The organism is Pseudomonas sp. TE3728 (assembly GCF_056279145.1).
Genome location: NZ_JBWBQT010000001.1, coordinates 4,995,104 through 5,110,446, shown reverse-complemented (window position 1 = coordinate 5,110,446; position 115,343 = coordinate 4,995,104). Strand labels below are relative to the sequence as shown.

Below are 115,343 nucleotides of genomic sequence, written 5' to 3'. Positions count from 1 at the left end.
ACAGCTGCACATGCAAAGCTTCCAGCTTGCTGAAAAACTCGCCGGTGGCGAACGGATCGAATGCCGAGCTGTTCAAACCATCGCGCAACGACTTGAGCAACCCCGGTACCAGCGACAACAAGCGCAGACTCGCGTCGGGCTCGTCATGGCGTTGCACGCTCCAGATCAGTTGCGCCATGGTCTGCACATCGGCGTGCCATTCGGCGGACTGATCACCGTGCTTGAGGCAGGTCAGCAACAGCACCTTGCTCCAGGCCTCCTGGACAAACGCCACCACACTGTGCGGCAGCACCTTGCCCACCAACGCCTGGTTCAGCGCTTGCTCGACCCGTTGACGCGCCAGTTCGGTCCTGGCGCGGCCTTCTTCGGCGTCACGGGTGCGCTGCTCGAGTAATTCGCTGCGACGGCGCTCGTCACTGGTGAAGGCGAGAAAATCCGCCAGCAATTCGGAAAAGATTGCCGGGTCATCGACAAAGTCGTTCAACAAGCGCTGCACCACTTGCTCGATGCGCAGGTACAGGCTGTCGCGCTCATGGTCATCGCACTCGCCCCAGCCCATGGCTGCAGCGGCGATTTCGTTGAGTAAACGCCGGGCCGGATGGCTGCTGCGGCTGAAGAAGCTCTTGTCGAGCACCGCGACTTTCAGCATCGGGATCTGCAAACGGCCGATCAGCGCCTTGAGCGAGTCCGGCAGGTTACGGTCATCGAGGATGCATTCGAAGAGCATGGCGATCAGGTTGATCACGTCTTCGTCGGCCACCCCCACCACGCGCGACTTGCCGCTTTTGACACTGCCCCGGGTCAGCAGTTGTTCGAGCTGGTTACGCAGATCGAAGTCGTCTGGAGCCGCCAGCGCCGGTACGTATTGCTGCAAATGCGAGAGCAGGCGCAGCAGGTCGCGGGTTGAGATGGGCTGGGTCTGGGCGCTGACCTCCAGGGTCGGCGCAACGCTGCCACGCACGTGGAACAGCAATTCCTGCAAGGCGGCGAAAACTTCCTGCACGCCTTCGTCAATCTGCGTATTGCCAGTTCGCACGCCTGTCTCGGCGGGGTCAGCACGAACACTCGCAGCCGCCCGATCGGTGGCACGCCGCGTCGGGGCGGGCTTGAGGTCCGGCAGCACGCCGGTGGCGATCAGCAGTTGATTGGCTTCGGCGTAGAGCTGATCAGCATTGCTGAGCACATAGCGTTCGAACAGCTTGAGAATGATCAGCTTGACCTTGATCTCCATCCCCAGGTTGCGCCCGGCCTGCAAGAAATACTCGCAGAGCAGCGTCGGCCCCAGGGGGTTGTGCTGTTCGACCAGCGTCTTGCTCAACAGTGTGCTGAGTCGGGCGGTAAGCTGGTCGAGGGCGAAACCGTCGCGGTTCAGCACTTTGCCGACCATGGCCTCCACTGCCACGTTGCGCTCCATGTCGTCATTGGGCATCGCTGCCGAGGCATCGAAAACCAATGCCCGGGGCAAGGCAGCCGGGGAAATGTCGTACCGCGCGAGGCTAACGAAGGCCTCGAAGAATTGCTCAAGAAAACCGCGTTCGATGCTTTTGCGCTTGAGGCGCAAATCGCGCATGGCTTCGAAGAAGATGTTTTGCTCGACGTCGTTGCGGGCGCGGTCGGCCATTTCGAACAGGGTGTCGTCGGCGTTATCGAACAGCGCCTGCAAACCTTGCTTGAGCTGTTGAGCAGCCTTGTCGCGAACCTGAAGCAGAATCACGGGCAGGCGGGCGAGCGGCGAGTGAGTCGCCTGGTCGGTAGCGGCCTTGTGCAAAGGCACTACATTCCCGTCGTTGTGCATCCAAGCCTCCTGAAACGGTGATTCTTCGGTTCGGTTCGTAAGAAAGATCGAGTACGCCGGCCATACAGCCGACACTCAACGGGGACAGTCACCACCCGTTGTCATTCAATAGTAAGGAATCCAAAGCTACGTCAAAGCTATGACGTCAAATGCAAGGCGGATTATCTGCAAAAGACCTTCTTTGTGCCAGCAGACTCTGCCCTTCCCCAAGAAATAGACGTTATGAGAGAGACCTTTGCTTAGCACTGATCGCTCGCGCCAATCGACCAAATGCAGGTTTGCTAACGATGGAATGGTCGTTGATGCCTTGGGTTGCCTCGCAGCATGGCCCTATAATCGGGCCACTTTGTTTGTGGAGCCCGTTATGCCGAATCTACGTCTCGCCGATTTGACCGCCGAAATCGAAGCCAACGTGCGCCGTGCGTTGCTCGAGGACATCGGCAGCGGCGACATCACCGCGCAACTGATCCCGGCCGAACGCCTGGCCAAAGCCACCATCATCACCCGCGATCAGGCTGTCATTGCTGGCACCGCGTGGGTGGATGCGGTTTTCCGGCAACTGGACCCTCGGGTTGCCGTTCACTGGCAGGTGCGCGACGGCGAACGGGTGAAACCCAATCAGGTGTTGTTCCATCTCGAAGGCCCGGCGCGCTCGCTGCTGACGGGTGAACGCAGTGCTCTTAATTTCCTGCAATTGCTGTCTGGCGTGGCCACTCGCGCGCAGTACCTGGCCGATTTCGTCGCCGAGACCCAGGTGAAGTTGCTCGACACCCGCAAAACCCTGCCGGGGCTGCGCCTGGCCCAGAAATACGCCGTAACCTGCGGCGGTTGCCACAATCATCGCATCGGCCTGTATGACGCCTTCCTGATCAAGGAAAACCATATCGCCGCCTGCGGTGGCATTCCTGAAGCTATCAACGCCGCACACAAGATCGCCCCGGGCAAACCGGTGGAGATCGAAGTGGAAAGCCTGGAGGAACTGAAGGAAGCACTGGCGGCCGGTGCCGACATCATCATGCTCGATGAGCTGAGCCTGGATGACATGCGCGAAGCCGTGCGCTTGAACGCCGGCAAGGCAAAACTGGAGGCTAGCGGCGGGATCAACGAAAGCACGCTGCTGCCAATTGCCGAAACCGGGGTGGATTATATTTCGATTGGTGCGATGACCAAGGATGTGAAGGCTGTGGACCTGTCGATGCGTCTAAGTCTCTGATCACGCCGTTGATAATAAAAAATGCCAGCCTGATAAAGGCTGGCATTTTTTTTAGACCACCAGATTATTCATCTCGCAGTACTCTTCCCACTCGACGCCCAAAACCTCGGCCGCCTCCTTGTGCAGCGCCAGGCGCGTAGCCTCGTACTCTTCCGGGCTTGAGGTGTACTTGAGCGTCAGTTCCCACGGCTGCAAGCCCTGAGCTTCCGCCTCATCCTCGAACGCCCACTGGATCTGGTCTTTCTGATCGTCGGCTGGCAAGTCCTTGATCTCTTCGGCCAACTGAGGCGACTCAAGCAGGTACTTTTCAAGTGCTTCTTCGTTTCTGGCTTCTTGGGTCAATTCTTTAACGGTCATGGCGTTCTCGCTGATCTGGGGAATGGAAGATGGATCTGGATCATCAAGGATCTCTCTGACGCAGAAAAACCGTTTGAAGCCCGGTTTGTCTGGCCTTCAGAACCATTCGGGATCATCTGAAAACTGCTGGGCGATGCTCATGCAGACAACGAATATAGGACGTTTTGTCGATGAATTACACGGGTCTTTACATCTATCCCATAAAAAGCCACGTGCATAAGGAGCAGGAGGCTTTAGGAACATAAGTTGAAATCCAAAGTCATAGCGATGTGCCATATCGGCACTTCACAAGGAACCCCAGTGATGCGCAGTTTTTCGAAGCTTTTGTCTGCCCAGCTTGCCACCGCTACCCTGCTGCTTGGCAGCCTGACATTGGCCAGTGCCGCTCAAGCGGCTGTCGAAGTCACCTCTGCCCCTGCGTTGTACTCCGACAAAATCTGCGCCCTCCACAATTCGTTCGGCAAGGACACACTCGTCAGAACCAGCGTCAGCATCGATGATCTGGAGAGCCTGCAAAAAACCGTGAAGGCCAATGCCACCGAACTGGAAAGCCAGAAGCGCACCCTCAGCGAACAGGCCCGTCAGATCGAAGAACTCAAACGCAACAACGGCTCCAGCTCAAGCTCGAACAACAGCGAAATCTCGAGCCTCAAACGGGAAATCAGTGATCAGGAGCGCGCGATGGATCAGCTCAAGCGCACTGTTGAGGATTTGAGCAGAAAGGTGAAATAAGCGAGAAGTGGTGCCCGAGACAGGAATCGAACCTGCGACCTTCGCGTTACGAGTGCGCTGCTCTACCGGCTGAGCTACACGGGCTGTGGGCTAAACCTAGCACTGGCTTCGGGGTCCGGCAACTTGGCGCACCGCAAAATCAAAAGATCGCAGCCTGCGGCAGCTCCTACAGCTTCGATGTACGCCGCCATATCGTGGTTGAACACAATCTTGGGTAGGAACTGCCGAAGGCTGCGATCTTTTGATCTTTCTGCACACAAAAAAATGCCCCGCCGTTTTCACGGCGGGGCATTTTTTATAACGTTGAAGCGGTCAGGCGTGGGAGTGATTAAACACCCGAAGCCTTGGCTGCTGCTACGTCTTTGATGGACAGCTTGATACGGCCGCGGTTGTCCACGTCCAGTACCAGTACTTCCACTTCCTGGCCTTCTTTCAGGATGTCGGTCACTTTCTCAACGCGAGCATCGCTTAGCATCGAGATGTGAACCAGACCGTCCTTGCCCGGCAGGATGTTGACGAATGCGCCGAAGTCGACGATGCGCTCAACCTTACCGACGTAGATCTTGCCGATCTCGGCTTCCGCGGTGATGCCCAGAACGCGCTGACGGGCAGCTTCTGCAGCTTCCTTGGTTTCGCCGAAGATCTTGATCGAACCGTCGTCTTCGATATCGATCGAAGCCTTGGTTTCTTCACAGATCGCACGAATGGTCGCGCCGCCTTTACCGATGACATCACGGATTTTGTCGGTGTCGATTTTCATCGCGATCATGGTCGGAGCGTTTTCCGACAGTTCGGTACGCGACTGGCCAATGATCTGGTTCATCTGACCGAGGATATTCAGGCGCGCTTCCAAGGCTTGGCCCAGAGCGATTTCCATGATTTCTTCGGTGATGCCCTTGATCTTGATGTCCATCTGCAGCGCGGTAACACCTTTGGCGGTACCGGCTACTTTGAAGTCCATGTCGCCGAGGTGATCTTCGTCGCCCAGGATGTCGGTCAGGACAGCGAATTTCTCGCCTTCTTTAACCAGACCCATGGCGATACCGGCAACTGGTGCCTTCATCGGAACGCCAGCATCCATCAGAGCCAGGGAAGCGCCGCAGACCGAAGCCATGGAGCTCGAACCGTTGGACTCGGTGATTTCCGACACCACACGGATGGTGTACGGGAACACGTCGGCAGCAGGCAGCATGGCCTGAACCGAACGACGAGCCAGACGGCCGTGACCGATTTCACGACGACCAGCGCCACCCATGCGACCACACTCACCTACCGAGAACGGAGGGAAGTTGTAGTGCAGCATGAACGGGTCTTTTTTCTCGCCTTCCAGGGTGTCCAGCAGTTGTGCGTCACGGGCGGTGCCCAGCGTCGCGACTACCAGGGCCTGGGTTTCGCCACGGGTGAACAGTGCCGAACCGTGGGTCTTCGGCAGAACGCCGACTTCGATGTTCAGCGGACGTACGGTCTTGGTGTCGCGACCGTCGATACGTGGCTTGCCGTTAACGATGTTTTCGCGAACGGTGCGGTATTCGATTTCACCGAAAGCCGCTTTGACTTCAGCGGAGGTCGGCTGACCTTCTTCACCGGACAGATTGGCAACAACCTGGTCTTTCAGCTCGCCCAGACGCGCATAACGGTCGGCTTTGACGGTGATGGTGTAAGCCTGGGAGATCGCTTCGCCGAACTCGGCACGGATAGCACCCAACAGTGCGGTGGCTTCTGGCTGTGGAGCCCAGGTCCAGGTTGGCTTGGCGGCTTCAGCAGCCAGTTCTTTAACGGCGTTGATTACCACCTGGAACTCGTCGTGAGCAAACAGTACTGCGCCCAGCATCTGGTCTTCGGTCAGCTCTTTGGCTTCCGATTCAACCATCAACACGGCTTCCGAAGTACCGGCAACGACCATGTCCAGGCTCGAAGCTTTCAGTTGTTCGTAAGTCGGGTTCAGCAGGTAGCCGGTGCTTTCATGGAAAGCAACGCGGGCAGCGCCGATCGGGCCATCGAAAGGAATGCCGGAGATGGCCAGCGCAGCCGAGGTACCGATCATCGCAGCGATGTCCGGATCGGTTTTCTTGCTGGTGGAAACGACGGTGCAGACAACCTGCACTTCGTTCATGAAGCCTTCCGGGAACAGCGGACGGATCGGACGGTCGATCAGTCGGGAAGTCAGGGTTTCTTTCTCGGAAGGACGGCCTTCACGCTTGAAGAAACCGCCAGGGATCTTACCGGCAGCGTAAGTCTTTTCCTGGTAGTGAACGGACAGAGGGAAGAAGCCCTTGCCTGGATCGGCTTGTTTGGCACCGACAACGGTCACCAATACGCTGACGTCGTCGTCAACGGTGACCAATACTGCGCCGGAGGCCTGACGGGCGATACGGCCAGTCTCGAGGGTAACGGTCGACTGACCGAACTGGAATTTTTTGATTACCGGGTTCACGGTGTCCTACCTTCTTTTGTGGCTCTTGGGGAACTTGTCTTCTTGCGAAATTCTTGGGCAATGTCGGGAATCGGCCCAACGCCTGTCCAGGGTAAAACGACTATCCAGATAAAACTTGAGGCTGGGAGCCTGCCATGTACCGGCGGGAAACCCGCTGGCACACAGCAAACAACCAACCTCTAGCGCAATCGCTTATTAGCGACGCAGACCCAGGCGACCGATCAGAGTCTGGTAACGACCCAGATCCTTGCCTTTCAGGTAGTCCAGCAGCTTACGACGCTGGTTTACCATGCGGATCAGACCACGACGGGAGTGGTGATCTTTACCGTTGGCCTTGAAGTGACCTTGCAGCTTGTTGATGTTGTGGGTCAGCAGTGCAACTTGCACTTCTGGCGAACCAGTGTCACCAACAGCTTGCTGGTAGTCAGCTACGATTTGAGCTTTTTCTTGAACGTCGAGAGCCATGAGGCAATCCTTTTATCAGGAAACTGTTTCAAAGAAACAGCTTCAACAGGCCAGGGACAAATCCCTGTATCTATAAATGAGTAGTGACCGTGCCTGTTAACAGCCACACTCGTCCGGTCATTCTGACCGAATCAGTCGACGCGGCGCGATGCGCCCGTCTTCGCTCACTTCACCGATACCGATGAAGCGACCGTTGTGATCCTGTACCCGTACCATGCCGAATTTCGGTGCATCCGGGGCGCGTACCGGTTGGCCGTTAAGCCAGTAGAACGCGCTGTGCTCCGAGAAATGCAACAGTGGCCAGTCCAGCAGGCCGCTGTCCGAGGGCATCAGAAAGCGGTCGACCGCTTCGTTGCCGCCTTCGGCATGTACCGCTTCAAGCTCTTCCAGAGTGACGGTCTGTGCAAGCGTGAAAGGCCCGGCCTGGGTACGTCGCAATTCAGCCACGTAAGCGCCACAACCGAGTTGCTCACCGATATCCTCCACCAGGGTGCGGATATAGGTGCCTTTGCTGCAATCCACCGCAAGCCGCGCAGTATCACCCTCAAAGGCCAGTAATTCCAAGCGCGCAATAGTAACAGAACGCGGTTCGCGCTCCACTACTTCGCCTGCACGGGCCAGCTTGTACAGCGGCTGCCCATCACGCTTGAGCGCCGAGTACATCGGCGGTATCTGACTGATTTGCCCACGAAATTTCGGCAGCACAGCTTCGATATCGGCGCGACCAACGGTCACCGGGCGCTCCAGCAAAACTTCACCTTCGGCATCGGCCGTGGTGGTGGTCTTGCCCAGTTGCGCCAGGGTTTCATAAGCCTTGTCGGAATCGAGCAAGTATTGCGAGAACTTGGTGGCCTCGCCAAAGCACAACGGCAGCACGCCGGTGGCCAGCGGATCGAGACTGCCGGTGTGCCCGGCCTTCTCGGCATTGAGCAACCAGCGAACCTTCTGCAATGCCGCGTTGGAGGTGAACCCCAGCGGCTTGTCGAGCAGAATGATGCCGCTGACGTTACGACGGATACGTTTGACCTGAGCCACCGATTACTCCTTGGCGTCTTCGGGTTCAGCCGCTACCGGGTGCTGATTGTCTTCAGCCACCGCACGCTCGATCAGGGCCGACAGGTGCGCGCCACGCACGACGCTTTCGTCGTAATGGAAGTGCAACTGCGGAACGCTGCGCAACTTCATTTCGCGAGCCAACTGCATACGCAGGAAACCGGCGGCTGAGTTGAGCACCTTGATGCTTTGCGCGATGTCGTCGCGGCTGTCCTGGCCCATCACGGTGATGAAGATCTTGGCGTGACCGACGTCACGGCTGACTTCAACAGCGGTAATGGTGACCAGGCCGACGCGCGGGTCTTTGACTTCACGACGGATCAACTGTGCCAGCTCACGCTGCATCTGATCGCCGATACGTTGGGTACGGCTGTATTCTTTTGCCATGTCTTGTTACCTGTTACTGCCCCACGGTGAAACCCGAGGGGTCTGAAAGCGGCAAACGCCCGGCCTGACAAAAGCCAGACCGGGCGTTGCGTTTAGAGTCCGGACGTTGCGCCGCGCATCTGCATGCGGCGGCTCATCGTGGCCCTTGAAGTGCGCGAGTTAGAGGCTGCGAGCAACCTGCACCTTCTCGAAGACTTCGATCTTGTCGCCGACCTTGACGTCGTTGTAGCTCTTCACGCCGATACCGCATTCCATGCCGGCACGTACTTCGGAAGCGTCATCCTTGAAGCGGCGCAGGGATTCCAGCTCGCCTTCGAAGATAACGATGTCTTCACGCAGTACACGGATTGGACGGTTACGGTGAACAACACCTTCGATAACCATGCAACCGGCGATCGCGCCAAACTTCGGCGAGCGGAACACGTCACGCACTTCAGCGGTACCCAGGATGTTCTCGCGAACATCGCTGCCCAGCATACCGGTGAGGGCTTTCTTGACGTCTTCGATGATGTCGTAGATCACGTTGTAGTAACGCATATCCAGACCTTCCTGCTCGACGATCTTGCGAGCGCCAGCATCGGCACGCACGTTGAAGCCGAACAGTACAGCGTTGGAGGCCAGGGCCAGGTTGGCGTCGGATTCGGTGATACCACCGACACCGCCACCGACCACACGCACTTGCACTTCGTCGTTACCCAGGCCATTCAAGGCACCGTTCAATGCTTCCAGCGAACCACGGACGTCGGATTTGAGGACGATGTTGAGCGTCTTCTTCTCTTCCTGACCCATGTTCTCGAAGATGTTTTCAAGCTTGCCAGCGTGAGCGCGGGCCAGTTTGACTTCGCGGAACTTGCCTTGACGGAACAGAGCCACTTCACGGGCTTTCTTCTCGTCGGCAACAACGCTCATCTCGTCGCCAGCGTCCGGGGTACCGTCCAGGCCGAGAATCTCGACAGGGATGGAAGGACCGGCTTCCTTGATTGGCTTGCCGTTCTCGTCGAGCATGGCGCGAACGCGGCCATAGTTCGAACCGACCAGCACCATGTCGCCTTGGCGCAGGGTACCGTCTTGAACCAGAACGGTTGCAACCGGGCCACGACCTTTGTCGAGACGCGATTCAACCACAACGCCACGGCCAGGAGCCGAAGGGGTCGCTTTCAGTTCGAGAACTTCAGCTTGCAGCAGAACAGCTTCGAGCAACTCGTCCACGCCAGTACCGACTTTCGCCGAAACCGATACGAACGGGGTGTCGCCGCCCCACTCTTCGGAAGTCACGCCGTGAACCGACAGTTCGCTACGGATGCGATCGAGATCGGCGCCCGGCTTGTCGATTTTGTTCACGGCAACAACCAGCGGAACACCAGCAGCCTTGGCGTGCTGAACGGCTTCAACGGTCTGCGGCATTACGCCGTCGTCCGCTGCAACCACCAGGATCACGATGTCGGTCGCCTTGGCACCACGGGCACGCATGGCGGTAAACGCGGCGTGACCAGGGGTGTCGAGGAAGGTGACCATGCCGCGTTCGGTTTCAACGTGGTACGCACCGATGTGCTGGGTGATACCACCGGCTTCGCCAGCAGCTACCTTGGCACGACGGATGTAGTCGAGCAGCGAGGTCTTACCGTGGTCAACGTGGCCCATTACGGTCACAACCGGTGCACGGGAGAACGCTTCACCTTCAAACTTCAGGGACTCGGCCAGGGAATCTTCCAGGGCGGTGTCGCTGACCAGGGTCACTTTGTGGCCCAGCTCTTCGGCAACCAGTTGGGCAGTTTCCTGATCCAGTACCTGGTTGATGGTCGCTGGAGTTCCCAGTTTGAACATGAACTTGATGATTTCAGCAGCCTTGACCGACATCTGCTGGGCGAGATCGCCAACAGTGATGGTCTCGCCGATCTTCACTTCGCGCACAACAGGGCCGGTTGGGCTCTGGAAACCGTGGGCGTTGCGCTTCTTCAGCTTGGCCTTGCCGCGACCACCACGACGGAAGCCATCGCTTTCTTCGTCGGTAGTACGTGGCGCAACACGTGGAGCAGGCGCTTTTTCCTTGACCGAAGCACGATGCGGAGCGTTTTTGCGCTCGCCATCACCACTGCCACGACGATTGGCATCGTCGGCACGTGGTTTGTCCGGACGACGCTGTTCGTCGCGTTTACGAGTGTCGGCCGCTGGTGCTGGTGCAGCTGCAACAACCGGCGCGCTTTCACGCACTGGTTCGGCAACTGCAGCAGGCGCTGCAACGGCGTCGTTAGTAGCGGTTTGCGCAGCAGCAGGCTGGCGACGCGCTTCTTCTTCGGCGCGACGCTTGGCTTCTTCTTCAGCCTTCTGACGAGCAGCATTTTCTACTGCGCGGCGTTCTTCCAGTTCGCGTTTGCGCTCGGCTTCGATTTCTTCCGGGCTGCGTTGTACGAAGACTTTCTTCTTGCGTACTTCAACGCTGATGCTCTTGCTACCAGCAACACGCAGGGTGCTGGTGGTTTTGCGCTGCAATGTAATCTTGCGCGGTTCTTCCACTTTCGCCTTGTGGCTGCTCTTCAAGTGAGTCAGCAAAGACTGCTTCTCACTATCGCTCACACCTTCATCGGCGGCGGTGTGCGGCAGACCTGCCTCACGCATCTGCTGCAACAGGCGCTCTACCGGTGTTTTGACCTCATCGGCCAGTTGTTTCACCGTGACTTGCGTCATGCACTTCTCTCCTCAGGCCGCGCCTAATTACTCGAACCAATGGGCTCGGGCGGCCATGATCAACTTGCCGGCACGATCATCGTCAATGCCGTCGATGTCGAGCAGGTCGTCAATAGACTGCTCGGCCAGGTCTTCGCGGGTAATTACGCCGCGCACCGCCAGTTCCATCGCCAAATCCTTGTCCATACCCTCAAGCGAGAGCAGGTCTTCGGCCGGATGGGCGTCTGCCAGCTTTTCCTCAGTAGCGATGGCTTTAGTCAACAAACGATCCTTGGCGCGAGCGCGAAGCTCGTTGACGGTTTCTTCGTCAAAGCCGTCGATGTTGAGCATTTCTTCCAACGGTACGTAGGCAATCTCTTCCAGGCTGGTGAAGCCTTCATCTACCAGCACCTGTGCCAGGTCTTCGTCGACTTCCAGCTCGTCGATGAAGTTGCGCAGGATGTCGCCGGTTTCTGCTTGCTGCTTAGCCTGGATGTCCGATTCAGTCATCACGTTCAGGGTCCAGCCAGTCAATTGGCTAGCCAGACGCACGTTCTGACCACCGCGACCGATGGCCTGAGCCAGATTGTCTGCGCCAACGGCGATGTCCATTGCATGGGCATCTTCGTCAACGATAATTGCCGCCACTTCAGCCGGCGACATTGCATTGATCACGAACTGCGCCGGGTTATCGTCCCACAGGACGATATCCACACGCTCACCGCCCAACTCGCCGGACACTGCCTGGACGCGCGAACCGCGCATACCGATGCAAGCGCCTTGCGGGTCAATGCGTTTGTCCTTGGAGCGGACCGCGATCTTGGCGCGCGAACCCGGGTCGCGGGACGCAGCCATTACTTCGATCAGGCCCTCAGCGATTTCCGGCACTTCGATGCGGAACAACTCGATCAGCATTTCCGGCGCGGTACGCGACAGGATCAACTGAGGGCCGCGGTTCTCGGTGCGGATTTCCTTGAGCAGCGCACGCAGACGCACGCCAACCCGGAAGGTTTCGCGAGAAATGATGTCTTCACGGGCCAGCAATGCTTCAGCGTTATTGCCCAGGTCGACGATCACGTTGTCGCGGGTGACTTTCTTCACGGTGCCGGAGATGATTTCCCCCAGGCGCTCGCGGTAGGCGTCGACGACTTGAGCACGCTCGGCTTCGCGAACTTTCTGCACGATGACTTGCTTGGCAGTCTGTGCAGCAATGCGGCCGAACTCGATGGATTCGATCTTTTCTTCGACAACATCGCCGACCTTGGCGCCAGGATGCGTTTCGGCAACCTTGCTTGGCCAGGTTTCGATGGCCGGATCGTCTAGGTCTGCTTCTTCGACGACCGTCCAGCGACGGAATGTCTCGTAAGCACCGGTGTGGCGATTGATTTCCACACGCAGATCGACTTCGTCCTCAAAACGCTTTTTGGTAGCAGTGGCCAGAGCCAGCTCCAGCGCTTCAAAAATTACGTTTGCCGGTACGCCCTTTTCATTGGATACCGACTCAACAACCAGCAGTACTTCTTTGCTCATCGTACGCCTCGCCTTTCGCAAGCCATTGGATCCGCGGGATCCGCGTCTCAGTCAAAACTGGGAATAATGTTGGCCTTGTCGATCATATCGATCGGCAACAGGAACTCATGGTCTTCAACCTGCACCACAACGTCCTGCTCTTCTACACCGCGCAGAAGGCCCTGAAAGTTGCGCCGACCTTCAAAAGGCGAGCGCAGCTTGATCTTCACTTGTTCACCGGCAAATTTTGCAAACTGCTCAATAGTGAACAGTGGGCGTTCCATGCCAGGCGAGGAAACTTCAAGGGTGTATTCAACGGCGATCGGATCTTCAACATCCAGTACACCGCTGATCTGACGGCTGACGATGGCACAATCGTCCACCAGCACGCCGCCCTCTTTATCAATATAAACGCGCAACATTGAGTGGCGACCTTGAGCCGAAAACTCAATACCCCAGCATTCATAGCCTAGGGCCACGACCACCGGGGCCAGCAAGGCCTGCAACTCTTCTAGCTTGCTCGACACCTGAACCCCCTCGTGCATGTATGTGCATGCTGTGCAAAATAAAAAAATGGGCGAAACGCCCATCCTTGAAACGCCGTTGAACAGCGGCGTTGAAAGTGTCCAGCTAACAAAAAGCCCCTGAAAAGGGGCTCCTTAAACTGGTTGCGGGGGCCGGATTTGAACCGACGACCTTCGGGTTATGAGCCCGACGAGCTACCAGACTGCTCCACCCCGCGACAAAGCTGGGGCGGAAGTATACGACCGATCCCTGACAGGGTCAATGTAACCTTCCACCTACAAGAAAGCCCGCAACAGCGGGCTCTCCTGACAATTGGTACCGAGAAGGGGACTCGAACCCCTACACCCTATGGGCACAACCACCTCAAGGTTGCGTGTCTACCAATTCCACCACCTCGGCAATACTACGTTTGAAACCCTTCTTACTTCTGCTCTTGAGCTGGAGGCACGTCAGTCGCTGGAGTAGCCGACTTTTGCTCTTGAAGCACCGGTACATCATCAGAAGCCGGTTGTTGCTTTGGAACTTCCAACACTGCCGGGTTTGGCAAACCTACTTGAGTCAGCTCATGAGCCTTCTCTTTAGCAAAGTAACCTAACCCCAAGCTGGTTATGAAGAAACCGGCGGCAAGTATAGCAGTAAACTTACTAAGAAAGGTAGAGGAACCTTGGCTTCCGAACACAGTATTTGAAGCACCTGCTCCGAAAGACGCACCAGCATCCGCACCTTTACCCTGCTGCAGCAAAACCAGAGCAACTACGCCCAATGCACCCAGCAGATGAAAAACGACTACGACTGTTTCCAGCATTTTTTCAGTTTCCCGCGGCGCGACAAATCGCACCGAACTCATCTGCATTCAGGGAAGCTCCACCAATGAGCCCCCCATCGATATCCGGCATGCCGAACAGTTCGACCGCATTGGCCGCCTTCACGCTGCCGCCGTATAGAAGCCGCACACCTTGCGCGACTTCAGAATTCTTTGCCGCCAACTGAGCGCGAATGGCTGCGTGCACATCCTGCGCTTGTTGCGGCGAAGCAGTCAGTCCGGTGCCAATGGCCCAGACCGGCTCGTAAGCGATTACTGCCTTTGCAAAGACACCTACACCCAGCTCCTCAATGATACTGCCAAGCTGACGCCCGACAACCTCAAGAGTTTTTCCAGCTTCGCGCTCTTCGAGGGTTTCCCCTACGCACAACACCGGAATCAAGCCACATGCCTGCGCTGCTGCGAACTTGCGAATCAGCATTCCATCCTGCTCGCCCATTATCTGGCGGCGCTCAGAGTGCCCGACAAGCACCAGGGAACAACCTGCATCCACCAATTGACTCGGCGCAATTTCACCGGTCAATGCACCTTGCATGGATTCCACTGCAGAATTCTGCGCGCCGACCGAAATCGACTTGCCTTTCAAGCCATCAATCACTTGATTGATATGCAAGCAAGGCGGGAATACCGCGACATCAACACCGCTCGGCAAGGCCAGATGACTAAGGCCATTGATCAGCTCAGCGACGCTGGCGCGGGTACCGTGCATCTTCCAGTTACCAGCTACCATAGGGCGACGCATGCTGTACCTCGTCGGTCAAAGTGGGCGCAGATGTTACCCAACACAATCATGGCTGGCAAGCCGAAATCAGACAGAAACTTCAGTTACCAGTTTCGCCAGCTCTTCGGCGTAACCGCGAACCTGCGTTTCGTCCTCGCCCTCGACCATGACCCGCACCAGCGGCTCTGTCCCGGACTTGCGTAAAAGTACGCGCCCACGACCGGCCATCGCCTGAGTGACACGATCACTCGCTTCCTTGACGGTCGGATGTTCGAGTGGATTCGCACCACCGCCAAACCGGACATTGATCAGCACCTGAGGACACTTGCGCAACGCCTGACGGGACTGAGCCAAGCCTTCTGCGCGCCTCTTCAGGGCCATCAACACCTGCAGCGCGGCAATAATCGCATCACCGGTGGTGGTATGACTGAAGCAGACAATGTGCCCCGAGTTTTCCCCGCCCACCTGCCAATCGCGCTCCAGCAACTCGGAGATCACGTAACGGTCGCCAACGTTGGCGCGCACAAAAGGAATGGCCAGATCCGCCAAGGCCAATTCCAGCCCCAGGTTACTCATCAGCGTACCGACCACACCGCCCTGCAACTTGCCGCGCTCTTGCAGATCGCGAGCAATGATGAACAGCAACTCGTCACCGTCGACGACAGCGCCAGTGTGATCAACCATCTGGACCCGGTCACCATCTCCGTCAAAGGCAATACCCAAATCGGCGTGCTCGGCCAATACAGCAGCTTGCAGCGGCTCCATATGGGTTGAACCGCAATTCTCATTGATGTTCAGGCCATTAGGATGAGCAGAAAGCACAACGACATCGGCCCCCAGCTCACGGAACACACTAGGCGCCACTTTATAGGTCGCACCGTGGGCACAGTCGATCACGATCTTCAGCCCGGCAAAACTGGTGCCGGTCGGAACGCTGCTCTTGCAGAATTCGATATAACGGCCCGAGGCATCGTTGATTCGCGATACCTTGCCGATCTTGCTCGACTCAACCACGGTCATAGGGGTGTCGAGCAACTCTTCAATCATCAACTCGACTTCATCCGGAAGCTTGGTGCCCTTCCCGGAGAAAAATTTGATGCCGTTGTCGTCATGAGGGTTGTGCGAAGCGCTGATCACGATGCCGGCTTCAGCATGAAAGGTACGTGTCAGATAGGCGATGGCCGGCGTCGGCATCGGCCCCAGGAGCATCACATCAGCACCTGCCGAGGTCAGCCCGGCCTCAAGCGCCGACTCGAACATGTAACCAGAGATCCGGGTGTCCTTGCCCACGAGCACCTTGCAGGCACCCATGCTGCGAAATGCCATGCCTGCCGCCCAGCCAAGCTTGAGCATGAAATCAGGAGTAATCGGGTATTCACCGACCCGACCACGAATGCCGTCGGTGCCAAAGTATTTTTTGCTCATAATTACTCCATCATTCTTATTCGGCTGATTCTACGGCGGCGATCATCCGCACCACATCAACGGTTTCAGCCACATCATGGACGCGCAATATACGCGCCCCCTTGATTGAAGCCAGCGCCGCGAGCGCCAAACCGCCATGCAGGCGCTCTCCCACCGGCCGATTCAAGGCCTGCCCGATCATGCTCTTTCGCGAAACCCCCACCAACAAGGGCCGCCCCAAGGCATGCAAGGCCTCCATATGCTTAAACAAGCTCAGGTTGTGCTGCAAGGTTTTCGCGAAGCCGAAGCCCGGATCGAGAATGATCCGCTCAGCGGGAATGCCCACTGACGCGCACTGAACCATGCGCTCAGCGAGAAACTCGCCGACCTCTTTCGTCACATCCTGGTACTGCGGATTGTCCTGCATGTCGCCCGGCTCACCGAGCATATGCATCAGACATACCGGCAAGCCGGTAGCCGCTGCCGCATCCAGAGCGCCATCTCGACGCAACGAACGCACATCATTGATCAAACCCGCCCCCAGCCTTGCGGTTTCACGCATAACTGCCGGCGTGGAGGTATCGACCGAGATGATCACATCGAGTTCACGACTGATGCGCTCAACGATAGGCGCTACACGCTCGAGCTCTTCAAGCGGTGAAACCGCCCTGGCACCGGGCCGGGTCGATTCACCACCAACGTCGATCAGCGTCGCGCCAGCCGCCACCATCGCCTCAGCATGGCGCAGGGCCGCATCCAGCTGACTGTATCGGCCGCCATCGGAAAAGGAGTCGGGAGTGACATTGAGAATGCCCATGACATGCGTCTGGGCCAAATCAAGAACCCGGTTGCCGCAAGGCAACCGGGTCGAGGACTGAACAGAAGTCATTTCAAACCTTATACGTCAGCAGCCGGGCCACCGATTGGTGTTTCCGGACGCCCATCCTGCACAGCCGGAGGGGTACCGGAAGTATCGCTGCTGCCGGACCAGTCGCGAGGTTCGCGAGGCGTACGACCCGCCATGATGTCATCGATCTGATCGGCATCGATCGTCTCGTACTTCATCAAGGCATCCGCCATGGCATCGAGCTTGTCACGGTTATCCGTAAGGATCTGCTTGGCCGTGCCGTAGCACTGGTCAATGATGCTGCGCACTTCGGAGTCGATCAGCTTGGCTGTCTCGCCGGAGAAGCTGGCATGCTGGCCACCGCCGCCACGACCGAGGAACACTTCGCCCTCTTCTTCGGCGTACATCAACGGGCCGAGTTTTTCCGACAAGCCCCACTTGGTCACCATGTTCCGTGCGATCTGGCTGGCACGCATGATGTCGTTGGATGCTCCGGTGGTGACACCGTCGAAGCCCAGGGTCATTTCTTCAGCGATACGACCGCCGTACAGCGAGCAGATCTGGCTGATCAGCGCACGCTTGGACAGGCTGTAGCGATCTTCTTCCGGCAGGAACATGGTCACACCGAGCGCACGACCGCGCGGGATGATCGACACTTTGTAGACCGGGTCATGCTCAGGGACAACGCGACCGACGATAGCGTGACCAGCTTCGTGATAGGCAGTGTTCTGCTTCTCTTTCTCGGACATGACCATGGATTTGCGCTCGGCACCCATCATGATCTTGTCTTTGGCCAGTTCGAACTCTTTCATCTCGACGATGCGCTTGCCGGCACGGGCTGCGAACAACGACGCCTCGTTCACCAGGTTGGCCAGGTCGGCACCGGAGAAACCAGGAGTACCACGCGCGATCACGGCCGGAGCGACGTCGTCACCCATTGGCACTTTGCGCATGTGGACTTTAAGAATCTGCTCGCGACCACGGATATCCGGCAGACCGACCACGACCTGACGGTCGAAACGGCCCGGACGCAGCAATGCAGGGTCCAGTACGTCAGGACGGTTGGTCGCTGCGATGACGATGATGCCGTCATTCATTTCGAAGCCGTCCATCTCTACCAGCAACTGGTTGAGAGTCTGTTCGCGCTCGTCGTGACCGCCGCCCATGCCGGCACCACGGTGGCGACCGACGGCGTCGATTTCATCGATGAAGATGATGCATGGCGCGTGCTTCTTCGCCTGCTCGAACATGTCACGAACACGACTGGCACCGACACCGACGAACATCTCGACGAAGTCGGAACCGGAAATGGTGAAGAACGGCACTTTGGCTTCGCCGGCAATCGCCTTGGCGATCAAGGTTTTACCAGTACCAGGAGGACCGACCATCAGCACGCCACGAGGAATGCGACCGCCCAAACGCTGGAACTTGCCCGGATCACGCAGGAATTCGACCAGCTCGCCAACTTCTTCCTTGGCTTCGTCGCAACCGGCAACGTCAGCCAAAGTGGTTTTCACCTGATCTTCGGAGAGCAGGCGCGCCTTGCTCTTGCCGAAGCTCATCGGCCCGCCCTTGCCACCGGCACCGCCCTGCATCTGCCGCATGAAGAACATGAAGACAGCGATGATTACGAGGATCGGGAAGCTTGCGACCAGGAGTTGAGTCCAGATGCTTTGCTGCTCAGGCTGCTTGCCTTCGACTACCACGTGGTTATCCACGAGGTCGCCGATCAGGCCATTGTCCTGGATTGCCGGACGAATGGTCTTGAAGCTGTCGCCATCGTTGCGCTTGCCGGTAATCACGTAGCCATCAACCGCTACGCGCTCGACCTTGCCATCCTTGACCTGCTGGATGAAGTCGGAATAGTTGAGGGTCTGCGGCTCGTTAGGGCTGGAGAAGTTGTTCATCACCGTCACCAGGACAGCCGCGATGATCAACCACAGGATCAGATTCTTTGCCATATCGTTCAATTAACTACCCTCTGAAGCAAGCTCCGCTAATGGCGCGTGCTTCGCATGATATTCACCGGCCTAACTTACTACATTACCTACGGCTCTGGCAGGCGCCGTCTGTAACCCTTTGTGAAACACTTTCTACACAATATTCGCTAATGCTCACGGGGCGAAATACGAAAATCCTATCGACCCGCAAAAAAACCTCGATTTACTCACTACGGCCGCGGTAGCCCCAAGCCAGCATGTATTGCTCGCGGGAACTGCCACGGGAAGAGTCCGGCTTGATCATCTGGACCTTGTCGAATTTCTGACGAGCGTCCTTCACGTAAGCATCAAACCCTTCGCCCTGAAACACCTTGATCACGAAATTACCACCCGGCTTGAGTATCCGAGCCGCCAGATCAAGAGCCAGCTCACATAGAAACATGGCTTTTGGCATGTCCACCTCAGGCGTACCACTCATATTGGGGGCCATATCGGAAATCACAAGGTCCACCTGCGAATTACCCACGGCTTCAAGGATCTGAGCGAGCACTTCGTCCTGGGTGAAGTCACCCTGGATGAAAGTCACGTCCGGAATGCTGTCCATTTCCAGGATGTCCGAGGCGATCAGACGCCCCTGACCACCGATCAGCCGACTAGTGACCTGCGACCAGCCGCCGGGCGCCGCACCCAGGTCGACAACGCTCATACCCGGACGGATCAGCTTGTATTTCTCCTGGACCTCCAGAAGCTTGTAACTCGCACGCGAGCGGTAACCATCCTTCTGCGCCTGCTTCACATAGGGATCATTGACATGTCTTTTCAGCCAACCAAGGCTTGTCTTGGAACGCGCCATTGGGCACCTCGATGATAAGGGTCGTGATTAATTGGGCGGATCCACGAACCCTCGGGTAAAATGGCCGCCATTTTACAGAATCCAGACTAAAGGGTCAGATTATGCCGCTCACTCAAGAGCAGAAGAAACAGTACAAATCCATTGGCCACCATCTGAAACCAGTTTTGATTGTGGCTGACAACGGTTTGACTGAAGGTGTGTTAGCCGAACTTGAACGCGCGCTGGCGGATCACGAGCTGATCAAAATCAAGCTCAACATCCTCGATCGCGAATCGCGCCTGGCAGCCATTGCAGAACTCTGCAAGGCCGGTAAAGCCGATCTGGTTCAAGTCATCGGCAAGATGGCACTGATTTACCGCAAGAACTTCAGCGTCAACAAGCAGCTGTCGAACGTCCATCGCTTCAAGTGATGACAAGGGTCAAGGGTGTGCTTCGCGCACCCTCACACTCCATCCCGGCACCGGTTGCATCACCAGCACCAGCCCGGAAAATCCCAGAACAAGATAGCTGAACAGCTGCCAATGCGCCGCCTGCGGCCAGCTGACGTGGACCGCGAAATACATCGCGCGCCCATACAGCGCCATCATCAGCAGTTGCCCACGAATATCGCGCCATAGACTGGCAAGGCCCTCGGCCTGAACCAGCACCAAAGCCTGAAAAATCAAACACGCTGTGGCAAATCCCACCATCAGCGTATTCAGCATGCCTGCGATTTCGTCGATCAGCAGCGGTGCCAGGCCTATTCGCCCCAGCACCGGCAGCAGACCGATGTGCAACAGCCACAGGCCGCCAACCCACAACATTTGGGTCAGCTGCCAAAGCATGGCGCCCGCACGTAGCGGGCGCCTTCTTTCAGAGGTGGCGAACTTCGACAATCTCGTACTCGATAACGCCGCCCGGCGTTTTCACGGCGACCACATCACCCTCTTCCTTGGCAATCAAGGCACGAGCCAGTGGCGAACCCACCGAAATCTTGCCGAGTTTGAAGTCAGCCTCATCCTCACCCACGATGTGGTAAGTGACGCGCTCATCAGTCTCGACGTTGGCGATTTCAACGGTGGTGCCGAAAATCACTTTGCCGGTGTGAGGAATGGTCGTGACATCAATGATGACCTGATTCTGAATCCGGCCTTCGATGTCACGAATCCGCGCCTCAACCATCCCCTGCTGCTCGCGAGCAGCGTGGTATTCGGCGTTTTCCTTCAAGTCACCCAACTCGCGGGCCGTACCGATGTCCTGGCTGAGCTTCGGACGGACGACCTTGGTCAGGTGAGCGTGTTCTTCTTCCAGGGCTTTCGCGCCCTGGACGGTCATTGGGTATTTGATCATGCCTTCAATCCTGCGTGTAGATCCTGCAAGCGGCGCACGGTCTTCTCGGGACCGAACTTCAGCGCTTCACAGATAGCTTCGCCAGCAGCAATGGTAGTGGTGCAGTAGATCTTGTGCTGCAAGGCATTACGACGAATGGAGTAGGAATCAGCGATCGACTGGCGACCTTCGGTGGTGTTGATGATCAGGGTGACTTCGTCATTCTTGATCATGTCGACCACGTGCGGACGACCCTCGGTCACCTTGTTCACACGACGCACTTTCAGGCCTGCGGCTTCGATCAGCCTGGCAGTACCAGCAGTGGCGACCACTTCGAAGCCCAAGTTGATCAGATCACGGGCCACGCCTGCAACCAGTGGCTTGTCATCGTCACGCACGCTGATGAACGCAGTGCCGCCAGTCGGCAGCACTTCGCTGGCGCCCATCTGGGCTTTGGCAAAGGCTTCGCCGAAGGTGTCACCCACGCCCATCACTTCACCGGTGGACTTCATCTCTGGGCCCAGGATCGGGTCCACGCCAGGGAATTTGGCGAATGGGAACACCGCCTCTTTCACGCTGTAGAAGTTCGGGATGATTTCTTTGGTGAAGCCGATTTCCTTCAGGGTTTTACCGGCCATCACGCGAGCCGCAATCATTGCCAGGGAAACACCGATGCACTTGGACACGAACGGAACGGTACGGGAAGCGCGCGGGTTGACTTCGATGACGTAGATGTCTTCGCCTTGCAGCGCCAACTGAACGTTCATCAGGCCGACAACGCCCAGTTCCAGGGCCATTTTCTTGACCTGTTCGCGCATCTCGTCCTGGATGTGAGCAGGCAGCGAGTACGGCGGCAGGGAGCACGCGGAGTCACCGGAGTGAACGCCGGCCTGCTCGATGTGCTGCATGATCGCGCCGATCACCACGTCGGTCCCGTCGCACACTGCATCCACGTCCATTTCGATCGCGCAGTTGAGGAAGTGATCGAGCAGCACCGGGCTGTCGTTGGACACTTTCACCGCATCACGCAGGTAGCGCTTGAGCTCTTCTTCTTCGTAGACGATTTCCATCGCGCGGCCGCCCAGTACGTAGGACGGACGAACCACCAGCGGGTAACCGATCTTGGCCGCGGCACGAATTGCTTCGTCTTCACTGCGCACGGTGGCGTTTGGCGGCTGACGCAGGTTCAGACGCTCAACCATTTGCTGGAAGCGCTCACGGTCTTCGGCACGGTCGATGGCGTCAGGGCTGGTGCCGATGATTGGCACACCAGCTTCTTCCAGGGCACGCGCCAGTTTCAGCGGAGTCTGGCCGCCGTACTGGACGATCACGCCTTTCGGCTTCTCGACGCGGACGATTTCCAGTACGTCTTCCAGAGTGACTGGTTCGAAGTACAGGCGATCGGAGGTGTCGTAGTCGGTGGAAACGGTTTCCGGGTTGCAGTTGACCATGATGGTCTCGTAACCGTCTTCGCGCAGGGCCAGTGCCGCGTGTACGCAGCAATAGTCGAACTCGATGCCCTGGCCGATACGGTTTGGACCGCCGCCGAGGATCATGATTTTGTCGCGGCCCGACGGCGCGGCTTCGCACTCTTCCTCGTACGTCGAGTAGAGGTAAGCGGTGTCGGTGGCGAACTCGGCCGCGCAGGTGTCAACGCGCTTGTAGACCGGGAAGATTTCCAGCTTGTGACGGTGACGACGCAGAGCCTTCTCGGTCACCCCCAGCAGCTTGGCCAGACGCATGTCGGAGAAACCTTTGCGCTTGAGGCGGAACATCACGTCGTGGTCGATGCTGGCCAGACCCAGGGTCTTGACCTTCTCTTCTTCCTTGATCAGATCTTCGATCTGCACCAGGAACCACGGGTCGATCATGTTCATGCCGAAAATATCTTCGACCGACAGGCCGGCGCGGAACGCGTCAGCGACGTACCAGATACGCTCGGCGCCCGGCACGGTCAGTTCGCGCTTGAGGATGCTCATGCTTTCCGGGTTGCTCAGGTCGAGCTTCTCGTCCAGGCCGCAAACGCCCACTTCCAGACCGCGCAGGGCTTTCTGCAGGGATTCCTGGAAGGTCCGGCCGATGGCCATGACTTCACCGACCGACTTCATTTGAGTGGTCAGGCGTGCGTCGGCTTTCGGGAACTTCTCGAAGGCGAAGCGTGGCAGCTTGGTGACGACGTAGTCGATGGACGGCTCGAAGGACGCCGGGGTCTTGCCACCGGTGATGTCGTTCGACAGCTCGTCGAGGGTGTAACCGACAGCCAGTTTTGCCGCGACCTTGGCGATCGGGAAACCGGTGGCTTTCGAGGCCAGAGCCGAGGAACGGGATACCCGCGGGTTCATCTCGATCACAACCATGCGGCCGGTGTTCGGGCAGATGCCGAACTGGACGTTGGAACCGCCAGTCTCGACGCCGATCTCACGCAGTACCGCCAGCGAGGCGTTACGCAGGATCTGGTATTCCTTGTCGGTCAGGGTCTGTGCTGGCGCAACAGTGATCGAGTCACCGGTGTGCACGCCCATCGGGTCGAAGTTTTCGATGGAGCAGACGATGATGCAGTTGTCCTTCTTATCGCGGACAACCTCCATCTCATATTCTTTCCAGCCGATCAGCGATTCGTCGATCAGCAGCTCTTTGGTCGGCGACAGGTCCAGACCGCGGGCGCAGATTTCTTCGAACTCTTCACGGTTGTAAGCGATACCGCCACCGGTACCGCCCATGGTGAAGGACGGACGAATGATGCACGGGAAGCCGAGACGCTCGAGAACCGCGTTGGCCTCTTCCATGCTGTGGGCGATACCCGAACGCGGGCAGTCCAGACCGATGGATTTCATCGCCTTGTCGAAGCGCGAACGGTCTTCGGCCTTGTCGATGGTGTCAGCGTTGGCGCCGATCATTTCTACGCCGAACTTCTCCAGAACGCCTTCGCGCTCCAGGTCCAGGGCGCAGTTCAGAGCGGTTTGGCCGCCCATGGTCGGCAGCAGTGCGTCCGGACGCTCTTTCTCGATGATCTTGGCAACGGTCTGCCACTTGATCGGTTCGATGTAGGTGGCGTCGGCCATGGCCGGGTCGGTCATGATGGTCGCCGGGTTGGAGTTCACCAGGATGACGCGGTAACCCTCCTCGCGCAGGGCTTTACAGGCCTGGGCGCCGGAGTAGTCGAATTCGCAGGCCTGGCCGATCACGATCGGGCCAGCGCCGAGAATCAGGATGCTTTTAATGTCTGTACGTTTTGGCATGGGTTGTCACTCAAATCCGCAGGTCAGTCGGCAAGCCGTCTTGTTCAATCTCTGAAGCCTTGAGGGGGCCACCGGTTTCGGGACCGCCCTCAGGCTTCGCTACATCAGGGCGAGCGATTAGCGTCGCTTGGCCATTTCGTTGATGAAGCGATCAAACAGTGGCGCTACGTCGTTCGGGCCAGGGCTGGCTTCAGGGTGACCCTGGAAGCTGAAGGCGCTCTTGTCGGTACGCTCGATGCCTTGCAGGGTGCCGTCGAACAGCGATTTGTGGATCGCCCGAACGTTGCCTGGCAGGGTCGCTTCGTCTACCGCAAAACCGTGGTTCTGGCTGGTGATCATCACCACACCGCTGTCCAGATCCTGGACCGGATGGTTGGCACCGTGGTGGCCATGGCCCATTTTCAGGGTCTTGGCGCCAGAGGCCAGAGCCAACAGCTGGTGACCAAGGCAGATACCGAACACCGGAATCTCGGTTTCCAGCACGTCCTTGATTGCCTGGATCGCGTAGTCGCATGGCTCAGGGTCGCCCGGGCCGTTGGACAGGAACACGCCGTCCGGTTTCAGTGCCAATGCTTCGGCGGCTGGAGTCTGCGCAGGCACCACGGTCACGCGGCAGCCGCGCTCGACCAGCATGCGCAGGATATTGACCTTGACGCCATAGTCGTAGGCAACCACGTGGTACGGCAGATCGGAAGCGTCGATGGTCGCGTGGCTGTCGGTTTTCAAGTCCCAGACAGTCGAGCGCCACTCGTACTTCTCTTTGGTGCTGACGACTTTCGCCAGGTCCATGCCTTTAAGGCCAGGGAAGCCCTGGGCGGCGGCGATGGCGGCTTCTTCGGAAATGTTGTCACCGGCCATGATGCAGCCGTTCTGCGCGCCTTTCTCACGCAGGATGCGTGTCAGGCGGCGAGTGTCGATACCGGCGATTGCCACCACATTGTTGGCTTTCAGGTAGTCGGACAGTGACATCGTGTTGCGCCAGTTGCTCGCAACCAGTGGCAGGTCACGGATGACCAGGCCAGCGGACCAGACGCGATCGGACTCGGCGTCTTCCGGCGTGGTGCCGGTATTGCCGATGTGCGGGTAAGTCAGGGTAACGATCTGTTGGGCGTAGGAAGGATCGGTAAGGATTTCCTGATAGCCGGTCATTGCGGTGTTGAACACCACCTCACCAACGGTTTGACCGTCGGCTCCAATGGCTTCGCCGCGAAAAATGCTGCCATCAGCAAGGGCGAGTATGGCTGGCTTAGTCAAGAAGACCTCCCGTAAATAAAGCCTGAAAGGGCGATCGCAGGTTGTAAAAAAGCGGAGTGACGTATGGACACGTCACCCCGCTTCTTCACCGAATTATTCTGCGCGCTTTTAGTGGACACACTAAAGCTGTAGCTTACAGAAAAAGGCATTTTTGGTCTACCGCCAATGAGCCCTAAAGGCCGGAGAATGCGACAGGACGTCGCTTGGCGGAATAAAACCGGGCCCAAACGCTGAGTTTGAACCCGATTTCGGGCACATCTTACCGCAGATCGAGCACGTCTTGCATGTCGTAAAGGCCTGGCTCACGACCATCCAGCCACAAAGCTGCACGTACCGCCCCCTTGGCGAAGGTCATACGGCTGGATGCCTTGTGCGTGATTTCCAGTCGCTCACCCTCGCAGGCGAACAGCACCGTGTGATCACCGACCACATCACCACCGCGAACAGTCGCGAAACCGATCGTTTCACGCTCACGCACACCGGTATGACCTTCACGACCATAGACCGCCACCTTCTGCAGATCACGATCCAGCGCGCTGGCGATCACCTCGCCCATGCGCAGAGCCGTGCCTGAAGGCGCATCGATCTTGTGCCGATGATGAGCCTCGATGATTTCGATATCAGCGTCATCGCCCAGCACACGAGCTGCCATGTCGAGCAGCTTCAGCGACAGGTTTACACCGACACTGAAATTGGCCGCGAACACAATCGCAATATCCTTGCTCGCCTCGGCCAGCAACTGCTTCTGCGCCGCGTCCAGCCCCGTGGTGCCGATCACCATGGACTTGCCCGCTTTACGGCAGAACTCCAGGTTTTTCAGCATCACTTCCGGGAGCGTGAAGTCGATCAACACATCGAACTCATCGGCCACCGCATCCAGTTTGCCGGACAGCGGCACACCGATTCGCCCCAGCGATGCCAGCTCACCGGCATCCACGCCAATCAGTGTGCTGCCGGGGCGCACGATGGCTGCCGTCAAGCCGGTCAGCGGCGCGCGTTGCTGCACCGCTTCGACCAGAATCTTACCCATGCGCCCGGCAGCGCCCATCACAGCTATACGTCGCATGCCGACTCCTTACAAATCGCCGAAGAAGCGCTTCACGCCTTCGAACCAACCGGTGGTTTTCGGCGAATGACTGTTGTCACCCGCCAGGGAGCTGCGCAACTCCTCCAGCAATTCGCGCTGACGACGACCCAGGTTGACCGGGGTTTCGACCGCCACGCGGCACATCAGGTCGCCAGCACCGCCGCCGCGAACCGGCGCAACACCTTTGCCGCGAACACGGAACTGCTTACCGGTCTGAGTCCCTTCAGGGATCTTCAGCTTGACCCGACCATCAAGGGTCGGAATCTCCAGTTCGCCGCCCAGCGCTGCATCGACGAAGCTGATTGGCACTTCGCAGAACAGGTGCTTGCCGTCACGCTGGAAGATCGCGTGCTCGCGCACGTTGATTACCACGTACAGGTCGCCGGTCGGACCACCCTGCGCACCCGCCTCACCTTCACCAGACAAGCGAATACGGTCGCCAGTATCGACACCGGCCGGCACTTTCACCGACAGGGTCTTGTACTCTTCGACACGACCTTCGCCGCGGCAGGAATCGCACGGATCGGAAATGATCTTGCCTTGGCCATGGCAGCGCGGGCAGGTCTGCTGCACCGAGAAGAAGCCCTGCTGCATGCGTACCTGACCGATACCGCCGCACGTCGGGCACGTGATCGGCGAGGAGCCTTTCTTGGCGCCCGAGCCATCGCACGGCTTGCAGTTGACCAATGTCGGAACGCGGATATTCACGGTCGTGCCGCGCACCGCTTCTTCCAGGTTCAGCTCCAGGGTGTAACGCAGATCGCTGCCGCGCTGAGCACCGCCACGGGACCCGCCGCGACCGCCACCGAAGAAGTCACTGAAGACATCGCCAAAGATGTCGGAGAAGTTCTGACCGCCAAAACCGGCGCCGCCGCCACCCATGCTCGGGTCGACTCCGGCATGACCGTATTGGTCATAGGCCGCGCGCTTGCTGGAATCGGACAGCACTTCGTAGGCCTCGTTGGCCTCCTTGAACATATCTTCCGACGCTTTGTCATCGGGATTACGGTCCGGGTGATGCTTCATCGCCAGGCGACGGTAGGCCTTTTTCAGGTCCGCTTCGCTTGAGCCACGCTCAACACCCAATACTTCGTAATAGTCACGCTTTGCCATAAGTCTTTGCACTCTTAAGGACGTTCGGCAAACCTCTCCTGAGCCTCGCCAAACTCGTTGAGCCCCAATACAGGCCCGGACCCAACTCACGTCAATTCAACGATCCTGGTCTTTGATTCGATGCGGTACTTTCGACTCGAAAAGCAGGAGCATTTCCGGCCATACCATCAGCACCCGAACGGTTGTCGCATGCTGTAAAAATTCGCTAACTCCAGACACGCCAACGCGGGAGCAAGCTCCCGCGCGGCGACATCCTACCAGTCACCGCCTGAAGGCAGTCAACCGGGCGACCAACAACTTACTTGTGGTCTTTGACTTCTTCGAACTCGGCATCGACGACGTCGTCAGCTTTTTCAGCTTTTTCGTCGTGCGGTGCCGCGCCTTCAGCTGGCTGAGCCTGGTCGGCGTACATCTTCTGAGCCACTGGCGCGGAGACTTTGGAAAGCTCTTCAACCTTGGCTTCGATAGCGGCCTTGTCGTCGCCTTTGATGGCGGTTTCCAGGGCAACTACAGCGGCTTCGATTGCAGTCTTCTCTTCAGCGCTCACTTTATCGCCAGCATCAGCGACCATTTTGCGCGTCGAGTGAACCAGGGCATCGCCTTGGTTACGGGCGCTGGCCAGCTCTTCGAACTTGCGGTCTTCTTCAGCGTTAACTTCAGCATCGCGAACCATCTGCTGAATTTCTTCCTCGGACAGACCGGAGTTGGCCTTGATCACGATCGACTGAGTCTTGCCGGTAGCCTTGTCTTTCGCGCCGACGTGCAGAATGCCGTTGGCGTCGATGTCGAAGGTCACTTCGATTTGTGGCACGCCACGTGGTGCTGGTGGAATCTCGGCCAGGTCGAACTTGCCCAGGGACTTGTTCTGTGCGGCCTGCTTACGCTCACCTTGCAGGACGTGAATGGTCACTGCGCCCTGGTTGTCGTCGGCAGTCGAGAACACTTGCGATTTCTTGGTAGGAATCGTGGTGTTTTTCTCGATCAGTGCGGTCATCACGCCGCCCATGGTTTCGATACCCAGGGTCAGCGGGCTGACGTCGAGCAGCAGAACGTCTTTCACGTCACCAGCCAATACCGCGCCCTGGATAGCAGCACCCATGGCAACAGCTTCGTCAGGGTTGACGTCTTTACGTGCTTCTTTACCGAAGAAATCGGTTACCAGCTTCTGAACCAGTGGCATACGGGTCTGACCGCCGACCAAGATCACGTCGTTGATCGAACCAACGTCGATACCGGCGTCTTTCATCGCGATGCGGCAAGGTTCGATGGTGCGCTGAACCAGGTCTTCAACCAGCGCTTCGAGCTTGGCGCGGGAGATTTTCACGTTCAAGTGCTTAGGACCGGTAGCGTCTGCAGTGATGTACGGCAGGTTCACGTCGGTCGACTGGCTCGAGGACAGTTCGATCTTGGCTTTCTCAGCGGCTTCTTTCAGGCGCTGCATGGCCAGCGGGTCACCCTTGAGGTTCATGCCGCTTTCTTTCTTGAACTCGTCAACGAGGTAGTCGATCAGACGAATGTCAAAGTCTTCACCACCCAGGAAAGTGTCACCGTTGGTGGCCAACACTTCGAACTGGTGCTCGCCATCGACTTCAGCGATTTCGATCACGGAAACGTCGAAAGTACCGCCGCCCAAGTCGTAAACGATCACGGTGTGATCGCCTTTGGCCTTGTCCATACCGTAGGCCAGTGCGGCTGCGGTTGGTTCGTTGATGATACGTTTAACGTCCAGACCCGCGATGCGGCCGGCGTCTTTGGTGGCTTGACGCTGGCTGTCGTTGAAGTAGGCCGGAACGGTGATCACCGCTTCGGTCACTGGCTCGCCGAGGTAGTCTTCGGCGGTCTTCTTCATTTTCTTCAGAATTTCAGCCGAAATTTGTGGCGGCGCCATTTTCTGGCCGTTCACTTCAACCCAGGCGTCGTTGTTGTCAGCCTTGACGATCTTGTAAGGGACCATCTGGATGTCTTTCTGTACGACTTCTTCGTCAAAACGACGACCGATCAGACGTTTCACCGCGTACAGGGTGTTATGCGGATTGGTCACTGCCTGACGCTTGGCCGACTGGCCAACCAGGATTTCACCGTCGTTGGCATAAGCGATGATCGACGGCGTGGTACGCGCGCCTTCAGCGTTTTCAATAACTTTGGCTTTGCCGTTTTCCAGCACGGAGACGCAGGAGTTGGTAGTCCCCAGGTCGATACCGATAATTTTGCCCATGTTCACTCTCCCGAAACTTTGGATTTGGATGCCGCAGTAGTGGTGGCTGACTGCGGTAGCACTTAAACGCTTGACTTCTAAATGGGGGCCTTGCGGCTAATTTCAAGCCTGCTCGTCAATCGAAGGCGAAACCGGTGCAGGTGCCTTGCTGACCACGACCATGGCCGGGCGCAGCAGGCGACCGTGAAGCTGGTAGCCCTTCTGAAACACCTTGAGCACGCTGTTTGGCTCGACGTCGGCGCTTTCCTGCATGGCCATTGCCTGGTGATGCGAGGCGTTGAAGGGTTCGCCTTCAGGATCGATCGCTTCCAGGTGATAGCGTTTCAGGGTGTCCTGGAACATTTTCAGGGTCAGTTCGATCCCTTCGCGCATCGGACGAATGTTTTCGTCGTCAGGGTTGGACAGCTCCAGGCCACGCTCCAGGCTGTCGATGATCGGCAGCAGGTCGCCAGCGAACTTTTCCAGGGCGAATTTGTGAGCCTTTTCAACGTCCTGCTCGGCACGGCGGCGGACGTTCTGCAGATCGGCGGCTACACGCAAAGCCTGATCCTGCGCACCAGCCAATTGCTCTTCGAGCACTTGTACACGAGCCGCCAGGTCTTCACCCGAAGCCTCGGGGCCCTGGTTGGCGTCTAGATTTTGCGTATCCACTGTCTGTTCGTCAGCCATAGATTTCTCCTTCCAATATCGTCCGCGAGCTCAACTCGCGCTTCTGCCCCGGTATATGGGGCCGCAAAATTCAGCTTCAAGGGCTATTTGATGATTACCCCTACAAAAAACAGCTGCATTGTCATTCCTCATCGCACTAAGGATTTCCTCAAATCAAGCAAATCGACCTAAGAGGGGGCATTGTCAGCCCGAAACAAAACACTGTATAAATAACCAGACCTAAAGCCTGGGAGCGGCCTTTATGCTGGTGCACCTGTCCGTACATAACTACGCCATCGTTGAACATCTCGATCTCGAACTCGATCGCGGGATGAGCGTGATCACAGGAGAAACCGGCGCCGGCAAATCGATCATGCTCGACGCCCTGGGCCTGACCCTGGGCGATCGCGCCGACAGCGGCGTGGTCCGCCCGGGCGCCGACAAGGCCGATATCCTGGCCACTTTCGACCTGATCGACATCCCGGAAGCCAGTGCCTGGCTGGCGGAACGCGACCTCGAAAACGACGGCCCGTGCATTTTGCGTCGCGTGATCACCGCCGAAGGGCGCTCGCGCGGTTATATCAACGGCACCCCCTGCCCTCTCGGCGACTTGAAGGCCCTGGGCGAGTTGCTGATCGATATCCACAGCCAGCACGAACACCAGTCCCTGCTCAAAACCGATACCCATCGCCGCCTGCTCGACGAATACGCCGGCGCGACGGACCTCGCCCGCCAGGTGCAACTGGCCGCCCAACGCTGGCGCCAGACCCGCCAGGAACTGGAACGCCTTTCCAACTCCGGCGACGAACAGCGCGCCCGCCATCAATTGCTCAGCTATCAACTTGAAGAACTGGAAAACCTAGGCCTCGGCGAAACCGAGCTGGAGCAGCTGGAACAGGAGCACAAGAACCTGACTAACGCCGAAACCCTGCTGGGCATTTGCCGGCAAGTGGTCGAACAATGCAGCGAAAGTGATTCTGGCAACGTACTGAACGCGCTCACCGCCAGCCTTAATCGCCTATCGAGCGTGAACAATTCGATCGGCGCCTTGGGCGAAGCCAGCAGCCTGCTGACCAGCGCGCAGATTCAGGTTGAAGAAGCCGTAGGCGAGCTGAACCGTTTTCTCGACAATTTCGACGCCGATCCGGCGCGCCTTCAATACCTGGAAGAGCGCCTCGATGCCATCTACACCCTGGCGCGCAAACACCGCATCCAGCCGACCGAGGTCGCTGAGATGCAGCAGAAGCTACTCGATGAAATCGAAACCCTGAATGCCAACGACGAATCCATTGAACGACTGAGCGATGAGCTAGCCTCCTACGCCCGCCATTATCAGGAGAAGGCGCGGGAGCTGAGCGATCTGCGGCATCAAGCCTCAAGCAGCCTGGCCAGTGCCGTAGAACAGGAAATCCAGCGCCTGGGCATGCCCGGCGGCCGCTTCACCATCGAGCTGCGCCCCAACAGCAGCGACGAACTGCTGCCCAATGGACTCGAACAAGTAGAACTGCTGGTAAGCGCCAACCCGGGGCAACCATTAAAAGCCCTGGCAAAAGTGGCGTCGGGTGGCGAACTGTCGCGCATCAGCCTGGCGATTCAGGTGATCACCGCACAGACCTCCCGCGTACCCACCTTGGTGTTCGATGAAGTGGATGTGGGTATCGGCGGCCCGACTGCCGAAATTGTCGGTCAATTGCTGCGACGCCTCGGGGAGCGTGGGCAGGTCCTGACCGTGACTCACTTGCCGCAAGTGGCGGCGCAGGGGCATCAACATCTATTTGTACACAAGGTCCGCGGTGAAGACGCCACGCATACAGCCGTCTCCAAACTGAGCAAGACCGATCGTGTCGAAGAAGTGGCACGAATGCTCGGGGGCATCGATCTCACCAAGGAATCACTGGCTCACGCGAAAAAAATGGTCGTAACCGCGAAAATTTAAGAACCGCAGAAAGCACGAAGGCGACCCTGGGGTCGCCTTCGTTCGTTTCGCGAACCTGAAGTTCGCGCGACATGCTTACTTTTTCTTGCGCACGTACAGTACAAGATTGTGATCAACCATCTCGAAGCCATACTTGTCGACGATTGCTTTCTGCAGCCGCTCGATCTCTTCGTCGAAGAATTCGATCACTTCACTGGTCTCGACGTTGACCATATGGTCGTGATGCTTGCCGTCGTCCAGCTCGAAGACCGCATGGCCTCCGTCGAAGTTGTGCCGCACCACAAGGCCAGCTGCCTCGAACTGGGTCAGGACACGGTAAACCGTGGCCAGACCGACGTCCTCACCAGCCTCCATCAGCGCCTTGTAGACATCCTCAGCACTCATGTGGCGTTGCTCGGCGGAATCGAGCATTTGCAGAATTTTGACCCGTGGAAGGGTCACTTTGAGGCCGGCTTTGCGTAGTTCGCTATTTTCAACCATGGTCAGCTTTCTCGCGATGCTGCTTCGCAGCTTCTCTTAATGCGGGTATGATCGGCGTTTACGTTGTCCCAGCCAAGATAGTGGAAGTCGCCCACCGATGCAAAACACCAAGCTCTTGCTAACCAGTTTCACCTTTGTGGGACTGCTCGCACTCGCCGGTTGTTCATTCCCCGGGGTTTACAAAATCGACATCCAGCAGGGCAATGTCGTCACGCAGGACATGATAGACCAGTTACGCCCGGGAATGACCCGCCGGCAAGTACGGTTTATCATGGGTAACCCTCTGCTGACTGACACGTTCCATGCCGATCGCTGGGATTATCTCTACAGCCTGCAACCGGGTGGCGGAGAACGCCAACAGGAACGCATTAGCGTTATCTTCAACCCAAATGACCAACTTGTCAGCCTCTCTGGCGATTTCATGCCTGGCGTGAGCCGCGACGAAGCCATTCTCGGCAAGGACAGCGACACTACCGTGACCGCACCTGCCGAAAACGCCGAGAAGCCGAAGCCAGAAAAACCGGTCAAGCCTGGGTCGTTGCTGGATCAGATCCAGAAGGACGTGGACAACGTGGAAACCGTTCCAGTCCCGACGCCAGAACCGCTGGAAACCTCGCCGCAATAATTTGCGACGCAATAAAAAACCCGGCATGTCCGGGTTTTTTATCGCCTGGCGTTTAGCCGGATCACTGATTCCGGGCTTTGGCCTCCGCCGCCTTGGCGGCGCGCAACCGGCGAACTTCTTTCGGATCGGCAAGCAACGGCCGGTAAATCTCGAGGCGATCCCCTGCCTGAACCGGACGATTGGCCGGTTCAGCAATCACCTTGCCAAAGATTCCAACCGGACAACTGGCCAGATCCAGCTCAGGGAATTCGCTGTTCAGGCCGGATTTGAGCAACGCATCTCGCACTGTTGCACCCACCGGCACCGTTACGGTCAGCAATACCTGACGATCAACAGCGGCATACACCACTTCAACCTTGATCACGGCCTCAACCATGCATCTGTTTCGCACGCTGGCAAAACGCGTCCATCAGCGTATTCGCCGCCTGATTGAACAAAGGCCCCAACGTCGCACGTACCAGCGGTCCCGAGTAGTCGAATGACAAGTCCAGACTGATCTTGCAGGCCTTCTCGCCCAACGGCTTGAACACCCAGATGCCATGCAACTGGCTGAACGGACCTTCTTCGAGGTTCATCTCGATCGAATGCCCGGGCACCAGGGTATTACGCGTCACGAAATGCTGACTCAGGCCACCCTTGGCCACGCCGACGCTGGCTCGCATAAGCTCAGGGGTGCTTTCCAGGACTTGCGCCGACGAGCACCACGGCAGGAATTCCGGATAGCGGGCCACATCGTTGACCAGGTCATACAGCGCTTGTGCCGGATACGGCAGCAGGGCCGAACGTTGAATGTGTGTCGTCATGTCAGCGTTACTTCCACAGCTGGGCGGCAAACACTACAAGAATGCCGATGGGCGCCACATAGCGCATCAAGAACAGGGACAAGGCGAACAGCACCGGACGGCGGATCGACAATTCGTCGCGCACCGCTTCACGCCCCATCACCCAGCCCGCAAACACCACGAAACACAAACCACCGAGTGGCAACATGATCCGCGAGGTGAAGAAATCGATCACACCGAAGAAGTCCAGACCACCGGCGGCTCCCCATTGATAGAGGTGGAACATCCCGCCTTCGTTCACGAAAAACTTGGCTTGCTTCCAGATATTGAAGGAAAACACCGTACCCAGACCGACGAACCAGCAGATGAATGCCAACCAGAAGGTAACCCAGGCACGACTGATCTTCGTGCGCTCAACCAGGTAAGCCACCATTGGCTCGAGCAGGGAAATCGCCGAACTCCAGGCCGCAATCGCTACCAGCACGAAGAACACTACGCCCATCAATTGGCCGAACGCTACGTTGCCAAAGGCAAATGGCAGGCTGACGAACATCAGGCCAGGGCCTTCGCTCGGGTTCAGGCCGGCAGCGAACACAATCGGAAACAATGCCAGACCGGCGACCAGAGAAACGAAAGTATCGAGCAGCGCCACACCGACAATGGTGCCGGAAATCGACGAGCTCTTCGGCATATAAGCACCGTAGATCATGATCGAACCGACGCCCACGCTCAGGGAGAAGAACGCGTGCCCCATGGCCGGCAGCAAGCCGTCGAGCACTTTTTCCGGGTGGAAGTCGAACATGAAATGCACGCCCTGCATGAAGTGGCCGGTGGTCATGCTGTAGCCCAGCAGGACAATCACCATCACGAACAGCAGCGGCATCATGATTCGCAGGCTGCGCTCCAGCCCGGCGACCACGCCTTTGGCGATCACCACGGCGGAGAGGAGCATGAAAATCGTGTGCCAAAGTGTCAGGCGCCACGGGTCGGCGATCACATTGCCGAAGTAGGCGCCGACCTGATCAGGCGTCGCCCCCTGGAAGTCGCCACGCCCCATGTCGATGATGTAGTCCAGCGACCAGCCGCCGACCACACTATAGAAAGACAGAATCAGCAATGCCGTGATCATCCCGGCAAACGCCCCCCAGGACCACTTCGCCGAATGCCCCGCTTCCAGCGCCAGGACCTTCAAGGCATTGGCCGGGCTCTGCCGTGCGCGCCGGCCGATCAGGGTTTCGGCCAGCATCACGGGCACACCGATCAGCGCGATACAGGCCAGGAACATCAGAACGAAGGCTCCGCCACCGTAGACGCCGACCATGTAAGGGAATTTCCAGATACTACCCAAACCCACGGCCGAACCGGTCGCGGCGAGTATGAAGACCCAGCGGCTAGCCCAACTGCCGTGGACAGAAACCTTGTCTGTCGACATCGTTATCACGCCCAAGCGTTCAAAAAAGAGGCCGCATTGTCCGGGATTCAATCAACCTGCTCAAGCACGCAGCGATACCGTAGCCGACTCGCTTGCAACTCCCTATAATGCCGCCCCTATGGCTAAACAGAAGAAACACCCAACAGGGACCATCGCGCAGAACAAAAAGGCGCGACACGATTACTTCATCGAACATAAGTTCGAGGCTGGTCTGGTCCTGGCCGGCTGGGAAGTAAAAAGTTTGCGGGCAAGCAAGCTACAACTGGTTGACAGTTACGTGCTGCTCAAAGATGGCGAAGCCTGGCTGCTCGGCAGCCACATTACGCCGTTGATGACGGCCAGCACCCACGTCATCGCCGATCCGACCCGCACCCGGAAATTGCTGCTCAACCGGCGGGAGCTGGAAAAGCTGGCCGCTGCCGTGCAGCAAAAAGGTTACGCCTGCGTATGCCTGTCCTGGTACTGGAGCAAGCACATGGTCAAGTGCGAGATCGCTCTGGGCAAGGGCAAGAAGGAATACGACAAGCGTGATACCGAACGCGAGCGCGACGCCGGTCGTGAGTTGCAGCGGGCGGTGCGCAACAAGGGCAAGGAAGATTAATTCCTCGCTCTGATCGTTCCCACGCTCTGCGTGGGAATGCTGCGATGGACGCTCTGCGTTCGCTTTGTGACGCGGAGCGTCACGACATGCATTCCCACGCGGAGCGTGGGAACGATCATTGACTACATCCCCTTGCGCCGCTCCGCCCGAGCCACGCGCTGCACTTCCTGACGCACCTCTTCCAGCACTTCCTGTACATACAGAATGTGTCGACTGGAAACCTCCCGCGCCTGCTCCGCCTTTCCTTCGATAATCGCCAGGTACAACTCCCGATGCTGCGCAATCAGCATGTCGCGGGTTTCTGAACGCTGTTTGTACATGCCGCCAATGTTGGTCACCACGTTGCGCTTGAGCAGGTCGAACAGCCCACGGATGGTGTGTAACAACACTGCGTTATGACTGGCCTCGGCGATCGCCAAGTGAAATTTTGCGTCCGCCGCGCCCTCTTCCAGCCGACTCACTTCGTCATGACGCGAATAGCAGTCCTGCAATTCGTCGAATGCCGCCGTCAGCCGCTCGCGATCCAGGTCGGTGGCGCGCAATGCCGCGTAGTAAGCACAGGAGGCTTCCAGCGTATGACGAAACTCCAGCAAATCGCGCTGGGCCTCGGGGTTGCTTTCCAGCAGATGCAACAGCGGGTCACTGAACGTCGAGCCCAGGGATTCCACCACATAATTACCGCCACCCTGACGACTGACCAGCAGCCCTTTGGCCGTCAGTTTCTGAATCGCTTCGCGCAACGAAGGGCGTGACACGCCGAATTGCTCGGCCAACGCGCGCTCTGCCGGCAAGCGTTCGCCAGCCTTCAATGTGCCCTCGAGGATCATCCCCTCGAGTTGCTCGACAATATCGTCAGACAAACGGCGCTGCCGAATCTGATCAAACCCCATCACTCAATTCTCCACGATCCCGGCGGCTCGCCGGGCTCTCTATTCTGGCCTATTGGTGCTGCACCAGCACCTACCAGACGACGTTTGATCGAACAGATCAGATGCGTTCTGCACCGCTCATTCGACAAAAGTTTTAGGGCGGCAAATTGACACACCGCATACAAGGCTTTTACCCTAGCCAACAGCGATTGTAAATTGGTATTACCAATTAACCAAGAACGCTGACCAGTGCCTGACCAACAACAATTAGGGGCCACCCCATATGCAAACCTGGCAACAGCTCTACAGCCCGCTCGGCAGTCTCGGCGTGTCCGCACTCGCGGCCGTCATCCCCATCGTATTTTTCTTCCTGGCTTTGGCCGTGTTCCGCCTCAAAGGCCACGTGGCAGGCAGCATCACCCTGGCGCTGTCGATTGCGGTGGCAATCTTCGCGTTCCAGATGCCGGTCGATATGGCCTTCGCGGCAGCCGGATATGGCTTCGCCTACGGCTTATGGCCGATTGCGTGGATCATCGTGGCAGCGGTGTTCCTGTACAAACTGACGGTCAAGAGTGGTCAGTTCGAAGTGATCCGCAGCTCAGTGCTGTCGATCACTGACGACCAACGCCTGCAAGTACTGCTGATCGGTTTCTGCTTCGGCGCCTTCCTGGAAGGTGCCGCCGGTTTCGGCGCACCGGTAGCGATTACCGCGGCGCTGCTGGTGGGACTGGGCTTCAACCCGCTGTACGCCGCGGGCCTGTGCCTGATCGCCAACACCGCGCCGGTAGCTTTTGGCGCCTTGGGGATTCCGATCATCGTCGCCGGGCAAGTCACCGGCATCGACGCGTTCAAGATCGGCGCTATGACCGGTCGCCAACTGCCATTGCTGTCGCTGTTCGTGCCTTTCTGGCTAGTGTTCATGATGGATGGCCTGCGCGGCGTTCGGGAAACCTGGCCGGCGGCGCTGGTAGCGGGTTTAAGCTTTGCCATCACCCAATACTTCACCTCGAACTTCATTGGCCCGGAACTACCGGACATCACTTCCGCGCTGGCCAGCCTGATTTCCCTGACACTGTTCCTGAAAATCTGGCAGCCCAAACGCGCCGCCGGCCAACACATCGTCGGCGCCGTCTCGGCTTCCGTGGTGGCCAGCGCCGGCGGTTTCGGCCAACCGCGCACCACCGTGGCTTCGCCTTACAGCCTGGGGGAAATTTTCAAAGCCTGGTCGCCGTTCCTGATCCTCACCGTACTGGTCACCATCTGGACGCTAAAACCGTTCAAGGCGATGTTCGCTGCGGGTGGCTCGATGTATAGCTGGGTGTTCAACTTCGCGATTCCGCATCTGGATCAAATGGTGATCAAGGTCGCCCCGATCGTAACCGCCCCGACGGCGATTCCGGCGGTGTTCAAACTCGATCCGATTTCCGCGACCGGCACGGCGATTTTCTTCTCTGCGCTGATCTCAATGCTGGTATTGAAGATCAATCTAAAAACTGGTCTTACCACTTTTAAAGAGACCGTCTACGAACTGCGCTGGCCGATTTTGTCCATCGGTATGGTGCTGGCCTTCGCCTTCGTCACCAACTACTCGGGCATGTCGTCGACCATGGCTTTGGTACTGGCAGGTACGGGTGCGGCATTCCCGTTCTTCTCGCCATTCCTCGGCTGGCTCGGCGTGTTCCTGACCGGTTCGGATACTTCGTCCAACGCACTATTCAGTTCACTGCAAGCAACCACCGCGCACCAGATCGGCGTCAACGACACCTTGCTGGTGGCGGCGAATACCAGCGGCGGCGTGACCGGCAAGATGATTTCGCCACAATCGATCGCCGTGGCCTGCGCCGCGACCGGGTTGGTGGGCAAGGAATCGGATCTGTTCCGCTTCACCCTCAAGCACAGCCTATTCTTTGCAACGATCGTCGGCCTGATCACGTTGGCTCAGGCCTACTGGTTCACCGGCATGCTGGTGCACTAAGAACTACACGCGACACGGAAAAAACCGACGCCGGGTTACGCCCCCGGCGTCAGCTATTCACAACCGGGTCTGCAAGGCTGCTGAAAGCTTCCCTCTCTATATTCAGCAGCCTCAGCGGACGGATAACCGGGACCACCCGGAGACACGCCTGATGAGCGAGCTTTTTTACAACGCTGTGCCGAATGCGACCCGCGTCGCCCCGCCACTGCCCGAGCCTCGGCAATACCCCAGCAAAAAACCATCACGGGTCTACCTGTTCGGGACTTGCGTGGTGGATCTGTTCTACCCGGAAGCCGGGATGGACGCGATCCACCTACTGGAACGCGAAGGCATTCGTGTTGAATACCCGCAAGGGCAAAGCTGCTGCGGGCAACCGGCCTACACCTCGGGCTACACCGAACAGGCCCGGACCGTGGCGCGCTCGCAACTGGCGCTGTTTGCCGGTGATTATCCGGTGGTGGTGCCGTCGGGGTCTTGCGCGGGGATGCTGCGCGAACACTACGCCGACTTGTTCAAGGACGAGCCGCAAACGCTGAAGCAGGTCCAGGCCCTGGCCGCCCGGACTTACGAGCTGGCCGAATTTCTGCTGTTTGTCTGCAAGGTGCAGCTCAAGGACAGCGGCGAACCGGTCAAAGTGGCGCTGCACACGTCGTGCTCGGCACGCCGTGAAATGAATACCCACCTGCATGGCCGTGAGTTGTTGGCGCAGCTAAGCAATGTGGAGCGAGTCGACCACAGCCACGAAAGTGAATGCTGTGGCTTTGGTGGGACTTTCAGCGTCCGTATGCCAGATATTTCCGGCGCGATGGTGGCTGACAAGACCCGAGCGTTAAAGGAGTCCGGCGCGCACAAGGTACTGAGTGCCGACTGCGGTTGCCTGATGAACATCAATGGCTCGCTGGAGAAACAGCAGGAAGCGTTGCGCGGTCAGCATCTGGCCAGCTTCCTTTGGCAGCGTACCGGAGGTGCCCGATGAGCACTTCCACGCTTATTCCTACGGTTGCCGTCGAAGAAGATTTTCGCGCCCGGGCGCACAAGGCGTTGGCTGACATGCAACTGCGAAACAACTTTCGCAGTGCGATGGATTCACTGATGAGCAAACGGGCAGCGTCCTTCAGCGATGCCCATGAAAGAGAACATTTACGAGTGCTGGGCAATGCTGTCCGCGCCCGTGCTTTATCCAAGTTGCCCGACCTGCTCGAGCAGCTTGAACAGAACCTGACCCGCAACGGTGTGACAGTGCACTGGGCGGAAACGGTGGACGAGGCCAATGGCATCGTCTTATCGATCATCCGCGCTCACGAGGCGCGGCAAGTGATCAAGGGCAAATCGATGGTCAGCGAAGAGATGGAGATGAACCATGTCCTCGCGGCTCAAGGCATTGAATGCCTGGAGTCGGACATGGGCGAATTCATCGTCCAGCTCGACTACGAGAAACCTTCACACATCATTATGCCGGCGATCCACAAGAATGCCGGTCAGGTCGCGTCCTTGTTCCACGACAAACTTGGCGTGGAGTACACCAAGGACGTTGACCAACTCATTCAAATCGGTCGCAAAGTCTTGCGACAGAAATTCTTCGAAGCAGACATCGGCGTCTCGGGCGTCAACTTCGCCGTGGCCGAAACCGGCACTTTGCTGTTGGTGGAGAACGAAGGCAACGGGCGCATGTCGACCACCGTGCCGCCCGTACACATTGCCGTCACGGGCATCGAGAAAGTCGTCGAAAACCTGCGGGACGTTGTACCGCTGTTGTCGCTGCTGACCCGTTCGGCCCTCGGCCAACCGATCACCACCTACGTCAACATGATCTCCGGGCCGCGCAAGGAACATGAACTCGACGGCCCGCAGGAAGTGCACCTGGTATTGCTCGACAACGGTCGCAGCCAAGCCTTCGCCGACAGCGAATTGCGCCAGACCCTGAACTGCATCCGCTGCGGCGCCTGTATGAATCATTGCCCGGTCTACACCCGAATCGGCGGCCATGCCTATGGGGAGGTTTACCCTGGGCCTATCGGAAAAATCATCACCCCGCACATGGTCGGCCTGGCGAAAGTCCCCGACCACCCGAGTGCCTCGTCGTTATGCGGTGCTTGCGGTGAAGTCTGCCCGGTAAAAATTCCGATCCCCGCATTGCTGCGTCGCCTGCGGGAAGAGAACGTCAAAGCCCCGGACAGCCCGCATCAAGTCATGCGCGGCCAGGGCAGCAAGTTCTCACGCAAAGAACGGTTTATCTGGAACGCCTGGGCGAAGCTCAACAGCTCGCCAACGCTCTATCGTCTGTTCGGCTTCTTCGCTACTCGCCTGCGGGCGCTGACCCCGAGCAACGTCGGCCCGTGGACCCAGAACCACAGCGCACCGAAACCCGCGGCCCGCTCACTGCATGACATGGCCCGCGAGCATCTGGCCAAACAGGGAGACCGCTGATGAGCGCCAAGCAAAATATCCTCGCCAAATTGCGCAACAGTCTGACAGGCACCACACCGGTGCCTGACAACTTCGATATCGAATTGGTGACCGAGCCCTACACCTACACGCCAGAACAACGCATCCCGCAACTGCGCAAACTGATGGAAGCGGTGCACACCGAAATTCATCTGACGTCCAGAGATGGCTGGCCCGAATTGCTGGCGCAACTGCTGCAGGATCGCCAGTTGCCGAGCCTGTTGATTGCGCCGACGACACCCCACGGTCAACGCATCACTCAGCATTGGGCGAAAAATCCTGGCCTGCCCGCGCTCAAAGCCTACGACCGTCCGGTCGAGGAATGGAAAGCCGAATTGTTCAACGACACCCCGGCCAGCCTGACCACCACCCTCGGCGCAATCGCCGCGACAGGTAGCCTGATTCTCTGGCCGACGCGGGAAGAACCGCGCCTGATGAGCCTGGTGCCGCCGGTGCATTTCGCCCTGCTCAAGGCCAGTGAAATCCGCGATAACTTCTATCAGGTGCAGCAGGAGTTCGAATGGGCCCAAGGCATGCCGACCAACGCCTTGCTGGTGTCCGGCCCGTCAAAGACCGCCGACATCGAACAAGTATTGGCTTACGGTGCCCACGGCCCGAAAGATCTGGTCGTTCTGATCCTGGAGGACCAATGAGTCTACCGGTAGCTTTCCTGCGAGATGCAGAGCGACTGATTCCTGAAACGCGACGTTTCGACGATCCGCTGTCGACCTTGGCCTTCGGCACCGACGCCAGTTTCTACCGGCTGATTCCGAAACTGGTGATTCGCGTCGAGTCCGAAGATGAAGTGGTGGCGCTACTCAAACTGGCACAACGGGATAAAGTCCCGGTGACCTTCCGCGCAGCCGGCACCAGCCTGTCTGGCCAGGCCATCAGCGATTCGGTGCTGATCGTGCTGGGTGATAACTGGAACGGTCGCGAAATCCGAGGTCAGGGCACGCAAATCCGTCTGCAACCGGGCGTGATTGGCGCCCAGGCCAACGCCTGGCTGGCACCGTTCGGACGTAAGATCGGCCCAGACCCGGCATCGATCAACGCCTGCAAAATCGGCGGCATCGTCGCCAACAACGCCAGTGGCATGTGCTGCGGCACGGCGCAGAACACCTATCACACGCTGGCCGGTATTCGTCTGGTACTGGCTGACGGCAGCCGTCTCGATACCGAAGATGCCGCCAGTGTGATGGCGTTCCGTGAGAGCCACGCCGAGTTGCTGGAACAACTGGCGACTTTGGGCCGCGAGACCCGCGCAAACGCTGAACTGGCCGCGAAAATTCGCCACAAATACCGTCTGAAAAATACCACCGGTCTTTCACTCAATGCGCTGGTGGATTTCGACGAGCCTGTGGATATCTTGAGCCACTTGCTGGTGGGCTCCGAAGGCACGCTCGGGTTTATCAGTGCGGTGACCTACGACACGGTAATCGACCACCCGAACAAGGCGTCGGCGTTGATCGTGTTCCCTGACGTAGAAACCTGCTGCAACGCCGTCACCGTGCTGAAAAGCCAACCGGTGTCGGCGGTAGAACTGCTGGATCGCCGCAGCCTGCGCTCAGTGCAGGACAAGCCCGGCATGCCGGCTTTCGTACAACAACTATCGACCCATGCCTGCGCCCTGCTGATCGAATCCCGCGCCGCATCTTCCACTTTGCTCCAGGAACAGCTGACGCAAATCATGGCATCGCTGACGGGTTTCCTAGTGGAGAAGCAAGTCGACTTCACCGAAGACCCGGTGGAAAACGCCCGGCTCTGGGCGATTCGTAAGGACACTTTCCCTGCCGTCGGCGCGGTGCGCAAAACCGGCACCACGGTGATCATCGAAGACGTGACGTTCCCGGTGGAACAGCTGGCCAGTGGCGTCAACCGCCTGATCGAGCTATTCGACAAACATCACTACGACGAAGCGATCCTTTTCGGACACGCCCTGGAAGGCAATCTGCACTTCGTCTTCACCCAAGGCTTCAACAGTGCGGAAGAAGTCGCACGCTACCAGGCGTTCATGGACGACGTGGCGCAATTGGTGGCCGTTGAATTCGGCGGTTCGCTGAAGGCTGAACACGGCACCGGTCGCAACATGGCGCCCTTCGTCGAACTGGAATGGGGCAGCGATGCTTATCAGTTGATGTGGCAGCTCAAACGCCTGCTCGACCCTAATGGCATTCTCAACCCGGACGTGGTGCTCAGCGACGATCCACAGATCCACCTCAAGCACCTGAAACCGTTGCCGGCCGCCGATGAGATTGTGGATAAGTGCATCGAGTGTGGCTTTTGCGAACCGGTGTGCCCGTCGAAAGGACTGACATTGAGCCCACGCCAGCGCATCGTGATCTGGCGAGATATCCAGGCCAAGAAGCGCGCAGGCGTCGACACCACCGAACTCGAAGCCGCTTACGAATACCAAGGCATCGACACCTGCGCCGCCACTGGCCTGTGTGCGCAACGTTGCCCTGTAGGAATCAACACCGGTGAGTTGGTGAAAAAACTCCGCGGCCGTAAAGCGACGCATACGAAAACCGCCAACTGGATTGAAGGAAATTTCGCAACTGCGCTGCAAGGCGCGCGCTTCACCCTGCACGTCGCCAACGGTGCGCGGATGCTATTGGGAGCACCGCGCCTGGCAAAACTTTCGGCATCGCTGACGCGGTTGTCCAAGGGTCAAATCCCGCAATGGACCAACGCCATGCCGCAGCCGGAAAGAGCCATCCGTTTCAGCCCGACCGTGTCGGACGAGCGGCCTCGGGTGGTGTACCTGGCGGCCTGCGTGTCGCGGGTCATGGGCCCTGCGGCGGGTGATAAAGAGCAAATGTCGTTGTACGAAAAAACCCGTGGTCTGTTGGAGAAGGCCGGTTATCAGGTGGTCTTCCCGGACAATCAGGACAACCTCTGCTGCGGTCAGCCGTTTGCTTCCAAGGGTTACGCTGAACAGGCCGAACGCAAGCGCCAGGAACTGATCGGCGCACTGCTGCACGCCAGCCGCGGCGGGCTCGACCCGATCTATTGCGACACCAGCCCCTGCATCTTGCGGCTGGTTCAGGACCTGGGCGACGTGCGACTGGACTTGTACGACCCCGTGCGCTTCATCCGCACTCACTTGATGGATCGTCTCGATTTCACCCCCCAGGAAGCGCCAATCGCGGTGCATGTCACGTGCAGCACTCAGCATCTCGGCGAGAGCCAGGCGTTGATCGATCTTGCACGCAAGTGCAGTAAAAACGTGGTCATTCCGGAAGGCATTCACTGCTGCGGTTTTGCCGGCGACAAGGGCTTCACCACCCCGGAACTGAATGCCCATTCGTTACGCACGCTCAAGGATGCGGTACAGCAATGCAGCGAGGGGATTTCCACCAGTCGCACCTGTGAGATCGGTCTGACACAACATGGCGGAATTGACTACCACGGGCTGGTCTATCTGGTGGATCGAGTAACGCAGGCCAGGGCGACCTGAAGAAAAATAGAACCCTGACGCACCGTCGCAGTCCACCGATCAAGTCCCGCAAACGCGGGGCCTTTCCCAAAATTGGCAGCCCGTCCTGATGGCCAGCGATGCCTGGCCCCTCAGTTCAAGGAGATACCCATGAAACGCTCAGTGCTGTTAGGTCTGTTCGTTACTGCCTCAATGCTGGCCTCCTCCTCGTTTGCCGCCGGCGATGATCTCTGTGCAACCAACCTGAAAGCCATCGCCAATGCCAAGACCCAGACCCTGGCGCCGGAAATGAGTGCTCGCGTCGAGGCAAGTGTCCAGCAGGCCAAGGCCTACCAGGCGCAAAACACCGAGGAAGGCACCAAAAAATGCATCTCCGAAACCACTCAAACCCTGCAGGAGATCCAGAACGCGGGCAAAGGTGATAAAGGCTAAGAACTACTGAAGGCCAACCTTCGGGTTGGCCTTCAGAGCCATGTAAACCCTAAGCTTGTGGAGCATCAGGCAGACTCACGACTGCTTCGCAGCCTCGCGAGCTCGGCAGCTGCTACAGATTGCATTTGGTCTTAACTGACTGGCATCTGGCGTTTCTTGTTCCTTTTTCGCACCCGCCTCCCGGAAAAATCTTTCACCCCAACGCCAGCAAAAACAGAACCCTTGCACGCGATCACAGTCCATTTGTTAAGCCCCGATCAGCGCGGCCCACCCCCCCTTTCCAGGAGATATCCATGAAGCGTTCCGCCCTGGCTGGACTGCTCATCGCTGCAACAATGCTGGCCTCCTCCGCATACGCCTCAAACGATAGCGATCAATGCGTAATGAAGCTCCAGGAAGTCAATAACAAGCTGTCCAGCACTACCACACTGGACGCTGCCACCAAAGGTGTCGTGATCACCAAAGCCGAACAAGCCAAGGCGGCTCACGCCGCCAACAATGACAAAGAGTGTGTATCCCTGACGCAGCAGGCGCTTCAGGACATTCAAAGCCACGCGCACGGTCAGTAGGGCCAGACCAGAGCCAATCCAGCGTTGGTTCTGACACGCAAGCACGGACAGAAGGTCGACTCGCCGCGCGCATTGGCGTACACTGCGCTTGCCTGCTGGTTACACACAGCAGGTTCGGGGCCGTTTAGGATTCGACGCCGGTTGCGAAACTTTAGGTGCATGCCGAGTTGGTAACAGAACTCGTAAATCCACTGTTGCAACTTTCTATAGTTGCCAATGACGAAACCTACGGGGAATACGCTCTCGCTGCGTAAGCAGCCTTAGCCCTTCCCTCCTGGTACCTTCGGGTCCAGCAATCATCAGGGGATGTCTGTAAACCCAAAGTGATTGTCATATAGAACAGAATCGCCGTGCAGTACGTTGTGGACGAAGCGGCTAAAACTTACACAACTCGCCCAAAGCACCCTGCCCGTCGGGTCGCTGAGGGTTAACTTAATAGACACGGCTACGCATGTAGTACCGACAGCGGAGTACTGGCGGACGGGGGTTCAAATCCCCCCGGCTCCACCACTTCATCATCTAAAGACGTCCACGGACGTCTTTTTTTGTGCCTGAAATCCAGCAAAATCAAGGGTTTAAGCGCTTCTGGGCTCCGTAGAGGTTTTCTGAGTTCCAGCCGTTTGGGTATTCCAAATGGTATTCCAAATGGTATTCCAAGCCATCCGGTGCTATTTTTTGGAATACCAAAACGGTGTCAGAGGTAGCTCTCATGCCTGCTCCAGCCCTTCGCCTCTCCGACCGCCAGCTCAAGGCAGTCAAGGCAAAAGACAAGGATTACGTCCTCAGCGATGGTGACGGCCTTCAGCTCCGAGTCAGGAGCAATGGCTCGATGCTGTGGAACTTCAACTACCGCGAGCCGGTAACCAAAAACCGTATCAACATGGGACTGGGCACGTATCCAGAACTCTCATTGGCGAACGCCCGAAAGAAAGTCGTTGACGCACGGGAGCTACTTGCACAAGGCATTGATCCCAAGGTGCAACGCAACACTCAGAACGAAGCCAAACGAGCGGAGACCGAACACACATTCGAGAACGTCGCCACCGCCTGGTTCGAATTGAAGAAAGATTCGGTCACACCCGCGTATGCCGAAGACATCTGGCGATCGCTCACACTGCATGTATTTCCAGACCTGAAAACAACGCCGCTCTCGAAAATTACCGCACCGATGATCATCGAACTGCTTCGGCCAATCGAGGCAAAAGGCAGCCTCGAGACCGTGAAGCGGTTGAGCCAAAGGCTCAACGAGATCATGACCTACGGGGTAAATTCGGGACTGATCTTTGCCAACCCCCTCAGCGGTATTCGAGCGGTCTTCAAAAAGCCCAAGAAAGAGAACATGGCCGCGCTATCACCTGATGAGCTTCCGGAGCTCATGCTGGAAATAGCCAACGCTGCAATCAAGAGAACGACCCGCTGCCTGATCGAATGGCAGTTGCACACCATGACTCGTCCTGCCGAAGCGGCAACCACCCGATGGGCAGACATCGACTTCGACAGACGTATCTGGACCATCCCCCCGGAACGCATGAAAAAGCGTCGCGCGCATACCATCCCATTGTCTGAACAGGCACTCGCGCTGCTGGAGGCACTCAAGTCCCACAGCGGCCACAGGGAGTACGTGTTTCCGGCGGACAGAAATCCACGTACCCACGCCAACAGCCAGACTGCCAACATGGCGTTGAAACGTATGGGTTGCCAGGACCGCTTGGTCAGCCACGGGATGCGCTCCATGGCCAGCACCATCCTGAATGAGCATGGCTGGGATCCGGAACTGATCGAGGTCGCGTTGGCACATGTCGACAAGGACGAAGTGCGTAGCGCCTACAACCGGGCGGATTACATCGAACGCCGGCGTCCGATGATGGCCTGGTGGAGTGAACATATCCAGAAGGCGGCCACTGGCAGCCTGTCAGCATCTGCCATAAATCAAACCAGGGACCGCAACGTGGTGCCGATACGCTGATCGTCCAAGGTTGCCAACACCGATGACGATCCATGCAATCTGAGACGTGCAGCATGGCGACAGAAATGGCGATTCTCGCTAAACCTCTTGATCGTCATGAACAAAGGGAAAGATTCATGAGGGCTGCTTGTTCGCTGCCAAGGCCCGCTCAGTGCCGGCGGGCATGATCTGTTCAATTCTTCGCTTGTTGTCGTAATGCCAACGCCGCCACACCACACAAGATCAACGCGATGCAGGACACGTAGAATGCATCGCTGTAGGCCATCAGGTACGCCTCGCGACGCACGGTGTGGAGCAGGCTCTCGAGGACCTGCTGTTGGGCGGGCAACAGTTGGTTGAATATGAAGTCTTCGCTGTCTGCCATGCTGGCGCGCAGGCGCTCCTGCAATGACGGGGAAAACAGAGTGATCGACTCTCCCACTCGCTCGGAGTGAAAGCGCTCGCGCATGGCCACGATCTGCGTCAACCCCGCAGTGCCCACGGCACCGCCAAGGTTACGCAGCATGGAGAACAAGGCGGAGGCGGAACCGGCTTCATCTTTGGCCAACCCAGAAACCGCCAGCACGGAAAGCGCCACCATGATCAGCGGCTGCCCAATGCCTCGTACCACGGTGGAAGGAATGATCACGTTGGCGGCGCTATCGACATCCAAGTGCGCACCGAGGTAACACCCCACGGCCATGATGAAAAAACCGCTGGCGACCATCAGTTTCGGGTTGAGCCACTTCATCAGGCGTGGCATGAACGGCGCCAGCACCAATTGCACCATGCCGTAGGCGATCAGGCTGATGCCGATTTCCCGGGCGTTGTACCCCTGCAACTGGGAAAGGTAATTAGGGACCAGGAACACCAGGCCGAAAGTAGCTCCGCCGAAAATGAACATCGCCGCACTGGCCACCCCGAAGTTGTAGCTCTTGAGCAGGCGCAGGTTGATGAAGGAACGGCTGCCATACAGCTGCGACAGCACGAAGTACACCAGGGCGATGCCGGCGATCAGCGACATCCACACAATGAAATCGGAGCCGAACCAGTCCTTGCGCCCGCCTTCTTCCAGGACGATCTGCAAACCGCCAAGGCCGACGATCATGGCAATGATTCCACCCCAGTCGCCGCGCTTGAGCAGGCTCAACTTCAAGGGTTTGGCATCGATGGACCACGCCACCGCCAGTAGCAAGAGAACACCGGGGGCCAGTTGCAGGTAGAAAATCCAGCGCCACGAATAAGCATCGGTCAGCCAGCCGCCAATGGACGGTCCGGCGGCCTGGGCAACGCTGTTGGACAGCGCGAACAAGGCCATGCCCATCGCAATCTTGCTGGGCGGCAGCTCGGTGATGATCAGCTGGAATGACAAGGGGATCAGCACCGCGCCAGCGGCGCCCTGGATCACCCGAATGATGATCATCACTTCCAGGTTGGGTGCCCAGGAACAGGCAATGGACGCCACCAGGAACACAAACGAACCCACGAGCATCACCCGGCGCAGGGAAAATACCTGGACCAGCCAGGCGGTCAGCGGAATCATCACGATTTCTGCGACCAGGTACGCGGTGGAGATCCACGAGCCCTCCTCGAAGGTCGCCCCCAGGGAACCCTCGATTTCCGGCAGCGCGGCGCTGGTCACATGCACGTTCATACCGGCCATGAAACAGCCGAACAGCCCGCCGATCACCGCCACCCAGGCGCGAAAGGAGACGGTCTTTTCAGCGACTTCAGTCATGTGCCGCGCCCTGGGTAGCTGGCCGGGTATCAACGGTGGTGATCACCGACATGCCCGGCAGGATAGGCCCGCCCTCGTCATGCTCATCAATGACGATTTTCACCGGGAAGCGCTGCACGATCTTGGTGAAGTTGCCGGTGGCGTTATCCGACGGCAACAGCGCGAACACGGCCCCGGAACCTGGCGAGAAACTCACCACATGGCCCTTGAGCTTGCGCCCCGAATAGCTGTCGACGCTGATATCCACCGCTTGCCCGGCACGCATGTCGCGCAACTGAGTTTCCTTGTAGTTGGCCACCACGTAGGCCTGCTGCAAGGGCACCACCGCCAGCAGCGGCAAACCTGGTGCGACGTATTGGCGAGTGCGCACTTTGCGCTGCCCCACGACCCCGTCGATAGGCGAGCGGATCAACGTGTCCTCCAGCGCATGAGTCGCCAGGTTCAACTGAGCTTCGGCCTGGCTGCGCCGGGCAATCTGTTGTTGGAGCGAGGCTTCGGCCAATTGGCGCCGAGTGATGGCAACGCTCAACCGGGTTTCCTGTTGACGTTGCATGGCCTTGGCAATTTCCACCGCGGCGTTGGCCTGGGTGTAGCTGGCGGCCGCTGTTTCCAGACGCTGGGCACTGGCGGCGTGTTCGCGCACCAGGCCTTCGTAGCGGCGCTGGTCGAGGCTTGCGCGGCGCAGCTCGGCAACCACGCTGCGAGTATGGGCCTCAGCCTGGACCACGCCGGCCTTTTGCTGGGCGATCAGGCTGTCGGTGACTTGCAGGTTGGCCTGTTGGGCGGCGACCGAGGCCTGGGTTTCCGCCAGCTGAGCACGCGCCTGCGCCAAGCGGGCCTGGTAATCGCGGTCCTCGATGCGCACCAGCACATCCCCGGCCTTGACGGGCTGATCATCCTCCACCAGCACCTGGGCCACATACCCGGAGACCTTCGGGCTGATGGGAATCCAGTCGGCACGCACATAGGCATCATCGGTCTGTTCCAGGTAACGCCCCACTGTCATCCAGTACACCCCGAACGCCACCGCCGCGATCAACAGCGCAACGCCTCCCAGCAGGATCAGGTTGCGTTTGCGGCGTTGCTTGCGCGCATGCATGAGTTGCTCGACCACATTCTCCTGCTCGTCCTGGACAGCGGTTTTTTCATCGACAGCGATATTCATGGCTGGGTACCAGAAAAATTGACGGAAGCGCGGCTGAACGCAGCGGTCGGAGTAGCGGAAGAGGAAGACTGCCAACCGCCGCCAAGCGCGCGAAACAGGCTGATCTGGCGCTGCAACAGCTGACCATCGGCATCGGCGCGCGTGGCCTGCAAGCGGATCAGCTCACGCTCGCTGTCCAGCACGTCGAGAAAGTCGATAGACCCGGCGTTGTAATTGAACTGGGCCAACTTGTAGGCTTGACGGCTGCTGTCCAGGGCCTGGCTCAAAGCGGCGTGGCGCTGACGCTCGCCGTCATACAACGCAAGGGCCTGGCGTACATCCTTAAGGGCCTTGAGCACACTGGCCTCGAATTGCGCCACTTCCACCTGCTCCAACGCCCGGGCCTGGTTGACCCGCGCGCGATTGGCACGCCAGTTGGGGAATTGCCAGGTAATCAGCGGGCCGATGCCAAACATCACCGCGCTGCTGTCTCCCAGCTCATGGGGTTTGTTGGCGGATGAGGACACTGAAGCGCCAATGGTCACCTTCGGATACAGGTCGGCCTGGACGATATCCACTTGCAGCGTGGCCGCCTGCAGCGCTCGCTCGGCCTGACGGATATCTGGACGGCGCGCGAGTAATTGCCAGCCGTCGCCCACCGGCAGCTCGGCATTGAGTTGCGGTATGACCTCACAGGTCGCGGCGCCAGAGCCTTGTTCCAGGTCGGCCACGCCGGTCAGCATCGCCATCTCGTACAGGGCAGCTTGCCGGCGTGCCTCCAGCATCGGCAGCAGCGCCAGGGTTTCGCCCTGCACTGCCTGCATGCGGGCGTATTCGAGATCCGTCACCACACCGGCCTGACGCTGACGATCGATCAACGCCAGGCTGTGCCCGACCACATCCAGCGAATGGCGCTGAACCTTGGCGCGTGCCCCCATGGCGCATGCATTGACATAAGCGCGAGTGGTTTGCGCCACCACCGTGATGCGCAACAAGTCTTCGGCGTCTTGCGCCGCGGCCGCCTGAACCTGGGCCCGTTCGATGCTGCGCTGGACCTGGCCCCAGACGTCCATTTGATAAGCAAGTTCAAAGCCTGGGTTGAACGCCCACTGTGACGGCGCATGGCTATCGGTCGCCTTGGCCAGGGTCTGATCATCGGCCGTCTTGCCGTACTCGGCGCCCAGTGACGCCTGGGTCGACGGCCAGCGCTCGGCATCGGCCTGCATGATTCCGGCCAGCATCGAATGCACATGAGCCTTGGCCGCCGCCAGGTCGCGGTTGTGCAGCAATGCCTGCTGCACCAACGCATCGAGTTTCGGGTCGTTGTACAACTGCCACCAGCGTTCGGGTAAGGCCTGGGCCGAAACACCTTGCGGCAAGCGGCTCAGGGCGTTGATGCGCTCCGGGTGTGGTTGCGCTGGCGCATGGGTGACCCAGGAGGAACAACCCGCCAACCAGACGACCGCCACGCCCAGGAGCGAAAGACGGCAGTGCCGCGCGGAAAAAGAAGGCGAACCCATCGCAGAAATCCAGAGTGCTAAGTAGAGACGCAGGTTAAGAGAGCACCGGGCTGCGCATCTCCCGAGTTCCAGACAACCATCGTTGCGATTGGGACAACCTGCCTGCGTCCCCTGGATCCTGAGCGCCTGCCCTCCAGGCACACGCACGTATGGCCCTCCGTAGAGGCGGGCCATGTCCAGTAGGGGTCGTGCGATCGCTGGGCCGAATCAGACCAGGCGGCAGTTGCTGGGGGTGTAGCCCATGGTGCGTTTGAACATTGCGGTGAAAGCGCTCGGACTTTGGTAGCCATGTTCCAACGCCACTTCCAGAATGGATACGCCACAGGCCAGGCGCTGCATGCTGAGCAGCAAACGAGTACGCTTGCGCCACTCGCCATAACTCATGCCCAACTCTTTCTGGAACAGCCGAGCCAGAGTGCGCGAACTCATATTGAGCTGCACCGCCCAACTCTCCAGTTTCGACTCCTGGGAGGGGTTGTCGATAAAGTCGGCACACAGCGACTTGAGCCTCGGTTCATCGGGAATCGGCACATGCGCCAGTACCCTTTGCGCCCTGTCGAGCTCCGAGAAAATCAGATCGACAATCTGCACATGACGCAATAAGGCCGGTTCACTGTCAGGCTCATCGGCCGCTGCGATAATCAGCTCACGCAGCAGCGGCGAAACCTTGAGGACGTGGCACTCCTCCGTCAACGTTCGGTGCGCACCAGGTGAGATCAACAAGGTGCGCATACGCACCTCGCCGGTCATGCGGATCTGGTGCTCCACCCCCGAAGGGACCCAGAGCGCATGCCCGGAAGGCACCGCCCAAGTGGTCCCGACGACCGACACCAGCATCACACCGTTAATGGCATAGACCAGTTGACCCTCTTCATGCCGATGCGAAGCCACTATGTCGCCGTGACCATAGTTACCGGCGAGCGCCGCCAATGCGGTATGCGCGTTCATCTCAGGAAGGCACCGCGACGCTCACCACGCTGAGCAGGCCCAGGCGCGATGCGCGGTTGACGGCACTGGTCACCGCCTTGAGGGAAGCCAGCAAGCTACTGCCATCGCGGGCGGCACCGAACAGCAACTGGTTGCCCACGCGGATTTCCACATAGGCCAGTGCTTCGGCTTGGGCCCCGTCACGGGAGGCATGCTCGTGGTAATCAGCGATATCGAAGTGAATGCCGCGCTGGGCAAAGGCATCAACCAGCGCCGCCAGTGGGCCGTTGCCTTCGCCGCTCAAGTCGATGCGCTGCGCACCGTGTTCAAGGGTGGCTTCCAGATAGGTCACATCACCCTCGCTGACCAGTTTTGGCACCCGCAACGCGTAAGGCTTGCCCTGTTCCAGGTAATGCCGGGTGAAGCAGGCAAGGATCATCTCCCCGCTGATTTCCTGGCCGGACCCATCCGCTTCCTGTTGGACCAAGGTGCTGAATTCCATCTGCAAGCGACGCGGCATTACGATGCCGTGCTGCTCCAGCAAATAGGCCACACCACCTTTGCCCGACTGACTGTTGACGCGAATCACCGCTTCATAGCTGCGGCCCATATCGGCGGGGTCGATTGGCAAGTACGGCACTTCCCAGATACCGTTTGGGTTGGCCTGACGTGCCGCAAAGCCCTTTTGATCGCATCCTGGTGCGACCCGGAGAAGGCGGTGAACACCAACTCACCGGCGTAAGGGTGGCGAGGATGGGTCGGCAACTGATTGCAGAACTCCACCTCACGCTGGACATGGATGATGTCCGAGAAATCCAGCCGAGGGTCGATGCCGCTGGTGTAGAGGTTCATCGCCAGCGTCAGGATATCCACGTTGCCGGTTCGCTCACCGTTACCGAACAACGTGCCCTCGACACGCTCAGCTCCGGCCAGGCACGCCTGCTCCGCAGTGGCAACGCCGGTGCCACGGTCGTTATGGGGGTGGACACTGATGACCACGCTGTCACGGCGGCTGAAATGCCGGCAGAACCATTCGATCTGGTCGGCGAACACATTGGCAGTGGAGACTTCCACCGTTGTCGGCAGATTAAGGATCATTTTGTTGGTCGGGGTAGGCCCGAAAGCATCCGTCACCGCCTCACAGACCTCGAGTGCGAAATCCAGCTCGGTGAAGCAAAAGGTTTCCGGGGAATACTGGAACGTCCACTGCGTACCGGGATTATTGTCCATGTGACGCTTGATCTCACGCGTCGCTTGGGTAGCGATCTCGATGCAGCCGTTACGGTCCACACCGAAGACAACGTCGCGGAAGACCGGAGCGGTGGCGTTGTACACATGCACAATCGCCCGGGGAACGCCCTTCAACGCCTCGAAGGTGCGCTCGATCAGATGACTACGCGCCTGTGTCATCACTTGAATCGTGACATCGTCGGGAATCGCACCACTGTCGATCAGCTCACGCACATAGTCGAAATCGGTCTGGGAAGCGGCCGGAAAACCCACTTCGATTTCCTTGAAGCCCACCTTGACCAGTAACTCGAAGAAACGGCGTTTGCGCTCGGCATTCATCGGCTCGATCAACGCTTGGTTGCCGTCGCGCATATCGACACTGCACCAAGTGGGGGCTAGCGCCTGGACATTGCCGGGCCATTGGCGGTCTGGCAAGTCCACCGTTTTAAAATGACGATATTTGCTGGAAGGATCCTTGAGCATCATGCGGGTTCTCCTTTTTCGACAGTTCCGATTGTGGGCAACCGAAGTGGCTGTTCACGACCGGTCGTTAGACCCAACATTAAACGAAAACCAATAAATACCAATTGCGTATTTATGCAAAAAAAGTCTAAATATCATCGTTAAAAACCAGAAACACTGATTTTTTTGGTGATTTACACCGCCATCATCAGAATTATTGCAAATATCGAATTCACTGAAGCTGGCCAGACAAGTATCGTTTGAACGTCTGCGCCTTTCTGCGGCGGATTAACCCTGCCGTTAATTCATAGTAATAGACGGTCGATGGTGCTGAATAACGCAGATAGTGCTCCAGAAACCACTTGGTGTGCTTTTCCTTCCAGGACCAGGGCGTCGCGCATCCCCAGCGCTCACGAATCGCCTCGTGCATCCTTTCCGCCTGCCTGATATGCCGCTGCCGCGTGGCATGCGCACCTTTGAGCACGGGACTCAGAAACAACGTCATATCGAACTCGGCCTTCATCGCCGACCTCCGATGTAGGCGCTGACCACATCGATGCGGTTATGTCCCAGCTCGTGGCTGATCTGCTGTCGTGCACGTTGATCAAGCTCTCGATCTTCTCGATGAACACGACCGCCATTGATGGACGCGGAGAAGCCGGTCAGTTGCTCATAGCGCTCACAGGCGTAAGCCGCTCGCAGCTCATGAAAGCCTTTCAATCCATGCTCGTGCAGGAGGTCGCGTGCCGGTCGCACGACTTTTGTATGAAGTCTTTGTAGCGTTCATCGGGCGCCAACAAATTCCGACTGCCACTGGGTGAGACCTCACTGGCTCTGTCCAGCGCCTCTCGGACTTGATCCGTGACCGTAATCCAACGCGGAGCAGATGCGCCTGATCGTCCACCTTTGGTGCCGTCCTGGATATTGATCTTGCCCAGTCGTTGAGCCTCTCGTTGCAGCCGTGGAAGGTCCGCCAATATGGCTTCACGCAGGCGCGTGCCGGTCTCCCGAGCGAGAAGCACAATGGCACTCACCCTCGCTTGCTGTCGCTCTGAGAGCGCTTGCGCAATCAGCTTGACCTGCACACACGGTCTTGGCCTTGCGGGGCCTCACTACGCACGCTTGAGCGCTGCAAGCCCAGCGCCTTGCTCGGACTGGGGATTTTGACGTACTGATCACCGCGCAGCGCAGCCATCGTTCGGTTCACACTGGACAGGCGGTTTTGCGCGGTGGCAATGCCAACGTTGCCCTGCTCAACCTGCTCCCGCACGTGGGCGGCTTACCGCATGAGAATCTTGCGATCAATGTGTCGCGCGTCATTCAGCCTCGGCCCATCCTCGGATCGACACCAATTTACGAATGCCTGCCAGCGATCACTATGGGCTATGACGGTAGCAAAATGGCCGTCGCCAAACAGATCTTTCAGTGCTTGCGGTCCGGCATAGCTGAGCTGGCGACCAAAGCCAAAATTACGCCCCGCTCGCTTACCGACCCGAGCCATTTTTCTGCTCCTGATCGACTGCCGCGAGATCATGCAAGAGGGCTCGCCAGTTCGCACTCACGATGGAGAACTGAGCCCCATCAGTCGGGCGAAAACACAGCGTGTTGTCGGTGACGTAGAGATGCGCGCCCTCCTCTTTCAACCACTGAATGATGGCTGTCGTCGAGGTGATAGTTCTACGGAGGGTGGCGACACCGGCGACAACCCTTGTCTTGCCTGGCTTTGAGCGTGGCGACAAAGTGGCGACAGTAGCGGCGACGGTATTACGAGACCACTCGTTCCTATGCTCACCTAGCTCAACGCGCACATATGAGTCCTGTTCGACTTGGGCAATGGCCTTTACGTGCGCCCTCATTGACCAGGCAGGCAGCACGCAGGATCCAAGCACAACCCGTGGCCCGCGCCACGTTATGCATGATGGCCGGAATAGATAGCTTGGCCCCGAAGCTGACACTATCAAGGTCAACAATTGACCTTTGGCGACCTGGACACTGTCATGCATTCATTGCACGTCGACGATTGCGGTGACTGTGCCGCTTTCCGGCGCAAAATTAATTCCTTTTTCCGGGTCGGTAACTTCGTCCGGCAGGGCGCCGCGCACTTCCAAGAGGCGAATCTTTGCGGCGCGTGCGCATCCCATCGCGTAGGTTCAAAGAGTTTTCCAAGGATTGAAAAGCAGAAAAGTGCGCTCAACACCTGCCCATCAGTACGCAGACCGCTGACGCACCTGCTCGACCTCTTGCAGATACAGTTCCACCTCCTCGACCAGCCATTCGGCAAACTGCTGCCGCTTGGCCTCGACGCGTTCGCGGTCTGGCAGCAGTAGCCAGTACGGATAGGCATACGGCACCGCGTACTCGCTCAACTGCACCAGCTCACCGCGCCCGATGGCGTCGTGCACCAGACTGCGGCGCACCAATGCAATACCCTGCTTGAGTCGCACGGCCTCCAGGACCAGGTTCGAATCGTTGCTGCACAACCCTTTACGCGTCACCTCGATGTCCAGCCCCGCTGCCTCACACCAGGGCTGCCACGAGTCCATGGTGAAAATGATCGGGCTCGCGACGATCTGTGCTGGCGTTTCAGGCAACTGCCCACCGTTGAAACCTGGGGCTGCAACAACAATCAACTCGTCGTGGAACATCATGAACTGTTGCACGTTATCCCAATCGCCCCGCCCCATGCGTACGCCGATGTCAATTGCCTCCTGAGCCAGGTTGGTCACGGCGAGACTGGCCTGCAAACGCACCGTGATATGCGGGTAACACGCCTGAAATCGACCAATGCGCGGCAGCATCCAGGAGAAGCCGAACGAAGGCATGACCGCAACCACCAACTCCGAGGCCTTGGGCTGCGCTTTAACCTGACGTGTCGCATCAGCGATGTTCTTCAACGACTCACGCACCTGCAGTGAGTACAACCGGCCGTCTTCAGTGACGCGCAAGGTGCGTCCCTCACGCACGAATAGCGTCACCCCCAACATCTCTTCCAGCACCTTGAGCTGCTGGCTGACAGCCGAGTGAGTGACGTGCAGTTCCGTCGCCGCCAGGGTGACACTGGACAAACGACTGACAGCTTCAAAGCTGCGCAGACAGCTGAGGGGTGGAATGACAGACATGTAAGCCTTACTAACAAATACTAAAAAAAATTACTGATATATTAAAATCATATGCCAACTTAATGTAAGCGTAGGTGCATTCACCACGGTTTTTTCAGGTATCGAACGCATCCCATCGACTTTTCCAGAAGGAAATCAGGATGCGTACATTATCGGTATCCTTCCGTACTAATCCCCAGGCATCACCAGACCGCGAGCCGGATTGGGTTTACATCCATCTGAGCTCGGCAGAGCTGATGTCGTTGCGCTTCAGTCAGGACATCATTGCTCGCTCGCTAAGCGGCAGTCATTGGGTGAGCTGGGAAGGTTGCGACCTGTTTCTGGAGCAGAACCAGACCCTCAGGTTGACCGCTGGCACAGCACTGATCGATGGCGCCGGTGTCTTGGAGATCGCCCTGGCTTCAGCGCCTGAGGAGTCAGTCAAACGCTTGGGAAAATGGATCGCGCCGTTCCTGCCGAGTTACGCCCAACCATTGCGGATTGAAATCCGCTGATGACCTTGTCAATGACTGCCGGCGCGACCGGCGCCCGCAGCCACCTGGGCTTTGCCGTCACTATCCTGGCGTCCACGTTTCTGATGGGTTCAAGCTTCGTGTCAGGCAAGGTGCTGCTCAATCAGGGTTTCGAACCCTTGATGCTGGTGGGCGCGCGGTTCCTCTTGGCTGCGCTGGCGACCTTGCCATTGGTGATGCTGGAAGGTCGTTCCTGGGCCGCTGCCCTGCTCCCCCGCCATCTGAACGCCCGACAAATGCTGGTGATCGCCGTCATTGGCCTCACCCAGACCGCCGCCGTGATGAGCCTGCTGTTCCTGGCGATGCGCCACGTTTCAGCCTCCACTGCCGCGATCCTGCTTTTTACCAACCCCGTGTGGGTTGCCGTGGGCAATCGGCTGCTCTTCGCGCAGCCGCTCAAGGCCATTCGCCTGTTCGGCCTGGTCATCGGCGTGATCGGAGTATCGCTGGCCGTTGGCGCCGACCTTGCGCAGGGCTCGCAGCCTGGCGCGTGGATCGGTGTGATCCTGGCGCTGGGTGCGGCCCTGAGCTGGGCCGCCGCGACCCTGATCATCAAGCGCAACCCACTGCCGGTCGGCACGTGGGCCTTAAGTTTCTGGCAAATGTTCATCGGCGCCCTGGGGGCGCTCACCTGCGCCGCCCTGACCGGCGAACAGTGGCCAGCCCACATCACGGCGCAACAGTGGGGCTGGTTTGTTTGGCTTGCCATACCGGCTTCGACCGGCTCGTTCGGGCTCTGGTTCGTTGCATTGAAACGAGCAGACGCAGCCAGCACTAGTAGCTTTCTGTTCCTGGCGCCATTGTTCGCGGTGCTGTTGTCCTGGGTCGTACTGAACACCCAACTCTCCATTTGGCAATGTTTTGGGGGGGGGCTGGTCGCGGCTTCGATATGGCTGATGAATCGTTGATCTGCACCCTCCGGGCTGAGCTGGCAATCACTAATAAGGAATGAAAGATGATTTCGCAAGCGCTTGAGCCCTTCCTGGACCTGCTTTGCATTACTACCAGCAGTGATCTGTTGGACTGTTTGAAAGAACGCGTGCTGCAGCTAGGCTTCAGCCGCTTTCAGCTGTGCCTGAGCCCAAGTAAAAACGCACACGTGCGCAACGAGCTGGTCATTGGCGATTACCCACAAGCCTGGCGCGACGCTTACGAACACGCGGGCTACGCCAAGATCGACCCCGTGCTGCTGCACTGCATGCAGAATGTCACGCCGATTGTCTGGACCGAGCAGCTGTACAGTTCACCGCAGCGACACAGCTTGCGTGCGCTGGCCCTGACGCACGGCCTCGAATATGGCGTGACCTTCGCACTGCACGGCCCGCAGGGCCAGTTCGGCACACTGAACCTCAATCTCCAGGCGAGTGACATTGACCAAGCGCAATCGCTGATCAGGCGTCAGATGGGAACACTGTTGATGTTCAGGGACGCTGCCCTGCAAGCAGCCTTGACCTTGGTGATGCCGGTGGTGCCGGTGGTGCCCCCTACCCTGATCAAGCTGACACGGCGTGAAAAGGAGGTACTGCGCTGGAGTGCATTTGGCAAAACCAGCTGGGAGATCTCGAATATCTGCAGTTGTTCGGAAGCCAACGTGGACTTTCACTTCAAGAATATTCGACGCAAGTTCAGTGTGACGACGCGTAGCGCCGCCGTTGTGCAGGCCCTGTCGATGCAGCTCATTCAGATCTGACGCAGCAAACCATCCCGCCAGGTGCTTTGCGCCAACTGAAATCAGGGTCAAACGACCACTCACCACACAATGCCAACAATGAGGGCGACAGATCGACTGTCACCGCCTCACCTGTGAGTGTGCCCACCCCTCCTGCCAGATTGAAGCTGTGCTGGTAAGGAGGGGCGGCACCATAAAGGCGACATAAGCACCGCGTATCCCCGCGAATCCCGGAACCGCGGTACTTGAGCAGGCTCTCGCGCCGTGTCCACAGCCAGACAAAGTCGGCTTCTTGCGAGCGGTTGTCGCGGCCCTGGAGCCAGTGGCGTTCGCTGTCGCAGAAGTATCGACGCACAGCACTGCGCCAGAATACCGGGGCGACGCCGTCCTCATAATCAAGGCCCAAACGGGATGGCCCCACAACCAGCAGGCCGAGATGCTGCGCGTAAGTCACGCTGGCGAACAGCGGCGGCTCGGTACAAACGCGTAACTGCCCCGTTGCTTCCTGCTCGATAACGACCTGCTGCGGGTCACAGTGCAGAAGCTCGGCTATCGTCAGGCGCAAGGCAACGCGAGCATTGATATAGCGGACACGTCGACGCTCGCACAAGGTCGCGGCATGCTGAAAGTGCCCCGCTTCCAACAGTGAATGCCAAACGGCATCAGCCTGTGCATGCACAGGGAAGATAACGAGCCGCGACGCGCTCACGCAGACTGTTCACGCAGGTTGTGACGGACTTGCAGTCGGGCGAAGAACAAGGCGTAAGCCCCCGCCAGGCTCAACACGGGGAGCAGAGTCAGCACCGGGTCTGGCGTGCCAATCATCATGTGTACGCTCAGCAGTACGACCGCATAGATCAGCATCGCTCCCCCTGCCACGCGTACTGCAACCGCCTGGCGTTGGCTGCTGCCGATCCGGCGACTGATGAATGCCGAGAACGCGAAGGTAGCCGCGAAACTGAGCAGCCACTGAGCAAGGGCTGATTGCGCCATGGCCGTCCAGGGCAGGTGACGGGCACAGAAGGCCACCCAACCGGCGTACAGGGTGGCGGACGCGATGGAGCTGACAAGCCTCACAACCGAAGGGCTAACGCATGAATTTCTTGAGCGCACGCGCAATCCCCCATTTGACCCGCATACGCATGGACGACACGCGAAATTGAGCTGCCAGGCTGGTTATCTGCTGACGATGAACACTGTGCTCGATGGTGGGACCAAAAACATACAGCCACTGTGGCAAATGCCAGTTTAGGCTGCTGAGCAGATGGCCAACATCGAAATACATCACGCGCACGGTTTCACCGCTGTACGGATGTTTTTTGGTGATCGGCAGGCATTGCGCACCTAACCGTGTATAAACCGGCACTAGGATCTCGATGGCATCCAGCACGATGTACCGGCTTTGCAGGTGCAGGGTGATCCTGCCTAGCTCGCGTAGTAATGCCAACATCACGCGGTGCCCGGCGTACTCGGGCAAAACGGCAACCCGGGACATCTCGACGAATCCCGCCGCCCACAACCAGTCTGGCAAGGGCGTCGACATTTCGACCTCGCATCTCTCCCGGTGGCCGCTGTTGACCACCACACGCCCTGCCCCCACACACTTGTTGCCCAGCCGCGCGCAGACCTGAATTGCGTAGGGGTCCCACTCGTCCCACAAGGCTTGCGGATCCTGCACGTCTTCCAGACGCCCATAGTGTCGGTTGGCAGCCAAGCGGCAGGCCAGCACCTCACCCAGTGCATTGGCCTCTTCGACAATGGCGACATTGATCAAGCGATCGACCGTCGAACATTTGCGCAGCGAAGCCGGCAGACTGTCAAACGTGAAGTGCCGATGCTGACACAGCAGCATCAAGGCAACGGCGCTGCTCGATGGCTTGTCCAGCACCCGGAAATGGCACAGGAAGTGACCCTGTTCCTCGAAACGCCCCAGCACCTGCACCCGCACGATGGCCAGGCCACTCCACGGACAGTTGAACTGCAGCTCAAGATCCATACCGGGCACGATCACGACATCCCGGTCCAATACCGCGAATACGCCCTTGAGCGGGCTGAGGTAATGCAGTTGTACTGTCAGGCGGCGATTGAACAGTACAGGGCTTCGCGCCGAGGCCTTGAGTGCCCCTTCGGCGCGCTCCCGCTCATCCAGATGAGCAGGCCTAAAACCGCTGCTCACCAGCTCCAGGCATGGTCGGTTATTGCTCGTCCACCGTCCCTGCATTTTCACCGGCACTACCGGGCGATGCAGGCACTGCTGGAAATATAGCGCCACGGTGACCGGCTCGGGGCTGAAGCTGTACGCCCCAGCTGGCAACTCAAGCACGCAATGTGCCTCGCCTTGAACCGCCAACATGGCCGGCACGCTGTGCCCCTCAAATCGGGCATGCACCGGTATACGGTGGCACTGCCCCTGCGCTACCCCTTGAATCAACGGCAATAATGTGGCCCCAAGCTCATCGCCCGGCAGCAGAGACGCAGCACTAGCTGACATAGCATCGTCCTGATGGATAAACGAAACGCAGGCCGCCATGGGCGACCTGTGTGCAATCGTCACTCAGTAGCTCAGTGACCGCGCGAAGGATTGCAGGAGGTTGTACCCCTGATCCCAGTAGCCCAACTGTGACTTACCATTGATGTGGCCCAACTCGCCGAGGTTCGCGCATGCGCAACCCAGCTTGCGCGCACTGCGTTGTGCGTAGACAAGATCACCGTAGGGGTCGTTTTCGCTGGTGATCACCGTGATCGGAAAATCAATGGCCAGTTGGTCGGCCGGTCGGAAACCTCGGGCCTCTGCCGGGAACTGGGCACTATTGGGGTTCGGCACGGCAACCAGAAACGCCCCCCGCACAAGGTCCGAGCGATAGCGCGCCGCCCACTCCAGCAACAGCAGGCAACCCAGGCTGTGGGCGACGACCACCACCGGCCGCTGCTGGCGGGACAGCAGTAACTGTAAGTCGGCTACCCATTCCTCGCAGTCGGGGTTATCCCAGTCGCGGTGCTCCAGCCACAATGAATCAGGATGCTCGGTCCTCCAGAGTCGCTGCCAGTGGGTGTCGCCGGAGTTGCCGACACCCGCCAAGAACAACAAGTTGAACGCCTCGTCACACTTCATATTCGACACCTACCCCATCGAAGCGCAGACGATCCTGCACCAACACTTTCTGCCCTTGCTTGTCGAAACCATCGAGCAACCCGGCCTCCATCAGGCGGATAACGAACTGCGACGAGTTCACTTCACCCACCTCGTTGAGGCGCACCATCAACTCCTTGTAGCCGAAGTTCTGTTCGTTGAGGTCCTTGAACAACTTCACCAGGGCGTCGCTCACGGTGTACTTGGTCATGTCCTTGCCGGCACCGTTGGAGAGGATCTGCTTGAGGCTCAGCTTGAAGCTCAGTGGCTCGATCTTGAAATAGTCGGCGGTCTCGACCTGATCGCCTAACCAGCTGAAACTGACAATGCGGTTCAGTTGCTTGGTCAAGTCGGAGATCCAGCGAACACGGGCCGGGTTCAGCTCGGCGTCCATGAACTCGTCGGTCAACCCATCGCGCTGGTGCCGGCCGATGGCGATCATGGTCGAGGCGCGGTCCTTGAAATCACCAATCTGAGGGCGATTCTGTTTTTCGCCGTTGACCAGCTGCTCAAACCACTCTTTGCGCTTCAAGCGCTCGTCAGCCGACTCGCTAATGCGGCGCTTGGTCCAGAACTCGGACGCCGGTTCAGTGAACGAGGCAAAGGTGTAGAAGGACGCCAGAAACTCGTGGTACTGGTTGTAGGTCTCGCTGTAGCTGCGGTTGTACCAGGCATGCACCTTTTCGCTCTGCTCGGGGTGCTGCATCAGGTAGTCGATGCTGCTGGCGGCGCTGACTGCCGACTGCGAGGCCAGGTGCACCCCCTGGGAGAACAGTGGGTCGGTGAAGCAGGCCGAATCGCCGCAGAGGAAAAAGCGGTTGCGGGAGAAGCATTTGGTCTCGTAGGACCAGTCACGCACCAGCTTCACGTCCTCCGAACGCTCTACACCGTTGAGGATCGACAGGGCGCGCTCGCTCTTGGCCAGGGTCTTGTCATAGAACGCATTCAGCCCCATGGCCTTGATGTCGGCCAACTTGCTCTGGTCGACAATGGTGCCCACGCTGTAGATACCGTCCTTGAGCGGGATCATCCAGATCCAGCCATCTTCGAAGGTAATCGAGAAGGTGGTGCCATTGAGGTCGTTCTTGAACGGGTCCGGCGTCTTGAAGTACGACCACAGGGCCACGCTCTTGTAGAACTCGTCGTACTCGCGCAGATCAAGCTTGCGCACCAGCGGGCTGTTGCTACCCGAGGCGTCGATCAAGTAATCGGCAGTGAACTCGCTGGTCTCGTCCTTGTGTCGTACCGTCACGCTGACCTTGTCGGCATGCTCGGTGTCCACATCGATGACAGCGGCCTCCTCGAACACACGCACGCCGCGCTCGCGGCAGGTGTCGAGCAGCATCTGGTCAAAGTCCGAGCGCAGTACCTGGATGGCGTGGTCAAACACCCAGTCTTCGGTCTTGGGCGTATTGAAGGAGAAGGTCCACGGCGCTTCGGTCTTGCCCCACAGGAAGGTGGCGGAAGGCTTGAGCACGTAGCCCGCCTGCTCGATCTTGTCGCTCAATCCCAGGCGATGCAGGATCGACAGTGTGCCAGGCAGGAAGGACTCGCCCACACGGTAGCGGGGGAACTTCTCTTTCTCGAACACCGTCACCTGGTGCCCAAGCTTTTGCAAAGTCAACGCTGCGATGCTGCCAGCTGGACCACCGCCCATGATAATGACGTGTGCAGACTTGTTCATGCGGGTACTACTCCTTTAGACCAGTTGAAGGATTTTCTGGCGGGCTGTGGATGTGCAATGCGAATGTGCCGGGATGCACTCGCTGAGGGTGCAACCGGCTTGAACCGTTACATCGTCTTCAATCACCGTCTGGGGCGTGACCACCGTACTGAGCCCTATGAAGCATCGACTGCCGAGGGTGATGCTGTTGCCCGCATTGAAATGCGGTGACAGGAAATTGTTGTCGCCCAGTTGCGAGTGGTGACCCACGCTGCAGTGGTAATTGATCATGTTCCAGGAGCCTATCCGGGTATTGATACCCAGATGGCAATCGGCGGCGATGACATTGCCGCGACTGACACGCAGGTCCAGCCGATGGCGGACGGAGGGGTGAATAAAGTTGGGTACCGACAAGCGACCATCGCTGAAATACGCGTCAATCAGCGTCTGGCGCAGGGCAATATCGGCAACACCCAGAACGTAGCGGTAACGGTTTTCCAGGCCCTGCGCGGGCCACGGCCCGGCTGGGGCGACGTTGCCCTCGACCTCACCCTGCACCGCCAGGTGGCGCACTACTGCCGACGGCTCGATGTCTTGCAGGTAGGTCGCCAACTCCAGCGCAAAGCGCCCTGCGCCGAGGATTACGATATCGCTCATGAGGCCACCGCCCGGGTTTTCTTGAAGCGGTTGGAGAAGGCGATTTCGTCGACCTTATTGACCTTTACGGGTAATTTGTAGGCCTCCAGGCAACTGCCCAGATGCTCAAGTACATGCTGCTTGAGGGCCTTCTTGCACTCGACGCCTGTGGCCATGACATCCATGTGCACAGCTTGGCCGGTGATTGCGTTGGGCATGCCGTACACGACGCAATCGTCGATCAGCGCGCTGCGCAGCATCACGTCCTCGATCTCGGTGGGCAGCACCTTGAGCCCCCCCACGTTAATCAGCTCCTTTTGCCGCCCCTGGATGCGCAGGTAGCCTTCTTCGTTCTGCTCCACCAGGTCGCCGGTGCGGAACCAGCCGTCTTCGGTGACGTTATCGGTGTCCTGGTTCAGGTAACCGACGAACTGGCTCCGAGTCTTGAGCTGCAACTCGCCGTCGACAATGCGGAATTCGGTGTTCGCATCGGCCAGTTTGAAGAAGGTGCTGGCCGAGGACTGGCTGACCGTTGCACTGATACCGGTTTCGCTGGTGCCGAATGTTTGCAGCATCTTGGCCTTGGGAAACGCCTGCTGAACCCTCTTTAGCAGGCTTTGCTGCATGCTTTCCGTGCCATAGGTAATCAGCCGCACCGACGACAGGTCGTGCTGTTCGTGATGCCTCCCCATGAGGATCAGGTTGAGAAAGGTGGGGCTGACCGGCACCACCTTGACCCCATGCCGCGCGATCAGTGCGCAGATTGCCTCGGGGGCCCGATCAACCGGCATCACCGCGCACCCACCGACCGCCAGAGTGTTGAGCAGCGAGTTCAAACCGCCAATGTGGTCAAACAGCAGGAACATCAAAATCGACATGGGCTTCTTGCGCTCCTTGCCCAGCTTGGTGTCGATCAGGTCATCCAGGTCGTGCAGGATCGCTTTGGGCGCGCCGGTGCTGCCGCTGCTCAGCAACACTAGGCCTGCCCGGCCTTTCTCACGCAGGGCGTTGTAGTACGCGGGGCTATCATCGGCTGCCAGCGGTGCCCACGCGTGATGGACCCAGGCATCGTCGACAATCTCGACGCGGTGCTGACAGCGTGCGGCGCCTTGCAAGGTCAGCAGGGCACGCTCACTGAGATCCACCAGCGGCGCGACAATGTTGCGATTCAGGTACATGGCCAGCAACGCGGCGACGGCAGACACGCCGTAATCACTGTTGAGAATCACGGCATCGCCCGGCTTAATACCCTGATCGACCAGCCAGGCAAGGCACTGTTGCACCTTGGCATGCAGTTCCCCGTAAGTGCACAGTTGTTCGCCGTACAACAAGGCCGTGCGCTGTGCAGGTTCGGCCAGCGTTGCCAGCAAGGCTTCGCGGCTCATTGCACACCGCCCAGGCAAAGGGTTTCGCCGGTCACAAACGCCGACTGGCTGGAGATGAGAAACTTCAATGGCCCGATCAGGTCGGCAAACACACACGGCCTGGCAATTGTCTGGCGCTCAATCATCTTCTGTTTGATCTCTTGAGGAAGTGTGCGAGTCAAGGAACTCCGGTACAGCGGCAGCACCAAGTTATTGACGCGAATGCCAAAGCCGGAAAGTTCCTTGCTCAATGTCCGTGTCAGTTGTTCGACGGCGGCCTTGCTGGCGGCATATATCGACTGACCAGGAATGGCCCAGTGCGTCGCCACGGTGGAGATGTTCACGATGACACCCGGGCGCTCGTTCTTTTGCATCAACTTGACGGCTTCACGGGTAACATTCATCAGCCCGAATACATTGCTGGCAAATATCCCCTGAACCGTTTCGGCCGGGGTCAGCTGGAACGGCGCCATATTCGCTTCACCCGCGTTATTGATCAGCACATCCAAATGCGCATGGTTTAAGCGGATATGTTTGATCATCTTCCTTACTGCACTGGCGTCATTCAGATCCAGGCAGAAGTGCGTGTACCGTTCATGCTCTATTGAGCCTTCGCCACGACTACAGCCCACGACCACATGGCCCTGTTCGAGAAAGTACAACGCCGCTTCTTTACCCACACCTTTGCGGGTGCCTGTCAGCAATATAATCATGTCAATGCAACTTATATCCGATGAGTAACGGCAGGCTATAAAGTGGTTTTATCCGTGTTGTTGCCAAACTGCCCGAGGCGGGCTTTACCAGCGACGGTACTTCGCGCTTGATCACCCGCGTGCCGCTCAGGGAGAACCCGGCCAGTTCCTCGGCATTGCTCACCAGGCATTGCACCCGCATACGCAGGCACAAGGACAATCGCCAGCTGTCGAGGCTGCGCGCAAACAACGCCGGGTTGCCGATATAGAGCACCCGACCGATCGGTTCGAACCAGCGCCGAGTCATACGCTTCACAATCAGGTAGCAGGACTCTGAGGTCTGCGAATCGACAATCATCAGGTGCCGGCACTCAAGCTCGGCGTGGTCCTGGAAGACCACGGATTCTTGCTCATTCAACCAGCCCCCGACCCGATGAATGTCGGTTTCCAGGCAATAGCGTCGGCGCATTTTCAGTGGGTTGGGGAACGGGTACATCAGCAGCAACTCGGTTTCCAGATCGGTAAAACCGAACTTCTTGCTGATCTCATACACGTCGGGTGTGGGCGTGTAGTTGAGCAACGTCACTTTGCGCATCGACAATACCGGCAGCAGCAACTTCAGGCTTTCCTTGCGGTACTCGGCCTGCACATACCAACTGTGCAGTTCGCAGAAACGCTGCTGGCCGTTACAAGGCTGGGTGGTAAACAGCAAACCGAGAAAGCCGACCACCGTGTCGCCATCGAGCATCACATAGCCGAAGTAATCCTCACCGCCAGACCACACATCGGCAAACATGCGTTTGCGCACATTTACGCCAATCCAGTTGGAGTTCAATGTGGACTCGCGCAACAACTTGCACACGGGGTACATATCACCGCTAAGCGCTCTACGAACGGTCACGTTCACGTTATTGCTCCCTGCGTGGCGCTCGTTCAGGCAGACGCCAACAACGGCGCCTGCTGCTCGGCAACAATAAAGTCAATCAAACAGGCCACACTGCTGAACGGGCTGATGGTTTGTGACACTGCCTTTTCCGAGGTCAACGAAATTTCAATTTCAAGTTCGTCATCCAGCCCCTCTTCCACCGCGGCGAGAAAACTAACCAGCTGCATAGAATCGAATACACCCGTGGCACCATAAAGTGCCAACGTGTCGATACTGTGCAAATCAATCTTTTCTTTACGCGTGGCATTAACTTCAATCAGCGCTGTATGAATGATGGTAAATATCGCGTCTCTCATAATCGACCTTCTAGATTATTACTCAGCATGAGTCGGGCGCGGTTAAAAGCCGTACCACAACGGTAGTGAGCAAAATCTAACAGGTTCATCTCGACAAAAAAAACTATCAGATCAGGTAGTTTTTTAACGCTGAGCGCTCCGCTAAGATCCAGCGCCAACCTGCAAGCACGCGATAAATAGACGCTTGCGGCAGCGCGCCTTCCTCTCTCTGAACAAGGTAACCACATGCTCTTCCTGCAAATCGTTTTTATAATATTAACGGCCAAGGTTGCGGGTGCCTCGCTCAAAAAGTTAGGGCAGCCGGAAGTGGTTGGCGAAATGATCGCCGGTTTTGTATTGGGCCCCTTAGTTCTCGGCTTCTTCTTTCCCGGCGCTCACCATGCACTGTTTCAGGGCGACGCTGTTACACAACTAAAAGTACTCAGCGACTTGGGCATTCTGCTGTTTATGTTTGTCGTCGGCGCCGAATTCCGAATGCCTGAACAGCGCTCCCCTTTCGCCCAGGGCAAAGTGTTGCTGGTTGCCGGTTGCGCCATTGCCCTGCCCTTCGCTCTGGGGATCGCGATCACCCCCCTTCTCTACAGCACCTTCGCGCCTGTCGGCACCCCCCACCTGGGCTTTAACCTGTTTATTGCGACGGTGTTTTCGGTCACTGCATTTCCGGTACTGGCGCGCATTCTCAAGGAGCGGCAGATGCTCGACAGCGAAGTCGGCGCCCTCTCGCTGATGGCCGCCGCCGTGAGTGATGTCTGCGCCTGGGTGTTGCTGGCCATCACGGCGATGAGCTTGCAACTTGATCGCCAATGGCAGGACCTGGCCTTGAGGCTGTGTGGCCTGGTGGCGTTGTGCGCAGCCTCTTTCTGGTGCGTCCGCCCGCTACTGAGTCGGTGGATCGCCCATCTTGAGGGCACGAACACCCTGACCTTGCTGGCGGTACTGCTGTGTGGCGCCCTGATCTACGGCAGCATCACCGAATGGTTGCAAGTACATGCGGTGTTCGGCGCCTTCCTCTTCGGCGCTTGCTTGCCGCGGGACCAACGGCTGCTGAACATGTTGGTCGAACGCGTGGAACACATCGCGGTCATCGTGCTGATGCCCAGCTTCTTCGCCCTGGCCGGGCTCAATACCACCGCCGCAACGTTCTCCGGGGTCGGTGTCAGCCTGCTGGGCCTGGTGTTGCTGGTGGCAATTATCGGGAAACTGCTGGGCGGTGCACTGGGTGCTCGCTTCGCCGGTTATTCGACACCGGTTGCCATGCGTGTCGGGGTGCTGATGAACGCCAGAGGCCTGATGGAACTAGTGGTGCTGAAAATCGGCCTCGACCTAGGGATCATCGGCAAGGAGCTCTTTACCCTCTTTGTCATCATGACCGTCGTGACGACGGTCATGACCGGCCCCTTGCTCAACGTGCTGGACAGGCTGCGCTTCGCTCGCCAAAGGCTGGACATGCAATGACAGCCATCAACGTTTCGTTACCCGCCACTCCCGTTGCAAGATCGCGCATGTTCAAACGTATTGGCGTTTTTCTTATTGCAGTGTTGCTGATCTGCGCTGCCGGCGTCGCCATCTACCTCTATGGCAAACAACCGCAGCGCCAGGGCCTGGCCAACCTGCCAGGGCTACAGTCGCCGGTAAACGTGCATTTCGATGAGCGTGGCGCACCCCATATCGCTGCGGGCAGCGAGCCGGATGCGTACCGTGCCTTGGGTTACGTGCATGCCCAGGACCGCTTGTTCCAGATGGAGATGCTGCGCCGTCTGGCCCGCGGCGAACTGGCCGCGGTACTGGGCAGTAAGCTGCTACCCACCGACAAACTCTTTCGGACCCTGCGTATCCGTGAGCAGGCGGACTGGCAGGTCGCGCACGCCGATCACAACAGCCCCGCATGGCATGCCTTGCAGGCATATCTGGAGGGCATCAACGCCTATCAGCTGCAGGCCCCACGCCCCGTGGAGTTCGACCTGCTTGGTATTGAAAAAAGACCGTTCACTGCGCAGGACGTTTATAGCGTGGTCGGCTACATGGCCTACAGTTTTGCCGCAGCATTTCGTACCGAACCCTTGCTGACCTACGTCAGGGATACCCTGGGTGAGCCCTACCTGGCCATTTTTGATCGCAGTTGGAATCCCAACGGAGCCCTTGCCAGCCAGACATTGAACGCTGCCGACTGGAAGTCGATGGCCGCGCTGGCGCGGCTTAGCGAACAGGCCGTGAGCAATGCCGGGCTGCCGCAAATGGAAGGCAGCAACGCCTGGGTCATTTCCGGCCAGCGCACGCAAAGTGGCAAGCCGCTGTTGGCGGGTGACCCGCACATCCGCTTTTCCGTGCCGTCGGTGTGGTACGAAGCCCACCTCAACGCACCCGGTTTCGAACTCTACGGCGACTATGAAAGCCTGGTGCCGTTCGCCTTGCTCGGGCACAACAACGATTTCGCCTGGACCCTCACCATGTTCCAGAACGACGACATCGACCTGATTGCCGAAACCACCAACCCCGACAATCCCGATGAAGTCTGGTATCAGGGGCACTGGGTAGCCCTAGAGGAAGAACAGCAGCGGATTGACGTGCGTGATGCCGAACCCGTCGTGCTGCGCCTGCGGCGCTCCCCCCACGGCCCGATCATCAACGATGCGCTGGGCGAGAATGCCCCCGGTCGGCCCATCGCGCTCTGGTGGTCGTACCTGGACGGCGCCAACCCTGTGGTGGATGCGTTCTATCAACTCAACCGCGCCAACACACTGGACAAGGCCCGCGCGGCGGCTTCCCTGATCAAGGCCCCCGGGCTCAATGTTGTGTATGCCAATGCCCAAGGCGACATTGCCTGGTGGGCCGCCGCGGGATTGCCCAAGCGTGCCCCGCAAGTCACCCCGGACTTCATCCTTGATGGCAGCACCGACCAGGCTGATAAGTTCGGCTACTACCCGTTCAGTGCCAACCCCCATGAAGAAAACCCGGCCAGGGGTTACATCGTCTCCGCCAACGCCCAACCCGTCTCACCCGACGGCACGGTGATACCGGGCTACTACAACTTGTCCGACCGCGGTCAACGCTTGAACCAGCAATTGGGCCTGGACGGTCAGTGGAGTATCGAGAAGAGCAAGCAGTTGCAGCTTGATACCCAGACCGGCTATGCCCAGCGAGTGTTGCAACCGCTGCTGCCGATACTGCGCGCTGCGATTGACGATCCGCTACAACGACAGTGGTTGGAGGGGCTCGCGCAATGGCAAGGCGATTACCCGCTGGACTCGATCAACGCCACGCTGTTCAACCAGTTCCTCTATGACCTCAGCTATGGCGCCTTGCACGATGAACTGGGCGATGTGATGTTCCAGAACCTGCTGGCCACCCGCGTGCTGGATGCTGCGTTGCCGCGTCTGGCTGCCGACGAGCATTCGCCGTGGTGGAAGGACAGGACACAACCTGAGGTGCAGCAGCGGGCTGATGTCGTCGTTCGTGCCTGGAACACCAGCATCGCGCATCTGCGCGACACCCTGGGCAACGACTCCGCGCAGTGGCAATGGGGCAAGTCGCATCACCTGACACAGATGCACCCGTTGGGCAGTCAAAAGCTATTGGCACCACTGCTCAACGTAGGCCCTTACTCAGTGCCCGGGAGCCACGAAGTGCCGAACAATTTTTCCGCACCGCTGAGCGCGGCGCCCTGGTCGGTCACCTACGGCCCCTCGACGCGTCGGGTGATCGACCTGGCGATGCCGGACAAGGCGGTGGGGATACTTCCAGTGGGTCAAAGCGGTGTTCCGTTCAACAGCCACTATCAGGACCAAGCCCTGCCCTTCGTGCAAGGCGAGTATCAAGCACTGCACTTTTCACCGACGGACATTGCCCGGTACACGAAAAGCACTCTGCAGTTGATGCCCGCGCCTGAAGTTCGCTAGGCCAGCGCCGACTGTTGTTCGAGTTGCACGAGGATCCCGGCCACACGTTGCGCAAAACCGGCCGGGTCTTCCAGCATCATCAAGTGGCCGGTGTCGGGCATCACGGTCAGGCCATGGCTTGCAGACCGGGCCCACGCTGGAATATCCCAACCTGCCGCCGATCGCTCACCCGCCAGCAGGTGCACCGGCGTTTGTTCAAACAAACGCTGCAATTGCTGCGGGTAGTCCGACGCACCGGTAATCGCCACGACGGACTGCGCCATCGCCTGGAGCGTGCCTGCCGGTTGATGCTCAAGCCATACCTGCGCACGCTTGAGCAGTACCTCGTCGGCCTCAAGCCCGGCTCTTGCCAACCAGGTCTGCGGTAATTGCTGCGCGGTGAAAGGAAAAAATCCGTCACATTGGTCACATCGTCGAAGGTGCCAAAGCGCTTCAGCGATTGTTGCGCCAGCAGGTCTTCATTTTTTGTGCAGGGATGACCCGCGTCAGATCGGTATCGATCGGTGTAGGGCCCACGGCATTGACGGTAATGCCAAAGCTGGCCTGCTCCTTGGCCATCACACAGGTCAGGGTTTCCACGGCGGCTTTGGACGCGGCATACAGTGCTTCGCCTTCCAGCTTCAACGGTTTGGCCACTGTGGAAAAATTCACGATGCGTCCCTGGCGCCCGGCTCGCATGAGCTTTGCCGCCTATCGGCTGAGCAGGAAAGTGCCCAGCACATTGGTTTCAATCTGTTCATCATCACTGAGCACGATGTCTTGCGAACTCATAGCACAACCCCACGTCCTGGCTGACTATGGAAGAGTAGCTCAAATAGAAAATATATTTTTGAGACAGAACACTAGTAGGTACATATCTGGGCAAATTGTTATCAACCCTATCCAGTAAGGTTAGTCTATGCGACAGTTAAATATTGCTTCGGCAAACAACAATTTTGCTGGAGTTGAATGCAGAAATTTTCAAAAATTGCAGCAAAAGCCACTACAAGGCGACTGAATGAGAAAATGAACATTAAAAGATGCCTTAGTCCGCACCCTGTCCTAAACAGCGGAACATGACCATCCCGCTGCCACAATTGAGCAACAGTAGGATGGCCAGTTCGTCTAGATACACAGAACCCCTTATCCACGCCTTAGGTTGAGACGTTTGCGTTATCAATAGCTCTTAACTTAGGCTTGCAGAACGCAACAATAAGCGCAATGAATATTATTACTACACCCACTATATCTTGCGCACTTAAATTGTTTCCAAACATAAAGAAATCTATTGCAATTGCTACGACCGGTGTAGCAAATGCATACGGCGATAACCTAGCAGCGCCCCAAGCCTTTAGCAGTACTATATACAGCACAAAACCAATTGCAGAGCCAACCACTACCAACCATACCCAAGCAAAAATCACATCCGGTCTAAAAATTGCCAAATAATCTGCTGCTGCATGGGAAGGCGCCTCTACCATAAACGAGCACAAAAGCGTTATCAGACCACCAATAAGATTTTGCCAACCAGCAATAGCTACAGGCGAATTTCTCGATAAAAGAGGACGTCCCTTCACAGATCCGTAACAATAGCTGATGGTTCCGACCAAGATGGCTAATAGCCCTAGCAATACAGGACTGCTGAGGGCTGAAGAATCAGTATCCATCACTAATCCCTGTGCGAAGATCACTCCTAACCCAGTCAGTCCAATCAACCCCGAAAATAGGCTATTTCGCTTAAACTTTTCTCCGGTCAGTAATGATGTGAACACAGGCAGAAGTATTGGGATCGCACCTTGGACTACGATGGCGACAATTCCAGCTGGTACAAATTGTTCGCCCCAGAAGATCAGTCCGAAGCAGATTGATACTACCAGTAGGGACATGACACTTAGCTCACGCCAGTCAGAAACTCTTACCGTGAGTGAGCGCCAACCTTTAATTAACCCGGCCACCAAAAGTATTAGCGCACCGGCGAAAAGGAATCGTGTACCCGCGAAGTATAAGGGTGGTACAGCATCTACCCCGACCTTTATGGCTATCCATGTTGTTCCCCAACTAAAGCACAGAGTGACAAATAGTATCGCATTTAGCATCAGGATGGCCTTCTGCAGATCACAATAGCGGAGTTACCAAATGTAAACTTGTCCTCCTCAAGGACTTCGACATTAACAAATCCCGCGTTGCTGAGTTCATTACACAATGCGTCACTAGACATAACTTTATTGTGCAAGACTTCCATCATAACCTCCTTGGTTGTGCCATCGGCCAGCCTGATCTTACGTGGGATAACATCTCCAAACTGTGCGTTCGCAATCGTCTCATAGTCATCTAGTGACCAGAACCCCTTACCCCAATCTTTTTTACAATGATTGAGAATAAAGGTTCCTCCAGGCTTGAGCAATGAGAAAGTCCGCTTCAGATGTTTGACTCGATCATCATGGGAGTCCATCATATGCAGGCACCCCATATTCAAAGCTACTGAAAAACTTCCATCCTTCAGTCCACGCAGGAAGACTACATCACGCTCGAGGAAATTAGGCGTCAGTCCGTGCAGTTTTGAAATTTCTCGCGCGCGATCTAGTGCGGCAGCAGATACGTCGACGCCCGTCACGTTGAATCCCTGTGAAGCAAGCCAAATTGTATCTCGACCTTCGCCGCACCCCAAGTCAAGAATTTCTTCATTTTCTTTGTCAGCGATTAGCTCAGGCACCATTTTAACTACGATTTCGTTTGGTTCGATTGTTTCCCATGTCGTCCCCCCTTCAGCGTAGGTTTGAGCGTAACGCTTATCGTACCCCCAGTAATATGGTGGCGGCACAGGTTCCGCATCAACCATATTCTCCATAATCTGGGTAAGCTCAGGCTCCTTGGATAGTGCAATGAAACTAGTTTCCCCATAATTTTTTACTGGCATTACACTAGTTTTAACGCCCGCCTTGAGTAAAATCTGGTCTCCGCTTTTAGCGTACTCCGAAGACTTACCCTCGCTGTCGACCTTGACTCCACCTGATGTGATTAACACCAAAACGCAATCGTTTGGCGAAAATTGCACACCAGCACTTAGGTAATGGTGCTCAGCAACCCAGCCCCCCCCCAGCGACAGCCGTCCTAGATGTGATGTACACTCAAGGGACATATGACCCAGTGCTTCCAGCACTTCATTTTGTGGTAGATTCTGGGGGATGAAATCCTTGATTTCACTCAGATTTTTGAGTAGCAGTTTATTGCGTACGGCACCCATACTAATTCCCTTCAACTTGACGTGGCTTCGGATTTACTTGTCTTCGCCGGACTAACGTCGGCAAAGCGAAGTGTAAACTTAAGTAATATTTCGAGTATTTCACGCTGGGCTCGACTGCCACCTATACGATACCACTGGCTTTGCGAGCTATGAAGTTCGCGAGCACATGCCATATAGTCTCCATCTGCAAATGAAGATATAGCGCTGATCAGTTGCGAGCCAACTTTCTGAAGATCCTTATCCAATACTCGAATAGGTGGACGCTTCTTAAGCTTTCTGAGAAGCGTGCGATCACCAGCCAGCATGAAGGCGATAGCTGCGTGCAGGTCATTAAAATATGATAAGGAATTATAGATTGATGGCGCCCAATTTCTCGCGAGCAGTGCATACTCTGTAGAAAAATCAGGACCAGGGAGTTGACTGCAGTATAGCCGAATGCAGTAGTTTACTGCATCCAAGTCTTGCTCAGCATCATGTCCGGCACTTAAAGCTCGAAATGCTCGGTATGCGGTAACAGAAGGCTCAAGTCTGCCAGACTGCAGCAAAGAAATAGCCATATGCCAGCTAACGTGAATATTCATACCAGCGTTATGTCTCCATGCGTCGACTTGCTGGAGATGATTAACTACGGCGCCGTGATTTTCTACACCATGCCACGCATGCACAAGAGCGTGCAGACTGTAAACGTCATTGGCATTTTTTTGATGTGCTTCTAGCGCAATCGGAAGCGCCTCAATGTAACGACCCTGCTCACATAGAGAGAACGCGAGAACTCCTTGATAAAAGCCGCCTAACCTAGGCGATCCGCATCTAGCATCATCCAAAAGGTATTGCTCATAGCAATCAGAGTGGCCGTGAAGAAAATCTAACATATGAAGCATGAACGATACAACGATATCTGAAGGGACTAACTTTAGATGGGCAACCCAATACTGCCTCGTGGCGATTAGATCCCCACTCGCCCAGCTAAACAACGCGGAAACCACATTAGGGAACATATCATATAATGATGTCAGAACATCACCTGATATAAGCTCGAGGGCAATTTCACGATCACGAAAATTTAAATTACAGAGCAATTCGAAGGCGGTAAGCGCCTTTGCGTACGCACTAGACCTTTTGTCCACTCGGCCTTCAGATAAATATCCTCCTAAGTTTTGAGCAAGAAAAGCAATAGACATATCCATGTCTATACTGGCTAATTCGCCAGTCCGCGTCGTGGGCATGTGGTTGTCCATCCATTCCATCAGACTATTTAACAAACCGTTGAAGCCGCCCCCCCTTTTGTCGGGTAGTGCTTTACATCTACAGCACGCCGTCAAGCTTGGATTTATCATTATGGCGGCTGAAATGGGGCCCCATCGGCAGCACCTGGAGCCAATGCAGACTTCTTGGTTGAATGCAAAAGCAAAGTACCGTCACCAGATGATAGACGAGAACAACTAGTAAAGAACCTATCAGAATTGGTAGGTTTTAGGTGATCTAGTCTTGCTATATGTAGGAGTCCGAGCGCGGGATGTACTTGCGGATGCTGTAAGGGATCGGATCTGAGAATCGAGCTCAAGAGCCGTGTTCAAACCCGACACAGGGTATTCCAAATGGTATTCCATGGAAAACTCTAACCGAATATTTATATTATTTTTCAGTAAGATAAGAAATCATTTCAAATTACCCGGCCCACCAATCCGAAAATGACAAAGCCCGCCAAGTGCGGGCTTTGTTGCATCTGGGGTTTGGTAAGTTGCGGCCACCTCGCCCGCCCCTTGTAGGAGCGCCTTGCCCGCGAAGAGGCCCGCAAAGCATCATCACGTTGCGTCTTTGGACCGGAGCAAAAATTCTGTGAACGGATTTGAACGACGTCACCCTAGGAAATTTCCCGCAATCCGTAGCGACTTCCATGAACTGGTGAACAAAGTTTCTAGAAGATAATCTTCACTCTTCGCAGCAACCCTGCGGACGGTTTTGACAGGCCGAAATAGCGTAAGGACCCCAAAATAAATGGAACGCCCTTATGAAAAACCCCACCCGAAATCCACTTGAAAACCCAGCCACTCCAGAGTCGGAAACCCTCGACTTGGACCAACTCTCCAAAGCCACCCAACGCGCCGTCAGCGCCCGCTTGCGCAACCCGAAACAGCCCGATCCCGTGAGCCATGTTTTCACCATCCTCCCCGACGTCGACACACCCACCCTGCTTGCTCACGCCAGCGAAACCCTGGCCTCCATGAATGTCATGACCACCGATCTCGCCGACCAGCTCGAAGGCTCGCATCGCAACCTGGCATTGGCGATTCAGCAACTGGCCGTGCTGGCTGAGATGCTGATCAACCGAGCGCTGAATAACCTCGATTCGCCCCTGCCGGCGGTCACGCCCGTCTGCCACTGAGTGATCGCGCTCGTTGATCGAATGGAGGTTTTGTCATGGATCGATACATGCCGGTCACCGGCATCGACTGCACCATTGCGTCGCTGCTGATCGACACCGAAGCACCGCTGGACGTGCTGCATGAAACGGCGGCCTACCGCATCTGCACGGCGACTCAATTGCTGGAGAGTTTCGCTGTGAACGAAGGCGTTCACAGCGAGCTGGCGCGGGTGTTGGTGACTTCGCTGCGCGATGGCTGTGATTTGCTGGATGTGGTTGGGCGAAGGTTACAGATGCAGGTTTCGGCGTTGTAACGAACCCAGCATAGAAGTCGTTGCCGCTCCCCCAACACATAAAGGCACCTGTCGAGCATATCGCAGGTGCCTTTTTTGGATTGAACAGCATTAGATGACTCAACAGTAGGTTTCATAATCTGTAACTTACTGTCGACTCAATGGACGCAGAGTCGCCACGCTTTCTGCCTTGTGTAAAAAAAGGACTTCTCTGACAGATTAGAACCACGTCATCCTGGGAAATTTCCCGCAACCCGTAGCGACTTCCATGAACTAGCGAACAACGTTTCCGGCAGATAGTCTTCACGCTTCGCTGTAAACCCTGCGGACGGTTTGACAAGCCCGAAATAGCGTAAGGATCCCTAACCTCATGGAACGCCCTTATGAAAAAAATCACCCTGCATTTAGTTGAAAATACGGCCACTTCAAAGCCTGAAACCCTCGACCCAACCCAACGCCCCCAAGCCACCGAGCGCGCCGTCAACGCCCGCCGGCGCAACCTGAACAGGAACATCTTCAGCGTCCGCCCCGACGTCGACACGCTCACCCTGCTCTCTCATGCCAGCGAAACCCTGGCGTCCCTCAATGTCATGACTCTGGACTTTGCCAACAAACTCGATGGCCCACAGCGCAATGTGGCGCTGGCGCTTCAGCAATTGACGATGCTGACCGAGCTTTTGGTCAACCGAGCGCGGGATAACCTTGATCCGAACGCGTCGGTGCCGGCGGGCAAGCCGCCCGTTTTTCACTGAGTGATCGAACGACGACTACAAACGCAGATTTCGGCGTAGAAAAGCAAAATGGGCGGCCTCATTGAGGTCGCCCATTTTTGCTGATGCCGTCGTTGCTACATCTAGAAGCCTAAGTCCTGAATGCGCTATGCCGGCAATCTTTGTTGCTACCCAAAACTCAGTGCAAATGGCGCACGTTTACAATTTAGCCAAGCGATTACGTAGCTGCTCCAGCACATAGCCTTCCGGCAGGTTCATCTGGAAGATAGGGTGCAGGTCTCGTCGACGAAACTCGTCGGGGCGAACGGGCATCGTCAAGCTGATTGCCGTGTTGGGTAATGCATCTTCGTCGTAGCGGAAAATGAAACCCTTCGCGCTGGTGAGGATTCGGCCGCTGCTCCCTTCGGGGGTACTGACTTTGAGGGTAGAAACCGGAGACATCCTTTACGTTTTAAACCGGAGACATCGTTTACAGGTATGAAATACGGTCAGGAGGTGCCTGCCATCCACATGAATTTTTCTTCACCCCACCACCTCTCCCCAACCTGTACATTGCTCTCGCTCATTCAAGAAACTACGGTTTGCCCGCGCTCCCGCGGGCTTTTTTTTGTCTGCGGTTTTGTTGGCGGTTAGTACGAGTAGCCGGCGCACGGGAAAACCTTCGGCAGTTCCTGCCGGCATTTCAATCGATACAAATACGTACCCTGCTCCCCATGCTGCTGCGAACACCGCGCCTGATAAAGCTTCCTGATCAAGCCAAAACCGGCCGCTTCAGCCAGCCGCTGACTCGCCACGTTGGCCACGTCTGTGGTCAGGTATAACGTGAAACCGGGCAGGCTTTTGATCAACTCTTCGAGCGCGGTGCGCATATAACCTTTGCCCGAATACTCGGTGTTGGCCCAGTAGCCGACGACGTAGCGGTTGCGGCGCCGGGGCTTCAAACCGATGCAGCCGATGATCGTGTGCGCCGCATCGTCGACGATAAACAGCCGCCGCTCACCTGTTTCGCTTTTGAATTCGTCGACTGCCCGGGCGAGGAACGATCGGGCCTCGTCCTCGGTGGTGTAGGGTTTGGCCCAGGGCAGAAATTCGGAATGGGTAGTAAAACTGGCGTTAAGCGCATGCTGCAACGCTTTACACCATTCGGGGTCGGGGGCACTCAATCTCAATGTATGAGTGCCCACCGTCAGCGAAAGCTCCATTGCATCTTCCTTGAATTCAAACTCCGTAGCGTCAAACAGTAGCAGTGCCAGGAAGGACACTGCTACTCAGGAGTTCAACGGCCTCCCGGCCTAAATCTGCGCGGGTGAACTCGTAAACGGCTCAACGACAGGTCGCTCAGCCTGCTGTCGCACCGGTAGCTCCAACCGCCCCCGCCCATAGAACGCCAACGCCGTCAGCAAACAGGCCAGCCACACGAAGATTCCGGCCCAGAAGGTGTGGGACATGTAGTGCCAACCTTGCAGAACCCGTGTCGTGCCGTAAACGAAACCGAGCAGCAACGAGCCATACATCACCGCTTTGGAATATCGCCAACGGTAGCGGCGAGCCACAAAGTACAGCGCGAGCATCGTGAAGCCGCCTGATGCATGCCCGCCCGGCCAGCAGCGACCACTGCCTGCGACTTTCAGCAGGTCGAAATTCTGGTACCACTCCTTGTGTTCGATTTTGCCGGCGTATTGAGTCGTTTCGATCGGGCAATACACACCGGTGTGGCCTTTGAGGTAGTGGATAACGCCAGTGCTGATGGAAAACGCGAACACCACATAGAGGAAGTCCCGACGATGTTTACTGGCGAACCGAAGTACCGGCGCGACTTTGATTTTTTCCAGGAGCGTGATGATCTTCGAATGTTTTTCAGCCTTCAGTCGCGGCCAGAGAAACGACAGCAAAGCGCCGATCATCGCGACCTCGCCGGTCCAGTTCGGGATGATCCGCGCCCATTTATGGGTGATCTTCTCGAATAGATGGACATGCGCCAACGGGAACACCTGCGTGGCCGGATCATAAAAAAGATCGCTGAAGGCAATGTCGATTTTAGTCAGGTCAAACAGCAGGAACACCACGACCGCACAGGCCAGCGGAATACCAAAGTTCACCCAGTAAAAGCGGTAAGGGGAAGAAGTCAGCATCGTATGTCCTGATCCAGAGCAATGATGGTGAAACTCATTCGGTGGTTACCGAACGCCAGTCGGAGGCTTCGATGAAACCGAGCATGCGCGGCGGCTGAGACTTTTTGGCGGAGATAAACAGAGAGGCGCCGTAACCAAGGGTCGCGGTCGGTAACTTGAGATCTTTTTCCAGTTGCGCCATGCATTCGCTGTGGGTCACCAGAATCAGGTTGCGCCCGGTCACTTTGTGCGCCAGGGCATCGCGCAGCATGTTGCCTCTGCAGTGGACCAACCAGTCTTCGCCGACGCCGACCTTGTTGAACATGTAACCGGCGGTTTGCTCCGTACGCATCACCGGGCTGTTGTAGATGTCGGCCCGATCCAGCCCCAGATGCTCGAACTGCGCGCCGACACTCACCGCCACGCTTCGGGAGCGATCGGTGATGCCATCGTTGCCGATCAGGCAGGCGGCCGTGGAGTGATCACAACGCTCGACGTGGCGCACCAGCACGATCATGTCGCCTTTGGCCCACCCGGTCGCCAACGCCCGGGCACCCGCCACATTGCCATGGGCCAGGTCTGGGACGGCGGCGGGTCGCAACAGCCACACGGTCAGCGGAATAACCAACAAGGCAGATGCCAGCACGACTGCAGCGTTTCGATAACGGGCCAAACGGCTCAGATCGATCGAGCGTTTTATCCCGAACAGACTCAGTCTCAATTCCACATCAAACCGCCTCGCCGGGATACACCATTGTGATTCGATGTCGCGAGGGTAAAGCGGCGCGCGTCGGCAGCCGGTGAAACCCATGTGAAAAAAAGATTAAGACTTGCCCAAAAATCTTGTTACAGAATCCGTCCAACAAAATCCTTTCAGCTCTCGCGATTGCTGCCGATACAGACCTGCTAACCCCCTTGCTGGCTCTTAAAACAACAATCTTCCAGCCAACCGACGATCAAGAAGCACAACGTTCCTGGAGGAATATTGATGAATAGCTGGTTCGGTAATATCAGCGTGAACCTGAAACTGGGCCTGGGATTCGGCCTGGTCCTGGCACTGACCTGCGTCCTCGCCCTCACCGGCTGGACGAGCCTGGGCGGGTTGATTGACCGCAGCAACTGGATGAGCGATATCACTCAGCTCAACGCTGGGCTGACCAAACTGCGTGTGGTTCGCCTGCAATACATGCTGACCAACGGCGATGAAACCGCCGCACAGAATGTGCAGACCACCCTCGACAGTTTCGTCGCTCAGCAACAAGCGTTGCTGTCGAGTTTCAAGAGCCCGGAAAACGTCAAGTTGCTCAAAGAGCAGAGCGCGACCATCAGCGCCTACCAGATATCCCTGAACAAAATGCGCAGCGCCTACCGCACCGGTAACGGCGCCCGCGACGCCATGGGCGCCAATGCTGAAACCGCCAGCAAGTTGATCGAAGCGATCAGCACCCGCGTGCAGCAAATGCCCCTGAGCGACCAACGCTTCGAACAGTTCCAGGCCATCACCGCGGCCAAGGAAGCGTTCATCCTGGCTCGCTACGAAGTGCGTGGCTACACGGCCAGCACCAACCCCGAGACTGAGCAAAAAGCCGTCGCCCAACTGGACACGGCCATCGCCAGCCTGAAACAGCTCAATGTGCATTTCGCCGAGACCCAGCAAGATGCGCTGCGCCAGCTGGAAACCGCGCTGAGCAACTACCGCAGCGCCTTGCAAGCGTATAAAGCCGCCAACACCGAGGCGGTGCAGGCGCGCAAGGAAATGACCGAACAGGGGGCCACCATCGTGACCCTGAGTGACCATCTGTATCAGATCCAGCTCGACCGCCGCGACGCCGAAAGCGCCCAAGCCCGCACGCTGCAACTGATCAGTACCTTGCTGGCATTGCTGGTGGGCGTCATTGCCGCCGTGATCATCACCCGTCAGATCACCGGCCCGTTGCGCGATACCCTGGCCGTGGTCGAGCGCATCGCCAGCGGCGACCTGTCCCAGGACGTCAAAGTGACTCGCCGCGACGAACTCGGCGTACTGCAACAAGGCATCGCTCGCATGGGCGTGACCCTGCGCGATTTGATCAGCGGTATCCGCGATGGCGTCACCCAGATTGCCAGCGCCGCCGAAGAGCTGTCAGCCGTGACCGAGCAAACCAGCGCCGGGGTCAACAGCCAGAAAATCGAGACGGATCAAGTGGCCACCGCCATGCACGAGATGACTGCCACGGTGCAGGAAGTCGCGCGCAACGCTGAAGAAGCGTCCCAGGCCGCAGCCGCCGCTGATGGCGAAGCGCGCGAAGGCGATAAAGTGGTCAACGAAGCCATCGCCCAGATCGAACGCCTGGCCAGCGAAGTGGCGCGCTCCACCGAAGCCATGAGCGTGCTGCAGCAGGAAAGCGACAAGATCGGCAGCGTCATGGACGTGATCAAAGCCGTGGCCGAACAGACCAACCTGCTGGCCCTTAACGCCGCCATCGAAGCGGCCCGTGCCGGTGAAGCCGGTCGTGGTTTTGCCGTGGTGGCCGACGAAGTTCGCGGCCTGGCCCAGCGCACGCAGAAATCCACCGAGGAAATCGAAGGCCTGGTGGCCGGCCTGCAGAACGGCACCCAACAAGTGTCGGTGGTGATGAACAACAGCCGCGCCCTGACCGACAGCAGCGTGGCACTGACCCGCAAGGCCGGCGTGTCACTGGAAAACATCACCCGAACGGTGTCCAACATCCAGTCGATGAACCAGCAGATCGCTGCCGCTGCCGAGCAGCAAAGCGCCGTGGCCGAAGAGATCAGCCGCAGCATCATCAACGTACGCGACGTGTCCGAACAGACCGCCGCTGCCAGCGACGAAACTGCGGCGTCCAGTGTTGAGCTGGCGAGGTTGGGTAATCAGTTGCAGATGATGGTGAGTCACTTCCGGGTGTAACCCGCGAATCTATAAATCCTCCTTGCCTGCGTGCCCTACTCGTTTCCGGCACCAGGCAAATCGAAGTCTCGGCCATTCGTTTAAAACTGGCGCACGCCTGAATTCCTATATCCTGTCGTCCAAAAATACCGATACCGAATCGCTTTTTCATACGCATCCCCCCTCAACCAGCCTACCTCCCTTTCTTCTCTACTCCTGTACGTTTCTTCTGACCAAGGACATCCCGTTCGAACAGGAGACTCACAACACATGGACGTAAGTAACGACTCATTGCTAGACAAACTCGTTGACTTCCCTGCTAGCGAAGAAGGGACAAAAACCGACTTCAAAACAGCCATGCAAGCTATGAAGATCGAGTCTGTTTTCGATATTGCGCATATGCCCCAGGAGCAGTTCGCCCGTGACCTGGCCCGGCACAGCGACGCCAATGGGCAGCAGGCTTATGACAACGCCGTGAGTTACGCCCGACAGATCAGCCGTCTGTATCTGGAGCATCAGGTATCGTCCGGTGACGCCAAACGGCGTATCCGGCGTAACGCTGATTTCGAATCGAAATCTGTGCCTGCCACCTATCAAACGTTGTTCAACGAGAATTGGGAGCATTTTTGCAATGAAGGCGATATTGCTTCAATCGACTCGCCCGTGGCCTATTTGCGAGCGTTGTATCTGTTTGCCGGACTACTGGAAAACTCATCTCGACAACCAGAAAAAATCCCCTTGGACAAACGGCGCCCGGACCTCAAGGAACTGATGCTGGACCACCAGAGCGCCTTCGTTTCTCGGCCGATGTTGAACATCGTCAATGACACCTTGAGCACTCATATCCAGAATCACCTGAACAACACCAACAATTCGAAGAGCGTTCACGAAGTACTGGCCAGCGAGTATTACCCTTTCTCATTGCCCTATGATCTCCATCACCAACAATGCTTGCTTGGATTGGGCACAGACAAACCGGGGCTGGGTGAGCTGAATTATCGCGTCAGTCTGAAACTGCCTTTTGCACATAACGCTGGGGTTGATCATGATCTTTTGAAATCTCGTATCAACGCTCAGCGACACCTGTCCGGACTAAGTCCGGAGCAGCAGAAGTTGCTAATCACGCAACTCGATACAGGCATCAACGTTGACACGCTGAAGAAGGCCTATGGCACTGAAAATACTGAACGCCTGGGTGAACTTGAGTTTTTCAAGGAACGTACCGGACTGACAACAGAGCAGGTTCAGCAGGTGCTCGCGCAGGGGAAATACAGCCCTCGCGCTTCAGCCAACAGCCCATCTTCCACACATGCCAACTATGGTGCGAGTTACATTAATGGTCTGATTTCCAGCGAGAAATCGAAGGGTGTTCTGAGGATCGCCATTACCGAAAACAAAGCAAAGGAAATTATCAACAGGTCAAAACCACGTTTCCACCGTTTGCAGCAGATGATCCGTCTGCAACGCTGGACCGGTATTCCCTTTGCCGAACTGGATACCTTGCTCGTCAATGCCCTGCGTTCGGAAGGCGGATCATCCACTGCGCTCAACATCAATACCTTGCGCACCCTGGGCGTCTATCGATACCTGAATCAGCGTTATGGCATCTTGCCGGAGGAGTTTGCTTCGTTCCTGCATGACATGCCGACGTCCGCTTGCGGTGATCAAACGCCGTTGTTTGACCAAGTCTTCAATCGCACAGGATTGCTCGACAGTCCTCTGCAAAAAAAGCAGACGACAACGCTTGTCACTACGGACCTCGAAACCTTCGGCTATCTCAGTGCCGGCCTTGGCCTTTCCTTTACGCAAGACTCATTGTTGCTGCTTGCGCAACAGACCGAGCAATACGCTTCGTTAAAACATGATTTATCTACAGTGTCCTCGCTCTACCGCCAAGCCCGTATCGCACGGATGTTTGGTCTTTCCCCTGCCGACAGTACAAGGCTCGCCCGATTACTGGGAGCGGACAAGTTCAGCGAGCTTCTGGTGACAGGAGCATTGAGCGATCCAAACGCACCGACAACCGACATTCTCGACGTACTGATGGCGATGGATTGGGCCGTCAACTGGCTAGGGCAAAGCAACCGTGATATGGCGCAACTGTGCCAACTGCTCGGCAGCCACAACGTCGACTTGCCGCTGGAGCAGAACCTGCAAAACCGGCTAGATGCACTTCGTACACCTGCCAATACCTCCGCTGAGCAGCAGCTTCGTCTGATGGAAAGTCTGCTGCACGACATCGCTGATTTGTCCGCGGAGTACCTGCCGAGCGTGATGAAAATGGCCGATACATCTGTGAAGTCGGTGTACGAGGACATCAACGCGCGCCCCCAGGCAATCATGCCTGCGTCGCTGACGAAGATACTGCGCGCTGCCAAAGCATGCCGGGAACTGCACCTGAGCAGCAGCACACTTGAAATATTGCTGAACAACCCGCGGTTTCTAGCCTCAAACAACTCGGGAACTCTAACACTCCAGACGCTTTATCTGCTTGAACGTTTCAGTCTTTGCGCTCGTCGCCAAGCACAGTCTGAAGACACCCTCCTGCATTACTTGCGTCTTACCAATGAGGATGATGAAGCCGATAAGACGACATCGACACCATCGAAAAAAGACGTCAACGGCTTGCTGGCCCACCTCCTGAACTGGACAACCGATGAGGTGAGTTGCCTGACGGCACAGTTACCCAGCAAGCGGGCGGGCTCAATGGAAGAAGTGGATTGGGTCATGCGCTGCCAGGCGTGTTGCGAAAGCACAGGACTGTCAGCAAACATCTTGCTCAAAGCCACCGATCTGACAGCCGACAGTGAAACATCGGACTGGAAAGCCGTGGGCGAAGCAGTGGTCGCGGCCTGTCACTAACACCTCTCCCGCTTTGAATATTCAAGGAATGAATATGACTGTTGCATTGAAAAAACAACTTGATGAAAGCCTGCGCGATGCCTTGTTGGCGTTCTTCCTGAACAACGTTGCGCCCAACGACGAAACGACAAGAACACTCAAGACAGCTCAGCACCTCTACGAATACTGGTTCCTCGATGTACTGGTCAGCCAGGATGTGCCCACCACTCCGGTGGCTTGCGCCATTGCCAGCCTGCAGCATTACATCAATCGCATCCTGATGAGCATGGAGCCCGGATATGACGCCACAACCCTGACTCTGGAGCGGATGCAGACTTGGCGCAATGAGATGCACCAATACCCGATCTGGGCCGCGCATCAACAGTTACTTTACTTTCCAGCGACTTATCTGGAGCCAAGCCTGAGGAACAACAAGAGCGACAACTTTCAGCAGCTGGAAAATGATCTCAGTCAACACCGGATTCAACCCGACGCCGTTCAGTCGGCCGTTCTGGGTTATCTGACCCGGTTCGAAGAAGTCGCCAACCTGAACATCCTCAATGGTTATATCGATGGCGAAGACTTCGCCAACAGCACCTACTATTTCATCGCCAAATCCCGCTCCGAGAACACCTATTTCTGGCGTTCGCTGAACATGGCCCAACGCCCACTCGATGGCACACCGCCGCAACCGCCGGTCACCCCGCCCAAACTCGATCAACCCCTACCGTACGCCTGGTCGGACTGGGAGAAAGCCGATGTGCCTATTCCAGACGACGCAATCGAACACACCATCCGCCCGGTCTGGTTCAACAATCGACTGTTCATTATCTGGGCTCAGTGCATTCATCAGGACCCTGCTGCCGTCAACGTTGCTGTCACGCCATCTGGCGGAGAGAAAAACAACAGTAATCCTCAGTTGCGCTTGAGCCTTTGCTACAGGAAAACCGATAAAACCTGGAGCTCCCCACGTATTTGCCTGCAAGGCTTTATTGAGGATAAAACACTGCGTGAGACGCATCTGGACTCAATCAAGCCGTTGATAAGTACCATCGCCGGACATCACCAGAAGGACTTGCAGGATTACCTCCTCATTGCCCTGTACGTCGAGAAATCACCTTCCCCCGAGTCTGATACCGATACCCAATTCACCTTTCTGAAAACAGTCAGCGTCGACAAAAACCTCGCTCTCACCCCCGGCATGCTCGCGCCTGGCGATATAAAAGAACAAAAACACAACATTCATTCCACATTCATGAGGGCATTCTCCCTACCCGACAAGAACTCACTTCAACTAAACATTCCTTTACGAACAAACTCTTACGAATCAAAGAAACTTGTAATACTCCCCGCGCCCGTCAACAGAAAGGACATGACGAACGTGGTGCATCTAAATAATTACACCCCCCCAAATTTTATAATCGCTCACGCACGCTATAACCCAGCCACAGTAGAGGTCACACTGAGTATTAGTGGGGGCAAGCCAACAGGAACTTTGACACTCCAAGCCGCAGCAACAGGTGAATGGTCTTATCAATATGTTTTACTAGGACCGGAGGGTGAAACGACTTCTAATATCAACAATCAATCTCCCCTACAAGAAAGTCTACCGTACCAGCACATATTTACACTCAACGCCACGGACATCGGCGAAGAGGGCAAGGTCTTTCACTACGGCATAAGAATGTTTGATCGCCAAAAAATGACTGAAAACGAGTTTTTCATTTTGGGTGCCATCGAACTGAAGTTGATCGGGAATGACGTCATTCCTCCCAAAATTGTTTGTGCGAAAGCTGCACAGTTTCTCGACTTCTCAAACTCGTCGATCTCGCTAGGCGACAACAAAAAGGAGCTCCGCCAGGCGATAAAACTCAATACAGTGTTTGCCAGCGAAATGATTCACCGCACCGAGAACAGCCTGGATGAACTGTTCACGTGGGAAACGCAGCATCTGCCAGAGCCACCAATCCCGGGGGACGGCCCCCACCAGATGGATTTTCACGGCCCTTATGGTCGTTACTTCACAGAGCTGTTCCTCTACCTGCCATGGCTGATCGCCCATCGATTGAACGCTGAACGCCAATACGACGAGGCAGAACGCTGGATCCGTTACCTATTCGAGCCCGGACGCAAGCAGGATGCCAGCCAACCCGCGCACTGGTGCGCCAAGCCTTTGACCGGTGACGCGCCATCCTTTTATTCCACTCAGGCCCCTCACGATCCACACCAGATTGCCCTCAGTCATCCCGTGCACTTTCGCAAGGCGTTGTACTTTCTGTACCTGGACATCCTGATCAACCGAGGCGACGCGGCGTACCGCGAGCTGACGTCCGATAGCCTCAGTGAAGCAAAGCTGTGGTATATGCGGGCGCTGGATCTGTTGGGGCCGCGCCCGGTCGTTCAACGGGTCGATCAGTGGTCGGCCATTAACTTGCACACGTTGAGCGAGACCCCCAGTGAAAGCCTGCGTACATTCGAAAACTCGCTGTCTCACCCAGACACCATCCACTCACTGCAACTACAAGAAGGCAATCCGCAGAAATCCTTGCCGCCTATCGATACCTCGCATTTGCGTTTGCCGTTCAACCCGGAACTGCTCAAACGTTGGAACATTGCCGAAGTTCGCCTGTACAACTTGCGGCATAACCTCGATATCACCGGCAAGCCATTGCACTTACCGTTATTCGCGGCGCCTCTGAACCCTCGCTCCTTACGTAGCGTCAATGCCCTGAACAGCTCGACCGGCGGAACTTTAGACTTACCGCACTCGAGGATTCCCCACTATCGCTTCAATCTCATGCACAGCCAGGCCCTGAATGCCGTCGAAAGCGTCAGCCAATTCGGCGCCACACTGCTGTCGCTGATCGAGCGCAAGGAGCAGGCTCAGTTACAGGAGCTACAACAACAGCAGGCCTGGAATCTGGCGAAACTATCCGTCGACCTGCAAACCCAGGCACTGCGCATCGATCGTCAAAACCGCCAGGCACTATTGGCCAGCAAGGCAATCATCGAGGGTCGACTCAGCCACTACCAACAATTGCTGACGAATGATGTCACTCAAGAAGAAGCAGCAGCCAGCCAGCGGTACTTGAGCAGTGGCGCATCGGAGGTAAGGGCATCGAACTACCAGGTCGTCGCAGGCGGCATGATGATGACCCCTAACATCTTTGGCGTCAGCAATGGCGGCAGCCGCTGGGAAGGTGCGATGCACGCTGCCAGCGCGCTCGCTCAAGGCAATGCCATCGCGAACCGCACGGCGGCGAATCATCTCGACCGTATGGCGCAATTCAGTCGTCGCCGGGAGGAATGGAGCCTGAACCGTAACCAGGCAGAACGGGAACTGGCACAAATCGACGCGCAACTCGCACACTTTACCGAACAGGAAACCGCCACTCGTCTGCAACTTCGCCTGGCTGAAACAACACTGAACCAGGCCAAGGCCAACTACGACTTACTCAGCAAACGCTTTACCAAAGCGCAGGTCTACCAATGGCTCAACAGCCAATTTGCCACGATGTACTACCAGGCCTATGACGTAGCCCTGGGAATGTGCCTGGCGGCCGAGGCCTGTTGGCAATCCGAGATTGCCGATTTCACCGCACGGTTTATTCAGCCGGGGGCCTGGAGTGCAACCTATCGGGGGCTTGGAGCGGGCGAGCAATTGAAACTGAGTCTGTTGAGGATGCAGGCCGCGTATTTGGAGCGTAACGGGCGAGAGCTGGAAATTCGTAAAACCGTATCGCTGCGTCAACTCAAGGACAAAGACAAGGACAGCACGATCAATAAGGATTGGACCAGCATTCAAACTGACCTGAAGAAAGGCGTCTGCGATTTCGAGCTGACCCACAAGACGTTCGAGGACGACTACAAAAACCAGAATCATTACCTGCTACGCATCAAAACGATCAGCGTGTCCTTGCCGACCCTCCTTGGCCCCTATGAAAACGTCCGGGCAACGCTGACCCAGACCTCCAGCAAGGTTTGCTTCTCTCCCGGCGACCAAACGCAGCCCATAGAAGACTTGCGCGCAAACCAACAGATCGCGCTCTCTACCGGATTCGACGATAACGGTTTGTTCACTCTGAACTTCAACGATGAACGCTACCTGCCCTTCGAATACACCGGGGCCATCTCCACATGGCGTTTGACCTTCCCCAACCCCGAAGCGCAGCAAGCCATGCTGGACTCACTGACCGACATCATCGTGCACGTTAGCTACACGGCCAGAGCAGGCGGAGGTTCGCGATGAGCGAACAAATAGCATTGCCTGTTATCGCGCCGTCACTACCCAAGGGTGGCGGTGCCATCCAGAGCATTGGCAAAGGATGGGGGGCCATCGGCGCCCACAGCGCAGCCTCTTATGAGATTGCCTTGCCGATTTCATCGGGTCGCGGATTTGCACCCTCCTTGTCACTCAGCTACGGCAGTTCGGTCGGTAACAGTATGTTTGGCATCGGCTGGGGGGTGTCATTGCCCACTGTTGCGCGACGCACCAGCAAGGGTGTACCAGCCTATGCCGAGGATGACGAGATTGTCGGCCCCAGCGGTGTTGTGTGGCTGCCCGAGCGCGATCAAAAGGGCGTCATCACCTCAACCCGCGTCGATCGTTACAACGGGCTGGAACTGGGTACAACCTATACTGTTGTGCGCCACTTCCCGAGAATCGAAAGCAGCTTCGACCGGATTGAACATTGGTCCTCGGAGAGCGACAAACCGGGTTTTTGGTTGGTGCATGGTGCCGATGGCAGCCTTCATCTGTACGGAAAAAATCCGGCATCGCGTCGTGCCGACCCCCAGGACACGAGCGGTGTAGGCGAATGGTTGCTAGAGGAGAGTCTGAACCCACACGGCGAGCACATCCTTTACCAGTACAAGGCAGAAGATGACCGCGATGGCGCCAAGGCCCAGCGTTACTTGAGCCATGTGAGCTACGGCAACTTCAAGGCCGATGCAAACCTTTACTTATGGCAAGCAGACCGGCTGAAGCCTGTGCAATGGCATTTCGAGTTGGTATTCGACTACGGCGAACGGAGCACCGAGTACGAACACAAACCTCTATATGAAGGCCAACAGTGGCAAACCCGTAGCGACGCGTTTTCCAGTTTCGCCTACGGTTTTGAATTACGTACCGAACGCCTGTGTCGCCAGATTCTGATGTTTCACCGCTTTCCTGATGAGTTGGGCACCGCCCCCGCTCTGGTCCGACGCCTGCTGCTCGATTACCGCCAGACGCCTCTGGGTTACCACCATCTGAGCGCGGCCCATGACCAGGCATTTGGCAACTCGGCAACCGCCGATAACCGTCCCCCAGTTGAATTCAGCTACATCGAGTTCAAGCTCCTGCCTGATACCCACGCCTGGCAGCGCTTTCAGAACATGCCGGGGCTCAACGACGGCCAAGGATATCAACTGGTGGACTTGTACGGCGAGGGCCTGCCGGGCGTGCTCTATCGAGGTGACGCAGGCTGGTATTACCGCGAACCCATGCGAGCCAGAGCCAAATGCAATGAAGTGGCTTACGATCAGTGGCGAGCGTTACCCAACATTCCCGTTGCCGACACTGCAAAACCTGTGCGCCAGTCACTGAGCGACCTCACGGGCGATGGTCGGCTGGACTGGATCATTGCTCAGCCGGGCTTGAGTGGTTTTTTCTCCCTCGGCCCCGACCGGGAGTGGTCGGATTTCGCCACGTTCAATGCCTTCCCCGTGGAGTTTTTCAATCCGCAAGGGCAGCTGGCCGATCTGATGGGCAAAGGGCTCAGTGATCTGACGCTGATAGGCCCACGCAGTGTTCGCCTGTACGCCAATCAACGGCAGAACGGTTTTGCAACCGCCCGCGAAGTGACTCGTAAGGAGGATGAAGACGCCCTTCCTGTACTCACCTCTTCGTCCTCCGAACTGGTGGCCTTCAGCGATATCCTGGGCAGTGGTCAACAGCACCTGGTACGTATTCGTCACAACGAGGTGAAGTGCTGGCCAAACTTGGGTCGCGGACGCTTCGGTAAAGGCATCGTGCTGGGCTCTCCTGGCCTTGCATACGAAACATTCGACGCCTCGCGAATCCGTCTGGCGGACCTGGACGGCTCTGGCGCCGCCGACCTGATTTATCTGGAAGCGGATCAGGCGCGGATCTTCATGAACCGCAGCGGCAATGGTTTCGCCCCTTCAGTGGCTCTGCCATGGCCGGAAGGTGTGCGCTACGACCGTTTCTGCCAGGTGAGCATCGCCGACTTGCAAGGACTCGGCTGTTCCAGCCTGATTCTGAGCGTGCCACACATGACACCCCGTCATTGGCGCTACGACTTCGTCAGAGCAAAACCGTATTTACTCACCCGCACCAATAACAATATGGGTGCCGCCGGCAGCATCAGCTACCGCAGCTCGGCGCAGGAATGGCTGGATGAAAAAGCGGAGAGAATCAAAGCCCACAAGCCCCGCACCTGTCATGTCCCAATGGCCCTGCATCTGGTATCGAAACAGAGCCAACTCGACGAGATTACCGGCAATCGTCTGACTCAGAGCTTCTCTTACCGCCAAGGCTACTACGACGGCATCGAGCGGGAGTTTCGCGGCTTCGGCCTGTTGCTGCAAACCGACAGTGAAACCAACCCCGATGATGCCGATTCGCAAGGTTTCACCACGCCATGCCAGACAAAGAGCTGGTTCCACACCGGGCAAGCAGTGGATCTGCCTCGTACCGATTATCACCCTGCTGACAAAGAAGCCGAAGCGCTGGGCAAGGCACTGCTTTGCCAATACCAGCCAGAGCTGAAGAACGACACACGCATCACGTCCCCAGACACGGAAACAACCCTCGAAATGACCCGCGCCCTGAGCGGTCACTTACTGCGCAGCGAGATCTTCGGAGTCGATAAACGCCTGAAGACCAGAACGCTTTATTCGGTTCAGGAAAACCGCTATCAGGTACGTTTGCTACAAACACCTGAGGGTAATCGACGCTATGCCCGGATGTTGCCATTGCTGCTGGAGTCCATCCGTTATCAGTACGAAGGCATTGCCGATGATCCGCAATGCCGGCACACCTTTAATTTGCAGCACGACCTGTTCGGCACACTGACCCACAGCGTGAACGTCCATTACGCCCGACGTAAAACCGGCAGCGATATCCCGCCGTTCAGCGATGCCGACCAGCAACAATGGTGGCGCGATGCTCATGATCCGGCACAACAGTTCTACTACCTGAACGAAAGCCTTGCCGAATTCATTCATCTGGATAGCGCCCAAGGATGGCGGCTGGGTCTGCCTTATCGCCAGCGTACCAATGCGTTGAAGCGACCCAAGGCACCCGAGGCCGGAGGGCTGACCACAAAGGATATGACTTACGAAAAGCTCATCGAACTCGTCAAACAAACCGCCTGGACGACCCAACACGTCCTCACCGGACTGTCCGTGCAACGCTACAAAAACACCTCAACCGCAGAAGCCCTGCCGGACGGCGTCGCCCACTTCGAAGCCCTGGCCGACCATCTGGAAACCGCCGAGCTGGACGAAACAGCCCTGAAAGCCTTCGACGTGTTGTCGCAAGCGGCTCGCCCCAAGGGAAGACTGCTCGAACGAAGTGGCTATCACCGTATGAACGATTTCCTTCCCGTAGCCACGTCTCCCAGAAAACTCTGGTCAGTCAAAAGCGGTTTCTCGACCTACGCCGCACTGAAGGGTTTTTACAAGATACAGACCCTGCGGTTGAGCAAAAGCCATGGTGTGACCGAGGTCAGTTACGACAACTATCACTGTCTCATCACCGCGCTCAAACTGCCCGATGGTTGTGTCACCAAGGCTACCTACGATTACCGCTCACTCCAGCCCCGGTGCATCACTGACCCCAACGGGAACATTCAAGAAGGGCTCTATGATGGTTTCGGCCAAGTGCTGGCCACCAGCATTTACAGCAACAAGAGCAATATGCTCATAGGTTTCAAACCTATCGCTCAATACAAACGTCCGGAGTTCACCAGCCCGACCGAAGCGATCAACAATGCAAAGGGTGCTTTGCTGGACGCCGCCAATGCCATCTACTACGCGCCATTTAGCTGGATGGGGCGCGTCTCGGACGCAGCTCTGAAGGACCGCGACTGGCTGATGCGCTGCGTGGCCAACGGTGATGTGCTGCCCACCGGATACATCTGCGCTTCGGTCCGCAGGCGCCTGGCAGGCCTTAAAACACTCTTGGCCGATGAAGCGAAACTGGCAACCGAACTCGCAACCTCGGCCCGTGAGCCGATACACATCGCCACCCTGGTCGCTGATCGCTACCCCGATGACAACCAGAGACAAATCCGCATTACCGTCACCTGCTGCGATGGCTTCGGACGAACACTGCAAAGTAAGCAACAAGTCGAATCGGGTACGGCCTACGTCGTCAACGCCAAGGGAGAACTGACCCTCGAGGACGGAACACCGAAGGAGCTGACCGCAGCAAAGCGCTGGCGTATCAGCGAACGGGTGGAATACAACAACAAGGGATTGGCGATCCGGACCTACCGCCCTTACTTCGCCGATCAGCATGATTACATCAACGATGTGTCCTTGCGACAGTTCGGCCATTGCGATCTGCAGTTTTACGATGCGTTGGGGCGCCTTACGCGTACACGTCTGGCAAGACAAAATGGCCTTTCCTATATGCGGAGGCAAACCCGCCACCCCTGGTACACCCTGGACGAGGACGAGAACGATACCCTGGAAGAGGTCACGTCCGAACAACTCCCGACAATCGGAGGTGAGGCATGAGCGCACGCCTTCACTGCAAGACACCGACGATCAACGTAGTCGACAGCCGAGACCTGACGGTCCGGCATGTCGCTTATTGGCGTAGCGACGCAGCCAAGGCTGCGCAGGCGCGCATTACCCGTCAGCAGTACGATACTGCCGGACGCCTAATTGCACAGTGGGATCCGCGACTGTTTGCCGAAACGCAGAAGGCCAATCTGACGACCCTCTACAGCCTGTCCGGCAAACCACTGCGGGTAGACAGCGTTGACGCCGGGTGGCGACTGAACTTGCCGGGGGACGCCGGGCAGACACTTCGCAACTGGGACCAGCGAGGCAATCATTGGCGAACGACCTTCGATGATCAACTACGGCCAATCACGATCCAGGAAGAATCGCCGGGGCAGTCGGCACGCATCATCGAGCGCTTCAGTTATGGCGACAACTCGAAAGATTCGGCCGCACTCAATCGATGTGGCTTGTTGATTCGCCACGACGACGAAGCAGGCACCCTGCTTATCGACGAATACTCGCTTGGCGGAAAACCTTCGTGTCAGACACGCCACTTTTTGTCGAGTGCCGAAACTTTAGACTGGCCAGCAGAGGAACACAGCCGAAACCTCTTACGAGAAACGGGTGATGGCTACAAAACGCAATGGCACTACGACGCAACGGGCGAGGTCATCCGGCAGGTGGATGCCGGTCAACACCAGCAGCGCTTTTCCTTTGATGTTGCAGGCCGACTCAAAACCGTGAGCCTGAAACTCAAAGATACCGAAATCGAAAATACCCTGGTGAAGGATCTCGTTTACAACGCCTTCGGCCAGGTTGAATCGCAGACCGCAGGCAACAACGTCATGAGCCGCGCGGTGTTCGATCCCGCCAGCGGTCGATTGACCTCGATGACTGCCTCCGTATCGGACCGCACCTTGCAGTCGCTGCACTACAGCTATGACACGGTGGGTAATGTGACGCAAATCGAGGACAAAGCTCAGCCCGTGCAGTTTGGCAGCAACCAGAGAGTCGAAGCCGTCAGCACATTCACCTATGACAGCCTCTACCAATTGACCAATGCAACCGGACGAGAAGCGGCAGGAACAACCACTGCCCCCTATATTCCTGCGCTCGGCATTACACCCATCGATACCCGGCAACTGTTCAATTTCACCCAACACTACACATACGACGCTGGCGGTAACCTGACCGAACTGCGCCATGTGCGGGATCGCAACAATTACACCCGAACTTTTAACGTGGCAAATCTCAGTAATCGTCTGGTGTCCTGGCGTCAGGGCTCTGAATTGCCCGGCACTGCTACAACCTTTGACGACAACGGCAATCTGCAAGACTTGCAATCGGGCCAGTCGCTGCAATGGAATGCACACAATCAACTTACCCGCGTGGTGCTGGTCAAGCGTGAGGATGGCCCTGACGACCATGAACGTTACGACTATGACGGCAGTGGTCAGCGTCTTCGTAAAACGACCACCACCCAGGGTGCATCGATCACTCACACCCGAGAGGTCCGTTATTTACCGGGCATCGAAATCCGTACTCGAGGGAAAGAGCGGCTGGAAGTCATAACGGTGCAGGCCGGTCGTGGCAGCGTTCGTTGCCTGCACTGGACCGAAGGCCAGCCCTCAGGTATTCCTGCAGATCAACTGCGCTATAGCCTTGATGACCATTTGGGTTCCAGTTCACTGGAACTTGATGGCAATGCTGACTTGATCAGTCAGGAGAGCTACTTCCCATTTGGCGGAACGGCATGGACAGCGTCTCGTTCGAAGGTGGAGGCCGATTACCGGACCATTCGGTATTCCGGAAAAGAACGCGATGCCAGTGGCCTCTACTACTACGGACACAGGTATTACGCACCATGGTTACAGCGCTGGATCAGTCCTGATCCGGCGGGGGCGGTTGACGGGTTGAACCTGTATTGCATGGTTGGGAACAACCCCGTCAGATTTACTGATGCGCAAGGCCTGACCAGATCAGAACGTCTGGACTATCTCGATCTGGCAGAACTGAAACTCGACAAGGTAGCGGGATATACAGAAGGGATGTCTCGTGAAAACTTCGTTGATGTAGCCCTCCGGCGAACCCCTACCGTCAAGAGGCAATACAAAAGTTTCACCATGGAAACGGACAGAATAATCAGCGAGGCCGAGGCCAACAAACAGAAAAAATTCAATCAGTTGAGTGCATTGAAGGAATCGAAAGAATGGAAGTATCCCGAACCTGTGAGATTTTCAAATCCCGTCTATACATCAGCCTCGCTGGATAAACATACCGCGCTCTCTGGTATCACGAATGAACACCATGACCATCCATTCACCGGATTTCACAACCTTCCTGGAAGCTTAAGCCCCAAGAGCCTGTTTCCCGGCGTCACCCTGAATGAATCAATAGGGAATAAGGAAGACACTTACCGAGTATCAAGTATTCCGGCGTTTATGCATGGCATTCAAAAAGCTTATTTTGCCGCCGATATGCGGCTCCACGTGTTCCTGACCAAACGGATCATTCGTCACGTGACGCGTCACCAGAAAATCCCCGTAAGTGCAGGAATAGCGGGTCTACATGCCGAAGTTGTCGCGGCCAATGTCTGGCTACAGGGAGGTCCGCGTACCAGTCATCACCATCAACGACTGTCACAAGCCTTTATTTACACGGCACGTATGCAAAAACGTGGTCGAGGCTCGGACTTCCCTGCCTGCTTCAATTGCAGTGGAATTCTGCCTCCTTTCATCAACATCGTCACGGGACGAAAAACTAAGTCCTACTGACCCCCGCATTTGTACAAAACGATATCAATGCCAGTTTCTCTCAAACACTAATCGCATTAGTAAACACCAACCGATTCCCAAACGGATCACTGATGGTCATGTCCTGGCTTCCCCAGGGCATGGCCTGAATCTGTGGGCGAGCGAAAGCATACTCCTTGGCCAACAATTGCTGCTGGAACACCTCCAGTTCATCGGTCTCAATGCGCAACGCCGAGCCCGGTGTGCTGTCACCGTGATGTTCGGACAGGTGCAGCACGCATTCGCCACGGGAGATTTGCAGGTACAGCGGGAAGTTTTTTTCAAAGCGATGCTGCCAGTCGATCTTGAACCCCAGGAAGTCGACGTAAAACTCCAATGCCTTGGTTTCATCGAAAATCCGCAGGATCGGGGTGGTTTTGCCCAAGCTCATGGAGTTGCTCCCAGATTGAGAAGGCCCAGAGTGTAGCTGGGCTGGATGTCAGCGCTTCGGCTTGGGAGCGGCTTTCTTTAATCGCAATGTGCCACCACGAGACATGAATCAATGAAAGTAATTCGTGGAGGGCTATGGGACGTCGTGCAGAAGTATGGTAGGTCGTGAGTTATGAAAATCGGATGGGGGAACTTTCATTCCCCCCGTCGCTGATCGTTCCCACGAGCATGGGAACGATCACTGATCGATTTCAGTCATGATGCTCGCTGGCGCGTTTGAGCAGTTTCTTGCAGCGTTCGGACAAATGCAGCACGCGTAGCTGCTTGCCAGCCTTGGCGTAGCGCTCGCGTAATGTCCTCAGCGCAGCGATGGCCGAGTAGTCGACGAAGCTCAGGTGGCGACAATCAAGGGTCACCTGGGCTGGGTCATTGGCGGGATCGAACTGATTGAGGAATGGCGTGGTAGAGGCGAAAAACAGTGTGCCGTGCAGGCGGTAGAGTTTGCTGCCGTCGCTTTCCTGATAGCTGTCGGCATACAGCTCGCGAGCCTGTTGCCAGGCAAAGTTGAGCGCCGCAATGATGATCCCGCACAACACGGCGATGGCCAGATCGGTGAACACCGTAATCACCGTCACCGCGATGATCACCAGGACATCGTTCAGCGGCACCTTGTTCAGCACCCGCAACGAAGCCCAGGCGAAGGTCTGCTGCGACACCACGAACATCACCCCGACCAGTGCGGCCAGCGGGATGCGTTCGATCAGTGGCGAAAGGAACAGCACGAACAACAGAACCATCACCCCGGCCACTGCACCGGACAGCCGACCACGACCGCCGGAGCTGAGGTTGATCACGGTTTGCCCGATCATGGCGCAGCCGCCCATGCCTCCGAACGCACCAGAAATCATGTTGGCAGCGCCCAATGCCACGCACTCGCGATCCGGGTAGCCACGGCTCTCGGTGATCTCGTCAGTCAGGTTCAGGGTCAGCAGGGTTTCCAGCAGACCGACCAACGCCATCAATATCGCGTAAGGGGCGATGATGCGCAGGGTTTCCAGGTTCCACGGTAGGTCTGGTAGCGCGAAGCTCGGCAAGCCACCGGCAATGTGCGCCATGTCACCCAATGTACGAGTTGGCAGGCCGAGCAGATAAACCGCCAGCCCAACGCCCAGAATCGCCACCAGCGCAGGCGGCACGGCACGCGTCAGGCGCGGCATCAAATAAACGATGGCCATCGTCAGCGCCACCAGCCCGGCCATCATGTACAGCGGCGCACCACTCAACCAGCCGTCACCGCTCTTGAAGTGCTCCAACTGGGCCAGGGCAATGACAATCGCCAGGCCGTTGACGAAGCCGAGCATTACCGGGTGCGGCACCATGCGCACCAGTTTGCCCAGCCTCAACAAACCGAACGCCAGCATGATCAAGCCGCCCAGCAGCACCGTCGCCAGCAAGTACTGCACGCCGTGCTGCACCACCAGCGCGACAATTACCACGGCCATCGATCCGGCGGCACCGGACACCATCCCCGGCCGCCCGCCAAACAGCGCAGTCAGGGTGCAGATGATGAAAGCGCCGTACAGCCCCATCAATGGATTGAGGTGGGCCACCAGCGCGAAGGCGATGCATTCGGGCATCAGTGCGAAAGAGGTCGTGAGTCCGGCCAGGACATCGGCGCGCAGACGTTTGGGTTTCATGGCTTACCTAAAAAATACAGGCGGGAGAAGAGAGGGCGGATGTTACGGAATTGAGGGCGGGCCGACCAGTGAATGGGCCGCCGAAAACGCAATCGCGAGCAGGCTCGCTCCCACAATGGACTTGCGCCGTTTCACAATAATGTGATCAACACAGACCCCGTGTGGGAGCGAGCCTGCTCGCGATGAACGATGACGCAATCTCCGAATCAGCCCTTGAAATCCGCAATCGCATAAGCCGCCAATTTGCCCTGGATGAAGTCCAGGAAGCACTGAATCCGTAGGGCAAGTTGCGAGTTGCGGTAGTACACCGCGTTGATCGGTTGGCGATATCCGCTGTTGAACTCCGCCAGCAGCACCTGCAAGCGACCGGCGCGGATGTCGTCGATGGTCATGAAGTGCGACAGGCAGGCGATGCCCTGCCCTGCCAGCGCCAGGTGCCGGATCGTCTCGCCGCTGGACGCATTGATCGACGCATGGATCGGCCAGCGATCACCGTGGACATAGCGCAACGGCCATTGGTTGAGGCCTTCATTGTGGGTAAAGCCCAACAGCTTGTGCTCGGTCAAATCCGCGACAGCGCTCGGTGTGCCATGTTGTTCCAGATACGCCGGGCTGGCGACGATGTGTAGCGGGCTGCAACCCAGTGAGCGGGCATGCAGGGTCGAGTCGGCCAACGTGCCGATGCGGATGGCGATGTCGGTGCTTTGTTCGAGCAGGTCGATGATCAGGTCATTGCTGTTGAGTTCGAGCTGGATGTCCGGGTAGAGACGGCGGAACTCATCGATGTACGGCACGATGGCGTGCAGCATGAATGGCGAGGCAGCGTTGATTCGCAGACGTCCGGAGGGGGTTTGCTGGCGTGAGGACAGGCGCTCTTCGAGTTCGTCCATCTGATCGAGAATCAGCTTGGCGTGCTCGAAGAAGTACTTGCCCTCCTCGGTCAGGTCCATGCGTCGCGTGGTGCGGTTGATCAGCGTGGTGTCGAGCTTGGCCTCCAGTCGCGACAGCGTGCGGCTGACCGCCGACGGCGTTTGCCCGACCTGTTCGGCAGCCGCTGAAATCGACCCGCACTCAATCACGCAGACGAAAATCTGCAACTCATCGGATCTGGCTTTCACGTGTGTCCTCGTTCGCTAATCGGCGTGGCATGAATCGCCACGATCGCAGCCTGCGGCAGCTCCTACAAGGATTGCGCGCCGCCCCGAGTCTTCGGGTGTACACCCTCTGTAGGAGCTGCCGCAGGCTGCGATCTTTCCTGCCGTTGCGACGGATACTAGCCGGAAAACTCAGGCCGGTAAGCCAAACACCTCGGCCAAATGCTGCTCATAGCGCGCCACATCGGCTTCGATATTCGGGCGCTTCATCACGTCAACGCACAGGAAGGTCGGCAAACCGGTCATGCCGAGGAAGGTGTTGGCCTTGTGGAACGGGAAGTACACCGCGTCCACGCCTTTGGCTTCGAAGAAGTCGGTCGGGTCGTCGAAGGCCTGCTGCGGCGCGTTCCAGGTCAGCGACAGCATGTATTTTTTACCGTGCAACAAACCGCCGCTGCCGTACTTCTGCGACGCGTCGGAACGCGTGCGGCCATCGCTGGCGTAGAGGCTGCCGTGGCCTTCGGTGAAGACTTCATCGACGTACTTCTTGACGGTCCAGGGCGCGCCCATCCACCAACCGGGCATCTGATAAATGATCACATCGGCCCAGAGGAATTTGGCGACTTCCTCCGCGACGTCGTACCCCTCGTCGATGAACGTGGCTTTTACATCCACACCGCCGCGATCCAGCACGCTCAGCGCCGCTTCGTGCAGCGTCGTGTTGTAGCGACCATCGGAGTGGGCGAATTTTTTGCCGCCATTGAGCAACAGGACTTTTTTCATGAGAAGTCTCGCAAAGTTGAAATTCGATGGCGGCAGAGTAGTGATCGACCTCGCGTGGAATAAGCCCTCATTCAGCAAAATTCATTTGACCAATACGCACGAATCAACAGGCGATTATTGCCATAAGCTTGCGCCAATTCTGACTTTCAAGGAGAACCTGATGAGCGAACTGCAAGGCTTCATCCTGCACGCCAAGACCCGCCCGGAAAAAGCCGATGCCTTCGAAGCGTTGTTCCGTGCTTATGTCGAACCGAGTCGCGCCGAACCCGGCTGTATCGAGTACCACATGCTGCGCGACAAACAGGACCCGACGCTGTTTATCTTCTACGAGATCTGGCAGTCCCAGGCCCATCTGGATGCGCACTCGAACCTGCCGCACATGAAGCAATTCCTCGACCAGCGCATGGAGTTTCTGGAACGGGATTTCGATATCCGGCCGATCGAGATGCTCAGCACTTCGTCCGCTAGCCGCTGATCAGCAAGTGGCCACCGAGCAGGCCGAGGCCGATGAAGAACGCGCGCTTGAACAACACGGCGCTGATCCGCTGGCGCAGCCATTGCCCCAGCAACATGCCGAGCACTGCCGGAATCAGCGCCAGCAGCGATGCACTCAACTCGCCTCCGCCGAGGGCGCCGCGCCATAACAGCCCGGCGGCCAACGCCAGGGTCGAGACGGTGAACGACAGGCCCAGTGCCTGCACCAGTTCATCCTTGCTCAAGCCCAGCGCTTGCAAATAAGGCACCGCCGGAATCACGAAAACCCCGGTGGCCGAAGCGATGATGCCCGTCAGCACACCGCACAGCGGACCGAGCCAACGCTCGGTGCGACCTGCGACCCGCAAGGTCGGCAGGAACAACCCGCTCAAGGCGTATATCAACAATGCCGCCCCCAGCCCCCGCACGACCCAATGCCCGCGGGCCATGCCGATCCACAGAGTACCGGCACCCGTGCCGATGAAAGTTGTCAGCAGCATGGGCCACATCCGGTTCAGCAGCCCGCGCAAATGACCGCCGAATGCCAGTTGCCAGACATTGGTCAGGGTAGCGGGAATAATCAGCAACGCCGCAGCCTGCGACGGTGCCATAGCCAGACCGAGCAAGCCCATGGCAATGGTCGGCAGGCCGAGGCCGATCACACCTTTGATCATCCCGGCCAGCAGGAAGGTGGCGATAACCAATAAGGACAGGGCCAGACCCAGATGCTGGTAGAACGCGGCGAGTGTATTCATGGGGCTATGGTGAGCCCTGAAGGTTGCCTTGAAAATCTGCCATATACTGAGGCTGCCTCTTGGTTTGATAGAGGCTAAAGTTTTCGTTGCGGCTGCTGACGCCTTCGCGGGCAAGCCCGCTCCCACAGTCGAAATGTATCGAACGTAAATTTGTGTGTCCTCCAAAGACCCCTGTGGGAGCGGGCTTGCCCGCGAAGGGGCCCGCCCAGCCAACAAACCTCCCGAGGCTGTAACGATGCACTTCGACCTGACCGACCTGCGCCTCTACCTGAACATCCTCGACACCGGCAACATCACCGCCGGCGCCGCCCGCAGCCATTTGTCGCTGGCGGCGGCGAGTGCGCGAATCCGCGCCATGGAAGCTTCACTGGGCATCGAGTTTCTTGAGCGAGGTCGCCGCGGTGTCAGCCCGACTCCGGCCGGCAAGGCCCTGGCGCAGCACGCCCGCGTTCTTTTGCAACAGGCCGAACGCATGCGGCAGGACTTGGCCGAATACGCCAAAGGGGTCAAAGGCCAGGTGCGGTTGTTGTGCAACACCACTGCAATCACCGAGTACCTGCCGGAGTTGCTGGCAGACTTTCTGCGCGATCATCCGAACCTCGACATCGACCTGCAAGAGTTGCCCAGCGCGCGCATCACCCACGCCTTGCGCCAGGGTGCGGCAGACCTGGGCATCGTGTCCGACGCCGTGGATGCCGACGGCCTTCAGACCCGCTATTTCCGTGACGACCCACTGGTGTTGATCCTGCCCTGCGATCATCCCTTGACCGACAGCGAACCATTAAGTTTCAGCGCCACCCTGTACCACGATTATGTCGGCCTGAACGCCAACAGCGCCTTGGCCGTGTACCTGGAAGAACAAGCCCTGCACAGTGGTTTACGGATGCAGATCCGCATCCGTGCCGATGGCTTCGATGGCGTGATGCGCATGGTCGCCCGAGGTGCCGGGCTGGCGATCGTGCCTTTGGCGGCAGTCGAACGCTGGCCGACTGAAACACCGTTCAAAAGCATCACACTGAAAGAGCCATGGGCACGACGCAAACTGTTGCTGTGCGCCCGGGACTTCGCCGTGCTGCCCGGTTATGCCCAGGCTTTGCTGAACGTCTTGACTCTCCCCTGAGGGGCAGACTTTACCCTTGAGGTTTCATCTTCAGGGACCGTTACGATGAGCAAGCGAATTCTGGTGATCCTCGGTCATCCTTCGAGCAACAGTTTCTGCGGCGCACTTGCCGAACGCTACGCACAATCAGCGTTGCGTGCCGGTCATGAGGTGCGCCAACTGTGGCTGGGCAAAATGGACTTCGACCCGGTGCTGCGCGAAGGCTATCAACATGTGCAGCCGCTGGAAGCCGACTTGCGCCGTGCTCAGGCGGACATTCTGTGGGCCGAACACCTGGCCCTGGTCTATCCGATCTGGTGGGGCGGCGTACCGGCCTTGCTCAAGGGTTTTCTTGATCGGGTGTTGCTTCCGGGCTTCGCCTTCAAGTATCGCGAAGGCAAAGCCTTTCCCGACAAATTGCTGCATGGCCGCAGCGCGCATCTGCTCGTGACCATGGACACGCCACCCTGGTACTACCGCTGGATCTACCGCATGCCCGGGCTGCATCAGATGCGCAAAACCACCCTGGCGTTTTGTGGCATCGAACCTCAGCGCACGCTCACCTTCGGGCCGGTCCTGGGGTCCAGCGCCGGTCAGCGCGAAACCTGGCTGCTGCAAGCCCAGGCTATCGCCAGCTGATGAGTCTGCCGATAATGGGGCTGACTTACCCTCGGCAAAAAAGGACTTTTCATGTACATCGGCCAAGCCGCGCATCGCTCGGGCACGACGATCAAGAGTATTCGCCATTACGAGTCGATCGGCTTGCTGCCTGCCGCTCGGCGGCAAGGAAAATACCGTGTCTATGATCAGCACAGCGTCGACCTGCTGATCTTCATCAAGTGCGCTCAACACTTAGGTTTCAGGCTCAAGGAGTTGCAGGCGATCTTTACCGGGCATCAAGGCCTGGCGATGCCCTGGTCATTGGCGCAGCAAGCCATCGATGCCAAGAAGTGCGAAATCAGCGACAGGATTACCGCACTCAGGCATCAACACGAGCAATTGGTCGAGTTTGAAGCCAGCCTCACACAGGCCAGAGCCGATTGCCCGCTGGAAAGTCTTTGAGAGTCTGCGCGTTTCTGGACAGCTCAATGTCGAATACAGACAACTGAACGGTGTATGGGCGCTATAGGGTGCGACTTCAGTTCTTGAACCCACTGCCCGGAGTCATCATGACCGCACCGATTACCGTCCTTCGCGATACTCATCCACTGCCCGTGCTCGACGCCTGCAAATGGGAAAAACTCGAAGGCGACCCTCACACCGTCAACCTCAACGCCTACACCAGCGAAGACGGTAGCAAGATCATGGGCACCTGGATTTGCACGCCAGGCAAGTGGTACGTGGAATACGTGAAGTGGGAATACTGCCATTTCCAGGAAGGCTACTGCATCATCACCCCGGAAGGCATGGCGCCGATCCACCTGCGTGCCGGTGACATTTTCGTCATCGAGCCAGGGATGAAGGGCACATGGGAAGTGGTTGAGACCGTGCGCAAATATTTCGTGTTTGCCTGATGCAAAAAACCGAGAGACCACCCGACGTGGTCTCTCGGCAAAAAAACTATTGGCATGCACAAAATCCTGTGGCGAGGGAGCTTGCTCCCGCTGGTTCGCGAAGCGAACCCAACAAGCTGATGCGGTGTTTCAGATACCCCGCATGCTCAAGACTTACGACTGCTTCGCAGCCGGACGGGAGCAAGCTCCCTCGCCACCAAAGCCCACAGGCAAGCCTCCCATCACTATCCCGCAAAATCCTTATTGGGGCTTGCGATAGCTATTGATGATCGCCGAGAAGTCCTTCCCCCCTTCCCCACGCTGACTCATCGCCTGATACAACTGCTGCGCCACCGCGCCGAGCACCACCGGTTGGTGCGCCTGACGTGCCGCCTCAGTGGCCAGCCCCAGATCCTTGAGCATCAGTTCGGCACCGAAACCGCCGGTATACCCGCGCGAGGCCGGAGCCGTTTCGACGATGCCCGGCCACGGGTTGTACATCTCCGAACTCCAGCACCGCCCGGTGGAACTGTTGATGATCCCCGCGAGCACCGTCGTGTCGATCCCCAGCGCGTCACCCAAGGCCATGGCTTCGCTGACGCCAACCATGGAAATCCCCAGCAGCAAGTTGTTGCAGATCTTGGCAATTTGCCCGGTGCCGACTTCGCCGCAATGGACGATGTTGCGGCCCATCTGCGCCAGCACCGGTTGCAGGGTCGCGAACAGCTCAGGCGTGGCGCCGACCATGAAGGTCAGCGTCCCGGCCGCAGCACCGCCGGTACCGCCGGAGACCGGTGCATCGGCCATGACCACGCCTTGTTTGGCAGCTGCGGCGGCAACGTCGCGCGCCGTCTGCGGATCGATGGTGCTGCAATCCACCGCGGGCACACCCTGGGCAATCCCCGCCAGCACGCCATCTTCGCCCAGCCAGACGCTGCGCACATGCACAGCGGCGGGCAGCATGGTGATCACCAGCTCTGCATCTTGAGCGGCTTCACGCGCCGAAGCGCTGATGCTGCCGCCCAGTTGCTCCAGCTCTGCCAGCACAGCTTTGTTCAGATCGACCAGGCGCAGTGAATGGCCGGCCTTGATCAGGTTGCGCGCCATCGGCGCGCCCATGTTGCCGAGACCGATAAAAGCGATTTTCATGTCCGGCTCCTTAACGCAAGTGGATGGTGGTGTTCACACCGTCGTTGACGCTGTCATCGTCGAACCAGCGAGCAGTGACGGTCTTGGTTTGAGTGTAGAACTGCACCACTTGCTTGCCATAAGGACCGAGGTCACCGAGCTTCGAACCACGAGAACCGGTGAAGCTGAAGAACGGTACCGGCACCGGAATCGGGATGTTGATGCCGACCTGGCCGACGTCGATTTCCGTCTGGAATTTACGCGCCGCCGCACCGCTCTGGGTGAACAAACCCGTGCCGTTGCCGAACGGGTTGGCGTTGACCAGTGCGATGGCTTGATCGAGGGTATCGACTTCCAATACCACCAGCACCGGGCCGAAGATTTCCTGGGTGTAGATCTGCATCTCGGGAGTCACGCCAGAGAACAGGGTCGGGCCGACGAAGTTACCCTGCTCGTAGCCCGGAACGCTGATGTCGCGACCATCCAGTTCGAGCTTGGCGCCTTCCTTGATACCGCTTTCGATCAGCTCAAGAATCCGCGCCTTGGCCCGCTTGGAAATCACTGGGCCAACATCAGTGCCCGGCTCGCTGCCGGCATTGACCTTGAGTTTCTGCGCCAGCGCTTTCAGGTCTGGCAGCCATTGTCTGGCCGCGCCCACCAACACCACCACCGAGGTGGCCATGCAGCGTTGCCCCGCCGCACCGAAACCGGCGCCGACCAGCGCATTGAGGGCTTGCTCGCGATTGGCATCGGGCAGCACAACGGCGTGGTTCTTGGCGCCCATCATCGATTGCACGCGTTTACCGTGTTTGCCGGCCAGGTCGTAGACATGGGTGCCGACCGCAGTCGAACCGACGAACGAAACAGCCTTGATGTCCTTGTGGGTGCAAAGCGCATCCACCACATCCTTGCCGCCATGAACGACGTTGAGCACACCCGGCGGAATGCCGGCCTCGATGGCCAGTTCCACCAACAGCATGGTCGACATCGGGTCCTGTTCGGACGGCTTGAGCACGAAGGTGTTGCCACAGGCGATGGCCATCGGGAACATCCACAGCGGAATCATCGCCGGGAAGTTGAATGGGGTAATGCCGGCACAAACGCCGATCGGCTGACGCAAGGTGTAGGTGTCGACACCGCCAGCGACGTTCTCGGCGAACTCGCCCATCTGTAGGCTGCCAATGGAGCAGGCGTGCTCCACCACTTCCAGGCCGCGGAAAATATCGCCTTCAGCGTCGGCGATGGTTTTGCCCTGCTCATTGCTGAGTACCACGGCAATACGCTTGGAGTGTTCACGAATCAATGCCTGAAGCTTGAGCATGATGCGCATCCGCGCGCCGATCGGCGTCAGCCTCCAGGTCTGGAAGGCGCGATGGGCGGCGCTAATGGCGGCATCGACTTCGGCGGATGTGGCGAATGGGACTTTGGCCAGCACTTGTTGCGTCGCCGGGTTGACGATGTCGTGCCATTCGGTGGTCTGGGATTCGATCCACTCGCCATCGATCAACAGCTTGACCTTTTGCACGGTGGTTTCTAGCGATGCGTTCATATTGGTCTCCGGACGTTGTTCTTATTTAGAGAGCGATCTTTGGAGCCAAGGCGAGAAAGCCGCCTTGAGATGAGGCGTGTGTCGCGAATTGGTTATCGGACTGTTTTTGGAGTATAGATGTGCAAACTTCTAATAAGAACGCACATAAAAGCCGGTCCATCATGCAAAAAAACATCACGTCTTTAGGCTCGTTGAACTGGGATGACCTCAAGTTCTTCCTCGAGGTTGCCCGCACTCGCAAGGCCAGTACCGCAGCCAAGCGCCTGGCGGTGGACTACACCACCGTGTCGCGACGCATCAGTTCGCTGGAAACCTCGCTGGGCACGTTGCTGTTCGAAAAGTCCCGGACCAGCGGTTTCGTCCTGACTGCCGAAGGCCAGCGGCTGCTCGGTTACGCCGAATCGATCGAAAGCACTCTGCACATGGCCTGCGAGCAGGTTTCGGGCTCCGGCGTGGCGTTGTCCGGGCATGTGCGCATGGGCTGCACCGAAGGGTTCGGCAGCTTTTTCATCACACCGCAGCTAAGCCATTTCGTCGACGCCTACCCGGCGATCTCGGTGGACATCCTGCCGCTGCCGCACTTCATCAGCCTGTCCAAACGCGAGGCAGACATCGTCATCGCGCTGGAGCGGCCGGAACATGGCCCGTATGTCTGCTGCAAACTCTGCGACTACCGACTGCAGCTGTATGCGACCCAGGATTATCTGGACAAGCACCCGCCGATCCGCCGCCCGGCAGACTTGGGCAAGCATCAATTCATCAGTTATGTGGACGATCTGGCGTTCAGCTCGGAGCTGCTGTACCTGGCGAATGTGTTGCCTGGTGCCAGTGCCAATCTGCGTAGCACCAGCGTGATTGCGCAGTTCGTAGCCGCTCAGCAAGGACGGTCAATGGCGATTCTGCCGTGCTTCCTGGCGGCTCAGGATCCGCAATTGCTGCCGGTGTTGCCGCAAGAGATCACCATTACCCGGCAGTTCTGGATGTACTGCCGCGAGGACCTGCGCAAGCTCAAGCGGATCACCCTGTTGTGGGATTACATCCGTGCCGTTACCGAGCAGAATCAAGCGCTGTTGATGGGGGAAAGTCGGGAAATGTTGTTCGCCGATTAATCCGCGCTCACTACGATCGACACCCGACGGTTCTCGGTGCGTCCGACCGCGGTGTCGTTGGAAGCGACGGGCTTACTGCTGCCCAGGCCGCGCAGTTGGATGTTTTCTTCTTTTATGCCGACGGTGGCCAACACCTTGCCGACGCTATTTGCGCGACGCAGAGAAAGCTGTTCGTTATAGGATTCTTTGCCTGACGCATCGGTGTGGCCGTCGATCCTCACCCGTTCGATTTCCACACTCAACAACGCCTTGCCAATGCGCTCCACGATCTCGGTACTGGCAGGATTGAGGCTCTCGACATCGCTGCCGAACAAAACTTTGCCTGACAGGCCATAGGCCCAGCCATCATCCGTCATTTCGAAACCTTGCTGCTTGAGCACAGCGATCTGCGCCGGGGTCAGGCCCTTTTGCGGTGCCGTCTGGCAACCGGTCAATGCCAGCAAGGCCAGGAACAGGGAGATCGTGAAAAGTCGCAGAGAACGCTGATTGAAGGTGAACACAGACATTAGCTCCTGGTTTGAACATGGGCGACAGGGAGCTCCGCTCCTGCCGTTTGCTGCGCGCCTCGGGAAAGGCGTTTGGCCTGGTACATCGCGGCGTCGGCAGCATCGAGCAACTCGCCCGGTGTGACCCCATGATCGGGGTACACGGCGATGCCAATACTGAGTGAAGTCAACACCTGGGTACTGCCCGGCAACTGGATGGGTATTTCCATGCTGGCGATGATTTTGTCAGCAATCCGTTCGGCGTCTTCGGCCTTGTGCAGCGGTGTGAGCAGGATTGCAAACTCGTCGCCACCCAGACGCGCAACCAGGTCCTCTTCACGCAGTTGCGCACGAACCCGGGTTGCCACGGCGACCAGCACCGCATCGCCGGCAGCGTGTCCGAAGTTATCGTTGATCTCCTTGAACCGGTCGCTGTCCAGGAACAGCACGGCCACTCGTTCATCGAGCTTGCCGGCATTGCGCAAGGCACGCATCAGGCGGCCTTCGAAAAATGCTCGATTCGGCAGTCCGGTCAGGCTGTCATGGCTGGCTTGGTGGGCCAGGGTCTCGTTTTCGCTTTGCAGGTGGGTCTGCCAGGATTCGAGTTCATCGAGCAAGGCATTGAAGTCATTACCCAGATTGTCGAGTTCGGCAATGTCGGCGGGCGGTACGCGCTGGTCAAAGGCTCGCTCGCTGCGGGCGGCGTGAGCCACAGTAGCCAGGCTGCGCAAAGGGCCGGTGATCCCACGCAATTGCCGCCGCGCCAGATAGAGCGCCACCCAGGCACTGATGGCGGTACACAAGACGATTCCCATCAGACCACTGAGCAAAAAGCGCATCAGGCTGCCACCGTGCCCGACCAGCAGGATACTGCCGATTTCCTGACCTTGATGGACGATCGGCATGCTGATGGGCTTTTCCAGAATCACCCGGGCGATCTGCATTTCAAGATCGGAGAGCAACCCCTTTTCCGGTCGTTGCCAACGTGCAAGTAACTCGCCTTGCTCGCCCAGGACCTGTGCGTCGGCCACTTCTTCGATGGACGCGATCAACGCCAGCGCCTCAGTGGCGGCGACCTTATCGTTGAACACCACCGCGGCTTCCACGGTGTAATTGATCGAACGGGCGATCAGATGCAGGTTGTGATCGGCATAAACCCGCAAGGCCAGCACCCCCAGCAGGGTCAACGAAACACTGGCCATGGCCACGCCCACCAGGGCGACGATCAAATGTCCACGACCTATAACCGACCCCAAGGTCGGACGTATACGGGATTTGAATAGACTCATGGTGCCGCCGGCTTGCGACGCGACAGTTGCAGCACACTGGGATGGATGCGCACACCGCTTCGGGCGACTGAGTCTAGGTTGACCTCGAAGGATACTTGTTCATCGCCGACCCGCAGGCAGAACAGACTGCCGACGGTGCATTGATCGCCGCCTTCGCTGATGCTCACCACCGGGCGTCCTGTCAGCGAGGCGAATAGCCGACTGCGCTCGTCGCTGGTCAGCTTGCCGATGTACACCGCGTCGCATTCACCGGCAATGGCCGGGTTGTCGGCCAAAAGCCGTTGCACGGTGACAGGCCGACCAGTGGCCTGGGTAGTGCCCTTGACCAGATCGTCGGTGTACTCGGTAGGGCCGACTATGCACAGACGCAACTGTTGAGGCTCAACAGGCCACCGGGCATAACTGAGGATCCCGAGCACCACCTGAGTGACTGATCTGGCACGCTGGTCTGCCTTGCTCTCGACGGTTTCAGGCTGAGCGAAGGCAACGCCCGTCAACAAACAGAGAAGGCCGGCAAGCAGCACTTGCTTGCAGCCAACAACGCGCTCTGTCGCCCAGACAGCCACCTTCATGCAGGGATTCTCTTCGATCGCAACGAAATGATGCCGCAACGATAGCACAGCACCGAAACACCAGCGAGGCCACGCACCACGGCACCTCGGACAGATTCCGTCGTCTGCTCCCCCTTTTCAGTGACCCGGCTCGATCCCCTCTTCCAGCTCCAGCATCAGCCCGCTCAAGCGCTTGACCTTACGCCGCACGGCCTCTTCGAATACGCCGGCACGAGGCTCAATCAGGGTGAACCAGTGTTTGGCCCGGGTTATGCCGGTATAGATCAGTTCCTTGGTGAGCACAGGGTTCAGGGCATCCGGCAGAATCAGCGCCGTATGGGCAAATTCCGAGCCCTGGGATTTGTGTACGGTCATGGCGTACACGGTGTCGACATCGTTGAGCCGACTTGGCAGGACAAAGCGCACACCGCCTTGACCATCGTTGCGCGGGAAGGCCACACGCAGCACTTGCCGTCCAGCATCGGGGCCTTCACGTTCCGGCAGCTTGAGGGCAATGCCAATGTCGCCGTTCATCAAACCCAGGCCATAGTCGTTGCGGGTCATCAGCACGGGCCGACCTTCGTACCATTGGTGGTCGCTGTCGATCAGCCGAGCCTTGAGCAGCGCGTCGGTCACTCGCTGATTCAAGCCTTCCACACCCCAAGGCCCTTTGCGTACCGCGCACAATAGCTGGAAGGCGTCGAAAGCTTGCAGGACCACACGAGCCCAATGGGTCCAGCGTGGATCGTCCAGCGGGCTGTCGAGCGGCGGCCGCTGGCTACGCAAAAGATTCAGGTAATGCCGATAACCTTGCGGTCCCTCGCCATGGCCTTCGAGCAGTAAACGCTCCAGCGCCCGGTCCTGCTCACCCTTGAGGGGCAGGGAAAATACGTCACTATGGCTTCCAGCCGCCAGTAACTTGCGGGCTTCCTCGGGTTGCTGCCGGTTGACCCAACGGGCCAACTGACCGATGCCGCTGCCCTCGCCGAAGCGCCGTGAGTGACGCAACATCACGACTTGCTGAGCCAGGGGATGCACTCCGTTGATGTCTTCGTGCAAGTCGCTTGCACCAAGGTTTTCCCCGCTGACTGACTCCAGCCACTGGCATGTCTGCGGGCTGTACCAACCAGCTTCGGCATCGCGGCACAGATCGCCCAAGACGGCACCGGCCTCTACCGACGCCAGTTGATCCTTGTCACCGAGCAGCACCAGACGAGCATGGGCCGGCAATGCGTCGAGCAAATTGGCCATCATTTCCAGGTCGATCATCGAGGCTTCGTCCACCACTAATACATCCAGCGGCAAGCGATTGCCAGCGTGGTGCCGGAAATGCCGGGTGCCGGGACGACTGCCGAGCAAACGGTGCACGGTGGTCACATCCGACGGGATCTTCTCCCGCACCGTTTCAGCAACTTCCAGGGTTTGAACCTGTTGGCTGATGGATTCGGTCAATCGTGCGGCAGCTTTGCCAGTGGGTGCCGCGAGACGAATGCGCAGTGGTTTGCCGGCTTCCACCGCGGGCGCTTGTAGCAATGCGAGCAAGCGCACGACCGTAGTGGTCTTGCCGGTCCCCGGGCCGCCGGTGACGATGCTGAATGCGCTACGGGTAGCCAGGGCGCAAGCAAGCTTCTGCCAGTCGATCACTTCATCAGGCCTGGCAGGGCCGAACAGGCCGGTCAGGCGTTGGGGCAAATCATTCGGTGTTGTTTCGTGTGCCGCCAGCCGCTGACGCAGGGCGTTATCAATGCGCCGCTCGTAAGCCCAGTAGCGGCGCAGGTACAAGCGTTTACCCGACAGCACCAACGGCCGATGCTGCGCGGCCTCGCGCCCGTCGACGGCCAGAGCCACCAAGCGGCTGGACGCCAGCACCTTGCACCAATGAGCCCCCTCCAGCGCCTCAAGCAATTGCGACGGCAGCAACATCGCGCCACTTTGCAGATCACCTTCCGGCGGCAGCGACAGAGCGAAGTCCGGCTCTTTCAGCGTTTCGAACAGATCCAGGCAAACGTGGCCGTGGCCCAACTGGTGACTGGTCAACGCGGCGGCCAGCAGCACCAGCGGATCATCGTCGGGGGCGAGTTCGTGGAGAAAGGCCACGAAGGCCTTGTCCAGCGCCCGTAGCCAACCGCGTTCGACCCAGCGCGTGAGCAGCAGCAACAAGTCATCTGCGCGACTCAGCGGGGCCAGGTCCGCCAGACTTTCGGCCGCCAACGGCGTGGGCAGCAAATCGGCGAAGGTGCGACTCATAGCAGTACTCCCTGTTCCCAGGCGGGTTCGGCCTTGGGCTCTGGCTTACCCTGGAACAACCGGTCCAGACGCTCGATCAGTTCCCTTGGCGGACGGGCGAAATACACGCCCTGGCTGGTCGCGCGAGTACCGCGAAGGAACAGATACAACGCCCCACC

Annotated in this window: 98 protein-coding genes, 3 tRNA genes, 1 other RNA gene and 4 pseudogenes (2 of these 106 running past the window's edge); 35 read left to right on the top strand and 71 right to left on the bottom strand. The window is 57.7% G+C overall.

From position 1 onward, the window contains the following. Positions 1-1,795 carry the 5' portion of a DUF1631 domain-containing protein gene (locus tag ACZ89R_RS22320; protein ID WP_429544557.1) on the bottom strand. The gene continues 413 nt to the left of window position 1, outside the view, so 1,795 of the gene's 2,208 nt are visible here — the first part of the coding sequence; it begins with the start codon at positions 1,793-1,795; its stop codon lies beyond the left edge, outside the window. Positions 1,796-2,159: 364 nt separating this feature from the next. Between ACZ89R_RS22320 and nadC the strand changes: the two genes are divergently transcribed. Then, complete coding sequence (nadC, locus tag ACZ89R_RS22315; RefSeq protein ID WP_429544558.1) at positions 2,160-3,008, top strand: carboxylating nicotinate-nucleotide diphosphorylase; 849 nt, start codon at positions 2,160-2,162, stop codon at positions 3,006-3,008. A 51-nt stretch (positions 3,009-3,059) separates the two neighbouring features. On the opposite strand, the gene ACZ89R_RS22310 is transcribed toward nadC, so the two are convergent. Next, entirely contained in the window at positions 3,060-3,365 is a 306-nt protein-coding gene (locus tag ACZ89R_RS22310; RefSeq protein WP_429544559.1) for a DUF6388 family protein, read from the bottom strand. A gap of 303 nt (positions 3,366-3,668) precedes the next feature. Between ACZ89R_RS22310 and ACZ89R_RS22305 the strand changes: the two genes are divergently transcribed. After that, on the top strand, positions 3,669-4,097 hold the full coding sequence (locus tag ACZ89R_RS22305) for a hypothetical protein (protein ID WP_429544560.1): 429 nt from the start codon (positions 3,669-3,671) through the stop codon (positions 4,095-4,097). 8 nt (positions 4,098-4,105) lie between these two features. Here ACZ89R_RS22305 and ACZ89R_RS22300 read toward each other — a convergent pair. The 16 genes from ACZ89R_RS22300 to rlmE form a co-directional block, all read right to left on the bottom strand. Further along, positions 4,106-4,181 (bottom strand) — tRNA-Thr (locus ACZ89R_RS22300). Between the two features lie 244 nt (positions 4,182-4,425). Beyond that, positions 4,426-6,531: a polyribonucleotide nucleotidyltransferase gene (pnp, locus tag ACZ89R_RS22295; protein WP_052965657.1), complete on the bottom strand. Its 2,106-nt coding sequence runs from the start codon at positions 6,529-6,531 to the stop codon at positions 4,426-4,428. 195 nt (positions 6,532-6,726) lie between these two features. Further along, positions 6,727-6,996: a 30S ribosomal protein S15 gene (gene rpsO / locus ACZ89R_RS22290; protein WP_003177875.1), complete on the bottom strand. Its 270-nt coding sequence runs from the start codon at positions 6,994-6,996 to the stop codon at positions 6,727-6,729. A gap of 117 nt (positions 6,997-7,113) precedes the next feature. Beyond that, positions 7,114-8,031: a tRNA pseudouridine(55) synthase TruB gene (truB, locus tag ACZ89R_RS22285; RefSeq protein ID WP_008067213.1), complete on the bottom strand. Its 918-nt coding sequence runs from the start codon at positions 8,029-8,031 to the stop codon at positions 7,114-7,116. A 3-nt stretch (positions 8,032-8,034) separates the two neighbouring features. Then, positions 8,035-8,436 carry a 30S ribosome-binding factor RbfA gene (gene rbfA / locus ACZ89R_RS22280; protein WP_007900467.1) on the bottom strand — a complete coding sequence of 134 codons (402 nt, stop codon included), beginning with the start codon at positions 8,434-8,436 and terminating at the stop codon, positions 8,035-8,037. A gap of 159 nt (positions 8,437-8,595) precedes the next feature. Further along, the gene (gene infB, locus ACZ89R_RS22275; RefSeq protein WP_063341586.1) at positions 8,596-11,121 is read right to left on the bottom strand and encodes a translation initiation factor IF-2; all 2,526 of its coding nucleotides are present in this window, start codon (positions 11,119-11,121) and stop codon (positions 8,596-8,598) included. Positions 11,122-11,148: 27 nt separating this feature from the next. Beyond that, on the bottom strand, positions 11,149-12,630 hold the full coding sequence (nusA, locus tag ACZ89R_RS22270; RefSeq protein WP_007900474.1) for a transcription termination factor NusA: 1,482 nt from the start codon (positions 12,628-12,630) through the stop codon (positions 11,149-11,151). A gap of 47 nt (positions 12,631-12,677) precedes the next feature. Further along, entirely contained in the window at positions 12,678-13,136 is a 459-nt protein-coding gene (rimP, locus tag ACZ89R_RS22265) for a ribosome maturation factor RimP (protein WP_010463487.1), read from the bottom strand. 138 nt (positions 13,137-13,274) lie between these two features. After that, positions 13,275-13,351, bottom strand: a tRNA-Met gene (locus ACZ89R_RS22260). 96 nt (positions 13,352-13,447) lie between these two features. Next, positions 13,448-13,533, bottom strand: a tRNA-Leu gene (locus tag ACZ89R_RS22255). 22 nt (positions 13,534-13,555) lie between these two features. Further along, complete coding sequence (gene secG, locus ACZ89R_RS22250) at positions 13,556-13,939, bottom strand: preprotein translocase subunit SecG (protein ID WP_030128079.1); 384 nt, start codon at positions 13,937-13,939, stop codon at positions 13,556-13,558. 4 nt (positions 13,940-13,943) lie between these two features. Further along, complete coding sequence (gene tpiA / locus ACZ89R_RS22245) at positions 13,944-14,699, bottom strand: triose-phosphate isomerase (RefSeq protein WP_429544561.1); 756 nt, start codon at positions 14,697-14,699, stop codon at positions 13,944-13,946. Positions 14,700-14,765: 66 nt separating this feature from the next. Then, positions 14,766-16,103, bottom strand: a complete 1,338-nt coding sequence (gene glmM / locus ACZ89R_RS22240) for a phosphoglucosamine mutase (RefSeq protein WP_123498887.1) — start codon at positions 16,101-16,103, stop codon at positions 14,766-14,768. A gap of 16 nt (positions 16,104-16,119) precedes the next feature. After that, positions 16,120-16,971 (bottom strand): dihydropteroate synthase, encoded by an 852-nt coding sequence (gene folP / locus ACZ89R_RS22235; protein ID WP_429375285.1) that lies wholly within the window; start codon positions 16,969-16,971, stop codon positions 16,120-16,122. Between the two features lie 8 nt (positions 16,972-16,979). Beyond that, positions 16,980-18,890 (bottom strand): ATP-dependent zinc metalloprotease FtsH, encoded by a 1,911-nt coding sequence (gene ftsH, locus ACZ89R_RS22230; protein ID WP_123498885.1) that lies wholly within the window; start codon positions 18,888-18,890, stop codon positions 16,980-16,982. 202 nt (positions 18,891-19,092) lie between these two features. Continuing rightward, positions 19,093-19,722, bottom strand: coding sequence for a 23S rRNA (uridine(2552)-2'-O)-methyltransferase RlmE (gene rlmE / locus ACZ89R_RS22225; protein WP_007900501.1), 630 nt, complete (start codon positions 19,720-19,722; stop codon positions 19,093-19,095). A 101-nt stretch (positions 19,723-19,823) separates the two neighbouring features. Here rlmE and ACZ89R_RS22220 point away from each other — a divergent pair, with 101 nt between their 5' ends. Then, the gene (locus ACZ89R_RS22220; protein ID WP_007900503.1) at positions 19,824-20,132 is read left to right on the top strand and encodes a YhbY family RNA-binding protein; all 309 of its coding nucleotides are present in this window, start codon (positions 19,824-19,826) and stop codon (positions 20,130-20,132) included. Between the two features lie 9 nt (positions 20,133-20,141). Here ACZ89R_RS22220 and ACZ89R_RS22215 read toward each other — a convergent pair whose 3' ends face one another. The 8 genes from ACZ89R_RS22215 to grpE all read right to left on the bottom strand — a co-directional run bounded on the left by ACZ89R_RS22215 (position 20,142) and on the right by grpE (position 30,607). Then, the gene (locus ACZ89R_RS22215) at positions 20,142-20,546 is read right to left on the bottom strand and encodes an MFS transporter (RefSeq protein WP_429544562.1); all 405 of its coding nucleotides are present in this window, start codon (positions 20,544-20,546) and stop codon (positions 20,142-20,144) included. Positions 20,547-20,574: 28 nt separating this feature from the next. Continuing rightward, positions 20,575-21,051, bottom strand: a complete 477-nt coding sequence (greA, locus tag ACZ89R_RS22210) for a transcription elongation factor GreA (protein WP_007942892.1) — start codon at positions 21,049-21,051, stop codon at positions 20,575-20,577. After that, positions 21,048-24,269 (bottom strand): carbamoyl-phosphate synthase large subunit, encoded by a 3,222-nt coding sequence (gene carB / locus ACZ89R_RS22205; protein ID WP_123498879.1) that lies wholly within the window; start codon positions 24,267-24,269, stop codon positions 21,048-21,050. The genes greA and carB overlap by 4 nt, the downstream gene beginning before the upstream one ends. A 117-nt stretch (positions 24,270-24,386) precedes the next feature. Beyond that, a complete protein-coding gene (gene carA / locus ACZ89R_RS22200; RefSeq protein ID WP_192346341.1) occupies positions 24,387-25,523 on the bottom strand; it encodes a glutamine-hydrolyzing carbamoyl-phosphate synthase small subunit in 1,137 nt (378 codons plus the stop codon). A 259-nt stretch (positions 25,524-25,782) separates the two neighbouring features. Beyond that, the gene (dapB, locus tag ACZ89R_RS22195; RefSeq protein WP_123498876.1) at positions 25,783-26,589 is read right to left on the bottom strand and encodes a 4-hydroxy-tetrahydrodipicolinate reductase; all 807 of its coding nucleotides are present in this window, start codon (positions 26,587-26,589) and stop codon (positions 25,783-25,785) included. Between the two features lie 9 nt (positions 26,590-26,598). Continuing rightward, on the bottom strand, positions 26,599-27,723 hold the full coding sequence (gene dnaJ, locus ACZ89R_RS22190; RefSeq protein WP_052965674.1) for a molecular chaperone DnaJ: 1,125 nt from the start codon (positions 27,721-27,723) through the stop codon (positions 26,599-26,601). A gap of 298 nt (positions 27,724-28,021) precedes the next feature. Further along, positions 28,022-29,938, bottom strand: coding sequence for a molecular chaperone DnaK (gene dnaK, locus ACZ89R_RS22185; RefSeq protein ID WP_007900530.1), 1,917 nt, complete (start codon positions 29,936-29,938; stop codon positions 28,022-28,024). 102 nt (positions 29,939-30,040) lie between these two features. Continuing rightward, on the bottom strand, positions 30,041-30,607 hold the full coding sequence (grpE, locus tag ACZ89R_RS22180) for a nucleotide exchange factor GrpE (RefSeq protein WP_007900531.1): 567 nt from the start codon (positions 30,605-30,607) through the stop codon (positions 30,041-30,043). 241 nt (positions 30,608-30,848) lie between these two features. Here grpE and recN point away from each other — a divergent pair, with 241 nt between their 5' ends. Further along, positions 30,849-32,522 carry a DNA repair protein RecN gene (recN, locus tag ACZ89R_RS22175; protein ID WP_008067195.1) on the top strand — a complete coding sequence of 558 codons (1,674 nt, stop codon included), beginning with the start codon at positions 30,849-30,851 and terminating at the stop codon, positions 32,520-32,522. A gap of 75 nt (positions 32,523-32,597) precedes the next feature. On the opposite strand, the gene fur is transcribed toward recN, so the two are convergent. Beyond that, entirely contained in the window at positions 32,598-33,002 is a 405-nt protein-coding gene (fur, locus tag ACZ89R_RS22170) for a ferric iron uptake transcriptional regulator (protein WP_003197684.1), read from the bottom strand. Between the two features lie 97 nt (positions 33,003-33,099). Between fur and ACZ89R_RS22165 the strand changes: the two genes are divergently transcribed. Continuing rightward, positions 33,100-33,627: an outer membrane protein assembly factor BamE gene (locus tag ACZ89R_RS22165; protein WP_007900538.1), complete on the top strand. Its 528-nt coding sequence runs from the start codon at positions 33,100-33,102 to the stop codon at positions 33,625-33,627. Positions 33,628-33,688: 61 nt separating this feature from the next. Here ACZ89R_RS22165 and ACZ89R_RS22160 read toward each other — a convergent pair whose 3' ends face one another. From ACZ89R_RS22160 to ACZ89R_RS22150, 3 genes are read right to left on the bottom strand one after another with little or no spacing between them, the layout of a single operon-like run. Beyond that, positions 33,689-34,003: an RnfH family protein gene (locus ACZ89R_RS22160; RefSeq protein ID WP_429544563.1), complete on the bottom strand. Its 315-nt coding sequence runs from the start codon at positions 34,001-34,003 to the stop codon at positions 33,689-33,691. Further along, positions 33,996-34,430: a type II toxin-antitoxin system RatA family toxin gene (locus ACZ89R_RS22155; RefSeq protein WP_123498870.1), complete on the bottom strand. Its 435-nt coding sequence runs from the start codon at positions 34,428-34,430 to the stop codon at positions 33,996-33,998. The genes ACZ89R_RS22160 and ACZ89R_RS22155 overlap by 8 nt, the downstream gene beginning before the upstream one ends. A 7-nt stretch (positions 34,431-34,437) precedes the next feature. Continuing rightward, entirely contained in the window at positions 34,438-35,841 is a 1,404-nt protein-coding gene (locus tag ACZ89R_RS22150; RefSeq protein WP_429544564.1) for a sodium-dependent transporter, read from the bottom strand. Positions 35,842-35,959: 118 nt separating this feature from the next. Here ACZ89R_RS22150 and smpB point away from each other — a divergent pair, with 118 nt between their 5' ends. Next, positions 35,960-36,442 carry an SsrA-binding protein SmpB gene (gene smpB / locus ACZ89R_RS22145; RefSeq protein WP_007900551.1) on the top strand — a complete coding sequence of 161 codons (483 nt, stop codon included), beginning with the start codon at positions 35,960-35,962 and terminating at the stop codon, positions 36,440-36,442. A 122-nt stretch (positions 36,443-36,564) separates the two neighbouring features. On the opposite strand, the gene ACZ89R_RS22140 is transcribed toward smpB, so the two are convergent. Further along, positions 36,565-37,332 carry a GntR family transcriptional regulator gene (locus ACZ89R_RS22140; protein ID WP_218398641.1) on the bottom strand — a complete coding sequence of 256 codons (768 nt, stop codon included), beginning with the start codon at positions 37,330-37,332 and terminating at the stop codon, positions 36,565-36,567. Positions 37,333-37,594: 262 nt separating this feature from the next. Here ACZ89R_RS22140 and ACZ89R_RS22135 point away from each other — a divergent pair, with 262 nt between their 5' ends. The 9 genes from ACZ89R_RS22135 to ACZ89R_RS22095 all read left to right on the top strand — a co-directional run bounded on the left by ACZ89R_RS22135 (position 37,595) and on the right by ACZ89R_RS22095 (position 48,137). Further along, positions 37,595-39,286: a lactate permease LctP family transporter gene (locus ACZ89R_RS22135; RefSeq protein WP_192346350.1), complete on the top strand. Its 1,692-nt coding sequence runs from the start codon at positions 37,595-37,597 to the stop codon at positions 39,284-39,286. 151 nt (positions 39,287-39,437) lie between these two features. Next, on the top strand, positions 39,438-40,262 hold the full coding sequence (locus ACZ89R_RS22130) for a (Fe-S)-binding protein (RefSeq protein WP_429544565.1): 825 nt from the start codon (positions 39,438-39,440) through the stop codon (positions 40,260-40,262). After that, positions 40,259-41,713, top strand: a complete 1,455-nt coding sequence (locus tag ACZ89R_RS22125) for a LutB/LldF family L-lactate oxidation iron-sulfur protein (protein WP_429544566.1) — start codon at positions 40,259-40,261, stop codon at positions 41,711-41,713. Before ACZ89R_RS22130 ends, ACZ89R_RS22125 begins: the two co-directional genes overlap by 4 nt. After that, entirely contained in the window at positions 41,713-42,384 is a 672-nt protein-coding gene (locus ACZ89R_RS22120) for a LutC/YkgG family protein (protein WP_429544567.1), read from the top strand. The genes ACZ89R_RS22125 and ACZ89R_RS22120 overlap by 1 nt, the downstream gene beginning before the upstream one ends. Further along, the gene (locus ACZ89R_RS22115) at positions 42,381-45,191 is read left to right on the top strand and encodes an FAD-binding and (Fe-S)-binding domain-containing protein (RefSeq protein ID WP_429544568.1); all 2,811 of its coding nucleotides are present in this window, start codon (positions 42,381-42,383) and stop codon (positions 45,189-45,191) included. The genes ACZ89R_RS22120 and ACZ89R_RS22115 overlap by 4 nt, the downstream gene beginning before the upstream one ends. 129 nt (positions 45,192-45,320) lie before the next feature. Beyond that, entirely contained in the window at positions 45,321-45,602 is a 282-nt protein-coding gene (locus tag ACZ89R_RS22110; protein WP_123498856.1) for a hypothetical protein, read from the top strand. A 293-nt stretch (positions 45,603-45,895) separates the two neighbouring features. Next, the gene (locus tag ACZ89R_RS22105; protein ID WP_429544569.1) at positions 45,896-46,171 is read left to right on the top strand and encodes a hypothetical protein; all 276 of its coding nucleotides are present in this window, start codon (positions 45,896-45,898) and stop codon (positions 46,169-46,171) included. Positions 46,172-46,287: 116 nt separating this feature from the next. After that, positions 46,288-46,681: a transfer-messenger RNA gene (ssrA, locus tag ACZ89R_RS22100) on the top strand. Positions 46,682-46,880: 199 nt separating this feature from the next. Next, on the top strand, positions 46,881-48,137 hold the full coding sequence (locus tag ACZ89R_RS22095; protein WP_429544570.1) for an integrase domain-containing protein: 1,257 nt from the start codon (positions 46,881-46,883) through the stop codon (positions 48,135-48,137). A 172-nt stretch (positions 48,138-48,309) separates the two neighbouring features. Here the strand turns inward: ACZ89R_RS22095 and ACZ89R_RS22090 are convergent, their stop codons facing one another. The 9 genes and pseudogenes from ACZ89R_RS22090 to ACZ89R_RS22050 all read right to left on the bottom strand — a co-directional run bounded on the left by ACZ89R_RS22090 (position 48,310) and on the right by ACZ89R_RS22050 (position 58,256). Continuing rightward, entirely contained in the window at positions 48,310-49,854 is a 1,545-nt protein-coding gene (locus ACZ89R_RS22090; RefSeq protein ID WP_429544571.1) for an MDR family MFS transporter, read from the bottom strand. Then, positions 49,847-51,019 (bottom strand): HlyD family efflux transporter periplasmic adaptor subunit, encoded by a 1,173-nt coding sequence (locus ACZ89R_RS22085; protein WP_429544572.1) that lies wholly within the window; start codon positions 51,017-51,019, stop codon positions 49,847-49,849. The genes ACZ89R_RS22090 and ACZ89R_RS22085 overlap by 8 nt, the downstream gene beginning before the upstream one ends. After that, positions 51,016-52,518, bottom strand: coding sequence for an efflux transporter outer membrane subunit (locus ACZ89R_RS22080; protein ID WP_429544573.1), 1,503 nt, complete (start codon positions 52,516-52,518; stop codon positions 51,016-51,018). Before ACZ89R_RS22080 ends, ACZ89R_RS22085 begins: the two co-directional genes overlap by 4 nt. A gap of 207 nt (positions 52,519-52,725) precedes the next feature. Further along, positions 52,726-53,466 carry an AraC family transcriptional regulator gene (locus tag ACZ89R_RS22075; RefSeq protein WP_429544574.1) on the bottom strand — a complete coding sequence of 247 codons (741 nt, stop codon included), beginning with the start codon at positions 53,464-53,466 and terminating at the stop codon, positions 52,726-52,728. 1 nt (position 53,467) lies between these two features. Next, positions 53,468-55,161, bottom strand: a pseudogene (gene leuA, locus ACZ89R_RS22070) (2-isopropylmalate synthase). 208 nt (positions 55,162-55,369) lie between these two features. After that, complete coding sequence (locus ACZ89R_RS22065) at positions 55,370-55,660, bottom strand: hypothetical protein (protein WP_429544575.1); 291 nt, start codon at positions 55,658-55,660, stop codon at positions 55,370-55,372. Beyond that, positions 55,657-56,638: pseudogene (locus ACZ89R_RS22060) on the bottom strand (integrase domain-containing protein). The gene ACZ89R_RS22065 and the pseudogene ACZ89R_RS22060 overlap by 4 nt, the downstream one beginning before the upstream one ends. Continuing rightward, positions 56,622-56,993 carry a hypothetical protein gene (locus ACZ89R_RS22055; protein ID WP_429547824.1) on the bottom strand — a complete coding sequence of 124 codons (372 nt, stop codon included), beginning with the start codon at positions 56,991-56,993 and terminating at the stop codon, positions 56,622-56,624. The pseudogene ACZ89R_RS22060 and the gene ACZ89R_RS22055 overlap by 17 nt, the downstream one beginning before the upstream one ends. A gap of 348 nt (positions 56,994-57,341) precedes the next feature. Continuing rightward, positions 57,342-58,256 (bottom strand): LysR substrate-binding domain-containing protein, encoded by a 915-nt coding sequence (locus tag ACZ89R_RS22050; RefSeq protein ID WP_429544576.1) that lies wholly within the window; start codon positions 58,254-58,256, stop codon positions 57,342-57,344. A 140-nt stretch (positions 58,257-58,396) separates the two neighbouring features. Between ACZ89R_RS22050 and ACZ89R_RS22045 the strand changes: the two genes are divergently transcribed. The 3 genes from ACZ89R_RS22045 to ACZ89R_RS22035 are packed head-to-tail and all read left to right on the top strand — an operon-like array spanning position 58,397 to position 60,458. Next, entirely contained in the window at positions 58,397-58,750 is a 354-nt protein-coding gene (locus tag ACZ89R_RS22045) for a hypothetical protein (protein WP_429544577.1), read from the top strand. Further along, positions 58,750-59,676: a DMT family transporter gene (locus ACZ89R_RS22040; RefSeq protein WP_429544578.1), complete on the top strand. Its 927-nt coding sequence runs from the start codon at positions 58,750-58,752 to the stop codon at positions 59,674-59,676. Before ACZ89R_RS22045 ends, ACZ89R_RS22040 begins: the two co-directional genes overlap by 1 nt. A 47-nt stretch (positions 59,677-59,723) precedes the next feature. Then, the gene (locus ACZ89R_RS22035) at positions 59,724-60,458 is read left to right on the top strand and encodes an autoinducer binding domain-containing protein (protein WP_429544579.1); all 735 of its coding nucleotides are present in this window, start codon (positions 59,724-59,726) and stop codon (positions 60,456-60,458) included. On the opposite strand, the gene ACZ89R_RS22030 is transcribed toward ACZ89R_RS22035, so the two are convergent. The 10 genes from ACZ89R_RS22030 to ACZ89R_RS21985 form a co-directional block, all read right to left on the bottom strand. Beyond that, positions 60,445-61,146, bottom strand: coding sequence for a 4'-phosphopantetheinyl transferase family protein (locus ACZ89R_RS22030; RefSeq protein ID WP_429544580.1), 702 nt, complete (start codon positions 61,144-61,146; stop codon positions 60,445-60,447). The genes ACZ89R_RS22035 and ACZ89R_RS22030 overlap by 14 nt on opposite strands. Further along, the gene (locus ACZ89R_RS22025) at positions 61,143-61,430 is read right to left on the bottom strand and encodes a hypothetical protein (protein WP_476241477.1); all 288 of its coding nucleotides are present in this window, start codon (positions 61,428-61,430) and stop codon (positions 61,143-61,145) included. The genes ACZ89R_RS22030 and ACZ89R_RS22025 overlap by 4 nt, the downstream gene beginning before the upstream one ends. Before the next feature lie 94 nt (positions 61,431-61,524). Continuing rightward, a complete protein-coding gene (locus tag ACZ89R_RS22020; protein ID WP_429544582.1) occupies positions 61,525-62,928 on the bottom strand; it encodes a GNAT family N-acetyltransferase in 1,404 nt (467 codons plus the stop codon). Positions 62,929-62,991: 63 nt separating this feature from the next. Beyond that, on the bottom strand, positions 62,992-63,549 hold the full coding sequence (locus ACZ89R_RS22015) for an RBBP9/YdeN family alpha/beta hydrolase (protein ID WP_429544583.1): 558 nt from the start codon (positions 63,547-63,549) through the stop codon (positions 62,992-62,994). Next, positions 63,539-65,251 carry a chloramphenicol-biosynthetic FADH2-dependent halogenase CmlS gene (gene cmlS / locus ACZ89R_RS22010; RefSeq protein WP_429544584.1) on the bottom strand — a complete coding sequence of 571 codons (1,713 nt, stop codon included), beginning with the start codon at positions 65,249-65,251 and terminating at the stop codon, positions 63,539-63,541. Before cmlS ends, ACZ89R_RS22015 begins: the two co-directional genes overlap by 11 nt. A 15-nt stretch (positions 65,252-65,266) precedes the next feature. Continuing rightward, a complete protein-coding gene (locus ACZ89R_RS22005) occupies positions 65,267-65,887 on the bottom strand; it encodes an LbetaH domain-containing protein (RefSeq protein ID WP_429544585.1) in 621 nt (206 codons plus the stop codon). Continuing rightward, positions 65,884-67,251, bottom strand: a complete 1,368-nt coding sequence (locus ACZ89R_RS22000) for an ANL family adenylate-forming protein (RefSeq protein ID WP_429544586.1) — start codon at positions 67,249-67,251, stop codon at positions 65,884-65,886. The genes ACZ89R_RS22005 and ACZ89R_RS22000 overlap by 4 nt, the downstream gene beginning before the upstream one ends. Then, positions 67,248-67,943 (bottom strand): SDR family NAD(P)-dependent oxidoreductase, encoded by a 696-nt coding sequence (locus ACZ89R_RS21995; RefSeq protein WP_429544587.1) that lies wholly within the window; start codon positions 67,941-67,943, stop codon positions 67,248-67,250. The genes ACZ89R_RS22000 and ACZ89R_RS21995 overlap by 4 nt, the downstream gene beginning before the upstream one ends. 1 nt (position 67,944) lies before the next feature. Then, the gene (locus ACZ89R_RS21990; protein ID WP_429544588.1) at positions 67,945-68,829 is read right to left on the bottom strand and encodes a hypothetical protein; all 885 of its coding nucleotides are present in this window, start codon (positions 68,827-68,829) and stop codon (positions 67,945-67,947) included. 26 nt (positions 68,830-68,855) lie between these two features. Then, complete coding sequence (locus ACZ89R_RS21985; RefSeq protein WP_429544589.1) at positions 68,856-69,164, bottom strand: hypothetical protein; 309 nt, start codon at positions 69,162-69,164, stop codon at positions 68,856-68,858. Between the two features lie 225 nt (positions 69,165-69,389). Here ACZ89R_RS21985 and ACZ89R_RS21980 point away from each other — a divergent pair, with 225 nt between their 5' ends. Together ACZ89R_RS21980 and ACZ89R_RS21975 are read left to right on the top strand one after the other, a co-directional pair. Further along, complete coding sequence (locus ACZ89R_RS21980; protein ID WP_429544590.1) at positions 69,390-70,619, top strand: cation:proton antiporter; 1,230 nt, start codon at positions 69,390-69,392, stop codon at positions 70,617-70,619. Between the two features lie 47 nt (positions 70,620-70,666). Further along, the gene (locus ACZ89R_RS21975) at positions 70,667-73,060 is read left to right on the top strand and encodes a penicillin acylase family protein (RefSeq protein ID WP_429544591.1); all 2,394 of its coding nucleotides are present in this window, start codon (positions 70,667-70,669) and stop codon (positions 73,058-73,060) included. Here the strand turns inward: ACZ89R_RS21975 and ACZ89R_RS21970 are convergent. From ACZ89R_RS21970 to ACZ89R_RS21950, 5 genes are all read right to left on the bottom strand, one after another. Further along, positions 73,057-73,413 (bottom strand): alpha/beta fold hydrolase, encoded by a 357-nt coding sequence (locus ACZ89R_RS21970; protein WP_429544592.1) that lies wholly within the window; start codon positions 73,411-73,413, stop codon positions 73,057-73,059. The genes ACZ89R_RS21975 and ACZ89R_RS21970 overlap by 4 nt on opposite strands. 79 nt (positions 73,414-73,492) lie before the next feature. Further along, on the bottom strand, positions 73,493-73,711 hold the full coding sequence (locus ACZ89R_RS21965) for an SDR family oxidoreductase (protein ID WP_429544593.1): 219 nt from the start codon (positions 73,709-73,711) through the stop codon (positions 73,493-73,495). A gap of 482 nt (positions 73,712-74,193) precedes the next feature. Beyond that, entirely contained in the window at positions 74,194-75,135 is a 942-nt protein-coding gene (locus tag ACZ89R_RS21960; protein ID WP_429544594.1) for a DMT family transporter, read from the bottom strand. Continuing rightward, positions 75,135-76,283 carry a class I SAM-dependent methyltransferase gene (locus ACZ89R_RS21955; RefSeq protein ID WP_429544595.1) on the bottom strand — a complete coding sequence of 383 codons (1,149 nt, stop codon included), beginning with the start codon at positions 76,281-76,283 and terminating at the stop codon, positions 75,135-75,137. The genes ACZ89R_RS21960 and ACZ89R_RS21955 overlap by 1 nt, the downstream gene beginning before the upstream one ends. An 11-nt stretch (positions 76,284-76,294) precedes the next feature. Beyond that, a complete protein-coding gene (locus tag ACZ89R_RS21950; protein WP_429544596.1) occupies positions 76,295-77,509 on the bottom strand; it encodes a tetratricopeptide repeat protein in 1,215 nt (404 codons plus the stop codon). A 785-nt stretch (positions 77,510-78,294) separates the two neighbouring features. On the opposite strand from ACZ89R_RS21950, the gene ACZ89R_RS21945 reads away from it, so the two are divergent. The 3 genes from ACZ89R_RS21945 (at position 78,295) to ACZ89R_RS21935 (ending at position 79,693) form a co-directional block, all read left to right on the top strand. Beyond that, positions 78,295-78,669 carry a DUF6124 family protein gene (locus ACZ89R_RS21945; protein ID WP_429544597.1) on the top strand — a complete coding sequence of 125 codons (375 nt, stop codon included), beginning with the start codon at positions 78,295-78,297 and terminating at the stop codon, positions 78,667-78,669. A gap of 35 nt (positions 78,670-78,704) precedes the next feature. Further along, positions 78,705-78,962 carry a hypothetical protein gene (locus ACZ89R_RS21940; protein ID WP_429544598.1) on the top strand — a complete coding sequence of 86 codons (258 nt, stop codon included), beginning with the start codon at positions 78,705-78,707 and terminating at the stop codon, positions 78,960-78,962. A 362-nt stretch (positions 78,963-79,324) separates the two neighbouring features. Further along, positions 79,325-79,693, top strand: coding sequence for a DUF6124 family protein (locus tag ACZ89R_RS21935; protein ID WP_429544599.1), 369 nt, complete (start codon positions 79,325-79,327; stop codon positions 79,691-79,693). A 183-nt stretch (positions 79,694-79,876) separates the two neighbouring features. Here ACZ89R_RS21935 and ACZ89R_RS21930 read toward each other — a convergent pair. The 4 genes and pseudogenes from ACZ89R_RS21930 to pmrG all read right to left on the bottom strand — a co-directional run. After that, a pseudogene (locus tag ACZ89R_RS21930) lies at positions 79,877-80,113 on the bottom strand (HipA N-terminal domain-containing protein); the annotation flags it as partial. A 188-nt stretch (positions 80,114-80,301) separates the two neighbouring features. Continuing rightward, positions 80,302-80,874, bottom strand: coding sequence for a GNAT family N-acetyltransferase (locus ACZ89R_RS21925; protein WP_429544600.1), 573 nt, complete (start codon positions 80,872-80,874; stop codon positions 80,302-80,304). 90 nt (positions 80,875-80,964) lie between these two features. Further along, on the bottom strand, positions 80,965-81,804 hold the full coding sequence (locus tag ACZ89R_RS21920; RefSeq protein ID WP_429544601.1) for a phosphatase PAP2 family protein: 840 nt from the start codon (positions 81,802-81,804) through the stop codon (positions 80,965-80,967). A gap of 34 nt (positions 81,805-81,838) precedes the next feature. Further along, positions 81,839-82,510 carry a lipopolysaccharide core heptose(II)-phosphate phosphatase PmrG gene (pmrG, locus tag ACZ89R_RS21915; protein WP_429544602.1) on the bottom strand — a complete coding sequence of 224 codons (672 nt, stop codon included), beginning with the start codon at positions 82,508-82,510 and terminating at the stop codon, positions 81,839-81,841. Between the two features lie 261 nt (positions 82,511-82,771). Between pmrG and ACZ89R_RS21910 the strand changes: the two are divergent. The 6 genes and pseudogenes from ACZ89R_RS21910 to ACZ89R_RS21885 all read left to right on the top strand — a co-directional run. Beyond that, positions 82,772-83,833, top strand: a pseudogene (locus ACZ89R_RS21910) (methyl-accepting chemotaxis protein); the annotation flags it as partial. Beyond that, complete coding sequence (locus tag ACZ89R_RS21905) at positions 83,828-84,691, top strand: methyl-accepting chemotaxis protein (RefSeq protein WP_404943041.1); 864 nt, start codon at positions 83,828-83,830, stop codon at positions 84,689-84,691. The pseudogene ACZ89R_RS21910 and the gene ACZ89R_RS21905, both read left to right, overlap by 6 nt. Positions 84,692-84,940: 249 nt before the next feature. Beyond that, positions 84,941-87,532, top strand: coding sequence for a Tc toxin subunit A (locus ACZ89R_RS21900; protein ID WP_429544603.1), 2,592 nt, complete (start codon positions 84,941-84,943; stop codon positions 87,530-87,532). A 34-nt stretch (positions 87,533-87,566) separates the two neighbouring features. Beyond that, entirely contained in the window at positions 87,567-91,760 is a 4,194-nt protein-coding gene (locus ACZ89R_RS21895; protein WP_429544604.1) for a Tc toxin subunit A-related protein, read from the top strand. Further along, on the top strand, positions 91,757-96,259 hold the full coding sequence (locus ACZ89R_RS21890) for a SpvB/TcaC N-terminal domain-containing protein (RefSeq protein WP_429544605.1): 4,503 nt from the start codon (positions 91,757-91,759) through the stop codon (positions 96,257-96,259). The genes ACZ89R_RS21895 and ACZ89R_RS21890 overlap by 4 nt, the downstream gene beginning before the upstream one ends. After that, complete coding sequence (locus ACZ89R_RS21885) at positions 96,256-99,024, top strand: RHS repeat-associated core domain-containing protein (protein WP_429544606.1); 2,769 nt, start codon at positions 96,256-96,258, stop codon at positions 99,022-99,024. Before ACZ89R_RS21890 ends, ACZ89R_RS21885 begins: the two co-directional genes overlap by 4 nt. 40 nt (positions 99,025-99,064) lie before the next feature. On the opposite strand, the gene ACZ89R_RS21880 is transcribed toward ACZ89R_RS21885, so the two are convergent. The 4 genes from ACZ89R_RS21880 to mdaB form a co-directional block, all read right to left on the bottom strand. Then, the gene (locus ACZ89R_RS21880) at positions 99,065-99,433 is read right to left on the bottom strand and encodes a glyoxalase superfamily protein (RefSeq protein ID WP_429544607.1); all 369 of its coding nucleotides are present in this window, start codon (positions 99,431-99,433) and stop codon (positions 99,065-99,067) included. Positions 99,434-99,683: 250 nt separating this feature from the next. Continuing rightward, positions 99,684-101,129, bottom strand: a complete 1,446-nt coding sequence (locus ACZ89R_RS21875; protein ID WP_429544608.1) for a SulP family inorganic anion transporter — start codon at positions 101,127-101,129, stop codon at positions 99,684-99,686. Between the two features lie 206 nt (positions 101,130-101,335). After that, complete coding sequence (locus ACZ89R_RS21870) at positions 101,336-102,247, bottom strand: LysR substrate-binding domain-containing protein (RefSeq protein WP_429544609.1); 912 nt, start codon at positions 102,245-102,247, stop codon at positions 101,336-101,338. 168 nt (positions 102,248-102,415) lie between these two features. After that, on the bottom strand, positions 102,416-103,006 hold the full coding sequence (gene mdaB, locus ACZ89R_RS21865; protein ID WP_429544610.1) for an NADPH:quinone oxidoreductase MdaB: 591 nt from the start codon (positions 103,004-103,006) through the stop codon (positions 102,416-102,418). Positions 103,007-103,166: 160 nt separating this feature from the next. Between mdaB and ACZ89R_RS21860 the strand changes: the two genes are divergently transcribed. Further along, complete coding sequence (locus ACZ89R_RS21860) at positions 103,167-103,481, top strand: putative quinol monooxygenase (RefSeq protein ID WP_429544611.1); 315 nt, start codon at positions 103,167-103,169, stop codon at positions 103,479-103,481. On the opposite strand, the gene ACZ89R_RS21855 is transcribed toward ACZ89R_RS21860, so the two are convergent. After that, positions 103,471-104,235 (bottom strand): sulfite exporter TauE/SafE family protein, encoded by a 765-nt coding sequence (locus ACZ89R_RS21855; protein WP_429544612.1) that lies wholly within the window; start codon positions 104,233-104,235, stop codon positions 103,471-103,473. The genes ACZ89R_RS21860 and ACZ89R_RS21855 overlap by 11 nt on opposite strands. A 235-nt stretch (positions 104,236-104,470) precedes the next feature. Here ACZ89R_RS21855 and ACZ89R_RS21850 point away from each other — a divergent pair, with 235 nt between their 5' ends. From ACZ89R_RS21850 to ACZ89R_RS21835, 4 genes are all read left to right on the top strand, one after another. After that, positions 104,471-105,355 carry a LysR substrate-binding domain-containing protein gene (locus tag ACZ89R_RS21850; protein WP_429544613.1) on the top strand — a complete coding sequence of 295 codons (885 nt, stop codon included), beginning with the start codon at positions 104,471-104,473 and terminating at the stop codon, positions 105,353-105,355. Between the two features lie 45 nt (positions 105,356-105,400). Beyond that, positions 105,401-105,973, top strand: a complete 573-nt coding sequence (locus tag ACZ89R_RS21845) for an NAD(P)H-dependent oxidoreductase (RefSeq protein ID WP_429544614.1) — start codon at positions 105,401-105,403, stop codon at positions 105,971-105,973. Between the two features lie 51 nt (positions 105,974-106,024). Next, positions 106,025-106,396 (top strand): MerR family transcriptional regulator, encoded by a 372-nt coding sequence (locus ACZ89R_RS21840; RefSeq protein ID WP_123498819.1) that lies wholly within the window; start codon positions 106,025-106,027, stop codon positions 106,394-106,396. A gap of 107 nt (positions 106,397-106,503) precedes the next feature. Then, positions 106,504-106,848, top strand: a complete 345-nt coding sequence (locus ACZ89R_RS21835) for a cupin domain-containing protein (protein ID WP_007900627.1) — start codon at positions 106,504-106,506, stop codon at positions 106,846-106,848. A gap of 240 nt (positions 106,849-107,088) precedes the next feature. Here the strand turns inward: ACZ89R_RS21835 and mmsB are convergent, their stop codons facing one another. Both mmsB and ACZ89R_RS21825 read right to left on the bottom strand, forming a co-directional pair. Continuing rightward, on the bottom strand, positions 107,089-107,976 hold the full coding sequence (gene mmsB / locus ACZ89R_RS21830) for a 3-hydroxyisobutyrate dehydrogenase (RefSeq protein WP_123498817.1): 888 nt from the start codon (positions 107,974-107,976) through the stop codon (positions 107,089-107,091). Between the two features lie 10 nt (positions 107,977-107,986). Further along, entirely contained in the window at positions 107,987-109,504 is a 1,518-nt protein-coding gene (locus ACZ89R_RS21825; protein WP_429544615.1) for a CoA-acylating methylmalonate-semialdehyde dehydrogenase, read from the bottom strand. Positions 109,505-109,665: 161 nt separating this feature from the next. On the opposite strand from ACZ89R_RS21825, the gene ACZ89R_RS21820 reads away from it, so the two are divergent. Then, a complete protein-coding gene (locus ACZ89R_RS21820; protein ID WP_123498813.1) occupies positions 109,666-110,613 on the top strand; it encodes a LysR family transcriptional regulator in 948 nt (315 codons plus the stop codon). Here the strand turns inward: ACZ89R_RS21820 and yfiB are convergent. From yfiB to recB, 5 genes are all read right to left on the bottom strand, one after another. Next, complete coding sequence (gene yfiB, locus ACZ89R_RS21815; RefSeq protein ID WP_429544616.1) at positions 110,610-111,119, bottom strand: outer membrane lipoprotein YfiB; 510 nt, start codon at positions 111,117-111,119, stop codon at positions 110,610-110,612. The two genes, ACZ89R_RS21820 and yfiB, sit on opposite strands and share 4 nt — an antisense overlap. Beyond that, a complete protein-coding gene (dgcN, locus tag ACZ89R_RS21810) occupies positions 111,119-112,387 on the bottom strand; it encodes a diguanylate cyclase DgcN/YfiN (RefSeq protein WP_123498809.1) in 1,269 nt (422 codons plus the stop codon). The genes yfiB and dgcN overlap by 1 nt, the downstream gene beginning before the upstream one ends. Further along, positions 112,384-112,959 carry a regulatory sequestration protein YfiR gene (yfiR, locus tag ACZ89R_RS21805; protein WP_123498807.1) on the bottom strand — a complete coding sequence of 192 codons (576 nt, stop codon included), beginning with the start codon at positions 112,957-112,959 and terminating at the stop codon, positions 112,384-112,386. The genes dgcN and yfiR overlap by 4 nt, the downstream gene beginning before the upstream one ends. Before the next feature lie 117 nt (positions 112,960-113,076). Further along, on the bottom strand, positions 113,077-115,185 hold the full coding sequence (gene recD, locus ACZ89R_RS21800; RefSeq protein WP_429544617.1) for an exodeoxyribonuclease V subunit alpha: 2,109 nt from the start codon (positions 115,183-115,185) through the stop codon (positions 113,077-113,079). Continuing rightward, positions 115,182-115,343 carry the 3' portion of an exodeoxyribonuclease V subunit beta gene (recB, locus tag ACZ89R_RS21795; RefSeq protein ID WP_429544618.1) on the bottom strand. Its footprint extends 3,528 nt past the window's final position, so 162 of the gene's 3,690 nt are visible here — the last part of the coding sequence; its start codon lies off the right edge, out of view; the stop codon is at positions 115,182-115,184. The genes recD and recB overlap by 4 nt, the downstream gene beginning before the upstream one ends.

Excerpts from the sequence above, each read along its gene's own strand:
- nadC (WP_429544558.1), top strand. The coding sequence starts at position 2,160 with ATGCCGAATCTACGTCTCGCCGATTTGACCGCCGAAATCGAAGCCAAC.
- ACZ89R_RS22310 (WP_429544559.1), bottom strand. The coding sequence starts at position 3,365 with ATGACCGTTAAAGAATTGACCCAAGAAGCCAGAAACGAAGAAGCACTT.
- ACZ89R_RS22305 (WP_429544560.1), top strand. The coding sequence starts at position 3,669 with ATGCGCAGTTTTTCGAAGCTTTTGTCTGCCCAGCTTGCCACCGCTACC.
- rpsO (WP_003177875.1), bottom strand. The coding sequence starts at position 6,996 with ATGGCTCTCGACGTTCAAGAAAAAGCTCAAATCGTAGCTGACTACCAG.
- rbfA (WP_007900467.1), bottom strand. The coding sequence starts at position 8,436 with ATGGCAAAAGAATACAGCCGTACCCAACGTATCGGCGATCAGATGCAG.
- infB (WP_063341586.1), bottom strand. The coding sequence starts at position 11,121 with ATGACGCAAGTCACGGTGAAACAACTGGCCGATGAGGTCAAAACACCG.
- nusA (WP_007900474.1), bottom strand. The coding sequence starts at position 12,630 with ATGAGCAAAGAAGTACTGCTGGTTGTTGAGTCGGTATCCAATGAAAAG.
- secG (WP_030128079.1), bottom strand. The coding sequence starts at position 13,939 with ATGCTGGAAACAGTCGTAGTCGTTTTTCATCTGCTGGGTGCATTGGGC.
- tpiA (WP_429544561.1), bottom strand. The coding sequence starts at position 14,699 with ATGCGTCGCCCTATGGTAGCTGGTAACTGGAAGATGCACGGTACCCGC.
- glmM (WP_123498887.1), bottom strand. The coding sequence starts at position 16,103 with ATGAGCAAAAAATACTTTGGCACCGACGGCATTCGTGGTCGGGTCGGT.
- folP (WP_429375285.1), bottom strand. The coding sequence starts at position 16,971 with ATGACTTCTGTTCAGTCCTCGACCCGGTTGCCTTGCGGCAACCGGGTT.
- ftsH (WP_123498885.1), bottom strand. The coding sequence starts at position 18,890 with ATGGCAAAGAATCTGATCCTGTGGTTGATCATCGCGGCTGTCCTGGTG.
- rlmE (WP_007900501.1), bottom strand. The coding sequence starts at position 19,722 with ATGGCGCGTTCCAAGACAAGCCTTGGTTGGCTGAAAAGACATGTCAAT.
- ACZ89R_RS22220 (WP_007900503.1), top strand. The coding sequence starts at position 19,824 with ATGCCGCTCACTCAAGAGCAGAAGAAACAGTACAAATCCATTGGCCAC.
- ACZ89R_RS22215 (WP_429544562.1), bottom strand. The coding sequence starts at position 20,546 with ATGCTTTGGCAGCTGACCCAAATGTTGTGGGTTGGCGGCCTGTGGCTG.
- greA (WP_007942892.1), bottom strand. The coding sequence starts at position 21,051 with ATGATCAAATACCCAATGACCGTCCAGGGCGCGAAAGCCCTGGAAGAA.
- carB (WP_123498879.1), bottom strand. The coding sequence starts at position 24,269 with ATGCCAAAACGTACAGACATTAAAAGCATCCTGATTCTCGGCGCTGGC.
- dapB (WP_123498876.1), bottom strand. The coding sequence starts at position 26,589 with ATGCGACGTATAGCTGTGATGGGCGCTGCCGGGCGCATGGGTAAGATT.
- dnaJ (WP_052965674.1), bottom strand. The coding sequence starts at position 27,723 with ATGGCAAAGCGTGACTATTACGAAGTATTGGGTGTTGAGCGTGGCTCA.
- dnaK (WP_007900530.1), bottom strand. The coding sequence starts at position 29,938 with ATGGGCAAAATTATCGGTATCGACCTGGGGACTACCAACTCCTGCGTC.
- grpE (WP_007900531.1), bottom strand. The coding sequence starts at position 30,607 with ATGGCTGACGAACAGACAGTGGATACGCAAAATCTAGACGCCAACCAG.
- recN (WP_008067195.1), top strand. The coding sequence starts at position 30,849 with ATGCTGGTGCACCTGTCCGTACATAACTACGCCATCGTTGAACATCTC.
- fur (WP_003197684.1), bottom strand. The coding sequence starts at position 33,002 with ATGGTTGAAAATAGCGAACTACGCAAAGCCGGCCTCAAAGTGACCCTT.
- ACZ89R_RS22165 (WP_007900538.1), top strand. The coding sequence starts at position 33,100 with ATGCAAAACACCAAGCTCTTGCTAACCAGTTTCACCTTTGTGGGACTG.
- ACZ89R_RS22160 (WP_429544563.1), bottom strand. The coding sequence starts at position 34,003 with ATGGTTGAGGCCGTGATCAAGGTTGAAGTGGTGTATGCCGCTGTTGAT.
- ACZ89R_RS22155 (WP_123498870.1), bottom strand. The coding sequence starts at position 34,430 with ATGACGACACACATTCAACGTTCGGCCCTGCTGCCGTATCCGGCACAA.
- ACZ89R_RS22150 (WP_429544564.1), bottom strand. The coding sequence starts at position 35,841 with ATGTCGACAGACAAGGTTTCTGTCCACGGCAGTTGGGCTAGCCGCTGG.
- smpB (WP_007900551.1), top strand. The coding sequence starts at position 35,960 with ATGGCTAAACAGAAGAAACACCCAACAGGGACCATCGCGCAGAACAAA.
- ACZ89R_RS22140 (WP_218398641.1), bottom strand. The coding sequence starts at position 37,332 with ATGGGGTTTGATCAGATTCGGCAGCGCCGTTTGTCTGACGATATTGTC.
- ACZ89R_RS22135 (WP_192346350.1), top strand. The coding sequence starts at position 37,595 with ATGCAAACCTGGCAACAGCTCTACAGCCCGCTCGGCAGTCTCGGCGTG.
- ACZ89R_RS22130 (WP_429544565.1), top strand. The coding sequence starts at position 39,438 with ATGAGCGAGCTTTTTTACAACGCTGTGCCGAATGCGACCCGCGTCGCC.
- ACZ89R_RS22125 (WP_429544566.1), top strand. The coding sequence starts at position 40,259 with ATGAGCACTTCCACGCTTATTCCTACGGTTGCCGTCGAAGAAGATTTT.
- ACZ89R_RS22120 (WP_429544567.1), top strand. The coding sequence starts at position 41,713 with ATGAGCGCCAAGCAAAATATCCTCGCCAAATTGCGCAACAGTCTGACA.
- ACZ89R_RS22115 (WP_429544568.1), top strand. The coding sequence starts at position 42,381 with ATGAGTCTACCGGTAGCTTTCCTGCGAGATGCAGAGCGACTGATTCCT.
- ACZ89R_RS22110 (WP_123498856.1), top strand. The coding sequence starts at position 45,321 with ATGAAACGCTCAGTGCTGTTAGGTCTGTTCGTTACTGCCTCAATGCTG.
- ACZ89R_RS22105 (WP_429544569.1), top strand. The coding sequence starts at position 45,896 with ATGAAGCGTTCCGCCCTGGCTGGACTGCTCATCGCTGCAACAATGCTG.
- ACZ89R_RS22095 (WP_429544570.1), top strand. The coding sequence starts at position 46,881 with ATGCCTGCTCCAGCCCTTCGCCTCTCCGACCGCCAGCTCAAGGCAGTC.
- ACZ89R_RS22090 (WP_429544571.1), bottom strand. The coding sequence starts at position 49,854 with ATGACTGAAGTCGCTGAAAAGACCGTCTCCTTTCGCGCCTGGGTGGCG.
- ACZ89R_RS22085 (WP_429544572.1), bottom strand. The coding sequence starts at position 51,019 with ATGAATATCGCTGTCGATGAAAAAACCGCTGTCCAGGACGAGCAGGAG.
- ACZ89R_RS22080 (WP_429544573.1), bottom strand. The coding sequence starts at position 52,518 with ATGGGTTCGCCTTCTTTTTCCGCGCGGCACTGCCGTCTTTCGCTCCTG.
- ACZ89R_RS22075 (WP_429544574.1), bottom strand. The coding sequence starts at position 53,466 with ATGAACGCGCATACCGCATTGGCGGCGCTCGCCGGTAACTATGGTCAC.
- ACZ89R_RS22065 (WP_429544575.1), bottom strand. The coding sequence starts at position 55,660 with ATGAAGGCCGAGTTCGATATGACGTTGTTTCTGAGTCCCGTGCTCAAA.
- ACZ89R_RS22055 (WP_429547824.1), bottom strand. The coding sequence starts at position 56,993 with ATGAGGGCGCACGTAAAGGCCATTGCCCAAGTCGAACAGGACTCATAT.
- ACZ89R_RS22050 (WP_429544576.1), bottom strand. The coding sequence starts at position 58,256 with ATGTCTGTCATTCCACCCCTCAGCTGTCTGCGCAGCTTTGAAGCTGTC.
- ACZ89R_RS22045 (WP_429544577.1), top strand. The coding sequence starts at position 58,397 with ATGCGTACATTATCGGTATCCTTCCGTACTAATCCCCAGGCATCACCA.
- ACZ89R_RS22040 (WP_429544578.1), top strand. The coding sequence starts at position 58,750 with ATGACCTTGTCAATGACTGCCGGCGCGACCGGCGCCCGCAGCCACCTG.
- ACZ89R_RS22035 (WP_429544579.1), top strand. The coding sequence starts at position 59,724 with ATGATTTCGCAAGCGCTTGAGCCCTTCCTGGACCTGCTTTGCATTACT.
- ACZ89R_RS22025 (WP_476241477.1), bottom strand. The coding sequence starts at position 61,430 with ATGGCGCAATCAGCCCTTGCTCAGTGGCTGCTCAGTTTCGCGGCTACC.
- ACZ89R_RS22020 (WP_429544582.1), bottom strand. The coding sequence starts at position 62,928 with ATGTCAGCTAGTGCTGCGTCTCTGCTGCCGGGCGATGAGCTTGGGGCC.
- ACZ89R_RS22015 (WP_429544583.1), bottom strand. The coding sequence starts at position 63,549 with ATGAAGTGTGACGAGGCGTTCAACTTGTTGTTCTTGGCGGGTGTCGGC.
- cmlS (WP_429544584.1), bottom strand. The coding sequence starts at position 65,251 with ATGAACAAGTCTGCACACGTCATTATCATGGGCGGTGGTCCAGCTGGC.
- ACZ89R_RS22005 (WP_429544585.1), bottom strand. The coding sequence starts at position 65,887 with ATGAGCGATATCGTAATCCTCGGCGCAGGGCGCTTTGCGCTGGAGTTG.
- ACZ89R_RS22000 (WP_429544586.1), bottom strand. The coding sequence starts at position 67,251 with ATGAGCCGCGAAGCCTTGCTGGCAACGCTGGCCGAACCTGCACAGCGC.
- ACZ89R_RS21995 (WP_429544587.1), bottom strand. The coding sequence starts at position 67,943 with ATGATTATATTGCTGACAGGCACCCGCAAAGGTGTGGGTAAAGAAGCG.
- ACZ89R_RS21985 (WP_429544589.1), bottom strand. The coding sequence starts at position 69,164 with ATGAGAGACGCGATATTTACCATCATTCATACAGCGCTGATTGAAGTT.
- ACZ89R_RS21980 (WP_429544590.1), top strand. The coding sequence starts at position 69,390 with ATGCTCTTCCTGCAAATCGTTTTTATAATATTAACGGCCAAGGTTGCG.
- ACZ89R_RS21975 (WP_429544591.1), top strand. The coding sequence starts at position 70,667 with ATGTTCAAACGTATTGGCGTTTTTCTTATTGCAGTGTTGCTGATCTGC.
- ACZ89R_RS21960 (WP_429544594.1), bottom strand. The coding sequence starts at position 75,135 with ATGCTAAATGCGATACTATTTGTCACTCTGTGCTTTAGTTGGGGAACA.
- ACZ89R_RS21955 (WP_429544595.1), bottom strand. The coding sequence starts at position 76,283 with ATGGGTGCCGTACGCAATAAACTGCTACTCAAAAATCTGAGTGAAATC.
- ACZ89R_RS21950 (WP_429544596.1), bottom strand. The coding sequence starts at position 77,509 with ATGCCCACGACGCGGACTGGCGAATTAGCCAGTATAGACATGGATATG.
- ACZ89R_RS21945 (WP_429544597.1), top strand. The coding sequence starts at position 78,295 with ATGAAAAACCCCACCCGAAATCCACTTGAAAACCCAGCCACTCCAGAG.
- ACZ89R_RS21940 (WP_429544598.1), top strand. The coding sequence starts at position 78,705 with ATGGATCGATACATGCCGGTCACCGGCATCGACTGCACCATTGCGTCG.
- ACZ89R_RS21935 (WP_429544599.1), top strand. The coding sequence starts at position 79,325 with ATGAAAAAAATCACCCTGCATTTAGTTGAAAATACGGCCACTTCAAAG.
- ACZ89R_RS21925 (WP_429544600.1), bottom strand. The coding sequence starts at position 80,874 with ATGGAGCTTTCGCTGACGGTGGGCACTCATACATTGAGATTGAGTGCC.
- ACZ89R_RS21920 (WP_429544601.1), bottom strand. The coding sequence starts at position 81,804 with ATGCTGACTTCTTCCCCTTACCGCTTTTACTGGGTGAACTTTGGTATT.
- ACZ89R_RS21905 (WP_404943041.1), top strand. The coding sequence starts at position 83,828 with ATGGGCGTGACCCTGCGCGATTTGATCAGCGGTATCCGCGATGGCGTC.
- ACZ89R_RS21900 (WP_429544603.1), top strand. The coding sequence starts at position 84,941 with ATGGACGTAAGTAACGACTCATTGCTAGACAAACTCGTTGACTTCCCT.
- ACZ89R_RS21895 (WP_429544604.1), top strand. The coding sequence starts at position 87,567 with ATGACTGTTGCATTGAAAAAACAACTTGATGAAAGCCTGCGCGATGCC.
- ACZ89R_RS21890 (WP_429544605.1), top strand. The coding sequence starts at position 91,757 with ATGAGCGAACAAATAGCATTGCCTGTTATCGCGCCGTCACTACCCAAG.
- ACZ89R_RS21885 (WP_429544606.1), top strand. The coding sequence starts at position 96,256 with ATGAGCGCACGCCTTCACTGCAAGACACCGACGATCAACGTAGTCGAC.
- ACZ89R_RS21880 (WP_429544607.1), bottom strand. The coding sequence starts at position 99,433 with ATGAGCTTGGGCAAAACCACCCCGATCCTGCGGATTTTCGATGAAACC.
- ACZ89R_RS21875 (WP_429544608.1), bottom strand. The coding sequence starts at position 101,129 with ATGAAACCCAAACGTCTGCGCGCCGATGTCCTGGCCGGACTCACGACC.
- mdaB (WP_429544610.1), bottom strand. The coding sequence starts at position 103,006 with ATGAAAAAAGTCCTGTTGCTCAATGGCGGCAAAAAATTCGCCCACTCC.
- ACZ89R_RS21860 (WP_429544611.1), top strand. The coding sequence starts at position 103,167 with ATGAGCGAACTGCAAGGCTTCATCCTGCACGCCAAGACCCGCCCGGAA.
- ACZ89R_RS21855 (WP_429544612.1), bottom strand. The coding sequence starts at position 104,235 with ATGAATACACTCGCCGCGTTCTACCAGCATCTGGGTCTGGCCCTGTCC.
- ACZ89R_RS21850 (WP_429544613.1), top strand. The coding sequence starts at position 104,471 with ATGCACTTCGACCTGACCGACCTGCGCCTCTACCTGAACATCCTCGAC.
- ACZ89R_RS21845 (WP_429544614.1), top strand. The coding sequence starts at position 105,401 with ATGAGCAAGCGAATTCTGGTGATCCTCGGTCATCCTTCGAGCAACAGT.
- ACZ89R_RS21840 (WP_123498819.1), top strand. The coding sequence starts at position 106,025 with ATGTACATCGGCCAAGCCGCGCATCGCTCGGGCACGACGATCAAGAGT.
- ACZ89R_RS21835 (WP_007900627.1), top strand. The coding sequence starts at position 106,504 with ATGACCGCACCGATTACCGTCCTTCGCGATACTCATCCACTGCCCGTG.
- mmsB (WP_123498817.1), bottom strand. The coding sequence starts at position 107,976 with ATGAAAATCGCTTTTATCGGTCTCGGCAACATGGGCGCGCCGATGGCG.
- ACZ89R_RS21825 (WP_429544615.1), bottom strand. The coding sequence starts at position 109,504 with ATGAACGCATCGCTAGAAACCACCGTGCAAAAGGTCAAGCTGTTGATC.
- ACZ89R_RS21820 (WP_123498813.1), top strand. The coding sequence starts at position 109,666 with ATGCAAAAAAACATCACGTCTTTAGGCTCGTTGAACTGGGATGACCTC.
- yfiB (WP_429544616.1), bottom strand. The coding sequence starts at position 111,119 with ATGTCTGTGTTCACCTTCAATCAGCGTTCTCTGCGACTTTTCACGATC.
- dgcN (WP_123498809.1), bottom strand. The coding sequence starts at position 112,387 with ATGAGTCTATTCAAATCCCGTATACGTCCGACCTTGGGGTCGGTTATA.
- yfiR (WP_123498807.1), bottom strand. The coding sequence starts at position 112,959 with ATGAAGGTGGCTGTCTGGGCGACAGAGCGCGTTGTTGGCTGCAAGCAA.
- recD (WP_429544617.1), bottom strand. The coding sequence starts at position 115,185 with ATGAGTCGCACCTTCGCCGATTTGCTGCCCACGCCGTTGGCGGCCGAA.